This is a genomic window from Sphingomonas sp. PEI4 (genome assembly GCF_056679955.1).
Map to the genome: position 1 here is coordinate 1,906,599 of NZ_CM155258.1, position 112,943 is coordinate 2,019,541.

The window sequence follows — 112,943 nt, forward strand, 5'->3', positions numbered from 1 at the left end:
CCGGGATGATCGCGAAATACTTCGCGACGTCGTTCGCCACCGAGAAGGTCGTCAGCGCACCGCGGGTCATCAGCAGCTGTTTGCCCAAGCCCACGATCTCGATCAGCTTGGTCGGATCGCTATCGAGATCGACCATGTTGCCCGCCTCGCGCGCGGCCTGCGTACCGGTGTTCATCGCCACGCCGACATCGGCCTGGGCGAGCGCCGGTGCGTCGTTCGTGCCGTCGCCGCACATCGCGACCAGCCGCCCGCCCTGCTGTTCCTTGCGGATCAGGTCGAGCTTGTCCTCCGGTGTCGCCTGCGCGAGGAAGTCGTCGACGCCTGCTTCGGCCGCGATCGCGGCGGCGGTAAGCGGGTTATCGCCGGTGATCATCACCGTGCGGATGCCCATCGCGCGGAGTTCGCCGAAGCGCTCGCGGATGCCCGCCTTGACGACGTCCTTGAGGAAGATCGCGCCGAGCAACCGGCCGTCGCGTGCGACTGCCAGTGGCGTGCCGCCGGCGCGGGCGATCTCGTCGGTGATCCGGCGCAGTTCGGTGGCAGCGGCGGTTGCCCCTGCTCCCGGATTGGCCTTCAGGATCGAGTCCACGGCCCCCTTCTGGATCAGCGAACCGCCGACGATCACGCCCGAGATCCGCGTCTGCGCGGTGAACGGGATGACTTCCGCATCGCTCGGCAACGCATTGGTCGTGACGCCGAACTTCTCGCGCGCCAGCACGACGATCGAGCGGCCCTCGGGCGTTTCGTCGGCGAGGCTGGCGAGCAATGCCGCCTCGGCCAGGTCCTCGTCACGCGTGCCGCCGACCGAGCGGAACTCGCTCGCCTGACGATCGCCGATCGTGATCGTGCCGGTCTTGTCGAGCAGCAGGACGTCGATATCGCCCGCCGCCTCGACCGCACGGCCGGACTTCGCCAGCACGTTGAAGCGCACCAGACGGTCCATGCCCGCGATACCGATCGCCGACAGCAAGGCGGCAATCGTCGTCGGGATCAGCGTGATCAGCAGCGCCGCGAGGATCGCGACCGGGACGCGGCCGCCTGCATAGCTGGCAAAACCGGGAATCGTGCCGACCGCGATCAGGAAGATGATCGTCAGGCCGACGAGCAGCAGCGTGAGCGCGATCTCGTTCGGCGTCTTCTGCCGCTCGGCGCCCTCGACGAGTGCGATCATGCGGTCGAGAAAGCCTTCGCCGGGATTGGCGGTGACCTTCACGCGGATCTCGTCGGAGATGACGCGCGTGCCCGCGGTGACGGCAGAGCGATCACCGCCCGCCTCGCGGATCACCGGCGCGCTTTCGCCGGTGATCGCCGCTTCGTTGACCGAGGCGACGCCCCAGACGACTTCGCCGTCGGCCGGGATCAGGTCGCCCATCGTCACCAGGACAACGTCGCCCGAACGAAGCATGCTCGCGGGGACGGGCTCGACCTGGTCGCCCTTCATGCGTCGTGCGGTCAGCTCGGCCTTGGTCGCGCGCAATGACGCGGCCTGCGCCTTGCCGCGGCCTTCGGCGAGTGCTTCGGCGAAGGTGCCGAACAGCACGGTCAGCCACAGCCAGATTACCAGCTGGAGTTTGAAGCCGGTGCTTAAGCCATCCTGCCCGACGACGAGCAGGACGGTCATCAGCGCCGCGACGGTCGCGGTGACGAACATCACCGGGTTGCGGATCAACTGCCGCGGATCGAGCTTGCGGAAAGCGTCGCCGATCGCGGGAACGATCAAGTCGGCTGTGAACAGCGACTTGGTAGGGGTGCGTGCCATTTTGGCTTGTCCCGTCAGAAGGTTTTGCCGCTGATCATCGCGAGATGATCGGCGATGGGACCGAGCGCGAGGCTCGGCAGGAAGGTCAGGCCACCGATGATCAGGATGATCCCGACCAGCAGGCCGACCCACAGGCCACCCGTCGTCGGGAACGAGCCTGCGCTCTCCGGCGTGTACTTCTTGGCGGCGAGACCACCGGCGATGGCGAGCATCGGTACGATGATGAAGAAGCGCCCGAGCCACATCGCGACCCCCAGCAGGCCGTTGTAATACGGCGTGTTGGCGGTGAGCCCGGCGAACGCCGACCCGTTGTTACCGACTGCGCTGGTGAACGCGTAGAGGATCTCGGTGAACCCGTGCGGCCCCTTGTTGAGCGGCCCCGCAAGCCCGTCCGGCAGCACGGCGCTGAGCGCGGTGAAGCCGAGGATGACGAGCGGCAGGATGGCGATCGCCAGCACCGCCAGTTTCACTTCGCGACTCTCGATCTTCTTGCCGACATATTCGGGCGTGCGGCCGACCATCAGGCCCGCGACGAACACCGCGAGGATGGCGAACAGCAGGAAGCCGTAGATGCCTGCGCCGACACCGCCGATGACGACTTCGCCGAGCTGCATGTTGAGCAGCGGGATCATGCCGCCGAGCGCGGTGAAGCTGTCGTGCATGCCGTTGACCGCACCACACGATGCGGCGGTGGTGACGACCGAGAACAGGGCAGACGCGGCGATCCCGAAGCGGACCTCCTTGCCTTCCATGTTGCCGCCCGCGACGCCGATGTTGTGCAGGATCGGGTTGCCCGCGGCTTCCTGCCAATAGGTGATGGTGACGCCGGCGAGGAACAGCACGAGCATCGCCGAGAGGATCGCCCAGCCCTGCTTGGTGTTGCCGACGGCCTTGCCGAACGTCCAGGTCAGGCCAAAGCCGATGACGAAGATCGACAGCATCTGCACGAGGTTGACCAGCGCGGTCGGGTTTTCGAACGGATGCGCCGAGTTCGCGTTGAAGAAGCCGCCACCATTGGTGCCGAGCATCTTGATCGCTTCCTGGCTCGCCACGGGGCCGAGCGCGAGCGTCTGCTTGAGCCCTTCGAGCGTGGTGATGTCGACCGTGCCGGCCATCGTCTGCGGCACGCCGCTGGCGATGTAGAAGAGCGTCACGACGACGCAGATCGGCAGCAGCACGTACAGCGTCACGCGCGTCACGTCGGCCCAGAAATTGCCGATCGTCGCACTCGATCGCCGCGCGAACCCGCGGAACAGCGCGAAGGCGAGCGCGATGCCGGTCGCCGCCGACAGGAAGTTGTGGATCGTCAGGCCGAACATCTGGCTGAAGTTCGACATGGTCGATTCACCGGCATAGCTCTGCCAGTTGGTGTTCGCCGTGAAGCTGATCGCCGTGTTGAACGCGAGATGCGGGCTGAGCCCTGCGAGACCCTGCGGATTGCCGGGCAGCACGCCCTGCAGACGCAGCACCGCGTAGGTCAGCAGCATCAGCACCGCGTTGAACACGATCATGTGGAGGGCGTAGCGGCGCCAGCCCTGCTCCGCCTTCGGATCGATGCCGCTGAGCTTGTAGAAGCCGGTCTCGACGGGGCCGAGGATTGCGTGGATCGGGGTGCGGCGGCCTTCGTACAAGGCGAACAGCCACAGGCCGACCGGTTTGGTCAACGCCAGCAATATGCCGACGAAGCCCAGGATGAGGATCCATCCTTCGAATGTCATGATGACGCGCTCCTAAAAGCGTTCGGGACGGATGAGCACCGCCACGAGATAAAACAGCAGCCCGAGCGCGACGATCGCGGCGAGCCAGAGGTCGAGGGTCATGATATTGTCCTCATTGGCTCAGGCGTTGTCGCACAGGCGGACATAGGCGAGCGTCGCCGCCACCAGTCCGACCATGAACGCTATCCAGAGTAGATCCTGCATCGGTCGATCCTTCAGAAGGCGGCGGTGAGCGAGGCGACGATCGTGCCGTCGGCGATCGATCCGGTTCCGTCCTGGCCGTGGCTGAAGCTAGGCTGGAGATAGGCGGCGCTGCGGCGGGTGATGTCGGTGTCGACATAGCTCACGTTCAGCGTCAGATTTTTATACGTAGTGTCCGCACCGAGCGACCAATCCCAATAGTCTCCGGTCGGCGCGGCGCTGGTCGCGTTGGGGCCGAGGCCGTCATTGCCCCAGCTATGGCCGATATGCGCCTTGGCGGTGATCGGCGTACCTGCGATCGCGAACGCGCCGTCGCCGGTGAGGTAGAGGTTGTCCTTCTTGTCGCCCGCATCGGTATAGACACCCGCAGCCGCATCGGCGCCGGTGCGATACCATTTGCCGAGTGCCTGCTGCTTGGGCGCATAGAAGGCGCTGGCGGTCAGCGTCGCGGGGCCGGTCGTGCCGCTGAGCTTCACATAGGGCTCGGCGTAATCGGTCTTCGAGGCGCCGCCCGGATACATGTACCAGGTCAGGCCGACGTCGATCGTCGCGTTGTCGGCAAGCTTGTGCTTGTAGCCGCCGATCAGGTCGAGCTCCATGTTCGAGCCGCCGAACGTGCCCCAGCCGGACAGGTTCGAGCCCCATGCGCCGACATACACGCCGCTCTCGTGCGCGATCGTCAGCCCGCCCTGGATCGCGCCGTCCTTGTCCGACTGCGACACGCCGCGCAGGCGGTAATCGGTCGCGAGCGTCACCGAGCCGGTTACGGTCACGGGAGAAGGCGGCGCGGTGTCCTGTGCGAACGCGGGCGTGGCGAGACCGGCGAGAAGTCCGGTGGCGGCGACGAAACGAAGAATGTGCATTGTGGTCCCCATGCGCGTGCCGCCGAAAGGATGGCGGTTCGCGAGGACTGGCAATTAGGCTCCAGCGACGTAGCAATTCGAGATCGATTGCCGGGGCGGAGCATATGTTTCGCGTAGTATTGTCGAATTATCGACGGCTGCCGTAGTGGCCCGGATGCACCACCCCGGCGGAGGCCGGGGCCCAGGTGGAAAGGTCGCTGTGACAAAGCGCACCCGCCGATAGCATCGTTGCCCAACTGGGCCCCGGCCTTCGCCGGGGTGGTGCCTGCCCAGTGCCGGTCAGCATTACCGACTTACTATGCGGCGCGGCGGAGCAGCATCCAGCCTGCGACGCCCGACAGGATAGAGCCCGCGAACACGCCGATCTTCACCGAATCCATCGCGTGCGGTGCGTCGGCAAATGCGAGCCCGCCGATGAACAGGCTCATCGTGAAGCCGATCCCGCACAGCACCGCCATGCCGTACACCTGTGCCCAGTTCGCGTTCCTGGGCGCTTCGGCTAGCCGGAAGGTCACGAGCCCACGGATCGTCGCGAAGATGCCGATCTGCTTGCCGAGGAACAGCCCGAGCATGATCCCGACCGGCAGTGGCGAGATCACGTCGTCCGCCACCATCTCGCCGAACGCGATGCCCGCGTTGGCGAACCCGAACGCCGGCACGATCAGGAAACTCGACCAGGGTTGGAGTGCGTTTTCGAGACGTTTCAGCGGCGGTCGGCCGTCCCCCGTCCGCAGGGGGATCGTGAACGCGACCGCCACGCCGGCGAGCGTAGCATGGACGCCCGACAGCAATACACCGTACCAAATTCCGACGCCGATCAGCAGATACGGCACCAGCGACCGCACCCCGGACAGGTTGAGGATGACGAGCACCCCGAGCCCAGCGCCCGCCGCGAGCAACGGCAGCAGCGCGATATGGCCGGTGTAGAAGAGCGCGATGACGAGAATCGCGAGCAGGTCATCGATCACCGCGATCGCTGTCAACAGCACTTTCAACGAGGTCGGCACGCGCGACCCGAGCAAGGCTAGGATGCCCAGCGCAAACGCGATGTCGGTCGCCGCCGGGATCGCCCAGCCGCGCAGATTGGCGGGCGTACCCATGTTTACGAGCAGATAGAGGCACGCCGGCACCACCATGCCCGCGAGCGCCGCCGCACCGGGCATGATGCGCTCCCCCCAGGTAGAGAGATGCCCCGAGACGAACTCGCTCTTCACCTCCAGCCCGATCAGCAGGAAGAACAGCGCCATCGCGCCGTCGTCGATCCAGTGATGGACGCTCATCCCTCCAACTGTGTGGTGCAACGTCGCGAAATAGGTCGGCGCGAGTGGTGAATTGGCGACGAGCAGCGCCGCGATCGTCGCGGCGAGCAGCACGATGGCACCCGCCGCATCGCCCGCGAAAAAGCGCCGGACCGCGGTCACAGCCCTTCTCCGCCGACCCATTGCGCGTTGGACAGGCGTCGCGCGAGATCCCAGCTCTGGACGCGGATATCGGGCACCGCGACGACTTCCCACAGGCCGCCGCGGGTCATCGGGCCGATGCAGTGGATGCGGTCGTCGGGCGTCCCGTCGCGCCGGATCGCGCGCGACTGGGCATCGACATCGACGCCGAGCCGCAACGGATCGGGCCTGATCGCGCCGGCCGCGAGCAGGTGCTTCACGAGCGGTTCCTCCGAACGCAACAGATCACCCTGCGGCCCGGTGCAGTTCACGATCCGCGCCGCGCGCGTGACGACCGGATCGGCTTCGCCGCGTGGTCGCCACGTCAGCTTTGCCTGCGGTCCGTCGGCTTCCGCAGAAACGATCTTGCCCGCCGCGAAGGTCAGCCGCCCGGTCGCGACGAGTGCCTCGACGCGGTCGGCGACGGCAGGCGCGAGGCGGTGGCGGTGGACGTCCCAATAGGGCCGCAGATGACGGAGGAACCGGCCACGCAGCTCTTGCGACGCGGCCGACCACAGCATCTGCGTCACCGGGCGTAGTTCGTCGACCGCGCAGCGCCAGCCTTCCTCCGCAGCCCTTGCTCGCACATGCCGGACGAGATCGGTCAGCCCGCCCTGCGGCTTGTCCGAGACACCACGGTGCGCAGGCGCGCCGTCAACGTGCCGCCGCGGCGTCAACCCGCGGCGCGACGTGGCGAGGATACGCCCCGCAAACCCCTGCGCATCGAGCAGCAGCGCCGCATCGATTGCGGTCAGCCCGGTCCCGACCAGCACGACGGTGTCGTCCGCGCCCAACCCTTCGGCGAGGTCGGCCGCCCAAGGGTCGGCGTAATACACCCCCGCTGGCAGCGCGTCCGGCTTCAACCCCGGCGGCGTGTGCGGCGGCAGATTGCCGAGCGCGAGCACCGCGGTATCGGCGGCGATCTTCCGCCCGTCCGCCATCGTCAGCGTCACGCCGTCGCCGGTCACCGGATCGATCGCGCAGACCTCGCCTTCGACGTGCACAAGCCGCCCGTCCGATTCCGCGATCGCCGCATCGAGCAGTTCGCGCAGATACGCGCCATAGGTCGTGCGCGGGACGAACGTCTTGCGGTCGCCTTTGTCGTGGACTTCGAGCCAGCGGACGAAATGATCGGGATCGTCCGGCAACGCGCTCATGTTCCCCGCGCGAACGTTGAGCAGGTGGTCGGGATGCGCCGCACTATACGCGACACCGCGCGCAAGCTGCCGGTGACGGCGTTCGATCAGCGTCACGCGCGGCCCTTCGTGCCGCATAAGATTAACTGCGAACAGGGCGCCGGAAAACCCGCCCCCGACGACGACCACATGATCCTCGGGCCCCGCGATCCGCGGCATCGTCGCTCGGTCGTCCATCTGTTCGCTCACCTCGTTAGACGCTGACGCCATGCCTGATCGGCAACTGCTCGCCTACCCCCGCGCTACATCGCCGCATCCCGGTGGCCACACCGTTCCCTGCCGGACTGGCATGGCTCGGCTATTTATACGACCACGTGATCTCTGGCATTCCTACTGCAAACCGAGCATGCTCGCACGTGACCATAGCGCGCCTGCGTGACCTTAGCTGACGGAAACCCCGACCCTATGCCGACCTTCCCTTCTGCCGCGCGCCTCCTGCTGATCGGCACCTGCCTGACGTCGGCACTCACGATGCAGGCGATGGCTGACCCGCTCGCGACGCTCGACCGCAACGGCAGCCTAGTCGCGATCGAGCCCTATGCGCCGAACATCGTCCGCGTGACGATCTCGCTCGACCGCGCGCTCGCCGACGCGCCGCCAGGAGAAGGCCCCAATGCCAAGCCCGACGCGAGCGGCTGGACGCACCGCACCGATGCCACCGGCGACGTGTTCGCTTCGGCTATGGTGTCGCTGACGGTCAATGCGCAGCCCTGGCCCAAGGCGCCGACGCAGATGCAGCGCTATTTCGCGCCGTCTCTACCGCCCGTCTCGATCGCCGTGCGCAAGCCCGACGGGCGCGCGATCGCCGAGATGATCGGCTGGGAGATGTCGCCGCAGACCGTGAACGGCGAGAAGACGTTCCGCGTCGGCGCCAGCTTCGCGGTGCAGCCGAACGAGCATTATTACGGGCTCGGCCAGAACCAGGAGGGCGTGCTCGACCTCAAGGGACGGACGATCGACTGCCGCCACAATTACGATGCGCCGGCGGGCGAGACGGTGTGCGTGCCGTTCATGGTCACCAACAAAGGGTACGGCATCGTCTGGGACAATGCGTCGGCGACCACCGTCTCACCCGGTCTGTCGAATTCGACGCATTGGCAGTCGAACGTCGGCGAGCGCGTGTCGTTCTTCGTCATCACCGGCGACACCACCGACGAACTCTATGCGGGCTATGCCAAGCTGACCGGCGCGACCCCGTTGCCGCCCAAGGCCGCGTTCGGGCTGATCCAGTCCAAGGCGCGCTATGAGACGCAGACCGAACTGCTCGACGTCGCCAACGGCTATCGCAAGCGCGGCCTGCCGCTCGACGTGATGGTGCTCGACTGGTTCTACTGGTCGCGGATGGGGCAACTCGACATCGACCGGACCTATTTCCCCGATCCCAAGGGCATGAACGACACGCTCAAGGGCATGGGCATGCGGTCGATCATCAGCGTGTGGCCGCGGTTCGAAAAGGAATCGCGCTATTTCAACTTCCTCGGCACCAAGGGGTGGCTGTTGAAGGACAAGGACGGCGGTGTGGTAGACGGCCTCCCGATCCGTTCTGACCGTGCCGGCGCGCTGCTCGATTCGACCAATCCTGACGCCCGCGCCTGGTTCTGGGACCGGATTCGCGACAACATCGCGTCACAGGGCTTCGACTGGTTCTGGCTCGACGAGACCGAGCCGGATCTCGTGCCCGACGGCAACTTCTTCTCGATCGGATCGGGCGATCGGTATCACAATCTCTATCCACTGGTGCACACCACCGGGGTCGCGGAAGGCTCCGCACGCGACCGCCCCGACTTCCGCAACCTGATCCTCGCGCGTGCTGCGTATCTCGGCACGCAGCGTAACGGCGCGCTGTTCTGGTCGTCGGACGTGCAGGCGAACTGGGAGACGCTGCACCGGCAGGTTCCGGCCGGGCTCGGCTTCACCGCGAGCGGCATGGCGTATTGGAGCAGCGACACGGGTGGCTGGCAGTATCCGAACGGCCCGAAGGCGGAACATGGGCCTCTGCTCGATCCGGCGGGCGCGACCGCGATGTCGCCAAGCTACACCGATTACCCAGAGCTCTTCACGCGGTGGTTCGCGTATAACAGCTTTACGCCGACGTTGCGGATTCACGGTCAGCGGCCAGCGACGGCGCTGTGGGATTATGGCGCGGCGGCGGAACCGGTGCTCGCCGGCTTCCTGAAGCTGCGCTACGCCTTGATCCCGTATCTCTATTCGCTCGGGTACCAGACCTACAAGACGGGTGCGCCGTTCATGCGCGCGCTGTTCATGGACTTTCCGAACGACCCTGCGGTTGCGACCATCGGCGACGAATACATGTTCGGTCCGGCGTTCCTGGTCGCGCCGGTGACGGAACAGGGCGTCACCAGCCGCAAGGTGTACCTCCCGGCTGGATCTGAATGGTATGATTATTGGACGGAACAGCGCTATTCCGGCGGCCAGACGATCGTCGCCGCGGCACCGATCGATCGTATCCCGCTGTTCGTCCGCGCCGGATCGATCGTACCGATGGGCGTCCAGGTGCCCAGCACCGCGACGAAGCAGGCGCTCGAGACGATCAAGGTCTATCCTGGCCGCGACGCAAGCTTCACGCTGTACGACGACGACGGCACGACCAACGCCTACAAGAAGGGTGGCGGATCTAGCGCAGTACTCCGTTGGAACGACGCGGCGGGGACGCTGACGTCATCGGGGACCCTGCCCACGCGGCAGGACGTCAAGACGCTGGTGAAGATCGTGGCGCCACGCCAGCCCATGCCGGCTGCGCGGTAGCAGCCCCGGGGGGATGGCGCGGTCCAAACGGCTATCCTCCCGACTTGCACGGACGATTGCTGCGCGCTATCGCCGTCTCCGCACTCATGCTTCGACAGCTGAGGCGCGAAGCTTGCGTCAAAGCCGGCTTTCGCGGGTATAGTACAATGGTAGTACAGCAGCCTTCCAAGCTGAATACACGGGTTCGATTCCCGTTACCCGCTCCAAGCCTATTCTTCGATCAGACGCCCAAGAAGGCTCGCCATGCGTCGTCTTCCCAGCGCGGTAAGCTGGACGTGCGAGCGGCGGCCGTCGCGTTCGTCTCGCGTGCGCTCGACCAGGTCGGCCTCCTGGAGCATCGTCAGATAGCGTAGTGCGGTGGCCGATGGCGCACGCGCACCGATGCAGACCGCGGACACGCTGAGCTGACGCCGCTCGTGATCGGAAATGAACAGGTCGAGCAGGATGTCCCACGCCGGCTCCGAGAACAGCGCCTCACCAAGCAACGTGTCGCGCACCTTGCGAAGCTCGTACAGCCGTTTGGCCATGTCGACCAACACCAGCGGCGACACGCCGAGCGAAGCTGCACGCTGAGCGGCAACAGGCATCATGGCAATTGCGTAAGTCATATACGTCTTCCGAATATGCTTCAGCGGAGGGTCGGGTCCTGGCGACTCCAGTCGAGATCCCAGCCATGGGCCCGGATCCTGCGCGAGTGCCTGACTGTCCCGATCACGAGAAGCAGGACGATGGGGTAACTCCAGGCAGCAGAGAGAAGCGCATAGACGATCCGGATCACGTCAGGGCTGATCGCCCTGGCCAGATGTGCCCCCGTCCCTAACGCATGGAGCGCGGTGGCCCAGGCTGGCCAGAACCGATCGGCCTTGAGTGTGATCGCGATCAGTATCGCCAGCAGGATAAGGTCGACGATCATCACCCCGCTCTCCACGCCTGCGAACAGGACGGGGATAGTCCGCTGGACGAAACCGGTGGACATTGCCGCGAGCAGCAACGCCAATCCTGTCAGTCGCTCCGGTGCCCCGCCCCGCAGGAGCGCATAGCCGGATGCGGCCACCTGTATCGCGTAGAACAGCCAGACCCGATCCAACTCTTACCTCCAAAGCAGGACCGAAACCGGCCGTTCAGGCCACTGCCGCCAGGCGAACCGGAGTCTCCGCTCGCAATGCGCCTTCGTTCGGCGGACATTCCGCAGTGTCGCCGTACCCGTAGAACTGCCCGAGTCCGATCTCGGCGCGAATGTCGACCAGCGCGCGATGTGCCTCGACGAAGCGTTGGCGCGCATTGATGATGTCGAGCGATGCCTGCGATATCATCTGCAACGCGGCGACGCCGGTGCCGACCGGCAGGTTGGCTGCGACACGCTGCTGCAACAGCGTCGATACGCACGATGCCGCGAGCATCGCCGCATGATCGACGGCAGCCTCGGCCTTCAGGAAATCGATGGTGACCTTGTCGGTCGCGTCGCGTCGTTGTTTCAACATCGTCGTTCTCCCCGTTGGCGCCGTCGTTGCGGTGCCGTGTACGGGAGCGCTGCGGTCTCGGTTCGATCGCAACAGGCTGGTCATCGTCATCGCCATGTTCACGAGCGCCATCGACGTGACGGCGATCAGTCCCATGAGTGCGAACAGTCGGACTATCCTGTCACCAACCGAAAACCGATTGCGTGCTACCCCCGTCGATCCGCTGACCCCGGAGATTCCGAAGAAGCGGCGAACAAGCCCCCACGGCTCGATCTGACCGCTGCTTGCGCCGTGGGATGGGGGGATGGGAACGTCGATTGGTTCGGATGGTAGCCGTTCGTATGCCGGCAAAGGCTGCTCGGACGGTGGCGCGACGCGGGTCAGGACGATGTCGTCGCCTTCGCCACGCTCGTGCTCCTGCAGCCGCCGCGCTGCCTCGAACCGCGTGCCGACGCCGAGGACCTGGATGGCGCGCTCGATCCGCTTGTCGATCGCGGACGGCGACACCCCGAAGATCGCAGCGATCTCCTTCGAATTGTGATGCGTCAGCACAAGTCGCAGGCAGGCGCGCTGGGCTTCGGTCAACTGATCGATACGTCCTGCGGTCATGGCAGGACGGTAGCGCGAACGCGAGGCGGTTGCACCTTTCGCGTGAGCGTCAGGGAAACTGAATTACAAACCCTTGAGTTGGAGCGTACTTCTGATGCCCATTCGACGAGCGGATTCTACTATCCGCGCAAAAAGAGAGGGTGCGATGATCAATGCTGCGGCGAACGCGAGGCGCTGCCTGCGCGGGGAGGGAAGGCAACGTCCGCGGCGGGCCGATTTCCACTGATTGCGGCGGTGATACTGTCCACGATGCTAGCCGGTTGCGTCAATCCGGTTGGCCGTTCGCTGTACCAACCCGCCCGATCGCATCGACACCCACATGGACCGGACGTGCGCCACGGCTGGTCGAAGCAGTAAGGCGGATGGGGTCCGCTTGCAGGGCTGGTTCTGGCCGCCGGAACACCGGGCAGCGCGGTACTGATCTACTTCCCAGGACTGCGGGCAATCGCGACAGCCACATCGCGCCAGTGGTTTGGCAGGCGCTGGACCAGATTGCGGCGGACGAGGCTGCGCCCAAGTAGTGGATTTAGTCTCGGGCGAATATTTCGGCGTGGGGAATGGTCAGGCCAAGCGAAGGAATGACGAGGTCAAGCGAGGTCGAGAACACTGTCTCGATCCAGCCGCCCTCGATCCGCTGGTGAACCGACAGCGTCTCTGCATCGACGTCGACGAAGGCCAGCGTGTCGACAGAAGCGATCGCGCGGTATTCGTCTCTCTTTACGGTCAGGTCGAAGTGTCGAGTCGAGGGGGACAGAACCTCGATTATAACGCGGGGATCGGACAGGGTCAGATCGCCGGGCCGGTCGCCGGGCGCGCCACAGTCAATGGTGAGATCGGGGTAGCGCACCGACCGGTCCTGCGTGCGGACTGCCATGTCGGAGCCGTAGGGTGTGCAGCCCGAGCCGCGTAGAGCGGAACGGACGAACGCCGCTAGGTTGACCTGCACGCGCGAATGCTCGCGTGTGGCGCCGGCCATCATGCGGATGACGCCGTTGTCGAGCTCAGCCTTCATGTCGGCGCCGAAATCGATCTGGAAGAATTCCTCGGCTGTCAGCAGCCGATAGTGCGGGTCGCTCGCCATGTCGGGGACATACGCTGGTTAGGCGGACAAACAAAGGGCCGGGGATTGCTCCCCGGCCCTTTGCTTTGGTCGTCTGTTCGGAACGGAGGACCGGCGAAGCCGGCCCTTTTCGTCGGACGGGACTGGGGGCTTCGCCGCCCAGCCCGCCGGCCGTTCTGATTTTCTGTCCGAGGCAGGTTGCCCTGCCTCGGTCGAAAATCAGAAGTCCATGCCGCCCATGCCGCCCATGCCGCCGCCGCCCATGGGCATGGCGGGCTTGTCGTCGGCGAGTTCGCTCACGGCCGCTTCGGTCGTGATCAGGAGGCCTGCGACCGATGCTGCGTTCTGCAGCGCCGTGCGGACGACCTTGGTCGGATCGATCACGCCGGCTTCCACCAGGTTCTCGTAGGTGTCGGTCGCGGCGTTAAAGCCGATGTTCGAGTCGTTGCCGTCGAGCAGCTTGCCCGAAACCACCGCACCGTCATGACCTGCGTTCTGCGCGATCTGGCGAACCAGAGCCGTCAGCGACTTGCGCACGATATCGATACCGCGCGTCTGGTCGTCGTTCGCACCCTCGAGGCCGTCAAGCGCCTTGGTTGCGTACAGCAGAGCCGTACCGCCGCCGGGGACGATGCCTTCTTCGACGGCTGCACGGGTTGCGTGCAGGGCGTCGTCGACGCGGTCCTTGCGCTCCTTGACTTCGACTTCCGAAGAACCGCCGACCTTGATCACGGCAACGCCGCCAGCAAGCTTGGCGAGACGCTCCTGGAGCTTCTCCTTGTCGTAGTCGCTGGTCGTGTTCTCGATCTGCTGGCGGATCGCTTCGGTACGGCCCTTGATCGTGTCGTGATCGCCGGCACCGTCGACGATGACGGTGTTGTCCTTGTCGATCGTGACGCGCTTGGCGGTGCCGAGCATGCCGAGCGTGACGGTCTCGAGCTTGATGCCGAGGTCTTCCGAGATCATCTCGCCCTTGGTCAGGATCGCGATGTCCTCGAGCATCGCCTTGCGACGATCGCCGAAGCCAGGCGCCTTGACCGCTGCGACCTTCAGGCCGCCGCGCAGCTTGTTGACGACGAGCGTGGCCAGAGCCTCACCCTCGATGTCCTCGGCGATGATCAGGAGCGGACGACCCGACTGAACGACGGCTTCCAGGATCGGGAGCATCGCCTGCAGGTTCGACAGCTTCTTCTCGTGGATCAGGATGTAGGGATCCTGAAGCTCGACGGTCATCTTCTCGGGGTTGGTGATGAAGTATGGCGACAGATAGCCGCGATCGAACTGCATGCCCTCGACGACGTCGAGCTCGAATTCGAGACCCTTCGCTTCCTCGACGGTGATCACGCCTTCCTTGCCGACCTTCTCCATGGCTTCGGCGATCTTCTCGCCGACTTCACGGTCGCCGTTTGCCGAGATGATGCCGACCTGCGCCACTTCCTTCGAACCCGAAACCGGCTTCGAACGCGCCTTGACGTCCTCGACGACCTTGATGACGGCGAGATCGATGCCGCGCTTCAGGTCCATCGGGTTCATGCCCGCTGCAACCGACTTCATGCCCTCGCGGACGATTGCTTGTGCAAGAACCGTTGCGGTGGTCGTGCCGTCGCCGGCGATGTCGTTGGTCTTCGAGGCCACTTCGCGCAGCATCTGCGCACCCATGTTCTCGAACTTGTCCTTGAGCTCGATCTCCTTGGCGACGGTGACGCCGTCCTTGGTGATGCGCGGTGCGCCGAAGCTCTTGTCGATGACGACGTTGCGGCCCTTGGGGCCCAAGGTCACCTTGACTGCGTCGGCGAGGATGTCGACGCCGCGGAGGATGCGCTCACGCGCGTCGCGGCCGAATTTTACGTCCTTGGAAGCCATGTCAGCTGCCCTTTCGTATAAGTTGAAAAGTCACGATAAGGTTACACCAAGGTAACCCGGCAGAAGTCAGCCGACGATCCCGAGGATGTCGGATTCCTTCATGATCAGAAGGTCTTCGCCGTCGACCTTGACCTCGGTGCCCGACCATTTGCCGAACAGGATCTTGTCGCCGGTCTTGACGTCGAGCGGGGTGATCGTGCCGTTCTCGGCGCGGGTCCCGGTGCCGATGGCGACGACTTCGCCTTCCTGCGGCTTTTCCTTGGCGGTGTCGGGGATGATGATGCCGCCAGCCGTCTTCTCTTCGGCTTCAAGGCGCTTCACCAGCACGCGATCATGCAACGGACGAAAGTTCATGGGGTCCATGTCCTTTTGGATTGTGACAGATTTCTGGCACTCGAGGGTATCGAGTGCCAACGACCGACATATGTGCCTGGGTGGTGGACATGTCAAAGGTTCGGAAAGGGATTTTTTTCGGGCTGGCGTGGGTTTCGGGCAGCGTGGCTGAGTGTCGTTGAACCACTGCACTTCGTTCTCCTGCGGACGCAGGAGTCCGGGGTGACGGAGGGCCGCGCTTGTGACCCTGGGCTCCTGCGTGCGCAGGAGAACGAGAGTGGGGCGAACCTTCCCTTCCGTCACCCCGGACTTGTTCCGGGGTCCACCGTGCCGCGCATCAACGGCTCTCGGGTGCGAGGGACCGTGGATGCCGGAACAAGCCCGGCATGACGGAGACTGCGCACCTGTGTTGGCCTCGTAATACAGGGCATTTACGCGGGGCGATGGTTGCTCTAGCTCTTACCGCATGACCGATACCACTGCGCCGTCCTACGCCCCTCCCCCGTCCTACACCGACCCAACGCGGCCTCGCCGCAAATGGCGGCTGGTGCGCGGCGTGTGGAAGTTCCTCGTGGCGATCAAGGATGCACTCGTCCTGATCGCGATGCTGTTGTTCTTCGGGCTGATCTTCGCGGCGCTCAATGCACGGCAGAGCACCACGGCGATCAAGGACGGTGCGCTGGTGCTCGACCTGAACGGCTCGATCGTCGAGCAGCCCGAGGAGCAGGCCGCGTTCGCCGCGCTGTCGGGGCAGAGCACGACTCGCCAGTTCCGCCTGCGCGACGTGGTCCGCTCGATCGACACCGCGCGGACCGATGCGCGCGTGAAGGTCATCGTGCTCGATCTCGACAGCTTCGGTGGCGCCTATCCCGCAGCACTCGGCGAAGTCGGCGATGCGTTGGCGCGGGTCCGCGCGAGCGGCAAGCCTGTCCTCGCCTATGCGACCGCGTACACCGATGGCGGCTACCGCCTCGCGGCGAATGCGAGCGAGATCTGGGTCAACCCGCTGGGCGGCACGATCTTCATGGGGCCGGGCGGAAACCAGCTCTATTACAAGGGCTTGATCGACAAGCTCGGCGTCAACGCGCACGTCTACCGCGTCGGCCGCTACAAGTCGTTCGTCGAGCCCTACACGCGGGCGGACCAGAGCGAGGATGCCAAGGCGGCGAGCACAGCGCTGTACGGCACCCTGTTCTCGCAGTGGCGCGAGGCCGTGGCAAAGGCCCGTCCCAAGGCGCAGATCGCGCAGTTCATGAGCACGCCCGACAAGGTGATCCTGGCCGCGAACGGCAACATCGCCGAGGCGAATTTGCGCGCGGGAATCGTCGACAAGCTCGGCGACCGGACCAGTTTCGGGCGCCGCGTGGCGGAGATCGCCGGCAGCGACGCCAGCAAGCCGGCGGGCAATTACACCGCGATCAAGTACGACGCGTGGGTGAAGGCAAACCCCCTTTCCACCGCGGGCGACGCGATCGGCGTGGTGACGATCGCCGGCGAGATCGTCGACGGCGAGAGCGGCCCCGGCAAGGCGGCGGGCAAGACGATCGAGAAGGCGGTGCTCGACGGGCTCGCCAAGAAGACGCTCAAGGCGCTCGTGGTGCGCGTCGATTCGCCGGGCGGATCGGTGATGGCGTCGGAGCAGATCCGGCTCGCGATCCTGGAGGCCAAGCGGCAAAAGCTGCCGATCGTCGTGTCGATGGGCGGGCTCGCGGCGAGCGGCGGATACTGGGTGTCGACGCCGGCCGACGTGATCTTTGCCGAGCCCGGCACGATCACCGGCTCGATCGGGATCTTCGGCGTGATCCCGACCTTCGAGAACGCGCTCGCCAAGATCGGCGTGACCAGCGACGGCGTGAAGACCACGCCGCTGTCGGGCCAGCCCGATATCACCGGCGGCACCACGCCGATGTTCGACGCGATCGCGCAGGCGGGGATCGAGAACGGCTATCGCCAGTTCGTGTCGCGCGTCGCCGCATCGCGGAAGATGACGCCGGCGCGGGTGGACGAGATCGGCCAGGGACGTGTCTGGGATGGCGGCACCGCACGCCAGATCGGGCTGGTCGACCGGTTCGGCACGTTGCAGGACGCGATCGACGAGGCGGCCAAGCGCGCCAAGCTGGATCCGGCGAAGGTGCATGCCGAGTATCTGGAGAAGAAGCCGGGCTTCCTCGCGACGATCGCGCAGGATCTCGGCAATGATGGCGACGACGACGCTGCAGACGGGGCCGGCGGCGGCGATGCGTTCGCGCATGTCGCGGCGGACCGCCGCCAGATGCTTGCGCGGGCGGTCGGCGACATGAAGCGGCTGGCGACGTCGGGCTCGATCCAGGCACGGTGCCTGGAGTGCGGCGGGATGGGGCCGACGACGACTGGCATCGGCGATGCGAAGCTGCTCGACCTGTTGCTGGCACGGATCGGGTTCTGATGATGATCCCCGCGTCTCAGGCCGCACCTCGCAACGGGGGCGGGATCGTCATCCGGGCGGCAGTTCCCGAGGACGCCGCGTCGATCGCGGCGATCTATGCGCCGCACGTGTTGGTCGGGACGGTGTCGTTCGAGACCGACGCGCCCGATGCGCGGCAGATGCGTGCGCGGATGGCGGCGTCGGACGGGCTGTACCCATGGCTGGTCGCGACGATCGGCTCTGAGGGTGGCGTGCTGGCGTACGCCTATGCCGCGCCGTTCCATAAGCGCGAGGCGTACCGGTTCGCGTGCGAGACCACGGTGTATGTCGCGGACGCGGCGCAGCGGCAGGGCGCGGGGCGGCTGTTGTACGAGGCGCTGATCGATACGCTGCGGGCTCAGGGGTTCACGCAGGCGATCGGGGCGATTGCGTTGCCCAACGACTTGTCGATCAAGCTGCATGAGGCGGTCGGGTTTCGGCGCGCGGGGGTGTACCGGGAGGTCGGCTACAAGAACGGGCAATGGATCGATGTCGGGCATTGGCAGTGCGAGCTGAACGAGCCTGCGGTGCCACCGGTCGAGCCGCGGCGGTTCGCGGATGTCGGCGTTGTGCGGGGGTAGGTTTCGTTTTGGGGGAGGTCTGACTGCTCGGTGAAATCATCCCTGAGGGATGCACCACCCCGGCGAAGGCCGGGGCCCAATTGGTGAGGCTGTAGTAACGAAGTACCGTCCACCGTTGGCGACGTCCCCCCAATTGGGCCCCGGCCTTCGCCGGGGTGGTGGGGAAGATGTAAAGTGCTTCTGCCGACCAGTAGAGATCAAGCCGACGAGCGATAACCGTCGGCTCAAGTCCAACCGCTGGCCCGCTCTTCCTTGTTCTCCCGCGAAGGCGGGAGCCCAGACTGGGTCCCCGCCTTCGCGGGGAAACATACTAAAAGCGGCCGACGCTAGCGGCGCCCACCATACGCCGGAAGCGCCAGATGAAAGCGGATGGCGGCCGCGCGCAGCGTGAAGCCGGCGCTCGCCGCAATGACTGCCGACCACGCCAGCGGCACACCCAGCAACACCAGCCCGACATAACTTGCCGCCGCCAGCGCCGCCGCCGTCACGTACAATTCCGGCCGCATAAGGATCGACGGCTCGCCCGCCAGCACGTCGCGGATGATGCCGCCGACGCACGCGGTCATCACGCCCATCAACGCCGCCGGCACGGGCGGCACACCGTAGCCGAGCGCCTTCGCCGCCCCGTACACCGCGTAGGCGGCGAGCCCGACCGCATCGAACCAGCCGAGCGCCTCGTCCTTCCACCACCGCTCGGGCGTCACCCAGATCAGGAGCGCCATGCCGAGGCACACGCTCGCCGCCCGTGCGTCGTGGACCCAGAATACCGGCGCGCCGATCAGCAGGTCGCGTACCGTGCCGCCGCCAACGCCCGTGATGAGCCCGAAGAACACGAGCGTCACGAACGTCTGGCCACGCTTGGCCGCCGCCAGCGCACCCGACGCGGCGAACACCGCGAGCCCGGCCAGGTCCAGCCACGGCGCCGCGACGGGGAGTATCTCGACGGGCAGCGGGACGGGCAACATCCGAGCGGCGTAACCGCCTCGCCTATACCGGTAAAGCGGAAGCGCCCCGCTGCGTTATAGTGCAGGCTATGGCAGCAGGGTCACAATACCCTGAACCAACATGAACGCGGTGTTGTTTTCGGTTCATGAAACCCGCGGTATAGTCCTCTCGTTACGTCACCAGATTAATTACTACGGGAGTTTATTCATGCGTAAGTTCATCCTCGCACTCGGCTGCAGCGCGATGGTCCTGCCGACCGTCCTGATCCCGGTTTCCGCCGCAGACGCCCGCGATCGTCGCGAATGGCGTGGTCGTGACGGCCGCGTCCATTGCAAGAAGAGCAACGGTACGACCGGCACGATCATCGGTGGCGTCGGTGGCGCACTGCTCGGTCGCACGGTCGACACCCGCGGCGACCGCACGGTCGGCACGCTGGGTGGCGCGGTCCTCGGCGGTCTCGCCGGTCGCGCGATCGACAAGGGCACGAGCAACAACAACCGTCGTTGCCGCTAAAAGCGGGCCGCGAAACGCACCTCGTGCGTTGTGGGAAGGCGTCGTGGGAAACCGCGGCGCCTTTTTTCATGTCCGAGAAGGATCAAAACGATGACCACACGCAGCGGTTCGGCAAAGTATGAAGGCCTTGGCAAGAACGGCAAGGGTCATGTCTCGACCCAGTCGGGCGTGCTGTCCGACAGCCCCTACGGCTTCAACACGCGGTTCGAGAACGAGCCCGGCACCAACCCCGAGGAGCTGATCGCGGCCGCGCATGCGTCGTGCTTCACGATGGCGTTGAGCTTTGCGCTTGCCGGCAAGGGCTATGAGGCGGGGACGCTGGAGACGTCGGCGAAGGTGACGCTCGACAAGGATGGCGACGGCTTCAAGATCACCAAGTCTGCGCTGACGCTGAACGCGAAGGTCGACGGCATCTCGAAGGAAGAGTTCGAGGCGATCGCCGCGGACGCGAAGGCGAATTGCCCGGTGTCGAAGGTGCTTAACGCGGAAATCACGCTGGAGCATAACCTCGCCGCATAACGGCGCCCCGATATCAGCGGGTGCGTTTCGCAATCAGGAGGGCCCGGTGGAAACGCCGGGCCCTTCTCGCGTCAGAAGATGCCACCGCCGAGGCTGAGGCGGATCGCGAAGATGATGATCAGGACGATGTTGAGGTTGCGGCCGCCGTTGCTCGACGAGAGCGCGCCGACGGCTGCACCGACGATGCCGATCGGGATGACGAACCAGTTCATCCAGCCGAGCAGCGGAATGAAGGCGACGAGGCCGAGCACCAGGGTGACGAGGCCGATGAGGATCGAGACGATGTTCAGCATGCGATGAACATGGCGAGTCGGACGGGTTCGGGCAAGACTCGGCACGGTACGATCCTCCCCCGCCAGGGGGAGGTGTCGCCGAAGGTGACGGAGGGGGCGGACACGGAGCAGATGTTTCCGTACCCTCCCCCTCCGTCTGGCAAGCGCCAGCCACCTCCCCCTGGCGGGGGAGGATCGCGGATGCGCGGAAAACGCTTTCTTCACCGTCATTCGCGCATAGGATGCGGATGATGGCTTTTACACTGCGTCCCGCCCTGATCCTTTTGCTGCTCGCGCTGGCCGCCTGCAACCGGTCCTCGACCGACCAGCAGGATCTCAACAGCCTCGATGCCGAGCTGACCAATGGCACGGTGCGCGATCCGGCGCTGACGTCGGCGCTGGGGGGGCAGATCATGGTGGATCCTAGGCTGGCGCAATCGTCCAACACCGATGCGGTGCGGCCACCGACGCGACCGGAGGGCGGCGCGGTGCCGCCGGAAGGTCCGCTGAAGGCCGATCCGGTCGATCCGAAGACGTTGCAGCGCGCGCCCGCGCCGTCGAAGGATTGCCCCGAGTGCAAGACGGCGAACGGCGCGCTGACGCTGGGCGCGCTGGCGGAACGACAGGGGACGCCGGATGCTGGGGCGTGTGCGCGGCAGATCGGCTATTCGGCGGGGTGGGCGAACCGGTTGCCGGCGGACCTGCCGCTGTATCCGGGCGCGCGGCTGACCGAGGCTGCGGGGGCGGATCGCGACGGGTGTCGGCTGCGCGTGGTAAGTTTCGCGAGTGCTGCGCCGATGCAGAAGATGCTCGACTGGTATTTCACGAAGGCGCGGACGGCGGGGTATTCCGCGGGGCATAGCACGGACGGCAAGCAGCATGTGCTGGGCGGGGTTCGGGGGAACGACGCTTATGTGGTGTATGTGACGGCGCGGGCCGGTGGCGGGAGCGATGTGGATTTGGTTTCCAACGCCGGGCGGTGAGGCGAGTTGGCGCAACTGAACGCCTCCCGACGGACTTCGTTTGAGATTCACCACCCCGGCGGAGGCCGGGGTCCAGTTGGGAAACCTCGCTAACTGAGCGCAGTCCTTCGTTATTGCCACCTTTCCAACTGGGCCCCGGCCTTCGCCGGGGAGCTGGCGTGTTGGTGGCGCCACCCCCCTCTCCTTGTTCTCCCGCGAAGGCGGGAGCCCAGGCTGGGTCCCCGCCTTCGCGGGGAAACAATTTGGGACAGGGCTTGCACGGTGATCTCGAACCGACCTGGAGAAGACGCACGCCCTTTGCCAACCCCACCTTTCCGTTTTGCCCGATTCACGCTAGGGCGCGAGAATGCTTCCCCTTCTCTATGTCATGGTCGGTGGTGCGGTCGGGTCCGGCGCGCGCTATCTGACTGGCCGCGCGATGCTGTCGTTGCTCGGCCCCGACTATCCCTTTGGTACGCTTGCCGTGAATGTGATCGGTGGGTTGCTGATGGGGGTGCTGGTCGGCGTACTGGCGAAGACCAACGCACCCGAAACCTGGCGCTTGCTGCTCGGTGTCGGCGTGTTGGGAGGATTCACGACGTTCTCGGCGTTCTCGCTGGACGTCGTCACGATGATCGAGCGGGGCGCACTTAGCGTCGCGTTCGGCTATGTTTTGGTGTCGGTGATCGGTTCGGTCGCCGCGTTGTTCGCGGGTCTCTCCGCAGTAAGGGCCGTCGCATGACTGCGGGCAAAAGCGATAGCGGTGACGCTGGGGTACGAGAGTTCAACGTCGGGTTCGACGATGACGGCATCCGGCTGGACCGGTGGTTCAAGCGGCATCTGCCCGATACGAGCTACACGACGGTGGCGATGTGGGCGCGCACCGGGCAGCTCCGCGTCGACGGCGCGCGCGCGACTCCGGGCGACCGGATCGCGGCGGGCCAGATGCTGCGCGTGCCGCCCGCCGAAGCCGACAAGGCGGCCGCCGACGTGGACAAGCCCAAGCGCGTCCGCGAACGCGTGATCCTGTCGGACGAGGAAACCGAGCTCGCGCAGGGCATGGTCATCCACAAGGATTTCCAGGCGTTCGTGCTGAACAAGCCGCCGGGCCTCGCCACGCAGGGCGGGACCAAGACGACGCAGCATGTCGACGGGCTGCTTGACGCGCTGCAGTACGACAATGAGGGGCGGCCGAAGCTGGTCCACCGGCTCGACAAGGATACGAGCGGAGCGCTGCTGGTGGCGCGCACGTCACGCGCGGCGGCGTTCTTTGCGAAGGCGTTTTCGGGGCGGACCGCGCGGAAAGTCTATTGGGCGCTGGTGGTCGACGTCCCGTCGATCGAGGACGGCATGATCGAGCTGCCGATCGCGAAGCAGCCGGGCACCGGTGGCGAAAAGATGCACGTCGACGAGGCCGAGGGCGCGCCGGCGCGGACGCGATATCGGGTGATCGAGCATGCCGGCAACCGTGCGGCGTGGGTCGAATTGCAGCCGTTCACCGGGCGCACGCACCAGTTGCGCGTGCACATGGCGGCGATCGGGCATCCTATCGTTGGTGACGGCAAGTACGGCGGGGCCGCTGCGTTCCTGACCGGCGGGATTTCGCGGAAAATGCATCTGCATGCGCGGCGGATCAAGGTGGATCATCCGGATGGCGGGTCGATCGACGTGACGGCTGAACTGCCGACGCATTTCGAGGAGAGCCTGAAGCAGTTGGGCTTCGAGCAGTCGCTGGGCGATGCGCTGGTGCTGGACGAGAAGACGGCGCCGACGCGGGAGCAGGTGAAGTCGCGGGCCAAGGCGCATGCCAAGTCGGTGCGTAAGGAGCGTCGTGGGGAACGGCGTGGGCGCGGGGTTGTCGAGGACAAGAAGACGGCCGCCAAGCCGGGGGCGCCGAAGACGGGTGGGGTCCGGACTGGGGCCGGGTCCAAGTTCGGGGCGCCTCGGAATGGGCCTCGGGTCGAGGGGGCGAAGCCTGCTGGGCGGGGTCGTCCGGGTGGGCCTGGGAAGCCTGGGCCTCGGAGTGGGCCTGGGACTCGGTGACGCTTATCGGCTGACGCGTGCCCTCACCCTTCCCACGGCCAAGTGGCCGCGGGCCCCTTCCCTCTCCCCTGAGGGGAGAGGGAGAAGTGGGTACGCTGGGCGCTCAGGCTAACCACATTGCACCACCCCGGCGGAGGCCGGCGCCCAATTGGAAGGTTGCGGTAACGGAGCGATATCCTTCGTTAGCGATGTCCCCCCAATTGGGCCCCGGCCTTCGCCGGGGTGGAGTGGTTGTTGGACGTCGTCCGCTAACTCTCTTGTTCCCCCGCGAAGGCGGGGGTCCAGGAGCCACGATCGTCAACGCTGCTTGATTCCTGGGCCCCCGCCTGCGCGGGGGAACTAGACGGGTGCAGATCGGACCCTACTTCAGCCAACCCAGCAGCAATCGCCGCACACCTTCCGTCACCGTCCCGTACACGATATGCGACGCCGCACTATACAGGTGCGTCGTCGGCGACGTCTTCCACGGCGCATCGCCGAGACCCGCCGCCGGAACCGCCGTCTCGTCGAGCAATGTCGTCGTCACCGCCGCGAACGCCGTCCCGAATCCCGCCGTCACCGCCGGCCGGTATTCCGCCGCCACCGCATAGGCGGCCCCCAGCCCTGCCCCGAGCGCGTGGTGCACGACCTGCCCGGCAAGCGGCTTGCGATCTTCGGGGATCTCGTGGCCGACCACCACCTGCGACACCTTGTCCGCCGCCTTCTCGGTCGCGGGTTCGGCGTTGCTGTCCGATGACGATAGCGCCGCGACGCCCGCCTGGAACAGGTCCATCGCCAACGACGCGGCGAGGCCGGCGACCAGCCCCGCTGCCGCGGCGGCCCAGATGTTCGGGGTGTCGGTCGGTGCGTGCGCCATCGTAAGTCTCCAGAGGTCTCCGACACGAACCGCTCGCAGACGCGCGCGTTCCGGTTTGGCGTTCCCTCGCGTGCACGCGTGATCTACGAGGCCGGGATGCGTTGGAAAATCTCATGACCCGTCTTGCCGTGTTCGATTGCGACGGGACGCTCGTCGACAGCCAGGCGAATATCTGCGTCGCGTGCGAGCGTGCGTTCGAGGGCGCCGGGCTGACCCCGCCGCCGCGCGCGGCCATTCGGCGGATCGTGGGGCTCAGCCTCGTCGAGGCGATGCAGGTGTTGCTGCCGGAGGCGGACGATGCGCGGCACCGGTCGCTCGCTACCGACTACAAGAACGCGTTCCATGCGATGCGGGCGAGTGGCGAACTGGCCGACGAGCCGTTGTTCGGGGGGATTGCCGAGGTGCTCGCGACGCTCGCCGCCGACGGCTGGGCGCTCGGCGTGGCGACGGGGAAGTCCGATCGCGGGCTCGCGCATATCCTTGCCGCGCACGGGATCACCGAGCGGTTCGTGACGTTGCAGACCGCGGACCGCCATCCGTCGAAACCCGATCCGGCGATGCTGCTGGCGGCGATCGCGGAGGCGGGTGCGACTGCGGAGACGACGGCGATGATCGGCGATACGAGCTTCGACATGGCGATGGCGCGTGCGGCGCGGGTGCGCGCGGTCGGGGTCGCGTGGGGGTATCACGACGTGCATGAGCTTTCCGATGCAGGCGCGGATGTCGTTGCGGCGGCCGTGCCGGACTTGTTGCACATGGTGGCGTCACGATGACCGACGCGGACAAGTTGGCGCAGCGGCGCTGGTTCGTTCTGGTCGCCGTGCGGCTGGCGGGAGTCGCGGGCGCGCTGCTCGGGCTGATCCTGATCGCGCGGGCGCATGATCTCGGGCCGAAGATTCTCGGGACGGCGATCGTGTTGTCGGCGATGGCGATGATCGGACTCGTGCCGCGCAGTCTCGCGCATCGCTGGCGGAGTCCGCCTGAATGAACGGAATGGGCGCATGAAGCGGTTCTGGAAAGACGTCGCGATCGATGCGGACCGGGTGGTGACGCTCGACGGCAAGCCGGTGCGGACGCCCGGGCGGCGGCCGCTGGCGTTGCCGACCGGTGCGCTCGCCGAGGCGGTCGCGGAGGAATGGCGTGCGGTGGGGGAGACGATCGATCCGCGGACGATGCCGCTGACGGGGCTCGCTAATGCTGCGACCGATCCGATCGCGAACGATCCTGCGCAGTTCGCCGCGCGGCTGGCTGCGTATGGCGAGAGCGACCTGCTGTGTTACCGCGCCGAGGGGCCGCCGTTGCTGGTCGAGCGGCAGGCGGCGGCGTGGGATCCGCTGCTGGCGTGGGCTCGGGGTCGGTACGACGTGACGTTCGCGGTGACGGTGGGCGTGATGCACGTCGCCCAACCGGCGGCGACGATCGCGCGGCTGCATGAGGCGGTGGCCGCGTATGACGATTTTCGGCTGGCGGGGTTGTCGCCGGTGGTAACGCTGACCGGGTCGCTGGTGATTGGGCTGGCGCTGATCGAGGGCGAGATCGACGCGGATGCGGCCTGGGCGGCGGCGGGGATCGACGAGGATTGGTCGGTCGAGATGTGGGGCGAGGACTGGCAGGCGACCCAGTTGCGCGAGGCGAAGCGCCGGGAGTTCGGGGTCGGGGTGGCGTTTCTGGCGCTGCTCTAGCTAGCTTTAGAAGCTTACCCACCCTCTCCAAGTCCGTCACCCCAGCGGAAGCTGGGGTATCCCGGTTGGCGAACGCTGCGACCCGGAACGGGGAGATCCCAGCTTTCGCTGGGATGACGGGTTGGCGGGGCGTTGCGCTCAGCCTCAGCGGGTCAGGCGGCGGATAAAGCCGATCAGGCCGGTCTGGCGCGAGCGCTTGAGGCGTTCGGCGGCGAGGATCGTCTTCACGCCGCGGATGCAGCTGTCGACGTCGTCGTTGACCAGCACGTAGTCATAGCCGTCCCAGTGGCTGACCTCGTTCGCCGCGCGGGACATGCGGGCTTCGATCACCTCTTCCGAATCGGTGCCGCGACTTGTCAGGCGGCGGTGGAGTTCTTCCATCGATGGCGGGAAGATGAAGACGCGGACGACGTCGCCGCCAGCGATCTGGAACAGCTGTTGCGCGCCCTGCCAGTCGATGTCGAACAGCACGTCCTTGCCGGCTGCCAGCAGCTCCTCGACCTGCGCGCGCGGGGTGCCGTAGCGATGGTTGAAGACGTGCGCCCATTCGAGGAACTCGTCCTTCGCGACCATGTCGCGAAAGCCCTCGAGGTCGGTGAAATGGTAATCCTTGCCGTCGACTTCGCCGGGTCGCATCGGCCGGGTCGTGACCGAGACCGACATCTCAAGTTCGTGCTCGTCCGCGAGCAATCTGCGTGCGATGGTCGACTTGCCGGCGCCGGACGGCGAGGACAGGACGAACAGGACTCCGCGACGACGGAAACCATGCGGGTCGGACGGAAGTGTGTGGGGCATGCGCGCCCTTGCCGCGGACTGCGCATGGGCGTCAACCCATGCGCGGCCCGTGCGTGGTATTCCGGAGCCTGATTAGTAGCCCGCCTTGCGCGCCTTGTTGCGGTCATAGGCCTTCTTCGCCGCGTAGCCGCCGCCGAGGACCATGCCGAGAGGGCCCATGCGGCGAAGTACGCTCATCGCGACCACGCCCTTGACCGCACCCGAGGTGCCGCCCGAACCGTCGCGAGGGCCCATTTCGCGGCCAACCAATGCACTGATGATACGTCCGATCATGATTCCACCTCTCCGAAAACCTGGTCCTTGAGTTCCGCCGCACCGCGCAGCACCGCCCAGCCGATCGCGTAGGTCACGGCGACGGGCACGACGATCTTGAGAACGTTGGCGGTGACGGCACCGATGATCGCGCCGTCCGCGTTGCCGTCGTCGCCGCTGAGCGAGTCGATGCCTGCGCCGATCAGCGCGCCAATGGTCGTTGCGCCCACGTAATTTCTCCTGTGCGTGTGGCGGGTCAGCGCGCGACGGGCGTTTGGGTTCCCGACCTCAGCAAACCCCGAGCCCGTCATCCTGAGGAAAGTCAGGATGACGGAGTGAGTGCGGGGTGTCAGCGACCGAGCATCGATTCGGGTTTGACGACGCGGTCGAAGGTTTCGGCATCGACCAGGCCCAATGCCAAGCCGGCTTCCTTGAGCGTCAGGCCTTCGGCGTGCGCGTATTTGGCGATCTTCGCGGCGGCGTCGTAGCCGATCTCGGGGGCGAGCGCGGTCACCAGCATCAGCGAGCGGTCGAGCAGTTCGGCGATACGGCCGCGGTTTGGTTCGATGCCGTCGACGCAGCGTTCCGCGAACCCTTCCATCGCGGTGGCGAGCAGGTCGATCGAGCGCAGGACGTTGGCGCCGATCAGCGGCTTGAAGACGTTCAGCTCGAGATGGCCCTGCATGCCGCCGACCGTCACCGCGACGTGGTTGCCCATCACTTGCCCCGCGACCATCGTCAGCATCTCGGTCTGGGTGGGATTCACCTTGCCGGGCATGATCGAGCTGCCGGGCTCGTTCGCTGGGAGGTCGATCTCACCGAAGCCGCAGCGGGGGCCGCTACCCAATAGGCGGATATCGTTGGCGATCTTGGTCAGCGCGACGGCCAGCGTGTTGAGCGTGCCGGAGAGGTGGACGAGCGGGTCGTTCGACGCGAGTGCCTCGAACTTGTTGCGTGCGCTGACGAACGGCAGGCCGGTGATTGCGGCCAGTTCGTGTGCGATCGCATCGCCGAAGCCCGCGGGTGCGTTGAGGCCGGTGCCGACTGCGGTGCCGCCTTGGGCGAGGATTACCATCCCGTGGCTGATTGCGGGCTCGATGCGGGCACGGCAGCGGTAGATCTGGTGCGCGTAGCCGGAAAATTCCTGGCCGAGCGTGAGCGGAGTCGCGTCCTGGAGGTGGGTGCGGCCGATCTTGACGATGTCGTCCCAGGCGTTGGCCTTCGCGTCGAGCGATGCGTGGAGCTTGTCGAGTGCGGGGATCAGGCGGTGCGTGGTGGCAATCGCGGCGGCAATGTGGAGCGCAGTCGGGAAGCTGTCGTTCGACGACTGGCTCATGTTGACGTGGTCGTTGGGGTGGACCGGGGACTTGCCGCCGCGGGTGCCGGTGAGGGCTTCGTTGGCGCGGCCGGCGATGACCTCGTTGACGTTCATGTTCGACTGCGTGCCGCTGCCGGTCTGCCAGATGACGAGCGGGAATTGGTCGTCGAGCTTGCCGTCGATGACTTCCTGCGCGGCGGAGTCGATGGCGTCGGCGATCTTTGCGTCGAGACCGTGCGAGCGGTTTACGCGGGCGGCGGCTTGTTTGACGAGGGCTAGCGCGTGGACGATCTCGATCGGCATGCGTTCGCGGGTGGCGAAGGGGAAGTTCTCGATCGAGCGCTCGGTCTGCGCGCCCCAGTAGGCCGTGGCTGGGACTTCGATGGGGCCGATCGTGTCGGTTTCTGTGCGGGTGGTCATGGGGAGAGAACCTTCCGAGGCTTGCGTAGGATCCCTCGCCCCTCAGGGGAGAGGGAGGGAGGAGCCGCAGGCGACGGAAGGGTGAGGGGCTTGAGGCTCAGGACGCGCGTCCCAACTCCCCCTCACCCTTCCCGCCGCAAGCGCGGCGGGCCCCTTCCCTCTCCCCGGTGGGGAGAGGGAGATTGGGTCACTTTTTCCGCTTGAAATCCACGGCCACGACGTTCGAACCATCTTCGATCGGCACAGCCGTCGGGCCGTCGTTTTCCGCTTCGTCATGGTCGCCGAGCGCGTCTTCCGCACCCTCCTGCGCCTGGAAGCGGAGTTCGAAGCTTACCGCCGGATCCTGGAACGCGGTGATCGCCGAGTACGGGATCACCAGTTTCGACGGCACCTGGTTGAACGAAAGCCCGATCGAGAAGCGCTCGTCGTCGACGATGAGGTCCCAGTAGCGGTTCTGCATGACGATCGTCATCTCGTCCGGGAAACGCTCGATCAGCCGCTTGGGGATGTCGACTCCAGGGGCCTGCGTCTTGAAGGTGATGTAGAAATGATGCTCGCCGGGAAGCCCGCCGGCCTCCGCGACCGATCCGAGGACGCGGCCGACCACGGCACGCAGGGCTTCTTGTACGATCTCGTCGTAGGGAATCAGGCTATCGGGCAGTCCATCGGTCATATCCCTTGGGTAGCGTCATTCGATTGGCGGTCAAGATTGCATGCGTCGTGGCGCACGTTATGGGAGGTGGCATGCGCACCGCCACGATCACCCGCTCCACCGCCGAGACGGCGATCGACGTCACCGTGAACCTCGATGGGACCGGCGTGTACGACGTCGAAACCGGGGTCGGTTTCTTCGATCACATGCTCGAACAATTGTCGCGACATTCGCTGATCGACCTTCGCGTGCGGACCAAGGGCGACCTGCATATCGACGAGCACCACACCGTCGAGGATACCGGCATTGCGATCGGGCAGGCGTTCGCGCAGGCGCTCGGCGACAAACGGGGGATTGCGCGGTACGGCGATGCGCTTTCGCCGATGGACGAGACTCTGACGCGGGTGGCGCTGGATATTTCCGGCCGGCCCTGGCTGGTGTGGAAGGATCTGTTTTCGCAGAAGCGGCTCGGCGGCATGGATACCGAGATGTTCGAGCATTTCTTCCACAGCTTTGCGCAGGCGGCCGGCATCACTCTGCACGTCGAGACGCTGTACGGGACGAACAACCACCATATCGCGGAGGCGGCGTTCAAGGGCGTGGCGCGGGCGCTGCGGACCGCGATCGAGATCGATCCGCGCAAGGCCGACGCGATTCCGTCGACCAAGGGGATCCTCTGATGCTCCCCTCCCGCTCGCGGGAGGGGTCGGGGGAGTGCCTGGCCTCGATCGTCGGACTCGCGGCTATGTCACTCCCTCCCCTAACCCCTCCCGCAAGCGGGAGGGGGATTTGACGCTGGCGTTGATCGATTACGGTGCGGGGAACCTGCATTCGGTCGAGAACGCGTTGCGGACCGCCGGGTGTGTCGATCTGGTCGTGACTTCGGACGCTGACGTGGTGGCGAAGGCCGAGCGGATCGTTCTCCCGGGCGTCGGGGCGTATGGAGCCTGTGCGGCGGCGTTGCGGGCTGTTCCGGGAATGGTCGAGGCGCTCAACCGGCGCGTTCGCGACGAGGGTACGCCGTTTCTGGGGATCTGCGTCGGCATGCAGTTGATGGCCGATGCGGGCGAGGAAATGGGGACGCATGCCGGGCTCGGCTGGGTGCCGGGGCGTGTGCGGCGGCTGGAGCCGGGCACGATGGAGGCGAAGGTGCCGCATATGGGGTGGAACGACGTCGTTCCGACCGTAGCGCATCCGCTGATCGAACCGGGCGAGGCGTACTTCCTGCATAGTTTCGCGTTCGAGGGCGCGGACGTGCTCGCGACGACCGAGCATGCCGGCGCGGTCACCGCGGCGATCGGTCGCGACACGATGATCGGCGTGCAGTTTCATCCCGAGAAGAGCCAGCGCTACGGCCTGGCCTTGCTCGAACGATTCCTGGAGTGGCGGCCGTGAGCCTGATTATCTTCCCCGCGATTGACCTCAAGGCGGGTCAGGTCGTGCGTCTTGCCGAGGGCGATATGGACCGGGCGACCGTCTATGGCGACGATCCCGCGGCGCAGGCCATGTTGTTTGCCGAGGCTGGCGCAGAGCATCTGCATGTGGTCGATCTCGACGGCGCGTTTGCGGGGGCTTCGGTCAACGGCGATGCGGTGCGGGCGATCGTGGCGCAGTTTCCGGGGCATGTGCAGCTTGGCGGCGGAATCCGGACGCGGGCCAGCGTCGAGGGGTGGTTCGATCTGGGCGTCTCCCGTGTCGTGATCGGGACGGCGGCGCTGGAGGATCCTGAGTTCGTGCGCGGCGTGGCGAAGGATTTTCCGGGTGGGATCGTCGTTGCGGTCGATGCGAAGGACGGCATGGTCGCGACCAAGGGCTGGGCGGATGTGTCGACCACGAGCGCGGTCGATCTGGCGCGGCGGTTCGAGGATGCGGGGGTGGCGTCTTTGCTGTTTACCGACGTGGGCCGTGATGGGATGCTGAAGGGGTGCAACGTGGACGCGACGGTCGATCTGGCGCGGTCGGTGGACATTCCGGTAATCGCTAGCGGTGGCGTGAAGGGGATTGCCGAGATCCACGTGCTGGCTTTGCATGTGCGCGATGGCGTCGAGGGCGTGATCACGGGGCGGGCGTTGTATGATGGCCGGCTCGATCTTGCTGCGGCGTTGAGCGTGGCGAAGGCAGCAGGATGATTCACGCGGAGACGCGGAGACGCGGAGAGAAGTTGAGCGCCGCAGGCAGGAATTTGTTCGCGCAGAGGCGCAGAGGCGCGGAGGGTAAGAAGTTAAGCTCGTCCTCCTCTCACTCTCTCTGCGCCTTTGCGCCTTTGCGCGAAATATTCTTCTTAGCGGCTTTGCCGCGTCTCCGCGTCTCCGCGTCTCCGCGTGAACACATTCTACGGCCCAGCGCATGACGGTTCGCGCACGCGTGATTCCGTGTCTCGACGTCGCCGATGGCCGCGTGGTGAAGGGTGTGAATTTCGTCGAGTTGCGCGACGCCGGCGATCCGGTCGAGCAAGCGCGAGCGTATGATGCGGCCGGAGCGGACGAACTGTGCTTTCTCGATATCGGTGCGAGCCATGAAGGCCGGGGTACGATCCTCGACGTCGTGCGACGGACCGCGGCGGTGTGTTTCATGCCGTTGACGGTCGGCGGCGGCGTGCGGACGGCGGACGATGCGCGGGCGCTGTTGCTGGCGGGGGCGGACAAGGTGGCGGTCAATTCCGCGGCGGTCGAGCGGCCGGAACTGGTTGCCGACATCGCCGAACGCTTCGGCAGCCAGTGCTGCGTCGCGAGCGTAGACGCGCGCAAGTCCGGCGAAGGTTGGGAGGTGTTCACGCATGGTGGCCGGCGCGCAACCGGGATCGATGCGATCGCGCACGCCCTCAAGCTAGCCGAATTGGGCGCAGGCGAATTGCTCGTCACCTCGATGGACCGCGACGGGACGCGCAGTGGCTATGATCTCGACCTGATCCGGGCGATATCCGACCGCGTCGGCGTGCCGGTGGTCGCGAGCGGCGGGGTCGGCGGGCTAGACGATCTGGTGGCGGGGATCCGCGACGGACATGCGAGCGCGGTGCTGGCAGCGTCGATCTTCCATTTCGGGCAGGCATCGATCGGCGCCGCGCACGCGGCGCTGGCGGCGGCCGGCATCCCGGTGCGGACGCCGGTTCGCTCGCCATTCCCCGCCGCGGCCTGACGCGCGATGCCGACCCTCCCCTTTCTCGCGGTGGAATCCGGGCATAGCGGCGTGGCGCATCCGATGACCGGATATGCGGCGTCGGATGCTGCCCTGTTCGCGTTCGCAGTGGTCGGCGTGTGGCTCGTGCGGCGCGCGCTGCGCAAGCGGTTTGCGAAGAAGGCACCGCCCAAGGATTGACCCGCCAGCCCGCCTGCGTCAGCACGCAAGCCATGGCAGACCCAATGGCAGACCCCGTATTCGACCGTCTCGAAGCGACCATCCGCGAACGCCGCGATGCGCCCGCCGACACCTCGTACACTGCGAGCCTGTTCGCAAAAGGCCGCCCGAAGATCGCGCAGAAGCTCGGCGAGGAAGCCGTCGAGACGGTGATCGCAGCGTGCTCGGGCGACGAGGCGAGCATCGTGCCGGAAGCGGCGGATCTGATGTTTCACCTCGCGGTGCTGCTGGCCGATGCGGGGCTGAGCTTGGACGACGTGCGCGCGGAGTTGGAGCGGCGCGAGGGTGTCGGCGGGTTGGTCGAGAAGGCTGGGCGGACGGGATGAACCCACGCATCGTCATTCCCGCGGAGGCGGGAACCCATACAGGCTAGCCGTGCAGTATAACCGTAGGCGTTCGAGGATATGGATCCCCGCCTTCGCGGGGATGACGAAAGTGGGTATGTTCCGGCGAAAGGAGCTTGCCCATGCCGATCGACGCCACCCGGCCTTATGACGACCAGAACATCTTCGCGAAGATCCTGCGCGGGGAGATTCCGTCGAAGCGGGTCCATGACGACGAGTTCGCGATCGCGTTCCACGACATCAACCCGCAGGCGCCGACTCACCTGCTCGTGATCCCCAAGGGCGCGTACGTCTCGTGGGACGATTTTTCCGCGCGGGCATCCGATGCGGAGATCGCCGGGTTCATCCGCGCGGTTGGCAGCGTTGCCCGTGCCGCGGGGCTCGTCGAACCCGGCTATCGCCTGCTCGCCAACATCGGTCAGGACGGACACCAGGAGGTGCCGCATCTGCATGTTCATGTCTTCGGCGGACGCCCGCTCGGGCCGATGCTCGCGCGATAGGGCAGCTTTCCGGCACTAAAGGATTGCGCGTAACAAAATTGCCATTAGGCTCGCCCGCTTGAGCAAGGGGCCTTTTGACCCGGCCCTAGCAATCCCCGGGGGGTATTGAATTGATTTTTGGTCGCGTGAAATCGCTGGATGCCATTTTGGCGACGGCGGAAAAAAAGGGCCTGGCGCGAACGCTGAGCGCCTTCCAGCTGACGCTGTTGGGCGTCGGCGCGGTCATCGGCACGGGTATCTTCGTGCTGACGTCCGAGGCCGCGCAGAAGGCCGGGCCGGGCATGTTGCTGAGCTTCGTCGTGGCAGGCTTTGTCTGCGCGGTCGCGGCGCTCTGCTATTCCGAGCTCGCGTCGATGGTGCCGGTGTCGGGCTCGGCCTATACCTACACCTATGCCGTCACGGGTGAGTTGCTCGCCTGGATGGTCGGCTGGGCGCTGATCCTCGAATATGCGGTCGGCGCGAGCGCGGTCGCGGTGGGGTGGTCGAACCATCTGGCGGGGCTGCTCGACGGGATCGGGTTCCACATCCCCAACGGCTTGCGCAACGCCGACGCGCTGATGGCGAACGTCCAGGTGGCATTCGGCGCGACGCCCAACGCCGATCTGCAGACCGCAATGACGGTAGGCGGCTTCATGAACCTGCCTGCGGTGATCGTCATCGGGCTCGTCACGTGGCTGTTGGTGGTTGGCACGACCGAGAGCGCGCGCGTCAACGCGGTGCTGGTGCTGATCAAGATCGCCGCGCTGACCGCGTTCATCGCGCTGACGATCCCGGTGATGAAGGCGGAGAATTTCCAACCGTTCCTGCCCTACGGCGTCGGCAATCCGCTGAGCTCGTCGGGCGTCGGCGTGCTGGGTGCGGCGGCGTCGATCTTCTTCGCCTATGTCGGGTTCGATGCGGTTTCGACCGCGGCGGAGGAGACCAAGAACCCGCAACGCAACGTGCCAATCGGGCTGATCGCCAGCCTTGGGATCTGTACGCTGTTCTACCTGCTGGTCGCATCGGGCGCGATCGGTGCGATCGGGGCAGCCCCGGTGACGAGCGCCGATGGCGGCATATTGGCGCCGGGTTCGGCCGAGATGGCCGGACGTTGCGCTGCGATCGTCGCCGAGGGCGCGATGGAGCCTTTGGTGTGTTCCAAGGAAGCGCTCGTTCACGTGCTTCAGGTTATCGACTGGCCGATCATGGGCCGGCTGGTCGGCCTTGCTGCCGTGCTCGCGCTGCCGTCGGTCGTGCTGATGATGATGTTCGGCCAGACCCGCGTGTTCTTCACGATGGCGCGTGATGGTTTGCTTCCGGCCAAGCTCGCGTCGATCCATCCTAAGTTCCGGACGCCGCATGTCGTTACGGTCGTGACGGGCATGGCGGCTGCCGTGGCGGCGGCGATTTTGCCGGTCGGCAAGCTCGCCGATTATTCGAATGCGGGGACGCTGTTCGCGTTCATGATGGTGGCCATTTCGGTGATGGTGCTGCGTCGCACCGACCCTAGCCGTAAGCGGCCGTTCCGTACGCCGGCGGTGTGGATCGTCGCGCCGCTCGCGATCATCGGCTGCGTCGGACTGTATCTGTCGCTGCCGCTGACGGCCAAGCTGGTCCTGCCGGGCTGGGGCGCGATCGGGTTGGCGATCTACTTCCTGTATAGCCGCTCGCGGAGCCATGTCGGGCTTGGGCTGGACGATCGGGCCGCGGTCGATGACGATCGGGCGCCTCCGGGCACGCTCTGAGGCGGGACGCGAAAAGGGCCGCGGGAGGAAACTCCCGCGGCCCTTTTTTTGTGCCTGCGCTAGAAAGCTTGTTCTCCCGCGAAGGCGGGAGCCCAGTCTGGGTCCCCGCCTTCGCGGGGACACATGCTCAGCCGATGTGCTTGGCGGCGAGTGCCTTCATGTCGACCATCGGGCGGGCGCCGACATGGCTGATGATCTCGGCCGCGCAGACCGCCCCGAGCTTCAGCGACGCCTGCAGGTCATAGCCCTGCGCCTGGCCGTGGAGGAAGCCCGCCGCGAACAGGTCGCCGGCGCCGGTGGTGTCGACGACCTTGGCGATCGGCTCGGCCTTGACCTCGGCGCGGGTGCCGTTCTGCAGCGCGCAGGCACCGTGTTCGCCGCGGGTGACGACCAGGGTCGGGACTTGGGCTGAGATCTTGGCGACCGCTGCGTCGAAGTCTTCGGTCTCGGCGAGGGCTGCGAGTTCGCCTTCGTTGGCGAACAGGATGTCGATCAGGCCGTCCGACAGGAGCTGGCGGAAATCGCCGCCGTGACGCGAGATGCAGAACACGTCGCTGAGCGTGAAGGCGACCTTGCGCCCTGCCCCGCGTGCGCAGTCGATCGCGGCGCGCATCGCGGCGCGCGGCTCCTCTGGATCCCAGAGATAGCCTTCGAGATACAGGATCGCGCTGTCGGCGATCATCGCGGTGTCGATCGCAGCGGCGGGGAGGAACTGGCCGGCGCCGAGGAAGGTGTTCATCGTGCGCTGGCCGTCGGGCGTGACGAAGATCAGGCAGCGGCCGGTGGTCGGGTCGCCGGCGCGGACGGGGGTCGCGAACTCGATGCCGATGCTGCGGACGTCATGCGCGAAGACCTGGCCGAGCTGGTCGTCGGCGACCTGGCCGATGAACCCGCATTTACCGCCGAGCGCGGCGATGCCCGCAACCGTGTTGGCGGCCGATCCGCCGGAGATTTCCATGCCCGCCCCCATCTTGGCGTAGAGCGCGTCGGCTTCCTCGGACGAGAACATGAGCTGCATCGAACCCTTGGCGACGCCGATTTCTTCGATGAACGCATCGTTGGCGGTGCTGAGGATGTCGACGATGGCATTGCCGATCGCGACGACGTCGTAGGTTGGGTTGGGCAAGGGGACACTCCGGGATACGGGAAAGCCCTGCCGTAAATGGCGGGGGGGATTGGTGCAACTGGTGTGCGGGACGCGCGGGGACGTGGCCAACGTCATCGAGACCATCGGAGCTGGAACAGGCCACCACCCCGGCGGAGGCCGGGGCCCAGGTGGAAAGGTGGTCGTAACGGAACGCCGTCCGCCGTTATTGACGTGCCCCAACTGGGCCCCGGCCTCCGCCGGGGTGGTGGCCTTTGTTGGTGGCTTCCACGATCTCACTCGGTTCTAGCGGTTACGCCGGTTACGCCGGTTACGCCGGTTACGCCGGTTACGCCGGTTACGCCGGTTACGCCGGTTACGCCAGTTACGCGCCGTAGGTGGTGGGCGATCCATGCCCACATTGCAGCCCCGCGCCCTGTTCCCTCGCGAACGCGGGGGGCCAGGGTCTCGGGCGGTGTCGTGGTTTAGCTGGGCCCCCGCGTCCGCGGGGGAACGGCTATGCGTTCTTTCAGGGATCGCGCGCACCTACAAATCTCGGCGCTTCGTTGACCTTCCGCCGCCCTCGCGTCATCCCGTCCGAATGATCCGTGCCCTCCTCCTATCGCTCCGGCAGCTCACCGATCCGCCCGTTCTCCGCGTGTTCGTGAAGTCGATGGCGGTGACTTTGCTCGTGTTCGCCGTCGCCGGGGTCGGCGTATGGTGGGGGACGCAGGCGGCGTTGGCGGCGTGGCTTGGGTGGGATGCGGACGGGCTGGCGGCCGCGTTCGCACTTTTCGTCACCATCCTCGCGCTGTGGCTGTTGTTCCGCGCGGTCGCGATCGCCGTTGTCGGAGTGTTCGCGGACGAAGTGGTCGCGGCGGTCGAGGCTCGGCATTATCCCGATGCGCTGAGGACCGCGCGGCCGGTGCCCTTCGCGCGCAGCCTAGCCATGGGGCTCCGATCGGCCGCCCGCGTCGTGCTCGTCAACCTCATCATGCTGCCCGTCTACATCGCGTTGCTCGTCACCGGGGTCGGCACGGCCGCCGCGTTCTTCATCGTCAATGGCTGGCTGCTCGGGCGCGATTTGGGGGACATGGTCGCGGCACGGCATATGGACGCGGCGGCGATGCGGGGCTGGCGTGCGACGACGCGGCCGGGGCGGTTCGCGCTGGGACTTGCGAACACCGGGCTGTTCGTGGTTCCGGTCCTCAACATCGCCGCGCCCGTGCTCGGAGCGGCGATGGCGACGCATTATTTCCATACGCAGTATTTCAGCAAAGGCCGGCCATGACGCGATTGACGACGATAGGGATCGCGCTGGCACTCGGCAGCGGGCTGGCAGGCTGCGCGGCCCCCGTCGCCAAGCCCGCGGTAGGCCGCCCGGCGATAGCGTATACGAGCGTCGGGCTCGAACGCGTGCTCGGCCAGGATGCCGCCGGGCTGACCAAGCTGTTCGGCCAGCCCGACGCCGACGTGCGTGAGGGCAGCGCGCGAAAACTCCAGTTCCAGAGCGGCATCTGCGTGCTCGACGCGTATCTCTATCCCAAGGGATCGGACGCGCCGCGCGTCACCTATCTCGACGCGCGAGAACCGGACGGCAGCGCGATCGACCGCGCGAGCTGCGTGGCGGCGCTTACCCGGCGCGAGGGAGGACGGTAGCGTCATAACCACCTGATCTGGGGGCCAATCCGGTAGCGAAAAAATCGCTACAAAAAAAATTCGTCCTCTCTTGAACAGCGCCCTGGCCAAACCATCTTGCCGGCGCCGGACGCGATCTTTCGGTCCGGCGTCACCTGAGGGCACCGGCTCGGTATCCGGTGTTCCTCGTGCTCAGATTGCTCATGAGGAGGATTTGGATATGAGGACCAACTTCGATTTCGCCCCCTATCGCCGGTCGACGGTCGGCTTCGATCGGCTGTTCGACCTGCTCGAAACCACGGCGCGGACGGACGCCCCGGAAGGCTATCCCCCGTTCGATATCGAGCGTGAGAGCGAGGACAGCTATCAGATCACGCTGGCGGTGGCGGGCTTCCGCCCCGACGACATCGAGATCGTCGCGCAGAACAACCAGCTGACGGTGACGGGCCGACGCCCGGACGACCGCGACGAGAGTCGTTTCCTGCACCGCGGGATCGCGACGCGCGCCTTCGAACGGCGGTTTCAGCTGGCCGACTTCGTCCAGGTGCAGAACGCGCGCTTCGACAACGGGCTGCTCATCATCGCGTTGAAGCGTGAGGTACCCGAGGCGATGAAGCCGCGCCGGATCGAGATTTCGGGAGCCCCGGCAAACGACCGGATCGGTGCCCCCGAAAGCGACCGGGACGTCGCCTAAAACGGGGCTTAAAACGGGAGGACGCTGCCGGCGCTGATGTCGGCAGCGTCCTTCGCGTCCATATGCGCAGACGGTGCCGGATGGGTGGGCAGCGTGTCCGCAGATCCCCAAGCAGTGCGAACGCCCTCGTCGACTTCCTGCAGAAAACGGCTGGCGCGTTCGTCTTGGAACCGTGTGGGATCGAGTTGCCCCAGCGCCCAGATCGCGGCATCGCGGACGACCGAAGCCGGATCGTCCAGCAATAGCGCAACCGGTGCGACCAAGGCGGCATTGCCGCTGTTGCCCGCCGCGATCAACGCGTTGCGGATCATCCTGGCCCGGCCGATGCGCTTTATTGGCGAGCCGGCGAAGACTTGGCGGAAGCTGGCGTCGTCGAGCGCGAGGATGTCGGCGAGTTCGGGCGCGATCAGTTCCGCGCGGGGATGGAAGGCCAGGTTCGCGTTGGCCGAGGCGGCGAACTTGTTCCAGGGGCAGACGGCCAGGCAGTCGTCGCAGCCGTAGATGCGGTTGCCGATCGCGGCCCGGAATTCGTGCGGGATCGGGCCTGCGTGCTCGATCGTGAGGTAGGAGATGCAGCGGCGAGCATCGAGCTGGTATGGCTGCGGGAACGCGTCGGTCGGGCACGCACGCTGGCACGCGTCGCAACTGCCGCAGGTATCGACGCCGCCCTTGTCCGGTTCCAGGTCGAGCGTGGTGTAGATCGCGCCGAGGAACAGCCAACTCCCATGCTCGCGACTGACGAGGTTGGTATGCTTGCCCTGCCAGCCGAGACCTGCAGCTTCGGCCAGCGGCTTTTCCATGACCGGGGCGGTATCGACGAACACCTTCAGGTCGAACGGTGCCACGTCGCGCCCCGCCTCCGCCGCCAGCCAGCGCCCGAGCGCCTTCAACTGGCGCTTCACGACGTCGTGATAATCCGGCCCCTGCGCGTAGACAGAGATGCGCCCTACCCCGCCCTCGTCCGCGAGCCGCAACGGATCGTCCTTCGGCGCATAACTCATGCCGAGCGCGATGACGCTGCGCACTTCGGGCCAGAGACCGGCGGGGCTTTCGCGGTGGTGCTTGCGCTCCTCCATCCAGATCATGTCGCCGTGGCGACCGTCCGCCAGCCATTGGTGGAGCCGTTCGCCCGCGCGTGGCGCGGCGTCGGCGTGCGCGATTCCGCAGGCGACGAAGCCCAGCTCCGCCGCTTTGGCCCGAAGGCGATCTTCTAAGGCGTGTCTGTGTTCCAGCTTGTCTTGCGCCACGTCGGACCGCTACCACGAGGCCACCCTCGGGAGGAAGATTGCGCGTGAACGATGAATGGGCGGTCACCGCGAACGGGATCGTGAAGCGGTTCGGCGATCGGCGCGTGGTCGACGGGGTGGACATGATGGTGCCGCGCGGCTCGGTGTACGGCGTGCTCGGGCCTAACGGCGCGGGCAAGACGACGACGCTGCGGATGCTGCTCGGGATCATCGAGCCCGACGAGGGATCGCGTACGCTGCTCGGGTTCGACAATCCACGCGATGCGAGCGACCGGGTCGGGTATCTCCCAGAGGAGCGAGGCCTGTATCCGGCGATGAAGGCGCGCGAGGCGATCGCGTTCCTGGGGGCATTGCGCGGGCTCGACTGGAAGACCGGGCGGGAGCGTGCGGTGGTGCTGATGGAGGCCGCGGGCCTTGGCCATGCGGTCGACGAGAAGATCCGGAAATTGTCGAAGGGCATGGCACAGCTGGTGCAGCTGCTCGGCTCGGTGGTGCACCAGCCCGATCTGCTCGTGCTCGACGAGCCGTTTTCGGGGCTCGATCCGGTCAACCAGGAGCGGCTGGAAAAGCTGATCCTGAATGAGCGGGACCGCGGCGCGACGATCCTGTTCTCGACCCATATCATGAGCCACGCCGAGCGGCTGTGCGACCGGCTGGCGATCATTGCCGGCGGTAAGCGCCGGTTCGAGGGGACCGTGGCGGATGCGCGCGGGATCCTGCCACAGCGGGTACAGTACACGCCGCATCGGCCGGATTCGGCGATCCGCGGGGTGCTTCCGGCGGATGCGGTGGCGGACGGGAATAGCTGGCGGTTCGAACTGCCGAACGAGGGGATCGAGAGCTTGCTCGTGAGGCTGATCGACGCAGGGTACGGGATTTCGGGGCTGTCGATCGAACGGCCCGGCCTGCACGAGGCGTTCGTCCGGATCGTCGGCCAGCATGCGGATGTGTCGAACGAGGCCGCCCCCTTGGAGATTCGGGCATGACGCGCTTCCGCCGGACTCTCCGCCAGACGCTTACGATCGCGCGGCGCGACTTCATCGCCACGGTGTTCACGCCGATCTTCCTGCTGTTCCTGTTCGCGCCCGCGATCATGGGGTCGTTGAGCGTCCTCGGCGGCATAAGCGCGGCCAGCGTCGGTGACGGCGCGCAGGACAAGACGCGGATCATCGTGATCGCCCCCCCTGGATCTTCGCGCTCGCTCGACGAGGCCGACACGCAACTGCGGGACATATTCCGCGACGACGAAGTTCCGCCAAAACTGGCGACCGTCGCGCCGACCGCCGATCCGGCCGCACAGGCGCGTGCCGCGTTCGAGACGAAGGACGTCGATGCGTCCGCGGTGCTGTACGGTCCGCTCGATGCGCCGCAGATCCTGTATGGGCCGCGCGGAAAGCGGTCGGCGGACTATCTGGGGTTGCTCGCGCAGACGACGCTGGCCGCGCAGAAGCTCGGCGGCGCGCTGCCAACGATCGCGGCGACCAAGACGCAGATCACGCGCTCGACGACGTCGGTCGGTGGCCAGCACCAGTCGGCGTTCTTTGCGGTGTTCGGAATCTTCTTCCTGACGCTGTTCCTGTCGGGCCAGGTCGTCGGCACGATGGCCGAGGAGCGCAACAACAAGGTGATCGAGGTGCTCGCCGCCGCGGTGCCGCTCGAATCGGTGTTCTTCGGCAAGCTGATCGGGATGTTCGGCGTGGCGGTGCTGTTCGTCGCGTTCTGGGGCACCATCGTTACGCAGATCACGTCGCTGATGCCGGCCGCTGCGGCGGTCGCGTTGGGCGACCTGACGCCTGCAGTCGGCGCGCCGATGTTCGCACTGCTGTTTGCCGCGTATTTCAGCATGGCGTATCTGTTGTTGGGGTCGGTGTTCCTCGGCGTGGGCGCGCAGGCATCGACCATGCGCGAGATCCAGATGCTGTCGCTGCCGATCACGATCCTGCAGGTCGCGATGTTCGGTCTGTCGTCGGCGGCGGTGTCGCGTCCCGGCAGCTGGATCGCGACGTTTGCGGAGCTGTTCCCGCTGTCGTCGCCGTTCGCGATGGCGGGCCGTGCGGCGAACTCGCCGGAGCTTTGGCCGCATGTCGCGGCGCTGGCTTGGCAGGCGTTGTGGGTGACGATCTTCATCACCGTCGGCGCGCGTCTGTTCCGGCGGGGGGTGCTGCAGTCGGGGAGTGCTCGGCCGTTTTGGCGGCGGAAGGCGAAGGCGGTTTGACAAGCCCGCTCCGCCCCCATCTCCAACCGTTCGCCCTGAGCGCAGTCGAAGGGTAGGCCCCGGGCGCAGGTGCTTCGACTTCGCTCAGCACGAACGGGGTGGGTAAGACGAAGGTTGGTGAGACACATTACACCACTCGGCCCAACCCTGTTGACATAAGTGTCAGCAAAGCCTTTCCTGTGGCAAAACACGGGAGAGAGACGATGGCGACTCTGGTGAGAGACGTGGCGCAGCACGCGGTCGATCCGCTCGATGTGAGCCGCGCCGAGCTGTACCGCGACGATGTGTGGCAGGCGCCGTTCAAGACGCTGCGGGCCGAGTCCCCGGTCCATTACGTCGAGCAGTCCGACTATGGGCCGTACTGGTCGGTCTCGAACTACAAGGGCATCGTCGAGGTCGAGTCGCTCCCCGATCTCTATTCCTCCGAGGCGGGCGGGATCACGATCGCCGATTTCGTCGCCGAGCGTGACGTCCGCATGCCGATGTTCATCGCGCGCGATCGGCCGGTGCATACCGGGCAACGCCGCACCGTCGCGCCTGCCTTCACGCCGAGCGAGATGACGCGGATGTCGGGGGATATCCGGCGGCGCACCGCGGACATGCTCGACAGCCTGCCGTGGAACACGCCGTTCGACTGGGTCGATACGGTGGCGATCGAACTGACCACGCAGATGCTGGCGATCCTGTTCGATTTTCCCTGGGCTGACCGGCGGAAGCTCACCTTCTGGTCCGACTGGGCGGGCGATATCGAGCTGGTGAAAAGCGAGGAACTGCGCCAGCAACGCCTCGTCCACATGTTCGAATGCGGATCGTATTTCAAAGGGTTGTGGGATGCGAAGATCGACAAGGCGCCGACGCCCGACCTGATCTCGATGATGATCCATTCGGATGCGATGAGCCATATGGATCACAACGAGTTCATCGGGAACCTCATCCTGCTGATCGTCGGCGGCAACGATACGACGCGCAATTCGATGTCGGCGCTGGCGTATGGGCTCGACAAGTTCCCCGAGTCGCGCGCGAAGCTGGAGGCGAACCCGGCGCTGATCCCAAATGCGGTGAGCGAGATCCTGCGCTGGCAGACCCCGCTCGCGCACATGCGCCGCACCGCGACGGCGGACGCGGAACTGATGGGGCAGCAGATCAAGGCGGGCGACAAGTTGGCGCTCTGGTACATCTCGGCGAACCGGGACGAGAGCGTGTTCGGCGACGATGCGGACGCGATCGTGGTGGATCGGCCAAACGCGCGGCGGCATCTGGCGTTCGGGCACGGCATCCACCGCTGCGTCGGCGCGCGGCTGGCGGAGATGCAGATCGCGATCCTGCTGGAGGAGATGGCCGCCCGCCGCATGCGGATCAACGTGCTCGCCGAGCCGACTCGGGTCGCGGCGTGCTTCGTCCACGGGTATCGCACGCTGCCGGTCGAGATCAGCAAATACTGACGGCCGACCCCGTCATCCTGGGCTCGATCCGGGATCCAGAGCCACGCATGGCGCGCCTGATACTCTGGATCCTGACATTCGTCAGGACGACGGGGTGTTTGGGCCGCATCCTGTTCGCCGACGGAATCGTACTTATATCATGTCCATGACCAACACGCCCCCCGACCGCCGCGCTTTCCTCACGCTTGCCGGGGCGGGTGTCGCCGGCTTTGCGCTGTGGGGGTGCTCGTCGCAGCCTGCGCAGGCGGCGGAGCGGTTCGAGGTGACATTGACCGATGCGCAGTGGCGCAAGAAGCTGTCGCCGGATGCGTACACCACGCTGCGCAAGGAGGGCACCGAGCGGCCCTATTCCAGCCCGCTGAACGGCGAACATCGTGCGGGGGTCTTCTCGTGTGGCGGCTGTGCTCTGCCGGCGTTTTCGTCGAAGACCAAGTTCGAAAGCGGTACGGGTTGGCCGAGCTTTTGGCAGCCGCTGCCGAACGCGGTGCGGACGCGGTTGGATTCGACGCTGGGGATGGGGCGGACCGAGGTGCATTGTCGACGGTGCGGCGGGCATCTGGGGCACGTGTTCGACGACGGACCCAAGCCGACGGGCAAGCGGTACTGCATGAATGGCGATGCGTTGACGTTTAGGGCGGCGTGAGGGCGCTCACCTTTTAGATGCGCCACCACGTATCCTGCTAAGCACGTAAAACTTGTTCTCCCGCGAAGGCGGGAGTCCAGACTGGGCTCCCGCCTTCGCGGGAGAACAAGCGAGGTAAGCTACCCGACGCACTGTTTTGCCCCCCCCGGCGAAGGCCGGGGTCCAATTGGGAAACGTTGCTGAGCGAGGAATGCGTTTCGTTACTGCGACCTCACCAGTTGGGCCCCGGCCTTCGCCGGGGAGGTGCTCTGTTGGGGACAGTTGAGGCGCTGATCTGTCATGAGGCGATCAGTAGCGAAACGTCAGACTGCTGATGTCGGAGTCGGCCGGGAATGCCGCAGCGCACCCCGGACCCCACCGCAGAAGCCAAACCTCAGTTCGCCTCGTTCACCAGCGTGAAGATGCCGCGGGGGTCGGTCGGGCCGTGCTGGATCGTTGCAAGCTGAGCGGCATTGGCGCGCTGCGTTGCCGTCACGGTGCGGGTGCTGCTGGCGATCTGGAACGAAGACGCAGGCGCATCGAGCGTGTCACCAGCAGGGGCGTGGCCTGAGTAGATGAAGCCCTTGGTCGGATAGGCCGAGGTGCCGAGGCCGCCTTGCGGGCCGTACCAGACCTTGACCATGCTCCAGTCGCCCGCCGACGAAACGTCGACCGCGCGGACGTTGGTCTCGACGGCGCCGGGGCGCGACCAGTTGGCGTGGGTGAGGAGGACTTCGCGGTCGCTGACGACCTTCGACACCATCGCGACATGGCCGACGCGCATCCGCGAGGTCGGCGAGAAGGCGAGGACCGAACCGGCCTTCGGGGTGTGGCCGCGCTCGTAGCGACCCTCGGCCTGGCTCCACCAAGTGTTTGCGTTGCCACGGATTTCGATCCCCGAAACCGAGCGCGCGAACGTGACACACTGCCAGAACTGGGCTGCTGCCGGTGTGGCCGTCATCAGGCCGCACGATACCACCAGCGCAAAACGCGCTGCTAACGCCTTGAAATTCATCGAGACCCCCCGGCCAAAACCCGTTCGTCACAGTCTGGCTACGGGAGGTTCGAATTAATTGAAATACGTCGTGGAACCATATCCGACGAAGCGTGTTACCGCGCCGACCAACGCCCAAAATATGGCCCCGTCAGGCTCAGTTCATGAGTTTCCAGCCGGTTATGCGGTCCACGGTGACCTGCGTGACCGCATGATAGCCCGGCCGCGCCTTGCCGTAGATGTCCATCGCCAGCTTGTGACCCCAGTCGCCCGAGTCCATCATCTGCTGAAACAGCGGCGCGACAAACTTGCGCCTCCCTTGCGAGGTCAGGAACTGCTCGGCCGAGGCGTCGGCGGGTGCATAGTGATTGGCGAGCGCGAGTTGCAGCCAGGCGAAGCGGATTTCCGAATTGCCCGTCGTGTTCCAGCCGAACGTGGCGTCTAGCGTCTTCAACCACTCCGTCGATAGCTTCCGCGGGAGTTGCGTGATGAAGCGCGTGATCTCCTGCGTGGTCGCTTTGCCGGGAACGCCGGAGACCGGCCCACCAGCGGCGTACGCCTTCGCCGCCGCATCGACCGCAGGGAACGCGGCGGACGTTACGTGGACCGCGTTCGCCGGGATGCCGGGGCTGTAGACCCAGGTGTCGACCCCGATCGTCCTGGCTTCGGCGGGGGTCAGCAGCTTCGACTTGAGGTCGGCGAGAAAGCCGGCGCTGGTCTGCGGCTGGAAGGCGTGGCGGTCGAAATAGCTGCGGAGGTATGCGTCCCACCGCGCGCGACCGACCTGTTTCTCGATGGTGCGGAGGAAGGCGGCGCCCTTGTCATAGGCGATCTGGGTCATGCCGTCGTCGGGATCGCGCGAGGCATCTAGATCGAGGTGGAGCTGCGTGTCCTTGACCGCGGGACCGCCCGCCTCCTTCACCGCCGCGAGCATGTCGGTCCAGGCGAGGTCCGCCTCCATGTCGGCGCGGCGCTTGCCGTAGAGCGCCTCCATGATCCGGTTCTCGAAATAGCTGGTGAAGCCCTCGTTGAGCCAGAAATCGTCCCAGGTCGCGTTCGTCACGAGGTTGCCCGACCAGCTGTGCGCGAGTTCGTGCGCGATCAGCGAGACGAGGCTGCGGTCGCCGGCGATCGCGGTCGGCGTGGCGAAGGTGAGCGTCGGATTCTCCATGCCGCCGAACGGGAACGACGGCGGCAGGACCAACACGTCGTAGCGGCCCCAGCGATACGGGCCGTACAGCCCTTCGGCAGCGGCAACGAATTTCTCGAGTTCGCCGAATTCATAAGCGGCCTTGGGCAGCGTCGCGGGTTCGGCCCAGATGCCGGTGCGCGGGCCGGTCGACTTGAACGCGATGTCGCCGACCGCGAGGGCGATCAGATAGGGGGCGACGGGCTTGTCCATCTTGTATTCGAACGTGCAGCGATCGGCGACGCAGGTCGGCTTGCCGGTCGCGAGCCCGCTCATCACCGCGGTGAGCTGCCTGGGGACGGCGATCTTCGCTTCCCAGGTCTGGCGGATGCCGGGGGAATCCTGCGTCGGGATCCAGCTGCGGTTGAGGATCGCTTCGCCTTGGCTGAACAGGAAGGGCTGTTTCTTGCCGGCGGTCTGCGCGGGGGTGAGCCATTGCAGCGCCTTGGCGTCGGGGGACGAGGCGTAGGCGATGCGGATTGTCTTCGCGCCGTTGAGCGTGACGGTGAGCGGCGCGCCGTGGATTTTGTCGACCACGCCGACTTCGTAGGGGAGCGGTTTGCCGGCGGCGTCGGTGATGTTGACGATCTTCAGGCCGTTGTCGTCGAGTATGATCTGTTTGGCGCCGGGGGCCGCGAGGATGTCGAGCGTCGCGATGCCGCGGATGACGTGCGTGTCGAAGTCGGCGGCGAGATCCAGCGCGACGTGCGTGACGCGCGCTTCGGCGGGGCGGGCGTAGCTGTGCGGATCGCGCGCGTCGGGGGTGGTGAGGATTGGGGCGATAGTTTGCGCTACGGCGGGGGATGCCAGGACGAGCGTGAGGGCGGTGGCTAGTGCGGGGATGCGCATGGAAACTCCGATGTCGCCGTTCCTGATGTCGGGAAGGCCAAGCTTGGGTCCTAACGTGCGGGTCCCATTGCTGGAAGGGCGGGACGATCGCGATTTTGCATCCTCCCCCGCAAGGGGGAGGTGTCGCCGAAGGTGACGGAGGGGGAGGACACGGAACGCACGTTTCGCGTGCCTCCCCCTCCGTCTGGCAAGCGCCAGCCACCTCCCCCTGGCGGGGGAGGATCATCGGAAGCCGTGGCTCCTAGCTCTCGCGAACTGCTCCCGTTGCCAGCCGCGCCAACCTCGCTTCATGTTCCACGCGCCCGAACGGAAAGCGGGAGAAGAAGAACGCGGAGACGCAGGCTAGCGCGATGTAGAGGCCGGCGTAGATCAGCGTGAGGCGGTCGATCGTGGCGACCGGGACCGTGCCCGGCGTCGCCTTAGCGGGAAAGCCCGCTACCGCGAGGATCATCCCTGCGAAGAAGATGCCGATCCCGCTCGTGCACTTCTGGACGAAGAACGAGCCGGCGAAGAACACGCCTTCCGACCGCCGCCCCGTCTTCGCCTCCGAATCCTCGACCACGTCCGCCATCATCGACGCGCCGAGGATGAACCCGGTGACGTTCGACGCGGTGCCGAGAATGAAGAAACCGAACAGCATCGGCAGCAGCGTGGACTCGCCGACCTCCGGAAACACGCCGAGCATGCGCAGCCAATAGGGCGCGGTGTTGAGCGCCGCACCGCATAACACCGCGGTCATTGCCGCCTTGGGCTTGCTGGCGGATTTTCCGAGCCGGGGTGCCGCCAGGAAAGCGAGAAAGACGCCTGAAAACAACGCGATGGTCAGATACACAAAGGTCGAGCCTTTGAAGCCCCATACGTAGATATAGAGGTAATTCGACATCGCGTAGCTTATGCCCTGGAGCGTGTAGGCGCACAGACCCGCCGCCATCAGGATCGCAAAGGCTCGGTTCTTCACCGTTTCGCGCAGTTCGGCGAAGGAATCGCGCAAGGTCTGGCGGGCGATCGGCGGGTTGGGGAGATGCTTGATCTCGTGGTGCGTGCCGAGCGCGGAGACGAGGATCGCTACGCCGATGAGCAGCGCCCCCGCCAGCGCGAAGCCGCTATAACCGGCGCGGTTGAGCAGGCCGTTCGGGAACGCCGCAGTGGGTGCAAGGAAATACTGGTACGCCGACAGCAGCATTAGCAGCCCGCCGACCCAGCCGAACAGATAGCGATAGGCCATGATCCGCGTGCGCTCGTCATAGCCTGAGGTCAGTTCGGGGGTCAGCGCGACCGAGGGGACCTCGTAGCAACTCACCGCGCTGCGCACGATCACCGCCATGACGAACAGCCAGACCAGCGTCTGCGGTTGCGACATCACGGAGGGCGGATTCCACAGCAGCAGCCACCCGATCATGATCGGCAGCGCGGACGCGTACATCCAGGGATGTCGCCTGCCCCATTTGGTCCGCGTGCGATCGGAGAAGAAGCCGACCGCGGGGTCGACGAACGCGTCGATCAGCAGCGCCATCATGATGACGAGGCCGACGGTGGCGGAGGGCAGCCCGACGACCTGGTTGTAGAACAGCAGCAGGAACGTGCCGAAGCCTGCATCCTTCACCCCATAGGCAACCGCGCCGAAGCCGTAGCTGGCCATCGTTCCGTTCGAGAGGCGCCGGGCTGGGGCGGTCATTTCAATTTGTCGAGGAGGGCGAACAGCGACGGTTGCGCCGGGTCCCAGCTTGGCCGCGTGCCGATCGTCATGCCGCCGTCGACCAGGATGTGCGTGCCGGTGATGAAGCTTGCATCGTCGCTGGCGAGGAACGCGACCGCGGCGGCGATATCCTCGCCGGTGCCGGGGCGGCGGATGGGCTGCGCGTCGGCGGCGATATGCGCGATCATCGCGTCCGCCTGCGTGGTCTTGGCGGCGTCGAGTTCGAGGGCGCGTGTGAAGATGTTCGTGACGATGAAGCCGGGGACGACGGCGTTCACGCGGATTTTGTGCTGTGCGAGATCGGCAGCGGCTTGTTTGGTGAGGTGGAGGACGCCGGCCTTGGCGGTGGAGTAGGCGGTCGGGGCGTAGCCGGTACCGAGTGCGGAAACCGAAGACGTGTTGACGATCGCACCTCCGCCGCGTTTCGCCATCAGCGGTGCTGCATAGCGGATGCCGAGCGCGACCGAGCGGAGAAGGAGCGCCTGGGTGCGGTCCCAATCGGCCGGCGAAATCTCGCCGATCGGGTCGCGCGAGCCGCCGGCGCCGGCATTGTTGAACACGATGTCGAGCCCGCCTGCGTCGTCGGCGGTCTGCATCAGCGCCTCGATATCGCCGGCCTGGAGGACGTCGGTGCGCTGGAAGATGATGCGGCCGCCGGATGCGTCGGCGAGAGCGTGGCCGCCGGCCTCGTCGATGTCGCCGATCAGGACGGTGGCGCCTTCGTCGGCGAGTCGGAGCGCGGTCGCTCGCCCGATCCCCGACGCGCCGCCGGTCACGACGGCACGCTTGCCTGAAAACCTCACCCGCACTCTCCTGCTCTTTTTTGCGAGCATAGTATGGCTTCCGCACTCGTCAATGATGGCGCGTTCGAAAAACGGGTTTGCGGCGGGCGGCGGGCGGGGATACCAAGCGGCCAAACATTCGGAGGATGCGTGATGGATACTACCAACCTGTTCCGGCTCGACGGCCGCGTCGCGCTGATCACCGGCGGGAGTCGCGGGATCGGCAAGATGATCGCGGCGGGGTTCGTCGCTCAGGGGGCGAAGGTGTATATCTCGTCACGCAAGGCCGCGGCGTGCGAGGAGACCGCGGCGGAACTGGGGCCGAACTGCATCGCGTTGCCGCAGGATGTCTCGACGGTGGCGGGGTGCAAGGCGCTCGCGGCGCAGTTCGCCGAGCATGAGTCACAACTCGATATTCTGGTGAACAATGCGGGGGCGGCGTGGGGCGTGCCGTTCGAGGAGTTTTCGGAGGTGGGCTGGGACAAGGTCATGGACCTGAACGTGAAGTCGCCCTTCTTCCTGACGCAGGCGCTGCATGCGGCGTTGAAGGCTTCGGGCTCGCGCGAGAAGCCGGCGAAGGTTATCAATATCACGTCGATCGACGGGCAGCGGCTGAACCCGTGGGAGACGTACAGCTATCATGCGTCGAAGTCGGCGCTGATCTATCTGACGAAGCGGATGGCGGCGCGGCTGGTGACGGATTCGATCAACGTGACCTCGATCGCGCCGGGGGCTTTCGCGAGCGACATGAACAAGGCGGCGCGGGATCACGGCGATGCGGTGGCGCAGGGGATTCCGGCGAAGCGCGTCGGGGTGGACGAGGATATGGCTGGGGCGGCGATCTATCTGGCGAGCCGGGCTGGGGATTATGTGATTGGGGAGACGATTACGGTGGATGGGGGGCTGGTGCATGCGTCGTTGGGGACGAGCATCGACGCTTGAACCGACTTCCCTCGCCCCTCCGGGGAGAGGGAGGGAGGAGCGCTTGCGACGGAAGGGAGAGGGGCGTTGGGATTAGCCGTCCCGAGCCTCACTCCCCTCTCCCTTCCCACCGCAAGTGCGGCGGGCCCCTTCCCTCTCCCCGTAGGGGCGAGGGAGTTTTAGCGGGCTATGCCGCCTGCTGCTAAGACGGCTAGGGTTACTAGCTCGCTGGCCGTGCTCGTCATTGGGGCAACTTGGACGGGCTTTTCCATGCCGATGAGCATCGGGCCGATGACTGAGTCCCCGCCCAGTTCTCGGAGCAGTTTTGCCGAGATATGCGCCGACTGGAGGCCTGGCATGATCAGCACGTTGGCCGGCCCGGACAGCCGCGCGAAGGGGTAGTTGGCCAACTGCTTCGGGTTCAGCGCCACGTCCGGCGCCATCTCGCCTTCGTATTCGAAACCAACCTGCCGGCCATCCAGCACCGTCACCGCATCGCGGATGTTGTCGAGCCATTCGCCCTTCGGATTGCCGAAGTTCGAATAGCTCAGGAACGCCACGCGGGGTTCGTGACCCATGCGACGTGCGACCGCTGCCGTTTGTTCGGCGAAGTCCGCCAGTTGCTCGGCGGTGGGCCTCTCGTTGACGGTGGTGTCGGCGATGAACACCGTGTGGCTCTGGCCGACGAGCAGGTGGATACCGAAGGGGGTCTTGCCCGCGACGGGATCGATCACGCGTCGGATCTGGCGCATCGTCTCGCCGTAGGTGCGGGTGATGCCGGTGATCATCGCGTCGCCTTCGCCCAATTGGAGCAGCAGCGCGCCGAAGATGTTGCGGTCCTGGTTGACCATCCGCTCGCAATCGCGGCGCAGGTATCCGCGGCGCTGGAGCCTCGAATAGAGGAAGTCGACCATCCGGGGGACTAGCGGCGAGACGCGGCTGTTGTGGAGTTCGAAACTCTCGGGATCGGTGACGCCGAGTGCGCGCAACCGGTCGGGCACGTCGTCGCGGCCGACCAACACAGGGGTGCCGTAGCCGCCTTCCTTGAAGGCGATGGCGGCGCGGAGGACGACTTCTTCCTCGCCTTCCGCGAAGATCACGCGTTTCGGATGCGCGCGGGCGCCTTCGTAGGCCATCGACAGGACCGAGGTGGTCGGGTTGAGGCGGGCCCTCAAGGAATGGCGGTAGGCTTCGATGTCGAGGATCGGCTTGGTCGCGACGCCTGAGGCCATCGCGGCTTTCGCGACTGCGACGGGGACGACTTCCATCAGGCGCGGATCGAACGGGGCGGGGATGATGTAGGTTGGGCCGAAGCTGTGGCTGACCCCGTAGGCCGCGGCGACCTCCTCCGGCACGCGTTCGCGGGCGAGTTCGGCGATGGCGTTGGCGGCGGCGATCTTCATCGCGTCGTTGATGCCGGTCGCGCGGACGTCCAATGCGCCGCGGAAGATGAACGGGAAGCCGAGGACGTTGTTGACCTGGTTCGGATAGTCCGAGCGGCCGGTCGCGACGATCGCGTCCGGGCGTGCCGCCATCGCCAGTTCGGGGCGGATCTCCGGCTCGGGGTTGGCCATCGCGAAGATGATCGGCGCGGGGGCCATGTCCTTGACCATCTCCGGGGTCAGCGAACCCGCCGCGGAGAGGCCGAGGAACACGTCGGCACCGACCAGCGCCTCGGTCAGCGTGCGCGTTTCGGTGACGGCGGCGTGCGCGGACTTCCACTGATCGACGCCGTCGCGGCCCTGGTAGATCACGCCCTTGCGATCGCACAGGATGACGTTGTCGTGGCGCACGCCCATCGCTTTCACGAGCTCGGTGCAGGCGATCGCCGCGGCGCCGGCGCCGTTGACGACGATCTTGACCTCGGAGAGTTTCCGCCGGGTCAGCAAGCACGCGTTGATGAGGCCGGCGGCGGTGATGATCGCGGTGCCGTGCTGGTCGTCATGGAAGACCGGGATGTTCATCCGCTCGCGCAGGGCCTGCTCGATGATGAAGCATTCGGGCGCTTTGATGTCCTCGAGGTTGATGCCGCCGAACGTCGGCTCCATCAGCTCGACCGCGTCGATGAAGCGGTTCACGTCCTCGGTCTTCAGCTCGATGTCGATGGCATCGACGTCGGCGAAGCGCTTGAAGAGGACCGCCTTGCCTTCCATCACCGGCTTCGACGCGAGCGGGCCGAGATTGCCCATGCCGAGGATCGCGGTGCCGTTGGTGATGACGGCCACGAGATTGCCCTTGGCGGTGTAGTCGTAGACCTTGGCGGGATCGTCGGCGATCGCCTGCACCGGCACCGCGACGCCGGGCGAATAGGCGAGCGCGAGGTCGCGCTGCGTCGCCATCGGCTTCGATGCGATGATCTCGATCTTCCCCGGGCGGCCTTCCGAATGGAAGAGCAGCGCTTCGCGTTCGGAGAATTGGAGCGTTTCGTCGGACATGGGCGGGGCCTCGCGCGGTCGTTAGGATCTGGAGGACCTTCTAGGCAGGTGGTCGGCGTTCGTCACCCCGGACACTTCGCCCTAGTGGGGTTGCTATCGAACGCCCTTCTCCCCCTCCGGGAGAAGGTGGCGCGCAGGCGCCGGATGAGGGGCGGTTGGGGGAAGCGCCCGAGCCTCACTCCCCCTCACCCTCACCCTCACCCTCCCACGCTTCGCGCGGGCCCCTCCCTCTCCCCCCGGGGGGAGAGGGGTTTTACGGGGCGCGGCTTTTCGCTACCCGCGTCGGATGTCGCCCCCTACCCCCATGATGACGCAGTATCTCGGCCTGAAGGCGGAGGCGCAGGATTGCCTGTTGTTTTACCGCATGGGCGATTTCTTCGAATTGTTCATGGACGATGCGCGGATCGCGGCGGGGGTGCTCGATATCGCGCTGACGGCGCGCGGCGAACATGAGGGGAAGCCGATCCCGATGTGCGGCGTGCCGGTGCATGCGGCGACGGTGTATCTGCAACGGCTGATCAAGGCGGGGCACCGGGTGGCGATCGCCGAGCAGGTCGAGAGCCCGGCGGAAGCGAAAGCGCGCGGTGGATCCAAGGCGCTCGTCGCGCGGGCGATAGTTCGGGTGGTAACGGCGGGGACGCTGACCGAGGAGGCTCTGCTCGACGCGCGATCGGATAATTGGTGCGTGGCGATCGGGGAGGCTGGTGGGTCTGTCGCCATTGCTGCGGCGGATGTGTCGACCGGGCGGTTCGAGATCGTCGAGGTTGCGGGGGATGCGGTTGAGGCGGAACTCGCACGGCTTGGCGGGGCCGAAGTTGTGGCGTCGGAGGCTAGCGCGTTCGAGCAATTTGCGACGACGCTGCGGCCGAAGATCGACTTCGACAGTGGGGCTGGCGAGGCTCGGCTGAAGCGGTTGTACGGCGTGGCGACGCTCGACGGGTTCGGGCAGTTCGGGCGCGCCGGGCTGGCCGCGGCGGGCGGGCTGGTCGCGTATCTGGAGCATAATGCGAAGGGCGCGATGCCGTTCCTGCGGCCGCCGCGGATCGGGCGGGCGGCGGAGACGATGGCGATCGACGCCGCCACGCGCGAGAGCCTGGAGCTGACGTGCACGACCGGCGGCGTGCGGAAGGGGAGCCTGCTGGATGCGGTCGATCGGACCGTGACGGGGGCCGGCGCGCGGTTGCTGGGGGCGGATCTTGGGGCACCATTGATGGACAAGGCAGCGATCGATGCGCGCCTCGATCTGGTGCGGCTGTTCCATGACGACCAGGCGGCGCGGGAGCGGTTGCGGTCGACGTTGCGGGCTTTGCCGGACATCGGGCGGGCGCTCGGACGGCTGGCGGCGGGACGTGGTGGGCCGCGCGATCTGGGGCAGTTGCGCGACGGGCTCGACGGGGCGTGGAGCCTTGGCGAGCGGATGGATGCGATCGTCGATCCGCCGGTGCTGTTGCGCGACATCGCGCCCAGGTTGCGCGGGCATGGTGCGCTGATCGACCTGCTGAAGCGCGCCCTGGTGCCGTCGCCGCCGATCGAGGCTTCGGATGGCGGATATATCGCGGCGGGGTATGACGCGGCGCTCGATGATCTGCGCGATGCGGGGGCTGGCGGGCGACGGGCGATCGCGGCGCTGGAGGCGCAGTTTCGGACTTCTACCGCCGTTACCGCGTTGAAGATCAGGCATAACGGCGTGCTTGGCTATCATGTCGAAGTGCCGGCGCGGGCGGCCGATCCGCTGATGAAGCCTGAGAGCGGCTTTACGCATCGGCAGACTTTGGCGGGCGTGGTGCGGTTCAATACGCCTGCCTTGCATGAGGTTGCGGCTAAGGTGTCGCAATCGGGCGCGCATGCGCTGGCGGCGGAGGCGGCGCATCTGGAGGAGCTGACCGCGCAGGCTCTGGCGGGGCGCGAGGCGATTGCGGCTACGGCGGACGCGTTGGCACGGTTGGACGTTGCGGCCGGGTTGGCGGAGCGGGCGGCGGAAGGGGCTTGGGCGCGGCCTTCGCTGGTCGATCATGCTTGCTTCGAGATCGAGGGCGGGCGGCATCCGGTGGTCGAGGCCGCCGTGGCGAAATCGGGTGACCGGTTCGTCGCCAACGACTGCAACCTGTCGGAGGCGTCGCGGCTGTGGCTCGTCACCGGGCCGAACATGGGCGGTAAATCGACCTTCCTGCGGCAGAACGCGCTGATCGCGGTGCTCGCGCAGGCGGGGTCGTATGTGCCTGCGACCAAGGCGACTCTAGGGCTGGTCGATCGGTTGTTCAGCCGGGTCGGGGCTTCGGACAATCTCGCGCGGGGGCGGTCGACGTTCATGGTCGAGATGGTCGAGACCGCGGCGATCCTCGCGCAGGCTACGCCTCGGTCGTTCGTGATCCTCGACGAGGTCGGGCGGGGGACTTCGACGTATGACGGCCTCGCGATCGCCTGGGCTGTGGTCGAGGCGATCCACGAGGATAATCGCTGCCGGTGCCTGTTCGCGACCCATTATCATGAGCTGACGAGGTTGGCGGAGCGGTGCGAGGCGCTGTCGTTGCATCATGTCCGTGCGCGCGAGTGGAAGGGGGAATTGGTGTTGCTCCACGAACTCGCGGATGGGCCGGCGGATCGGAGCTATGGGCTGGCGGTCGCGCGGCTGGCGGGGATGTCGCCGGCGACGGTGGCTCGGGCGAAGGCTGTGCTGGCGAAGCTCGAGGCTGGGCGGGCGAAGACTGGCGGGTTGGCGGCTGGGCTGGACGATTTGCCGTTATTTGCGGCGGCGGCGCAGGTCGAGGAGGCGGCTTGTGACGTGTTGCGCGAGGATCTGGCTAAGCTGGACATCGATGCGATGAGTCCGCGCGATGCGCTGGACGCGTTGTATCGGCTGAAGGCGCTCGCCAACGAGGGGTAGCCCCCGTCATGCCGGACTCGTTCCGGCATCCACTGTTCCGCACATCCGGGAGGACTGAGTGTGCGGGACGGTGGGCCCCGGCCTCCGCCGGGGTGACGGAGTGGGTGGGACAGGGCGCAACCGCCTAAGAATGCTCGCGTCCTAGTATCTCACGAGACGGCGGTGCTAGGCGGCGGCCGGATTAGTGGAGCGCGGGCTTTGGGCGGACATCATCACGGGCATGACCATAGCCATGACCACGGTCAATCTGGGGGGCATTCGCATGGCCACTCGCATGGCGGACACGGCCATAGCCACGCGCCGGCCTCGTTCGACCGGGCCTTCGCGATCGGGATCGGGCTCAACATCGTGTTCGTCGCGGTCGAGGCGATCATCGGCCTGCGGATCGACTCGGTCGCGCTGCTCGCCGACGCCGGTCACAATCTGTGCGACGTGCTGGGCCTCGTCGTCGCCTGGGGTGGCACGATGCTCGCGCGCACGGCACCGACCAAGCGCTACACCTATGGGCTGAAGGGATCGACGATCCTCGCCGCGCTGGCCAACGCGTTGCTCCTGCTGGTCGCGCTCGGCGCGATCGTGCTGGAGGCGTCTCAGCGCTTCTCGGACCCCGCCCCGACGGCCGGCCTCACTGTGTCGATGGTCGCGGGCATCGGCATCGCCGTCAACGCGTTCACCGCCTGGATGTTCGCGCGCGGACGGAAAGGCGACGTCAACATCCGCGGCGCCTATCTGCACATGGCGGCGGACGCGCTGGTGTCGGCAGGCGTGGTGATCGCGGGATTCGTGATCTGGCGCACCGGCCTCACCTGGATCGACCCCGCAGTCAGCATCGTCATCGCCATCCTGATTTTCTGGCAGACCTGGGGCCTGCTCCGCGAGACCGTCGAGATGTCGCTGTCGGCGGTTCCCCGTGGGATCGAGTTCGATCACGTCGACGACGCGCTCTGCGGGCTGCCCGGCGTCACCGAGATCCACGATCTGCACATCTGGCCGATGAGCACCACCGAACCCGTCCTGACCGCGCATCTGGTGATGCCCGCCGGTCACCCCGGCGACCGGTTCCTGAGCGACGCCAGGACGATGCTCCACGAAAAATTCGGCATCGGCCACGCCACGTTGCAGGTCGAGACCGGCCACGGGCATGACTGTTCGATGGCCAGCCCCGACAAGGTCTGACGCTGGCCTTTAGATGAAGTGGAAGTCCGCCTTCGCGCGGCTGGTTTCGCCTTCCAACGCCTGATCCCGATAGGGCCCGTCGCGGTCGACCCAGTGCAGGAAGAGGTGCGCCGACCAGCCGTTCGGGTTCGGCGTCATCCGGCCGTGGCGGTGATGCACGCCCTGGTACAGGACCGCATCGCCGACCTCCATCGCGATCGCCGCGTATGGCTCCGCACCGAAGTCGTCGGTGACGCGCGCACTCGGTTCGGTCCGCACCGTACCGACCTCCAGATCCCAGGGTGCACCGTCGCTATAGTCGAGCGTCAGCGACAGGCTGTGCTCGCACGCCTGGCGGTCCGAATGCACCATGCAGACGTCACCCTCGCGGTAGATCCGGAAATAATCATAGGTCGGCAACAGCTCACGCCCAACGAGCTGGCTGACGATCGGCGTCAGGCCCCACAGGAACTGCAGCATCGGCGGATACTGCCGGCCATAAACCTCGAACGCCGCACGTTTCAACAGATTGGGATGCCGCGTGACACCGCTCAGATCGACCCGGTCCAGCGCCAGATCCTGCTTCAGGCGGCGCAGGAAGGCATCGGTCACCTCCACCGGTATCAATCCGCGAAGATGCGCGAACCCGGTGTCGCGATAGCTGCCCTCGACCTTCATCGATCGATTGCTATCGGTCTGCGCAAACCGGTGCAAGCCCTCGGCCACCCGCACGAATGGCGAAGAATGAACTTTTACCGGGCGATGCAAGTTACACCGGCATAGATCAGGAGATTATCGCATGAAGAAGCATCTTATCGCAGCATTGATGTCGGTCGCCGTCGCCGCGCCGGCGATGCTGCCGACTGCCGCGACTGCGCAGCGTTACGACGATCGCCGCGACAACAACGACCGTCGCGATCGTGACGACCGTCGTTTCAGCAACGACCGGCGCGGTAACGATCGCAACTGGCGTGGCGACGACCGCAACTGGGATCCGTCGAACAGCTACCGCGACGGCAAGTACCGTGAGCGCCGCCTCGGCCGCAACGACCGGATTTATCGTGGTCGCGACGGCCGCGCCTATTGCAAGCGCAACGACGGCACGACCGGTCTGGTGATCGGCGCGCTTGGCGGCGGCGCGCTGGCCAACCTGATCGGTGGCGGTACGCTCGGCACGCTGGCGGGTGCCGGTGGCGGCGCATTGCTCGGCCGGTCGGTCGACCGCGGCAACGTGAAATGCCGCTGAACTCCAGCCGAAGCTAGCGAATGAGGAAGCGGCGGCCGAGCGATCGGCCGCCGTTTTCGTGTTCGCCGTTTTCGTATTCAGAGCATGCCATAGAGCAAAGTACCATTCAGGCCGATGATCACCGCGGCGATCGACCAGGCGAGGATCTTCAGCCATGCCGGGCTGACCAGTTCGCCCATGATCGTGCGGTCGCCGGTGAACTTGACGAGCGGCACGACGGCGAACGGGAGCTGCAGGCTGAGCACGACCTGGCTCAGCACCAGCAGCTTCGTCGCGCCCGCATCGCCCGACGCACCGACCACGAACACGGCGGGGACGATCGCGAGCAACCGCGTCACCAGCCGCCGTGCCCAGACCGGCATGCGCAGGTTGAGGAAGCCCTCCATCACGATCTGGCCTGCGAGCGTGCCCGTCACGGTCGAGTTCTGGCCCGACGCGAGCAGCGCGACCGCGAACAGCACGCTTGCCGCGCCCATGCCGAGCATCGGGGCCAGCAACTCATAGGCCTGGTCGATCTCGGCGACGTCTGTGCGGCCAGCGACGTGGAAGGTCGCGGCGGCGAGAATCAGGATCGCGGCGTTGATGAAGAAGGCGAGGCCGAGCGCGACGGTGCCGTCGATCGTCGCCATCGTGATCGCGTCACGCTTGCCAGCCGGGTCCTTGGCGAAGGCGCGGGTCTGGACGATCGACGAGTGGAGATACAGATTGTGCGGCATCACGGTCGCACCGAGGATGCCGATCGCGATGTAGAGCATCGCCGGGTTGGTGACGATCTGCGTGGTTGGCACCAGCCCGCCGAGCACGCCCGCCATGTCGGGCCGTGCGAGGAACAGCTCGAAGATGAAGCAGCCGGCGATGATGACGAGCAAGGCGACGACGAACGCCTCCAGCTTGCGGAACCCGAAGCGTTGCAGCGCGAGGATCAGGAACACGTCGAGCGCGGTCAGCACGACGCCGTAAACCAGTGGCAGCCCGAACAGCAGCTTCAGCGCGATCGCCGTGCCGAGCACTTCGGCGAGATCGCAGGCGATGATCGCGATCTCGCAGAGGAACCAGAGCACGAGCGAGACCGGCTTCGAATAATGTGCGCGGCAGGCCTGCGCGAGGTCGAGCCCGGCGACGATGCCGAGTCGGGCGGAGAGCGCTTGCAGGACCATCGCCATGAGGTTCGACAGCAGTACGACTGACAACAATGTGTAGCCGAATGCGGAGCCGCCGGCGATGTCGGTCGCCCAGTTGCCGGGGTCCATATAGCCGACCGCGACGAGATAGCCCGGGCCTACGAACGCGAACAGGCGGCGCCAGAAGGACGCGCCTTCGGGGACGACGACGGTGCGGTGGCTCTCGGAGAGCGAATTGGCGAAGTCGTAAGCGGGGAGATTGGGGGCTGACATCGGAGGGTGCTTTGCCGGAACGGGCGGGTTGGGACAAGCGCTTGCGTCTCAAGCCGTTGCCAAAGCCGCCATAACAGCCTCCCGTCCCCGCTCCCTCATCCGTCACCCCAGCGGAAGCTGGGGTATCCCGGTTGGCGAGAGCCGCGACCCGAACGAGGAGATCCCAGCTTCCGCTGGGATGACGGGTAGGGTGAGGCGAAACGCACGAAAGATGGAAGGAACTCCCCCCTTCCTTCCAGGGAGGGGAGAAGGAGGTCAGATCACCTTCATGTCCGCCTGGTAATGATGCCAGGCGAAGATCGCTGCCGCTCCCCGATGCGGACGCCAGGCCTCCGCGACTTCGCGCGTCAGTTTCTCGCTCGGGCGGGTTTCGTGACCGAGAATGCGTCCGACCTCGATCTGGATCGCGAGGTCGCCCGCCGGCCAGATGTCGGCCCGCCCTTCCGCGAACAGCAGGTAGATTTCCGCCGACCAGCGGCCGATGCCCTTTACGCGGACCAGCGCGGCGATCGCCTCCTCGTCGTCCTCGGGCAGGTTGGTCAGGTCGAGCCGGCCGCTCGTCACCTCGTCGGCGAGGCTGCGTGCATAGCCAAGCTTCTGGCGCGAGAGGCCGGCGCTGCGCAGCAACTCGTCGCTGGCGGCGGCGATCTTCGCCGGATCGCCCGCACCACCGACCACCGCGTCGAGCTTGGTCCAGACCGCCGCCGCCGAGGCGACGCTCACCTGTTGCCCGACGATCGTCCGTAGCAACGTCGCGAAGCCGCGCTCGCTGATCCGCGGCGCAGGGTGGCCGGCATTGCCGACCGCGACCGCGAACGCCGGTTCGATGGCGCACAACGCCGCCATGGCGGTTTCGAGTTGCTCTGCGCTCAGGCCCATGATGCTTGGCTCCATGATGCTTGATCCGCGGCCGGCGCAACGGCATGAACGCACGAAGATTTTTCGGAGAATGACATGCCCAAGCTTATCGTCGTGACGCGCGAAGGGGAAGAACGCGAGATCATCGGCGAGGCCGGCCTTTCGGTGATGGAAGTCATTCGCGACGCCGGGATCGACGAGATCCTGGCGTTGTGCGGCGGCTGTTGCTCGTGCGCCACCTGCCACGTCCATGTCGACCCGGAGTTTGCGGCCAAACTGAAGCCGATGGGGCCGGACGAGGACGACCTGCTCGATTCGACGAGCGATCGGGATGCGGGCTCGCGGCTGTCGTGCCAGATCGAGCTGACCGATGCGCTGGATGGGTTGAAGGTGAGGATCGCGGTGGAGGACTAACTGTCCCTCGCTCCTCCGGGGAGAGGGAGGGAGGAGCCGTAGGCGACGGAAGGGTGAGGGGCAGTTGGGATGCAACGTCCCGAGCCCCACGCCCCTCACCCTTCCCACCGCAAGCGCGGCGGGCCCCTTCCCTCTCCCCGGCGGGGAGAGGGAGTTCAGGTCACCTGGTCGTGATCGCGTAGAGCGCGATCGCGGCGGCGTTCGAGACGTTCAGGCTCTCCACCTTCTCCGAGATCGGCAGTTTCGCCAGCTCGTCGCAATGCTGCTCGGTATTCTGGCGCATGCCCTCGCCTTCCGCGCCGAGCACGATCGCGATCCGCTGCGTGCCCATCGCTTCCGACAGCGTCTGCGTCGCGTGGCCCGTAAGCCCGATCCGCCAGAACCCCGCCGCGGCAATCTCTTCCAGAGCGCGCGCGAGGTTGACGACACGAATCCAAGGCACCGACTCCAGCGCCCCGGAAGCCGCCCGCGCGATCGTCCCCGACTCCGGCGGCGCGTTGCGATCCGGCGTGATGATCCCGAGCGCGTCGAACGCCGCCGCCGAGCGCAGAATCGCGCCGACGTTATGCGGATCGGTCACGCCGTCGAGGATCACCAGCGGGCGATTGTCGTCCTTGCCGTGCTCGAGCAGGTCGGCGAGCCACATGTCCTCGAGCGGCTCGACCTCGATCACCACGCCCTGGTGCGGCGCGTCGCCCGGCACCAGCCGCGCCAGATCGGCGGCCTCGGCATAGGTCACCGGCACGTCGGCCGGCAGGTCGAACCCGGCCAGCGCCTCGCGCGTGCCGAGGATTTTCCGCACCGTGCGCTCCGGATTGGCGAGCGCCGCCCCTACTGCGTGCTTGCCCCAGAAGCGGGGGCGGCCTGCCGGTGCCTTGCTCGGCCTGTGTCCCTTGCGTGCCATATTCGCTCTCTATCGTGTCTGTGTATCGGGCGTCCTTGTCGGCATTCGGCCTGCGCGGCAACACCGAAGCGCGAAACTTCGCAAAAGCTGCGTTGACACACCGGGCGCGCTTCGCCATTGAGCCGCCTCGCTTGAAACAGTGGCGCTCGAAAGAGCGGCGCTTGCAAAAGCGGCCTGGACAGGTGGCCGAGTGGTTAAAGGCAGCAGACTGTAAATCTGCCGGAGTTTCTCCTACGTAGGTTCGAACCCTACCCTGTCCACCACCGCCCCCGCGCGGTGATGGATCATCCCAAAGCACGAGCAGAGCAAGTTCTTCCGATCGCGGAAGGAAGTCCGCGTGACATCGGCTCGCGGGCGGCTAGGATCACGGCGACCGTAACGATTTCGGAAGCCGCGTGACCTCAGATCCTGCCGTACAGCCGCCCGTTAAAGATTTCGTCATCCAAGATCTGGCCGACTCGATACTGGACACGCTTGTCCACCGCATCGGCAAGGATGCGCAGGCGGCCCGCTCCCACGACTGGCTTGCCGCGACGATCCTGACGGTGCGCAACGACATCGTCGAACGCTGGATGGCGTCGACCAAGGCGGCGCACGCGGCCGGCGCCAAGCGCGTCTATTATCTCAGCCTCGAATTCCTGATCGGCCGGCTGTTGCGCGACGCGGTGACCAACCTCCAGCGCAACGACGAAGTCACGCGCGCCCTAGCTCTGCACGGCGTCGACCTCGCCGAACTGGAGGAGATCGAGCCCGACGCAGCGCTCGGCAATGGCGGCCTCGGGCGTCTTGCGGCATGTTTCATGGAAAGCATGGCGAGCTTGGAGCTGCCCGCCTACGGCTACGGCATCCGCTATGTGAACGGCATGTTCCGCCAGCGGATCGACGATGGCTGGCAGGTCGAGATGCCGGAGAACTGGCTCGCGCACGGCAACCCTTGGGAGTTCGAACGCCGCGAGAGTGCCTATTTCATCGGCTTCGGCGGCGAGGTCACGGTAACGGATGGTGGTCAAATTCACTGGAGCCCGTCCGAGGCGGTCGAGGCGACCGCAATCGACACCCCCGTCGTCGGCTGGCGCGGCAAACACGTCAACACGCTGCGGCTATGGACCGCCCGCGCGTTCGATCCGATCAAGCTCGACCGCTTCAACGCCGGCGATTTCTCGGGCGCCCTCGCCGATCAGACACGCGCCGAGACTCTCACGCGCGTTCTCTACCCGAACGACTCCACCGCCGCCGGGCAGGAGTTGCGGCTACGGCAGGAGTATTTCTTCTCGTCGGCGTCGATCCAGGACATCCTCCGCCGCCACATCCAGTATTTTGGCGACATCCGCACGCTGCCCGACAAGGCCGCGATCCAGCTCAACGACACGCACCCCGCTGTGTCGGTCGCCGAGCTCATGCGCCTGCTGATCGATCACCACGAATTCGCGTTCGACGAGGCGTGGAAGATCACGCGGGCCACCTTCGGCTATACGAACCACACATTGCTGCCCGAGGCCCTGGAGAGCTGGCCGCTGCCGCTGTTCGAACGCCTGCTCCCGCGCCACATGCAGATCGTCTACGCGATCAACGCCAAGCTGCTGCGTGAGGCGCGTGGCGCCGAAGGCATAGACGGCCCCCTTCTAGACGAACGGGCGATCGCCGCGATCAGCCTGATCGACGAAGGTGGCGAGCGGCGGGTGCGGATGGCGAACCTCGCCTTCGCCGGTTCGCACAGCGTCAACGGCGTCGCCGCGCTGCATACGCAGCTGATGAAGAAGACCGTCTTCGCAGACCTGCACAAGCTCTACCCGACGCGGATCAACAACAAGACGAACGGCATCACGCCGCGCCGCTGGCTCCAACAGTGCAACCCCGGCCTCACCGCGTTGATCCGCGATGCGATCGGCGACGCTTTCCTCGACGATGCGGAAAAGCTCGTCGATCTGGATGTTTTTGCTGACGATTCCGGTTTCAGGGAGCGCTTTGCCGCGGTGAAGCGTTCGAACAAGGTGGCACTGGCTAATCACATCAAGGAGAGCATGGGGCTGCGTGTCGATCCAGACGCGCTGTTCGACGTGCAGATCAAGCGCATCCACGAATATAAGCGCCAGTTGCTCAACATCATCGAGACGGTCGCGCTATACGACCAGATCCGAAGCCACCCCGAACGCGACTGGACACCGCGCGTGAAGCTGTTCGCGGGGAAGGCGGCGTCGAGCTATCACAACGCGAAACTCGTCATCAAACTGGCGAACGACGTCGCGCGCCGGATCAATGCGGACCCATCGGTCGGCGGCCTGCTCAAGGTCGCGTTCCTGCCCAATTACAACGTGTCGTTGGCGGAGAAGATCATCCCCGCCGCCGATCTAAGCGAGCAGATCTCGACCGCCGGCCTTGAGGCGTCGGGCACCGGCAACATGAAGTTCGCGATGAACGGCGCGCTGACGATCGGCACGCTCGACGGCGCGAACATCGAGATCAAGGACCGCGTCGGCGACGACAACATCTTCATCTTCGGCATGACCGCGGACGAGGTCGAGGCCAGGCGCGCGAACGGCTACGATCCGCGCAGCGTCATCGACGGCTCGAACGAACTGCGCCAGGCGGTGTCGGCGATCGCGTCTGGCGTGTTCTCGCCCGACGACAAGACGCGCTATGCCGGGCTGATGGGCGGGTTGTACGATGGCGACTGGTTCATGCTCGCCGCCGATTTCGACAGTTACGCCAACGCCCAGCGCGCGGTCGACACGCGCTGGAACGACCGGGACGCATGGGTCGCCTCGACGGTCCGCAACGTCGCGCGCGTCGGCTGGTTCTCGTCCGATCGCACGATCCGCGAATATGCGCGCGAGATTTGGACGGTGATGTGAAGCCACCCGAAGGCGCCATTGCTGCCCTGTTGGAGGGACGTCACGACGATCCCTTCTCGCTGCTCGGCGTCCACAGCGGCCCGACCGGCGTGTTCGCGCGCGTCTGGATTCCGGGCGCGGACACGGCGGAGGCGCACGCGCTCGACGGCACGGCGCTTGGCACCCTTGCGCGTGTCGATGATCGCGGCCTGTTCGAGGGTCCGATCGACGGCACGCAACAGCCGGTGAAATACCATGCGGAGGCGGGCGACACCTCGTGGTGGGTCACCGACCCTTATAGCTTCGGCCCGGTGCTCGGCCCGATCGACGATCTGCTCATGGCGGAGGGCACGCACCGCCGCCTCCACGACAAGATGGGCGCGCACCTGATCGAGCATGAGGGTGCGAGCGGCGTCCACTTCGCGCTGTGGGCTCCCAATGCGCGGCGCGTGTCGGTGGTCGGCGACTTCAACGACTGGGACGGCCGCCGCCACGCGATGCGCAAGCGCGGCGACGTCGGCGTGTGGGAGATCTTCATCCCCGACATCGCCGAATTTCGCGCATACAAATTCGAGATCGTCGGCCCCGATGGCCAGTTGCAGCCGCTCAAGGCGGACCCGTTCGCCCTTGCCAGCGAACTCCGCCCCGCCAACGCCTCGATCACGCGGAAGCTAGCGCATGAATGGGCCGACACGGATCACCGCAAACACTGGGCCTCGGTCGATCCGCGCCGGGTGCCGATCAGCATCTATGAGGTCCACGCCGGCTCATGGGACCGTGACGAGAACGACTGGTTCCTGACCTGGGACGCGCTCGCCGATCGTCTGATCCCGTACGTCGTCGAGATGGGCTTCACGCACATCGAATTCCTGCCGATCAGCGAACATCCATACGATCCGAGCTGGGGCTACCAGACCACCGGCCTCTACGCGCCGTCCGCGCGGTTCGGCGATGTGGAGGGGTTCGCGCGGTTCGTCGACGGCGCGCACATGGCCGGAATCGGCGTGCTGCTCGACTGGGTGCCCGCGCATTTCCCGACCGACGCGTTCGGGCTGGCGAAGTTCGACGGCACCGCCCTGTACGAGCACGAGGACCCGCGGCTTGGCTTCCACCCCGACTGGAACACCGCGATCTACAATTTCGGGCGGCGCGAAGTGGCGTCGTTCCTCGTCAACAACGCGCTGTTCTGGGCCGAACGCTATCATATCGACGGCCTGCGCGTGGATGCGGTCGCGTCGATGCTGTACCGCGATTATTCGCGCAAAAGCGGCGAATGGATCCCCAACGAGGCCGGCGGTCGCGAGAATTGGGAAGCCGTCGCGTTCCTGCGCGACATGAACCGCGAGATCTATGGCCAGCACCCCGGCGTCTTCACGATCGCCGAGGAATCGACGTCATGGCCGGGCGTTTCCGCGCCGGTGAGCGACGACGGCAAGAGCGGCGGGCTGGGCTTCGGGTTCAAGTGGAACATGGGCTTCATGCACGACACGCTCCAGTACATGGCGCGCGATCCGCTGCACCGGAAGCACCATCACGGCGAGATCAATTTTGGGCTCGTCTACGCGTTCAGCGAGAACTTCGTCCTGCCGCTCAGCCATGACGAGGTGGTCCACGGCAAGGGCTCGCTGCTGACCAAGATGCCCGGCGACGACTGGCAGCAATTCGCGAACCTGCGCGGCTATTACGCGTTCATGTGGGGCTATCCGGGCAAGAAGCTGCTGTTCATGGGGCAGGAATTCGCCCAGCGCCGCGAATGGTCGGAAGCCCGTGCACTCGACTGGTGCTTGCGCAACAGCCGCAGCCATGAGGGCGTCCGCAACCTCGTCCGCGACCTGAACACGGTCTACCGCGAGAAGCCGGCGCTGCATGCGCGCGATTGCGAGGGCGAAGGCTTCGAATGGCTGGTCGCCGACGATGCCGCCAATTCGGTGTTCGCCTGGCTGCGCAAGGCCCCCGGCGCGAAGCCGATCGCAATCGTCGCCAACATGACGCCGATCGCCCGCGCGCCCTACCGCGTGCCGCTGCCGCATGACGGCCGCTGGTGCGAGATCATCAACAGCGACGCGCGCGAATATTGGGGCAGCGGCCTCGGCAATCTCGGCGGCGTCGTCGCGAAGGACGGCGCGGCCTGGGTCACCTTGCCCCCGCTTGCGACGATCATGCTGGAATTCGAGGAATAGGCTCGACCGACAGGACCGGAACCGGTTCGGGGTCACGAGACGTTGTACGAACGAACTGGAAACAAAGGCGGGAGAGACGGACATGGTGGAACGGCGGGGACAGCCATTGGCGCGCGATGCGATGGCGTATGTGCTGGCCGGTGGCCGCGGCAGTCGCCTGATGGAGCTGACCGATACGCGCGCCAAACCCGCGGTGTATTTTGGCGGCAAGGCGCGCATCATCGATTTCGCGCTGTCCAACGCGATCAACTCGGGCATTCGCCGGATCGGCGTCGCGACGCAGTACAAGGCGCATTCGCTGATCCGCCACCTGCAGAGCGGCTGGAACTTCCTGCGCTCGGAACGCAACGAGAGCTTCGACATCCTGCCCGCCTCGCAGCGTATCAGCGAGTTCCAATGGTACGAGGGCACTGCCGACGCCGTGTACCAGAACATCGACATCATCGAGAGCCATGCGCCCGAATACATGGTCATCCTGGCGGGCGATCACATCTACAAGATGGACTACGAGCTGATCCTGCAACAGCATTGCGAGACTGGTGCGGACGTCACCATCGCCTGCCTCGAAGTGCCGCGGATGGAGGCGGTCGCGTTCGGCGTGATGGCGGTCGACGAGCATGACAACGTTACCGACTTCGTCGAGAAGCCTGCCGATCCGCCCGCCGTGCCCGGCAATCCGGACATCGCGCTGGCGTCGATGGGGATCTACGTCTTCCACACCAAGCTGTTGTTCGACGAGCTGCGCCGCGATGCCGAGACGCCCGGATCGTCGCGTGACTTCGGCAAGGATATCATCCCGTACCTCGTCAAGCACGGCAAGGCGGTCGCGCATCGCTTTTCCGACAGCTGCGTGCGGTCGGGGCTCGAGGTCGAGGCCTATTGGCGCGATGTCGGCACCGTGGATGCCTATTGGGAGGCTAACATCGACCTCACCGATGTCGTGCCGAAGCTCGACCTCTACGATCGCAGCTGGCCGCTCTGGACCTATTCGGAGGTCACGCCGCCCGCGAAGTTCGTCCACGCGGACGATGGTCGTCGGGGTGAGGCGGTGTCGTCGCTGGTGTCGGGCGATTGCATCATCTCCGGCTCCTCGATCCACCGCAGCCTGATCTTCACCGGCACGCGGGCGCATAGTTACTCGATGCTGGATCAGGCGGTGATCCTGCCGCATTGCGTGATCGGTCGGGGCGCGCGGTTGTCGAAGGTTGTCGTCGATCGCGGGGTGGAAATCCCCGACGGTTTGGTCGTCGGAGAGGACGCCGAACTGGACTCGCAACGCTTCCGCCGCACGGATAACGGCGTGGTGCTGGTGACCAAATCCATGATCGACCGGCTGACCGCGTGATTGGGCGCATCGCAAATCCTCCCCGGCACGGGGAGGGGGACCGTTCGCCATCGGCGAAGGGTGGAAGGGGCTCACCGCGAGCGTACCGTCTGCGATCGCAAGCGTGCCGTCTGCCAAAGCCCCCCTCCACCATGCGATGCATGGTCCCCCTCCCCGTGCCGGGGAGGATTTGATGCGCGTCCTCTCGGTTGCTTCCGAAGCCTATCCCCTCATCAAGACCGGCGGTCTGGCGGACGTCGTAGGCGCGCTCCCGGCCGCGCTCGCACCGCACGGCGTAGCGCTCACGACGTTCCTCCCCGGCTACCCCGCGCTCGCCGCCGTCACCAAGCGTGCGAAAGTCGCCCACCGCTACACCGACCTGCTCGGCACCGAAGCCCGCATCCTGAAAGCAAAGATCGGCGATCACCCACTCCTGATCCTCGACGCACCCGCGCTGTTCGCGCGAGGCGGCGGCCCTTATGGCGACGCGACCGGCGCGGACTGGTCCGACAACTGGCGCCGCTTCGCCGCATTCAGCCGCGCCGCCGCCGATCTCGCCTCGGGTGCAGTCCCCGGCTACGACTTCGACATTCTCCACGCGCACGACTGGCAGGCGGCAATGGCACCCGCCTATCTCCGCTACGCTCCAGGCCCAGCCAAGCCCGTCAAGACGGTCGTGACGATCCACAACATCGCGTTCCAGGGCCGCTACGGCTATGACATCTTCGCCGAACTCGGGCTGCCCGACATCGCGTACGCGCTCGACGGCGTCGAATATTATGGCGGCGTCGGCTATCTAAAGGCTGGGCTCGAAGCCGCCGACGCGATCACCACCGTCAGCCCTACCTACGCCGCCGAAATCCGCCGCGGCGAGTTCGGCATGGGGCTGGAGGGCTTGATCAATGACCGCGCAGGCCGCGTGACCGGGATCGTCAACGGCATCGACCCCGCCGTCTGGAACCCTGAAACCGACCTGGCCCTCCCTGCCCGCTACACCGCGCGAACACTCGCCCGCCGCCGCACCAACAAGCGGGCGATCGAGACGCGGTTCGGTCTCGACACCGAAGACGGCCCGCTCTTCACCGTCGTCAGTCGCCTTACCGGGCAAAAGGGCATGGACGTGCTTGCCGGGGTGCTGGACGAACTCGTCGCACTGGGCGGGCGGCTCGCGTTGCTTGGTTCGGGCGACGCCGGACTCGAAGCCACGTTCCTCGCCGCCGCCGAACGCCACCCCGGCCGGATCGGCGTCCGCATCGGCTATGACGAGCCCGTCTCGCACCTGCTGCAAGGGGGCGCCGACGCGATCCTGATCCCGTCGCGGTTCGAACCCTGCGGCCTGACGCAACTCTATGGCCTCGCTTACGGCTGCATTCCCGTCGTAGCGCGCACCGGCGGGCTGGCCGACACTGTGATCGACGCGAATGAAGCCGCGATCGCCGCGGGTGTCGCCACCGGCATCCAGCATGACGGCGTCACGCCAGAAGCACTCAGCCATGCGCTGCGCCGAACGATGGCGCTCTATGCACGCCCCGATCGCTGGGCCATGTTGCAGCGCAACGCGATGCGCGCGGACTTCTCGTGGGACGAGAGCGGCCGCCGTTACGCAGACCTTTACGCAAGCCTGACGGGGACCGCATGATCCGCACCGTATCGACCACGCCTTATACCGATCAGAAGCCCGGCACGTCCGGCCTGCGCAAGAAGGTGAAGGTCTTCCAGCAGGCCAATTATGCCGAGAATTTCGTCCAGTCGGTGTTCGACGTGGTGGCGGACAAGGCTGGCGCAACGCTGGTCATCGGGGGCGACGGCCGCTTTCTCAACCGCGAAGTCATCCAGGTCGCGATCCGGATGGCCGCGGCGAACGGCTTCGCTCGCGTGATCGTCGGTCGCGGCGGCATTCTGTCGACTCCTGCCGCGAGCCATATGATCCGCAAGCGTGGCGCGATCGGCGGCCTCGTCCTGTCGGCGAGCCACAACCCCGGCGGCCCCGACGAGGATTTCGGGATCAAGTACAACATCGCCAATGGCGGCCCCGCGCCCGAATCCGTCACCGACGCGATCAACGCGCGGACACTCGAGATCGATCGCTGGCTGACCGTCGACGCCGAGGACATCGATCTCGACACCGACGGCGAAGTCATGGTCGGCGATATGCCCGTCGAGGTGGTCGACCCGGTCGAGGATTACGCCGCCCTCATGGAAACGCTGTTCGACTTCGACGCGATCCGTAGCGCCAAGCTGACGATGGCGTTCGACGCCATGAGCGCGGTCACCGGGCCCTATGCGACCGAGATCCTCGAACGCCGCCTCGGCTTCGCGCCGGGTACGGTGCGCAACGGTACGCCGCTTCCCGATTTTGGCGGTCACCACCCCGATCCCAACCTCGTCCACGCGCATGAACTGTACGAGACGATGATGGCGCCGGATGCGCCCGATTTCGGCGCAGCATCGGACGGCGATGGCGACCGCAACCTCATCATCGGCAGGCACCGCTTCGTCACCCCCTCGGACAGCCTCGCGATGCTGGCCGCCAACGCGCATCTCGCCCCAGGGTACGCGGGTGGCCTCAAGGGCATCGCCCGCTCGATGCCCACCAGCGCCGCTGCCGACCGCGTCGCGCAGGCACTCGGCATCCCCGCTTACGAGACCCCGACCGGCTGGAAATTCTTCGGCAATCTGCTCGACGCCGGCATGGCGACGATCTGCGGCGAGGAGAGCGCCGGTACTGGCTCCGACCACGTCCGCGAGAAGGACGGCCTGTGGGCGGTGCTCCTGTGGCTCAACATCCTCGCGGTGCGTGGTGAGAGCGTCGACGCGATCGCCCGCGATCACTGGGCGAAGTTCGGCCGCAACTATTATGCCCGCCACGATTATGAAGGCATCGAGACCCCGCGCGCCGACGCGCTGATGGCGGCATTGCGCGCTAGCCTTGCCACCCTGTCCGGCAAGCAGTTCGGCGACCTGACCGTCGAGACCGCGGACGAGTTCGCCTATACCGACACCACCGATGGCTCGATCAGCCGCAACCAGGGCGTCCGCATCCTGTTCGCGGGCGGCAGCCGCGTCGTGTTCCGCCTGTCGGGCACCGGCACCACCGGCGCGACGCTCCGTGTGTACCTCGAACGTTACGAACCCGTCGGCGGTGATCTCGATCGCGACACCGGCGAGATGCTCGCCAGCATCGTCAGTGCCGCGGAGTCGATCGCGGGGATCGCCCAGCATACCGGCCGCACCGCGCCCGACGTCGTCACCTGATACGCGACGGCCGATAGCATGACGATCAGACGCCGCCGCAGCGCACTCTACATGCCTGCCTCGAACGCCCGCGCGATCACCAAGGCGCGGACGCTCGATTGCGACGTCGTCATCCTCGACCTGGAGGACGCCGTCGCGCCTGACGAAAAGGCGGCAGCGCGGGAGCGCGTGTTCGAGGCGGTGCGCGAAGGCGGGTTCGGGACACGCGAACTGGTCGTGCGGGTCAACGGCCTCGACACCGCCTGGTATGCCGACGACATCGCCGCGATCCGCGCGACCGGCATCGCCGCGGTGCTCGTCCCGAAGGTCTCGTCGGTCGCGGATCTGGTCGCGGTCCGCGCATCGCTCGGCGAAGACGGCCCGCTGATCTGGGCGATGATCGAGACCTGTGCGGCGATCCTTTCGCTACCCGCACTCTCCGCAGCGGCAGCCGAGACGCACCTCACCGCACTGATCGCCGGCACCAACGACCTTGCCAAGGAGATGCGCTGCCGCCTCGGCCCAGACCGCATGCCGCTGATCCCGGCGCTCTCGGCAACGATCATGGCCGCCCGCGCGGCCGGCATCGTGGCGCTGGACGGCGTATGCAACGCGCTCGACGACCCGGCCCGCTTCACCGCCGAGTGCTCGCAAGGCGCGATGCTCGGGTTCGACGGAAAGACGCTGATCCACCCGTCCCAGATCGACACCGCGAACGCAGGTTTTGGGCCGAGCGAACAGGAGTTGGCTTGGGCGCGCACGATCGTCGCCGCCTTTTCCAAACCTGAGAACGCCGACAAGGGTGCGATCCGGTTAGGCGGCCAGATGGTAGAACGCCTGCATCTGATGGAGGCTGAAGCAACGCTCGCACGCTGAAACATTGACGAGCGCGGTACGCAATTACCGTCCGTCATCCTGACGAAAGTCAGGTTCCAGAGCCATGGCGCTCAGCGGGTAACCCTGGATCCTGACTTTCGTCAGGATGACGGATCGCTTCGATGATGCGCTCCGGCTTTATCCCGCGTTCTTCCGCCGAGTATCCCAGCCCTTCTTGGCCGCCGCCGACTTCGCCGCATCGCTACGCCCAGCCACCCGCTTGCCGCCATTATGCGACGCCGCATGCGTATCGGGCTTGCCGCGGCCGGAGCCGGACTTGTTGCCGCCGCCCGAATCCTTGTTCACGCTCGCCCAGGCGCGTGCCTCGGCTTCCTTCTCGGGAACGCCGCGCTCTTCATAGCCGTCCGCGATATGCGCGGCCTTGCGCTTCTGCTTGTCGGTGTACGCGCTCTTGTCGCCCTGTGGCATCGCCGCTCTCCTGTCAGAGAACGTTAACGCTCAGACCGACGCAGCGTTCACCGACCGATCCAGTCCGCCACCTGCGTCGCCACCTGGTTCGCGGCCTGGTTGATCCCGGCTGCCGCCGAGGGCGCATCGATCGCCGACACCGGCACGCGCGCTTCGAAGCGATGCTTCTCGACCGTCGTCTTGCCGATGCGGGTCAGCGACGCATCGAACGTCACGACCGCCTCGCGCGTCGTCGCGTCGAGCCCGAACGTCCGCAATTCGCCGCCAAGCAACCCACCCGGATCGCCGACCGACTGCACCGTCGACAGCACGACAAGTCCGGTGCGCGCCGCAACCGTATCCGACACCAACCGCGCGAACAGCCGCGCCGGCGGTTCCGCCCACTGCGCGTCGGTGACGTACGCGATGGTGGTCGGTGTAGCCTGCACCGGCACGCGCGCGGTGGCGAGCGACTGCGGCACGACCGGCACCTGGATCGTGATCGACTTCGCGGTCGCCGAATCCTGGTTCTGGCCGACCGGCACCGACGATGCGCTCGTCAGCGTCAGCAGCGTGGGGGGCGGTTTCGCGCCGAAGCTGATGCACCCGGCAAGTGGCAGCAGCGCGATCAGGATGAGCGGTGTCTTCATGGCGTGCCTCACTTACCCTTGTAATCCGGGAGCTTCTGCTGCCCGATCAGCGAACTCGCACCCTGCTGGTCGACCTTCTCGGCGACCGACGACAGCGCCGCGGCGGTCGTACGCAGATCGCGGACCAGACGGTTTGCCTCGGGGATCGTCGTCTTGGAGAATGCCTGCAACCCCGGCCGCGCGTCGCCGATCGCGGCATTGAGCGTCTCGGCACTGGTCTGCGCCGATACGATCGCCTTGTTCAGGTTCGCCATCGCCGGCTTCACCTCCTCCGACAGCACCCCGTTGGTGGTCTGTGCGAGGACGCCGAACTGCTGCGCGGCATCGCCCGCCTGCTGGATCGCGATACGGGTCTGCGCCAGCGTCGCGGCGATCTCGGGACCGCGATCGGCAAGCGCATCGGTCAGGCGGTTGGTGTTCTCGAGGATACCCGCGATCGAGGCCTGGTTCCGGTCGGTCAGCAAGCCCGTCAGGCGCTCGGTGAGCGTCGACAGACGCTCGAGCAACTGCGGTGCCGAGTTCAGGATCGCGCCCAGACCGCCGATCTTGGTCGGGATCACCGGGACGCCGTACGGGCATTCGGTCGGCGTCTTCGTCTCGGGGCAGCCGATCGCCGGCGCACCCTTGCGCGCGCCATCGAGAGAAATCTGGCTGACACCCGTGAAACCGACACCCGAGATCGACGCGGTCGTGCCCTGCAACACCGGCGTTTCGTCTTTGACGCTGATCCGGACGCGGACGAACTGCGGATCGTTCTTCCACAGCGAAATCGTCTTCACCTGACCCGACGGCACACCCGAGAATACCACGGCAGAGCCGGGCGCGAGTCCGTCGACCGACTGGCGGAAGAAGATGTCGTATTCCTTCTCTTCCTTGCCGCCGATCCGCGCGATCCACACGGTGAACAGCGCCAGCAGGGCCAGCAGGATCAGCACGACGGCGCCGACTAGGACGTGGTTCGAACGGGTTTCCATCAGCGCGTCCTTGCTTCTTTCTCGGCGTATGTCGCGTCGGCGTCGTCCGGCGCGGACTGCTTGGACTGGACTTCGGTAGGATGGGCATTCGCGATCTCGTCGGCGCGCTCGTGCGCCTCCTGCGTCGCGACCGCGGCACGGCCGCGTGGCCCCTTGAAATATTTTTCGATCCACGGATGATCGAGCGCGATCAGCTCGTCGATCGTCCCGACCGCGATGACCTTCTTGTCGGCCAGTACCGCGACCCGGTCGCAGATCGCATACAACGTATCCAAATCGTGCGTGATCAGGAATACCGTCAGCCCGAGCGTCTTCTGCAACGACTGCGTCAGCCCGTCGAACGCCGCCGCACCGATCGGATCGAGTCCTGCGGTCGGCTCGTCGAGGAACAGCAATTCGGGATCGAGCGCCAGCGCACGCGCCAGGCCGGCACGCTTCTTCATGCCACCCGACAGTTCGGCGGGAAACTTGTTCGCGGCATCGGCGGGCAAGCCCGTCATCACCACCTTGTACGACGCGATTTCCGCGAGCAACGCCGCCGACAAATCTGGGTAGAATTCGCGCAACGGCACTTCAACGTTTTCGGCCACCGTCAGCGTCGAGAACAGCGCACCACCCTGGAACAGCACGCCCCAGCGCTTGCGGATCTCGGTCGCCTCGGTTTCCTCGCGGCCGATATTGGGTTCGCCGAACACCGTGATCTCGCCCGCGACGGGGGTCTGCAGGCCGATGATCGAGCGCATCAGCACCGACTTGCCGGTGCCCGACCCGCCGACCACGCCGAGGATCTCGCCGCGCCGCACGTCGAGGTCGAGCCCCTCGTGCACCACCGAATCGCCGAACGCGTTCTTCAACCCCTTCACGGAGATGATGAAGTCGTCGGTGTTGTCGTCCGTCTTGCGGGCCATCAATCCCAACCCAGCCAGGTGAAGAACACCGCGAAGAACGCGTCGAGGACGATCACCAGGAAGATGCCCTGGACAACCGCGGAGGTGGTGCGCAGACCGACCTGTTCGGCGTCCGATTCGACCTGCATGCCCTGGAAACAGCCCGCAATCGCGATGATCGCACCGAACACCGGCGCCTTGATCAGCGAGATATACAGATCGGTGATCGGCACGACCTCGCGGATGCGCGCGATGAACGTCACCGGCGGAATACCGAGTTGGACCCAGCACAGCAGCCCGCCGCCGATGATCGCAATCACCGACGCGTAGAAACCGAGCAGCGGCATCATCACGATCGCGGCCAGCACGCGAGGCAGCACCAGCGCCTCCATCGGCGACACGCCGATCGTCCGCATCGCGTCGATCTCTTCGGTGAGCTTCATCGTGCCCAACTGCGCCGCGAACGCCGAGCCAGAGCGTCCCGCGACCATGATCGCGGTCATCAACAAACCGAGTTCGCGGATCGTCAGGCGGCCGACGAGGTTGATCGTGAACACCTCCGCGCCGAACTGCCGCAGCTGGACCGCGCCCTGCTGCGCGATGACCATGCCGATCAGGAAGCTCATCAACCCGACGATGCCGAGCGCTGCGACACCGACCACCTCGAACCGCTGGACGACGGCGTTGAACCGGAAGCGGCGCGGATGGCGAATGACGCTGCCGAACGCGATCGTCGTCGCGCCGAGAAACCCGAGCAGCCCGAGCATCGTCTTGCCCGACAGCACGACCGCATCGCCGATCTCGCCGACCACGCGGGAGAGCGCGCTGACCTTTACCGGCTTGGCGGCGATCGGCTGGTCGGAAGCGACCACCTGATCGAACAGCGCCTGGTCGTTGGCGTCGAGGCCGTCGATCGTCGCGTCGTTACGCGCCGCGAACCGGTGGACGACCCAGGCGCCGATCGTATCGATCCGGTCGACGCCGCTGAGGTCGACACGCTTGACCGAGGACGCGTCGATCGCCTCGAGCCGATCGGGCAGATTGCCGATCTTTGCGAGCGACAGATCGCCGGTAAAGCGAAGCGTGCCGGTATCGGCACCGTCCTGCTGGAAATCGGCCATCGCGCTCATCGGGGGCACCTTTGCGGCAAAGTGACTGGATCGGCAAGATGAATGCGGCGTAAGCGACGACGATGACCCTTTCTTCACCGGCCCCCTCCCCCAGCGCCCCCGCCCCGTCGATCCGTCTCGCGATCTACGACATGGACAAGACGATCACGCATGCGCCGACCTGGACGCCGTTCCTGCTCCATTCCGCGCGGCGAGGCGGTGCACCGTGGCGGCTGGCGCTGGTACCGTTCGCAGGGTTCGCCGCGCTCGGCTATGTCGGCAAGCTGATCAGTCGGGGGCGGCTGAAATACGTCATGCAGCGACTTTTGCTGGGCAAGCGCATGTCCACCGCCGACGAACGACGTGCGGCCGACGCCTTCGCCGACCGGGTCCTGCACGACGGCGTCTTCGCCAGCGCACGGACGCAGATCGAAGCAGACCGCGCGGCCGGCTACCGCCTCGTGATGGCGACCGCCTCGTACCGGTTCTACGTCGAGGCGATCGCGCGACGGCTCGACTTCGACGCGGTGATCGGCACCGAGAGCCTGCGTGACCGCGACGGCGTACTGCTCGCCGGGATCGAGGGCGAGAATTGCTACGGCCCGGCCAAGCTGCGGATGATCCAGGCCTGGATGGACCGCGAAGGCATCCCCCGAGACCACGCCCACATCCGCTTCTATTCCGACCATGTCTCGGACGCCCCGACCTTCGAATGGGCCGACGAACCCTTCGCGGTGAATGCGCATGGGCCGTTGCGGTTGCTGGCGAAGGCCAAGGGCTGGCCGATGCCGGATTGGGAGCGGTAGCTCCCCTGGCGAGACGAGTGCCCAGTGGCGGTAGTTGCAGTAACTGATGTTACAAGCGCTTCAAAGATCCCCATTCCGCAACAGTATGCTTGGCCTGGGTACAGGGTATTCAGCTTTCGACTCATGGGCATTGCACGCAAAGCCGAGCTAGCCTCACAACCCTTGTGATCAAGTCAATGAAGGAAACCGGCATGAGCGAGCGCATTCCGCAAGCTGGTCTCAAACGCCTGAAATGAATTTGCTCGACGGAGCTCGTCAATGCTTTGCTCCTGCGCGATCCTGACTAATATATTTCGCGCAGCAGATCTCCGATTTGTTACGCTTTTAACTATTGCATCAAGAGTCGCCTTCGGATCTGCGAGGTTTTCCGCCGCCATGGGTGTATTAGGCATCAGGTCCGGCGAAATGACATTAACCCCCAGTGCTGCCTTGACTGCGGAATGGTCTGCTAACGCCCAGGCTTCGAGTTCTTTTTCGGGAGATAGCATGACAGCAGTCCACGGATCAAAGCCGCATATCTCCTGCGCCTTCTGGATGAGTTGCTCCCTGCGGCGCTCTACGTTTGCAGCCTGCCCCCGCCCACCAAGATCGGCATGGACAAATATGATATGGAATTCATTCTTCCGCTCGCAGATTATAGCAGCGACATCATCGGTAACTGCTCACCGGGCTGGCGTGCTGTAGCCTGATCAGGCGAGGGCGAACTTGCCATCGACAAGGTCGCGCACGGCCGCGAGCGCGGATTGGCCGCTCAGGCGGGCGGTCCCGGTGACGGAGCGGTATCCGGCGTGAATCTGGGCGCCCCAGTCCGAGCGGAAGCCATTGGTCACCTTGCGGAACACCACCGAGGGGCGGATCTCGCGCTCGGAGATGTTGTTGGTGGCGGGCACGTTACGATTGGTGAGGAAGACGAAGAACTTCGTCCGCCAGGCTTTGACCTGTTTGAGCAGCGCCTTGCCCGCAGGGTGCGCGACAGGCGCAAGCATCAGCCGGGACAGTTTGAGATCGGCTTTTGCAGCGTAGCTCACCAACGTACTGTCCTTGAGAGTGTGTCGTCGCCTGCCGACCCCGATCGCCCATCGCAGATGGTCGCGGATCGTGGGGGCAAAGATCGTGTCGCCGCAGTCGATGGCATATTGAACGTCACGCAGAACATGGGCGAGGCAGACTTGATGCGCTCCGGCCAGATCCTGCTGGCCGGCATAGCGGTCGGACACCCAGACGTCGGGCCGGTGATCTCCGAGCACTTCTGCGGCGACACGGCGTGCCCGGCTTGGCGCGACCTTGTGCAGCACGGCCTGGTCCGAAATGAACACCCACTGCCACTGGATCACGCCGTTGGTCCGCGTCGTCGTTTCGTCCGAGGCGATGATCCGAGCGCTGCGCAGCTTCTCACGGATCGCGCTCGTCGCGGTGGCCATGTCCTGACCCATCCGTCGGAAGATGTTGGCGATGGCGCCTTCGGAAATGGTCAGGCCGAACATCTCGGCCGCAACCCGCGATAGGCGCTCGAACCCGACATGATGGCTGTGGTGCAGGTAGGCCAGCAGTGAGCGGATGCCGGGCCCAAACGGCGTACCCGGCTGCATGCCCGCCGGAGCCTCGGCGCGATAGCGTCGGCCACAGCCCCCGCAGCGACCACCGAACAGCTCCACCCGCGTCACGACCGGCCGGATCGGGGGCAGGTCGATATGATCGTAGCGATGCCGGCAGCGCTGCGAAGCGCCCGACACATCCGTCCCGCAATGACCGCAGGCATCTGCAATCCGGCGCTCGGTCTTGTCCGGCGTCTCCGTCAGCGAGCGGGCCTTGCCTTCCCGAGCAGGGCGCGGCCCACCCGATAGTTTGCGCCGCTTCCTGTCACGACCGATCCCGTCCTTCGAAGGCGGGATATGCGAGTTGACCGACGTCTTGCGAGGCTTGCCTACGAGTGCTTCGAGCTCTGTGATCCGAGCGACCAGCCGCTCGATCATATCCTGCTGCTGCGCCAGCAGCGCATCCTTGTCAGCGTCACTCAGCCTGAAGCGCGGTGGAAGCGGCATGCGCAGGATGAATCAGATACACGCGCACTCCGCAACCCTTTCCTGCCAACCCGGTGAGCAGTTACCATCATCGAATGATCGATTTCCAATTCCCAGTTCTAGGGCAGGATATTCACCTACATCGCAGGGCCTTTTTCCAGTATCCCGTATTATTTCGTCTAACAACCGAGGAATAAGAACGTTGAAATACTGCGCGTCACTTGCGCCCTCATAGTAGGCGGACCAAGACAAATACATTAGATGCCACCCGCCCTATTTCGCAGTATTTCCTCAACCTTCTCCGGGTACAAGTGGTGCTCGTCATCGAAAAGCCCCTTTGAGGGAGCTATCCGTCTCATTCGAGTACGGGCTTCAGATATTGCCCCATCGACGGGCACGCCGCGAACCATATCAGCAAATAAAACTTCGTCTGGATTTAATGTCCGCATTACTGCGGGAGAATGGGTGTTGATAAGGACCTGAAAATAGTCACCTTGAGAATCCTGGATCTCGGTGGCCTCGCGTAACAAATTCAGTAGATCAGGAATTCGTCCCTCATGAACACCATTTTCCGGCTCTTCAAAGCATAAAATACCGCGACGATTCGGGTCATCAATTACGGTTAGAAGTGCTAATAGACGAATAGTACCGTCACTTATAACTCTCGAACTAAAAGCTGTTCCGTCTCGAACTTGTACGTCAAAAGCATATTCCCGACTTCGCGCATCATCTAAAACTCTTACCGTTCGAACCTGCGGGATTAATAGAGCTAGATCCGCAGATATGTCGGCAATCGCTCCCGTGGGCCTATTCGATGTCGCTGAAAGCCGTTGAATTTCGGAAAGGCTAGCGGCAAGGTTGGAAGCATTACTCCGCAATCGTTTATCTTCGAAACGATCATTCGCTCTGCGAGCTTCGGACGGATTAATCTCAAGAAATTGTGGGCCAGAGATTAGCTTCTTTAGCGCGTACAAGTGCCTAAATTCAGAGGTCGCAATAGTTGAGAGGGCGCTGCGCGCTGCCTCCGCCGCGGGAAGCTGAAGTGGATTTCCTCTTTTGGAAGTCCCGCTCTCTGCAACGCCGTCTTGCCTTATGGTAAAAACCCTTGATCGTCCTTGTGCGTCTTTCTCTGTCTCCAAAAATGGCGTCTTCCGGCTTGAGCGACTGATTTTTGCTGTCGCTCGGAAATCAATTTTGTCGTCTTCAGCGCGAATTACCCTGCAGTCCTCATGCGTCACAAATATACCTTGAGGATTATCCCTCATTTCAACGGTAATCTCATAACGAAGACGCTGGGCCGGGGTCTCAAAGTCTGCGCCGAAATCGTCAACTCCCCTAACAGGCAATAGAACTTCGACCGCAAAAGCCATCACAGTCTCATGACCAGCAGAGGTTTGACGAAAAAGTTCCTCCGGCTCTCCTCGGAGTTCTTGCATCGCTTGGCGCACATCAACCTGCGCAAGCCTTGAGAGAAATTTCAACGCGTCAAATAGGTTAGATTTGCCAGTGGCGTTCGGACCAATGACGGCCATAAACGGCTTTAAATCCGCAGAAAACTTTCGGAAGGTTTTAAAACCGTCAATTTCAATTCTGGTTATCAAGCAAAACCCACCCAATTGTAGTCTAGCCTCACACTCTAGAAGTGCTTCTGCTCGTGAGACAGGATCGCAAATGTGGCTGCTCTTAGCAAGCGCAACCGAAAGGGAGCGTCCTCCGCCGTCCCCATCACAACAGCACATCGACGCTGTGGATGACCAGCCCCACCAGCCCGCCGACGATCGTCCCGTTCACGCGGATATATTGCAGGTCCCTCCCGACGGCGTTTTCCAGGCGGCGGGTGATCGTGTCGGCGTCCCAGCTGCGGACCGTTTCCGAGACCAGCTTGACGATGCCGTCGCCGTAATCCGCCGCCGCACCCACCGCTGCACGCCGAACGAACCGGTTGATCGTCCGCGACATGCGCGGGTCGTGCTGCAACGTCTCGCCGAGCTGGCGCAGGATGTCGCCGAGCTTGCCCGCCATCGCCCGCTCCGGATCGCGCGCGATCGCCAGCAGCGCAGCCCGCGCCTGCTCCCACAGGCCGTCGAGCCAGCGCTGCATCGCCGGATTGTCGAGCAGGTCGTTCTTCATCGTCTCGACGCGCTCGCGCATGCGGCGGTCATATTGCAGGTCCCAGGCGAGCCGATCGAGCCCCTCCTCCGCCTTCAGGCGCAACGGATGCTCGGGGTCCTCCGCCATCTCCGCGAGCAGCTTGTCGAAGCCGCTGATGAGCTTGTCCGCGACGGTCGTGTCGAGCCCGGTCCAGCGCAGGATCGACCCGGCCTTGTCATGGACCATCGCGCGGACGAGGTGGTCGTTCGCGGCCAGCGTCTTCGCCGCCCAGCGGATCGCGCTTTCGAGCAGCGGCGCATGGCGGCGCTCGGCGATCGCGGCTTTCAGCAACTGGCCAAGGATCGGTGATACCTCCGTGGCGCGCAGGCGGGCGCCGATCCCGGCCTTGACCATCCCGCCGAGCCGCGCCGGATCGAGACCCTCGAGAACCTGCGCGACCAGCTTCGACGCGCCCTGGCGAAAGCGCCCCCCTGCCCCCTCCGGTGGATCGGTCAGCCAGCGCGCGATCGCGCCCGCCACGTCGAGCCGGCGGGTGCGCCGCGCGATCACGACGGGGATCAGGAAATTCGCGCGGAGGAACTGCGCGAGCGTGTCGCCGATGCGGTCCTTGTTGCGCGGCACGATCGCGGTGTGCGGGATCGGCAGGCCGAGCGGATGGCGGAACAGCGCGGTCACCGCGAACCAGTCCGCGAGGCCACCGACCATCGCCGCTTCGGCGAACGCGCGGACGAACGCGAAGGCGGGGTGGACGGGGACGAGCGCGCGGCTGACGAAGAACGTCGCGGCCATGAACACGAGCAGGCCGGTCGCGACGATCCGCATGCGGACGAGGGCGGGCGGCGTTGCTTCGCTCGCCGGGCGCGTGCGGATTGAAACTGTCATGCCCGAAACAATCCCCCAGCGCGGGGATAGTTCACGCGCGCCGCCGATACGAGCTTCGACCGCCGCGCGCTCGGCCATGGTGCTTGCGCACAATCGCTTGGCGTTACCCTACGCCCAAGCCCCTCGCCAGCGCGCGGCACTGCGTCGTCGCTCAACACGAGAGGCGCGATGGGGTCACTCGGCTGGCTGTGTGCCATCGCCGAGCTTGGGGGTTGCAGGCCCTAGCCGCGGGCCCGGTGGATGTGGTCCGGCGAGGCCGATCACGTCGCTGCCGTCGTCGCCAGGGCGATAGGTCAGCAGGCTGCGACCGAGGCGCGGCCCGATATACCGCTCGATCCCGACCGCGAGGCTGAACGCCGCGGGGACGATCAGCAGCGTCAGGATGGTCGACAGGACCAGCCCGCCGATCACGACGATGCCCATCGGCGCGCGCCACGATCCGTCGCCGCCGAGCGACAGCGCGGTCGGGATCATGCCCGCGACCATCGCAACGGTGGTCATCACGATCGGCTGCGCGCGCTTGTGCCCGGCATCGACCATCGCGGTCCACACGTCGACGCCCTTGCTCATTTCCTCCAGCGCGAAATCGATCAGCAGGATCGAGTTCTTGGCGACGATACCCAGCAACATGAGGATACCGATAAACACCGGCATCGATACGGGATTACCCGTCGCCCACAGCGCCAGCAACCCACCGAGCGGCGCCAGCAGCAGCGAGCCCATGTTGACGAACGGCGGCAGTGCACGGCGGTACAGCAGCACCAGCACCGCGAAGACCAGGAACGTGCCCGCGATCACCGCCAGGATGAAGTTGTTGATCATCTCGGCCTGGAACTTCGACTGGCCGAGCACGAGCTTGTTCACGCCGGTTGGCAGGTTCATCATCGTCGGCAGCGCGTCGATCTGCTTCTGCGCGACACCCGAGACGACTCCCGGCGCGAGATCGGCGCCGATCGTCAGCTGGCGCTGCTGGTTGACGCGGTCGATCTTGGTGGGTCCCGAACCGAGCGTGATCTCCGCGACCAGGTTTAGCGGTACCGAGCCACCCGACGCGGTCGAGACCGGCAGGTTCTGGATCGTGGACAGCTCGCTGCGCGCGCCCTGATCGAGCGCGACGCGGATCGGGATCTGGCGATCGGACAGTGAGAAGCGTGCCGAGTTCTGATCGATATCGCCCAAGGTCGCGATGCGGATCGCCGACGACAGCGCCTGCGTCGTCACGCCCAGGTTGGCGGCGAGATCGAACCGCGGCTTGATGACGATTTCCGGGCGCTGCATGTTGCCGGCAACGCGTGGCGCGACGAGCGTAGGCAGGCGCGACATCTCGGCGACGATCTTCTGCGCGGTCGTATCGAGCAGCTTGGGATCGTCACCGCCAAGCGTGACGCTCATGTCGCGCGTACTGCCGCCCCAGCCGTTCTGCGAGCGAAACGAGACGCGCGCATCGGGGATCGCGGCGAGCTGGGGTGCGAGATTGCGCTCGAACTCCGTGCTCTTCATCTTCCGGTCATCCTTGAGCGTCGCAGTGACGCGACCGGCATTGACCGAGCCGTTGGCACCGCTGCGCGCATAGACGGACTGCACGTCGGGCTGCGAACCGATCAACGCCGCGACCTTGGTCACGACCGCTTCGGTCTGCGCCAAGGTCGTGCCCGGCACCATGTCGATCACCGCCATCGACGTGTCGTTGTCCTGCGCCGGCTGGAACGTCATCGGCAGGACCGCGAACATCACGATCGTCAGCAGGAACGCGAACGCGCCAAGCCCGAGCACCCAGAAGCGGTGATCGCGGAAACGGCTGGTCACGCGGTGGATACCGCCCCGTGCCGCCGAGGCCTTCGCCTTGCCGGTCTCCAGCGTCCATTTGAGCGTGGCCATATAGCCGTCCATCAGGACGCCCTCGCCGTGCGTGGCGGGGCCGGCGGACTTCAGAAAATACGCGGCGAGCATCGGCGTCACGAGGCGCGCGACCGCGAGGCTCATCAGGACCGAGGCGACGACCGTCAGGCCGAAATTCTTGAAGAACTGTCCTGAGATACCCGGCATGAGGCCGACCGGCAGGAACACCGCGACGATCGCCATCGTCGTTGCCAGCACGGCCAGACCGATCTCGTCGGCGGCGTCGATCGAGGCCTGATAGGCGGACTTGCCCATTCGCATGTGGCGGACGATGTTCTCGATCTCGACGATCGCGTCGTCGACCAGCACGCCCGCGACCAAGCTGAGCGCGAGCAGCGTCATCTGGTTCAAATTGAAGCCGAGCAAGTCCATGAACCAGAAGGCGGGGATCGCGGACAGCGGGATCGCCAGCGACGAGATCACGGTCGCGCGCCAATCGCGCAGGAACAGGAACACCACGATCACCGCGAGCACTGCGCCCTCGATCATCGCATGGATCGCGCTCTCATACTGCATCTCGGTGTATTTGACGCTGTTCGAGCGCAGCACGAAATGGACGTTCGGGTTGCGCTTCTCCATCGCTTCCAACTTCTTCACCGCCTCGTTGAAGACGGTGACGTCGGACGACCCCTTGGAACGCTGGAAATCGAAGCTGATCGTCTGGCGACCGTCGATCGCAGCGCGGCTGCGCTGTTCGGCGTACAGATCGCGGACCTGCGCGATGTCAGCGAGGCGCACGGTGCGGCCGTTGCCGACGTTGATCTGCGTCTGCGCGAGTGCGGCGGCGTCCTTGGCGTTGCCGAGCACGCGGACCGACTGTTCGGACCCGGCGATTTCGGCGCGACCACCCGCGGCGTTGAGGTTGACCTGGCGGAGCTGGGCATTGACCTGGCTCGCGGTGAGCCCCTGGCTTTGCAGCTTCAGTGGATCGAGGATGACGCGGATTTCGCGACTGACGCCGCCGTTGCGGTTGACCGCGGCCATGCCGGGCACCGACAGCAGTTCCTTGGCGACATTGTTATCGATGTACCAGCTGAGCTGCTCGATCGTCATGTCCTTGGCGATCACGGAGTAGCTGGCGAGATCGTTGTCGGTGGTGTTCGCGCGGAACACCTGCGGCTCGAGGATGCCTTCTGGTAGGTCGCTGCGGATCTGCGCGATCGCATCGCGGACGTCGGTGACGGCGCGATCGATCGGCGTACCGATGCTGAGCTGGACGACGGTCTGCGACTGGCCTTCGGTGACGGTCGAGGTGATCTCGTCGATGCCCTGGATCGATCGCACCGCGGCCTCGACGCGCTGCGTGACCTGCGTCTCGAGTTCGGTCGGCGCGGCCCCCGGCTGGTTGATGACGACGATCGCAATCGGGAAATCGATGTCCGGATCGTTGTTCACGTCCATCCGCATGAAGCTGACGATGCCCGCCAGCGTCAGCGCGATGAACAGCACGATCGGCGGCACCGGGTTGCGGATCGCCCAGGCCGAGATGTTGCGAAAGTTCATGCGCTCAGCTCGCCTTTTGCGTGATGGGCTTCGTGACCGGCTTCACCTTCTGGCCCGGCGCGAGGAACCCGCCCGCGGACAGTACCACGCGTTCGGACCCATCGAGTCCGCTCAATATCGTCACGCCCGCATCGGAGACCTGGCCGATCTTGATGTCGCGGCGGACGACCTTGTCGTCCGCGCCGACGACATACACGAAATTGCCCTTCTCGTCGCTCTGCAACGCGGAGTCAGGGAGCAACGGCGCCTGGGTCGCGCCCCCGACGATCGTCGCGGCGGCGAACCCACCCGGCCGCAGCGCGGGGTCGTAGGCGACCGCGATCCGCGCGATACCCTGGCGGCTCTGCGGGTCGATCACGGGCGAGACCTGCCACACCTGACCGGGGAAGCCCTGCGTCGTGCCGACGGGGACGACCGTCGCGCGCGCACCAGCATGGAGCCCGGCGAGATCGGCCTCGCTCAACTGCGCGCGCATCTCCATCTGGCCTGCCGCCGCCATGCGGAACAGCACGCCGGTGCCAGCGCCGACGACCTGACCCGATTCGACGCCGCGCGTCAGCACGAGGCCAGCGGCGGGCGCACGGATATCAAGGCGACCGTTGCGGGCGCGCGCCTCGCCGAGCGTCGCCTGCGCGACCTTTACGCGGGCTGCGGCGGCATCTCGCGTCGCGGCCCTGCGCTGGAGGTCGGCCTTCGATATGAAGCCGCGATCGACAAGCTGCTTCGCGCGATCGAGTTCGGCCTGCGCGATCATCTCGTCGGAGCGCGCGACGCTGACCGACGCGGCGAGCGAGGCTGCGGTCTGGGTCTGGACCGAACGATCGACCGTCGCCAGCACCTGACCCGCCGCGACCCACTGGCCCGGTTCGACCAAGACGCGCGTGATCATGCCGCCCTCGCCCGCGACGCCGACCGGCATTTCGCGACGCGCGGCAATCGTACCGGTGGCCGAGATGGTGCGATCGACGACCTTGCGGCCGGGTACGACGACGGAGACGGTCGGGACCTGCTCGACGGCGGGGCCGGCGGCGGCTTCCTTCTTACCCGGCTTGAAGGCGAAGATCGCGGCGACGATCGCCAGCACAAGGACGACCGCGATGATGATGTTGCGACGGCGATGCGACGGCGCGGTATAGTCGGGCAGCACCACCTGTTCGTCGCTGTCGCCCATTTGACCGACGGTCTTCGTCTCGTAGTTCATGCGCGTCACAATCCCAATTTCGACCGGTCTTGTCTCGACCCGCACTATCGTTCGCAAGCTGTATTATATGAATAGGTCACCGCGCTCAAGCCCTTTGGCGTGTGCGGAGCGCAGACATGCTTCGATTCCGATCTATTCGCAATGCCGTTCAGCTTGCGTTGAACAGTGTAGGATGACAGGCAGGCCGCGTCCTACCGGAGAGAAACAATGAAGACTGCATCGTTCCTGAGCGCCCTTGCTACCGTGGCGATCGGCCTGCCTGCCGTTGCCGCCAATGCCCAGGCCGCGCCGACGACCGTCGAGCCGATGGTGCCCGCCGCCGGGACGGTTCTCGACGTGACCGCAGAAGGACGCACGACTCGCGTGCCGGATCTGGCAACGATCCGCGCGGGCGTCGTCGCGCAGTCGCCGACCGCCGCGACCGCGCTCACCGACAATGCGCAGCGGATGGCGAAGGTCCTGGCCGCGTTGAAGCGCGCGGGCGTCGCGCCGCGCGACATCGCCACGTCGTCGGTCCAGCTCGCGCCGCAATATCGCTATGCCGACAACCAGCCGCCGGTGATCACCGGGTATCAGGCGACCAACACCGTCTCGATCCGGTTCCGCGACGTCGCCAAGTCCGGCACCATCCTGGACGCGCTGGTGGCGCAGGGCGCGAACCAGATCGATGGGCCGAACCTGTCGATCGACAAGCCGGAGACGGCGCTGGACGAAGCACGCACCGACGCAATCGCGCAGGCCAAGCGCCGTGCCGACCTCTACGCCAAGGCAGCAGGGCTGCGCGTGTCGCGGATCGTGTCGATCGCCGAATCGGGTCAGGATACGGGCGGTTCGCCACAGCCGATGTTCATGGCACGTGCGGCGATGGCCAAGGACAGCACGCAGATCGCGCCGGGCGAGAAGGACGTGACGGTCACGCTCTCGGTGCGCTTCCTGCTGAACTAACCTCTCTACGATCCTCCCCCGCCAGGGGGAGGTGGCTGGCGCTTGCCAGACGGAGGGGGAGGAAAGAGGAACTTGTGTTCCGTGTCCTCCCCCTCCGTCACCTTCGGCGACACCTTCCCCTGGCGTGGCAGGATTTCAGCGCTGCTTAATCTCCACACAAGAAAAAGAGCCGCCCGGTTGCCCGGACGGCCCTTCCACTTCGCGTGACGAAGCGAACTCTTAGCGGACGCTACCGCGACGCACGAGGTTCACGATCGCGAGCAGGATGATCGCACCCAGCAGCGACACGATGAACGAGGTCAGGTTGAGCGGTGCGTTGTTGATCGAACCACCCGACATGATCAGCCCGCCGATGAACGCGCCGACGATGCCGACGATGATGTTCAGGAAGATACCCTGCTGCGCGTCGGTGCGCATGATCATGCTGGCGATCCAGCCGATGACGCCGCCGATGATCAGCCAAAGAATGATACCCATGATATTTTCCCTCCGTTGAACCCGTATCCGGGCGATGGCGGAAAGACGTGCGAGCGGCGTTTTTTGTTCCGCCCGCGTTTTGAGTTTTAGATCTCAGTACTTTTGCTGGCGCTCGTACAACGACTTATAGTGCTGGATGCGCGTTACCCGCAGGCCGGGCATACCCGACCGGTCGATCGCGCGCTGCCAACTGGCGAATTCCTCGACTGTCAGGTTGTACCGCGTGCAGACGTCATCGACGCTGAGCAGGCCGCCATTGACCGCCGCAACCACCTCCGCCTTGCGACGGACCACCCAGCGCGTGGTGCTGGGGGGTGGCAATGTATCCATCGTCAGCTGCTCGCCCAACGGCCCGATCACCTTGCCGGGACGGATTTTCTGGTTCTCGATCATTTGAAACCTCTGATCGGGGCGGGGGGCCCCCTATCGATACGCACGCACGACACATAGTCGCAGGGATTGAAGATCGGCTGAAACGCCGCAGTAAACAGCATCTTCATTCGTCCTTCCACCGGGTTAAGGCCGCTGCCATCGGGCCATTGAACGCACCATGAAGCGGGGCGAACAGCTTTGGATCGATCGCGGCGCGAGCAAAGCCGGCCTGTACCGCCGCAGTCGGGCTCGCCGCCTGCCGGGCGGCGATACCGACGATCAGGACGGCCAGATCACCCGGAAGAACGGTGACCTCTGCGTCGCGATCGAAACGGGGAAAACTCAGGTCCAACGGGATACTCGCGCTTACTCTCGGGATGTCAGGTATAGCGCGAGGGGGTGAAGGGACCGTAAAACTCTGTGCAAGACTTCGTGAACTTGTCGCTTTATTCCAATCACCCGTCGCGTTTTTCACCCATTTCGACTTGATCGACGTTAACCGGTGCATCTTTTTGCAACCGCACGCCGTGCCGCTTATATGACGCGCATGGATCAGACCGATTTTCAGCTCGGGCCCAATGTGGCCGGAAAGCGCATCGTCGTGGCGATGTCGGGGGGCGTCGACAGCTCGGTCGTCGCCGCGCTCGCGCATGCCACGGGCGCCGAGACAATCGGCGTGACGCTGCAGCTGTACGATCACGGCGAGGCGGTCGGCCGCGCGGGGTCGTGTTGCGCAGGCCGCGACATCCGTGATGCACGCGCGGTGTGCGACCGGCTGGGAATCGCGCATTACGTGTTCGATCACGAGACGAGCTTTCGCGAGCAGGTCGTCGACAAGTTCGCCGACGAGTATCTGGCGGGGCGCACCCCGATACCGTGCGTCCAGTGCAACATGGGACCGAAGTTCACCGACCTGCTGAAGCTCGCGCGCGATCTCGGTGCGGATTGCCTCGCGACCGGACATTATGTCCGCCGCGTCGAGGGCCCGAACGGTGCGGAGCTTCACCGCGGGGCGGATCCGGCACGCGATCAGAGCTATTTCCTCTTTGCGACCACCCAGACGCAGCTCGATTATCTGCGCTTTCCGTTGGGCGGGCTACCTAAGGCGCGCGTGCGCGAGATTGCCGCGGAACTGGGGCTGGGCGTCGCGGCCAAGCCCGACAGCCAGGATATCTGCTTCGTGCCCGACGGCGACTACGCCGGCCTCGTCAAGAAACTGCGCCCCGAGGCGGCGGAGACGGCGGGCGATATCGTCGATCTTGGCGGCGCGAAGCTCGGTGAACATCGCGGGCTGATCCACTTCACGGTCGGGCAGCGGCGCGGGCTGGAGATAGGGGGCAGTCCGGAGCCGCTCTACGTCGTCCGCGTCGAGCCCGGGACGAAGCGCGTCGTCGTCGGCCCCCGTCGCGCGCTCGCTGTCGAGGCGGCGCGGATGACCGACATCAACTGGCTCGGCGGCGACTTCACCGGGCCACTTACCGCCAAGGTGCGGTCGATGGCCAAGCCCGTCCCTGCCCGCCTGATCGGCGACCGCGTCGTGTTCGATGCGCCCGAATACGGCGTCGCGCCGGGTCAGGCGGCGGTGCTGTATGCGGGCGCGCGCGTGCTCGGTGGCGGCTGGATCGCGGACACCGAAGCGGCACTCGTCGCCGCCTGACGCGTGCCCTTTGCGGGTTTGGTGCGTTGGGGCGGCATGGATATCGAAGACCTCCGCCGCCAGATGGAAGCCGCCGCCGCGGCGATGGATTTCGAGACCGCCGGCCGACTGCGCGATCAGATCAGCGTTTTGCGTGGTGGGGGCGAAGTCGCCGACACCAGCGGGCTAACGCGTCAGCAGCCCGGCGCGATGGGGCTCGGCACCAGCCAGCAACGCATGACGCCGCCGCCTGGCTGGGTGAAACCAAAGAAGCCCGATCCGATGACAAAGGGGCGGAAGCGCTAAGCGCGCGCTTCAATTCTGAGGGCTGTTTTCGGGAATGGCCACCACCCCGGCGAAGGCCGGGGCCCAGTTGGGAAACCAGAGTTGGCGGATGCTGCGCGTTGTTACTGCGACCTTACCAACTGGACCCCGGCCTTCGCCGGGGAGGTGGCTATTAAACGTGCCAAGACATCAAGGCAGCAGGAAGGTACCTTCGATCGTCGTTACGCATGAGCCACCGAGGATGACGCGGTCGCCCTCGAGACGACACGTCAGCTTCCCGCCCCGTGCACTCGCCTGATACGCGGTAAAACTGTTCCCCAGGGTCGGCGCCCAATACGGCACCATCACCGCATGCGCCGAGCCCGTCACCGGATCCTCGTCGATCGCATAATAGGGCGTGAACACACGGCTCACGATAGCCGTAGCCTCCCCCCGCGCGGCGACGATCGCGACGATCGGGAACTTTGCCAGTGCGGCGAAATCCGGATTCAGGTCGCGCACCACGGCCTCGTCATCGACGATCACGAGCGCATAACCCTTCTCGTGCCACAACGTCTCGACCGTCTCGGCGATGTTCAACGCCGCGACGATCTCGGGCATCGCCTTCGGGCTCGGTCCCCACGCCGGCAACTCGAGCGTGTAGCCGCTGTCCGCTCGCGCGACCTCGAGCATCCCCGCCTGCCGCGTCCGGAACCGCACCCGGTTAAGCGCGGTATCCGACGACAGCACGAAATGCCCGCTCGCCAGCGTTGCGTGGCCGCAGAGCGCGACCTCCGCCCCCGGCGTGAACCAGCGCAGGTCGAAATCTACGCCTTCCTCGTCCGAAGCGACGATGAACGCGGTCTCGCTCAGGTTGTTCTCCTGCGCGATGTTCAGGAGCACGTCGTCGTCTAGCCACGCCGACAGCGGCATCACCGCCGCTTGGTTGCCGCCGAACGGCGTGTCGGAAAACGCATCGATCTGCGCGAACGGTATTCTCATGTCAGGAGCCTCTTAAACCCGCTTACCAAACCAATGCGGCGTCACGTCCGCCTCGACCAGCGGATTGTCGGTATCGACATGGCCCTCGGGATCGAGATGGATCAGCACCTCGACCTTGGGGAACGCGGTGCGCAGATTGCGCTCGACCGCCTCGACGATGTCGTGCGCGTTGGCGACGGTCAGGTCGCGCGCAACCTCCATGTGGAACTGCGCGAAATCGTGGCTCCCTGAGCGCCGCGTGCGGAAATCGTGGATGCCGCGGATGCCAGGCTGGCGCGCCGCGACGTCGAGGAACTGCGACCGCATATCCTCAGGCCATTCCTTGTCCATCAACTGGTCGATCGCGTTCGACGATGCCTGGAACGCGCCCCAGGCGAGCCACAGCGCGATGACGATGCCGAAGATCGGATCCGCCCCGCTCCACCCGACATATTGATCGAGCACGAGGGCCACGATCACCGATCCGTTGAGCAGCACGTCGGACTGGTAATGAACGTTGTCCGCCAGGATCGCGACCGATCCCGTCTGGCGGATGATCTTGCGCTGATAGGCGAGCAGGAACACCGTCGAGACGATCGCGATGATCGACACGCCGATGCCGAAATCCGCGCCGGTGGTCGGCTGCGGATCGTTGAACGCCATGATCGCGCGCCAGGCGATGCCGACCGCCGATGCGGTGATCAGCATGACCTGGAACAGTGCGGCGAGCGCCTCCGCCTTACCGTGGCCGAAGCGGTGATCGTGATCCGCCGGCGTTGCCGCCAGCCGCACGCCGTACAGCGTGACCAGCGACGCGAGCAGATCGAGGCCCGTATCGGCGAGCGACCCGAGCATCGCCACCGAGCCCGTCGACCACGCCGCAAAACCCTTCAGCAACAGCAGGAAGCACGCCATCGCAACACTGGCGAGCGCCGCGCGCGTCGCCAGCGGTATGAACTTGCGGCGTTCGTCCTGCGTCATGGGAACAGCAGCCCCTCGCTCCAGTCGCCGTCTTCGCGAACGAAGAGCCGGCGTTCGTGGAGGCGATGTGCGCGGTCCTGCCACAGCTCGATGCGGTCGGGCGCGATCCGGTAGCCGCCCCAATGCGGCGGGCGCGGCACGTCGCCGCCCACGAACCGCGCCTCCATCTCGGCGAAGCGGTGTTCGAACGTCTCGCGCGAGTCGAGCGGACGGGACTGGTCCGATGCCCAGGCGCCGAGTTGCGAATCGCGACCGCGCGAGGCGAAATAGGCGTCGGACTCGGCGTCGCCAACCATGCTTACACTGCCTTCGATGCGGACCTGCCGGCGCAGAGACTTCCAGTGGAAGAGCAGCGCAGCATATGTGTTCACGGCGAGGTCGCCCGCCTTGCGGCTTTCGCGGTTGGTGTAGATCACGAAACCGTCGGGGCCGTGGCCCTTGAGCAGCACCATCCGCACCGACGGCCGGCCTTCGGCGTCGGCGGTGGCGAGGGCTACCGCGTTGGAGTCGTTGATTTCTGTGGTCCTCGCCTCGGCGTACCAGGCATTGAACAGCGCAATCGGATCTTCGGACATGGCCGTGCCATAGCGAAACTTGGCCCCGAGCGAAACAACGACAGGGAACGACTCCGCCCTGCCGATGATTGATTACGCAATCGAATCGTTTCCGCAACGAAGGAACACTCAAGGTGGCAGCACGCGCGTATTGGCAGGGGCAGATCCGGCTGGCTTTGGTCTCGATCCCGGTCGAGATTTATTCCGCGACGAAATCCGGCGCGGCGGTGTCGTTCAAGCAGATCCACGAGCCTTCCGGCCAGCCGATCCATTACGACAAGGTCGTCACGGGCGTCGGCCCGGTGGATGCCGACGAGATCATGAAGGGCTATGAGGTTTCCAAGGGCGAATACGTCCTGCTCGAGCAGGACGAGATCGATGCGGTGAAGCTCGAGTCCAAGAAGACGCTGGAGCTGACGCAGTTCGTCGACGCGAGCGAGATCGACGTGCTCTATTACGAGAAGCCGTATTTCGTGGTGCCCGCGGACGACCTCGCGGAGGAAGCGTTCATCGTTTTGCGCGAGGCGTTGAAGCGGACGAAGAAGGTGGGCTTGGGCCAGCTCGCGATGCGCGGCCGCGAATATGTCGTCAGCCTGAAACCGTGCGGGCGCGGGATGGTGCTGGAGACGCTGCGTTATGCTGACGAGGTGCACAAGGCGCAGGGGTATTTCCGGGAGATCCCAGACGACAAGCCGTCCGAGGAACTGCTCGAACTGGCTGAGGCGCTGATCGAAAAGCGCAGCGGGGATTTCCACCCGCAGGAGTTCCACGATCGCTATGTCGATGCGCTGAAGGACCTGATCGAACGCAAGCGCAAGGCGAACGGCAAGAAGATCATCGAGGACAAGGACACGGGCGGGAAGACGGGCTCGAACGTGGTCGACCTGATGGCGGCGTTGAAGAAGTCGATGGAGAAGAGCGGGGGTGCCGCGGAAAAGGCGCCGGCGAAGAAGGCGCCTGCCAAGCGGGCTCCAGCGAAAACACCCGCCAAAAAACGTGCATAACCCCCTAATTTGTTTCCCCGCGAAGGCGGGGACCCAGCCTGGGCTCCCGCCTTCGCGGGAGAACAATCTTTTTAAGGTCACCCCCTCCCCCGTCATCCCAGCGAAAGCTGGGGTCTCCCCGTTTCAGACCGTGCCCCTGCCGCGCGAGGTCCCGACTTTCGCCGGGATGACGAAGACGGGACGCTATTGATGACCGCGCCCCCAGATCCCCTAGCGCTCTACAATTCCAAGCGGAACTTCACCAAGACCGCCGAACCCGCCGGCACGCTGGCGCCCGGTAACGGCAACAGCTTCATGGTTCAGAAGCACGACGCCACCCGCCTCCACTGGGACTTCCGCCTCGAGATCGACGGCGTCCTCAAGAGCTGGGCGGTCACGCGCGGCCCCAGCCTCGACCCCAACGAAAAACGCCTCGCCGTCCGCACCGAGGATCACCCGCTCAGCTACGCCACGTTCGAAGGCACGATCCCCGCCGGCGAATATGGCGGCGGTACAGTGATGCTGTGGGACCGCGGGACGTGGTCGCCGATCAAGGGCAAGTCGGCGAAGGACATCGACAAGGGCCACCTCCACTTCGTCCTCGATGGCGAGCGGATGAAGGGCGAATGGCTGCTGATCCGCCTGAAGCCCCGCGCGAAGGAAAAGCGCGAGAACTGGCTGCTGCGGAAGATCGACGATGCGGAGGCTGGCGGCACGGACACGCTGGTCGAGGAAGCGCTCACCAGCGTCTCGACCGGGCGTACGATGGTCGAGATCGAGGAGGGTAAATCCTCCCCGGCACGGGGAGGGGGACCAGCGAAGCTGGTGGAGGGGGCGGGCCACAAAAGTACCGCTAGCCGTAAAGGTCTCGCCAGCGGCAAGCCCCCCTCCACCACCGCGCAAGCACGCGGCGGTCCCCCTCCCCGTACCGGGGAGGATTTCAGAGACCTCCAACTCTGCACCCTGGTCGACTCCGTCCCCACCGGCTCCGCATGGCTGCACGAAGTAAAATACGACGGCTACCGCGCGCTGATCTCCATCGCCAACGGCAAGGCGAAAGTCTTCACCCGCACCGGCCTCGACTGGACCGACAAGTTCGCCGCGATCGCCAACGCCGCCGCCAAGCTTCCGGTGAAGTCCGCGTTGATCGACGGCGAGATCGTGGCGTTCAAGGACGGCCACCCCGATTTCTCGACCTTGAAGGACGCCATCTCCGCCGCCGGCGACATGACGTTGTTCGCGTTCGACCTGCTCGCGCTCGACGGTGAAGACCTGACCGGGCTCTCCAACCTCGACCGAAAGGCGCGCCTGCAACCGTTGATCCCCGAGGACGAGGACCGCCTCCGCTACTCCGACCACGTCGTCGGCGCGGGCGAGCAACTGTTCAAGACGATGTGCCGCGAGGGCCTCGAAGGCATCGTCTCGAAACGCGCCGACGCGCCCTATGTCGGCAAACGCACCAAGGCGTGGCTCAAGGTCAAATGCACCCACCGGCAGGAGTTCGTGATCGTCGGCTGGCTGCCGTCGGACAAGAAGCGCGGGTTCAAGTCGCTGCTGCTCGGTGTGCGTGAAGGCGAAGGCTTCCGGTACGCAGGGAAAGTCGGAACCGGCTTCGATCAGGCGCTGATGGACGAGATTCGCGACAAGCTCGACGCGCTCGACCGCAAGACGCCAACGGTCGAAGCGCCGCGCGCGGCCGTCCGCGGCGCAAAGTGGGTGACGCCGGAACTGGTCGCGGAGGTCGCCTTCGCTGAGGTCACGCCTGACGGCGTGCTGCGCCATTCGAGCTTCATCGGCCTGCGCGAGGACAAGGCGGCGAAGGATGTCGTCGCCGAAATCCCTGCCCCGCTGCCGGACGCCGCACCCACGACGAGTATCAAGGTCAGTAGCCGCGACCGCGTGATCTTCGACAAGTCAAACGTCACCAAAGGCGACCTCGCCGATTATTACGTCGCGGTCTCGGGCATCATGCTGCCGTTCGCCGCCAACCGCCCGATCAGCCTCGTCCGCTGTCCCCAGGGCCGCTCGCGCGCGTGCTTTTTCCAGAAACACGACGCCGGCAGCTTCGGCGACGCGGTCCATCAGGTGCCGATCCGCGAGAAGGACGGCTCGACCGAGAACTATCTTTATGTCGACGATGCGGACGGATTGGTCGCGTGCGTGCAGATGGGGACGATCGAGTTCCACGGCTGGGGATCGTCGAATGCGACGCTGGAGAAGCCCGACCGGCTGGTGTTCGATCTCGATCCCGACGAGGGGCTCGACTTCGGCGACACGAAGAAGGCGGCGGAGCATCTGAAGAACCAGCTGGCCGAACTGGGGCTGGTAAGCTTCCCGATGCTGTCGGGCGGCAAGGGCGTGCACGTCGTCGTGCCGCTGACCCCCGAGGCGGAATGGCCGGCGGTGAAGGATTTCGCGGATCGGTTCGCGCGGGCGATGGCAGGGGCGGAGCCAGAACGCTTCGTCGCGACGATGGCGAAGGCCAAGCGCAAGGGGCGGATCTTCATCGACTGGCTACGTAATCAGCGCGGGGCGACCGCGGTGATGCCATATTCGGCACGGGCGCGGGCGGGTGCGCCGGTGGCGGCACCGGTGTCCTGGACGGAGTTGCGGGATATCGAGACTGCGGCGCGATGGGGTGTGCGGGATGGGGCCGAGTTGATCGCGCGGGCGGGGTCGCGGGCGCTGGAAGGCTGGGGTGTGGCGGATCAGGTTTTGCCGGATCTGTGACTAGCTCACTGCCCAGCCGCCACCCCGGCGAAGGCCGGGGCCCAATTGGAAAGGTGGTCGTAATGGAGCGATACCCTCAATTAGCAACGTTCCCCAATTGGGCCCCGGCCTTCGCCGGGGTGGACTTGGGCAAGTGCTGGCTCGCTAGATTACGGTTCCCTCGCGAACGCGGGGGGCTAGGGTAAATGCAGGCAGCGTTCGTGATTCCTGGGCCCCCGCGTTCGCGAGGGAACAGGAGTTGGCACGCGTTCGAAACGACAATTTATGTTGCACCGCCCCGCCGAAAGGTGAAACACCGCCGCCTGTATTCGGGGGCTTGAGGCATTGGACACGGCGACGCACACCGCGCCCCTTTTCGACGCGATGATCCATGCAGAGCGCTGGATCACCGACTATTGCGCACGCAGCACCAGCGCCGACGTGCTGTGTCCGGATGCCGACCCAGCCTGGGCTGCGATGTTCGCCGAGCTTGCGACGGTCGCCTCGGACGATCTCGGCCACGCGCGCGAACGCGTCCAGCGGCATGCGGTCGATATCGGCACCGGCTTCCGCATCGCCGACGAACCCGATGAGCGCCCCTGGCCCGTTTCCCCCGTACCCCTGCTGATCGAGGCCGACGAATGGGCGGGCATCGAGCGCGGCGTGATCCAGCGCGCGACGTTGATGGAGACGGTGATCGCCGACCTCTATGGCGAGGGCAAGCTGGTCGCCGACGGCCATATCCCCGCCGCGCTCGTCACCGGCAGCCCGTTCTTCCTGCGGCCGATGGTCGGGCTGGTCCCGCCCGGTGGACGCCATCTCGATTTCATCGCGATCGATCTCGGCCGCGGACCGACCGGCGAATGGCGCGTGCTCGCCGATCACCTGCGCGCGCCCGCCGGTGCCGGGTACGCGCTGGAAAACCGCATTGCCGTCAGCCGTACGCTCGGGGGCCTTCAGGATCGTTTGAACGTCCAGCGGCATGCGCCGTTCTTCGCCGCCTTCCGCGCCGGGATCGCCGCGATGTGCAAGCGCAGCGACCCGCGGATCGGGCTGCTGACGCCCGGCAGGTTCAACCCGAGCTATCCCGAACAGGCGCATCTCGCGCGCTATCTCGGGCTGCTGCTGGTCGAGGGTGCCGATCTCGCCGCGCTGGAGGACAAGGTGTATGTCCGCACGATTGGCGGGCTCAAGCGGATCGATGCGCTGTGGCGGCGACTCGACCCGCGGCTGCTCGATCCGCTGGCGTTCGACACGCATTCGCAGATCGGCGTGCCCGGGCTGATCGACGCCTATGCCGCCGGCAACGTCGTGCTGTCGAACGCGCCGGGCTCGGCGGTGCTGGAAGCGCCGGCGTTCTCGGCGTTCCTTCCGCAGCTTGCGAAGTCGCTGCTCGGCGAGGACCTGATGCTGCCCAATATCGCGACATGGTGGTGCGGGCAGGACGGCGCGCGCGCGCACGTCGAGACGAATTTCGACCGCATGCTGATCGGCCCCGCCTTCCATGCCACGCCGCTGGGACTCGCCACGGGACCGACCGCGGGCGCAGACATCACCGGTGACGCCCGCACGACGCTGCTCGCGGACATGGCGCGACGGCCGCAGGATTATGTCGGGCAGGAGCTGGTCCAACTCTCGACCATGCCGGTCGTCGTCGGCGATGCGCTCGTCCCCCGCCCGTTCACACTGCGCGTGTTCGCAGCGCGCGGTGGCGATGGCGCGTGGACCGTGCTGCCGGGCGGGTTCGCACGGATCGGCGAGCATCCCGACGCGCGGGCGGCGGTGATGGGCGAAGGGATCTGGTCTGCCGACGTCTGTGTCTATGGCGCCGAGCCGGTTGCGCCCGTGTCGCTTCTGACCGCGCCCGATTCGCTCCACGTCCGCCGCAATCCGGGGACCTTGCCGAGCCGGGTGGCGGACAATTTCTACTGGCTCGGGCGCTATCTGGAGCGCGGCGAAGCGCTGCTCGGCGCGATCCGCGTGATGCTCGGCAATTCGATCGACGTCGATGGGGGTGCTGTCCTGTCGCCCACCACGGTCGGCAAGCTGGTCGGGCTGATCGTCGGCGCCGGCAGCGCGCCGCATCCGCCGTCGCTGCGCCGCGCCGACCTGACCGCGTTCGCGCGCACCGCGATGGAGGACGAACGCTGGCAGTCGATCCTGACGCTCAACCGGCACGCGCGCGAGATCGGCGAAGGCTCGCGCGATCGGTTGTCGGCGGACATGGTGCGGCTGCTCGAGGCACCCTTCCCGACGCATCGTGGCATGCTGGAGCGCGCGGGGTCGCTGCAACGGCGCTATGCGGCGATCGCGGGGCTGTCGGCGGAGCATATGGGGCGGACGGCGGCGTGGCGGTTCCACGATCTCGGGCGGCGCGTGGAGCGGGCGATGGCGATGGCGCGCGCGATCCGGTTGTTCGGGATGCCGGGCGCGTCGCCGGACGACCTGTCGGTGCTGCTCGACTTGGCCGACAGCCAGATCAGTTATCGCCAGCGGTATCCGACGGGGATCGCGCGCGTGCCGGTGATGGATCTGGTGGCGCTCGATCCGGGCAATCCGCGCTCGTTGGCGTTTTCGGCGGAGCGGATCGCGGCGCGGTTGGCGGAGTTGCCGGTGCTGAGCGACGACGAGATGGCGGAGCCGCAACAGGCGCAGGCGACCGGGTTGCAGGCGATCGTGATGACTGCGACGGCGGCGGAGCTGGATGCGGAGACGCTGGGGGATATCGAGCGGCGGTTGGGCGCGGTGTCAGATGCGCTGGCGCGGCGGTATTTTCTGCAGGGCGCGGAGCCTTTGCGGACCAGTGGGCTGACGTTGGCGTGAGGGGCGGCGTGACGGGCGACGTGAGCGTGCGCAACCTACTCCCTCTCCCCTCCGGGGAGAGGGTCGGGGTGAGGGGCAGCCAAGCAGTGCTGCGCCCGGAACAGCCCCTCACCCCAGCCCTCTCCCCGAAGGGGAGAGGGAGTAAGAAGAAGACAGCCCTCTCCCCGGAGGGGAGAGGGAGTAAGAAGATGACCGCCCTCTCACCGACGGGCAGCGAGTTGCGTTCATGATCTACGATATTCGCCACGTCACGACGTTCGATTACGGCGCGAGCGTGAAGTTCGCGCGGTGCAATCTGCGGTTGAAGCCGATCGACTGGCCGGGGCAGCACCTCGATTCCTATGCGCTGTCGGTGCACCCCGCCGGCCGTACCAGCGCCGCACGGGCCGAGGCGGGGCTGGCCAACGTCACGCGGCTGGTCGTGGACAGCCCTGTTCGGCATCTGACGATCGAGAGCCGGTCGCGGATGACGGTGGACCGGCTCGTGCCGGTGCCCGATGCCAGCGACCCGACGCTTGCCGAGATCGCGGCGATGGCGCGGGCGAGCACCGATCTGTCTGCGGCGAGCCCTGCGAACTACATCTATCCCTCGCCGCTGATCCCGCTCGATCAGGCGATCGCGGACTATTGCGTGCCTGACCTCGATCCTTCGCGCGGTGCGCTGGAGGCGGGAATCGCACTGGCACGGCGGATCCAGGAGGAGTTCGCGTTCGATGCGACCGCGACGCTGGTCGACACCCCCCCGCATGAGGCGTTCCTCCAGCGCAAGGGCGTGTGCCAGGATTTCGCGCAGATCATGATCACAGGGCTGCGCGCGGCGGGACTGCCAGCGGCGTATGCTTCGGGGTATATCCGGACGATCCCGCCCGAGGGTCAGCCGCGCCTCGTCGGCGCGGATGCGACTCATGCCTGGGTGCTGCTGTGGTGCGGACCGGTGCGCGGCTGGGTCGGGGTCGATCCGACCAACGGGATCTGGATGGCGAGCGATCACATCGTGATGGCGGTCGGGCGGGACTATGCCGAGATCGCGCCGGTCGATGGCGTGGTGCTCGGGTCGGGCGCACAGAACATGGACGTCAGCGTCGACGTCGCACCGCTGGACGAGACCGTCGCGATCTGAGCGCCGGTCCGAGTCTTACGCACGTGCGCAATTGCGTTGCGGACGCCCTCGCCCCACATAGACGCGCAAGTTAGAATGGGGACGTAAGTGGCCGATCCGTACAAGACTCTGGGTGTAGCGCGCGACGCGACCGAAGCCGACATCAAGAAGGCGTACCGCAAGCTCGCCAAAGAGCTGCACCCCGATCGCAACAAGGACAACCCCAAGGCGTCGGAACGGTTCAGCACGGTCACCAACGCGTACGACCTGCTGAACGACAAGGACAAGCGCGCGCGGTTCGATCGCGGCGAAATCGACGGCGACGGCAACCCGGCTGCGCCGTTCGGGTTCGGCGGCGGTGGCGGACGGCCGCAGCCCGGAGGCGGCTTCCGCAGCGAAGGCTATGAGAGCGGCGCCGGCGGGGCCGACATGAGCGATATCTTCGAAGGACTGTTCGGCGGCGCGCAGCGGGGCGGCGGCGGCGGGTTTTCCGGCGGCTTCGGTCGGCGGCCGCAACCCAAGGGCGAGAACGCAGCCTACCGTTTGCAGGTGCCGTTCGTCGAGGCGGCGACGCTGGAGCCGCAGCGGGTGACGCTGGCCGATGGCAAGACTCTCGATCTCAAGCTCCCCGCCGGTGTCGAGACCGGGACGCAGATGAAGCTCGCCGGCAAGGGTGAGCAGGGTCCGGGCGGCGCCGGCGACGCGATCCTGACGATCGAGGTTCAGCCGCACAAGTTCTTCACCCGCGACGGCGACGACGTCCGCCTGGAGCTCCCGATCACGCTCGCCGAGGCGGTTCTGGGCGGCTCGATCAAGGCGCCGACGGTCGACAAGCCGGTGATGTTGACGATCCCCAAGGGCACCACGTCGGGCAAGACGCTGCGCCTCAAGGGCAAGGGTTTCCACAAGAAGGGTGGCACGAGGGGCGACCAGCTCGTGACGCTGATGATCGATATTCCCGCCAGCGATGCGGCACTGACGGCGTTCGTCGAAAGCTGGGACGGTCGCGAAACGGGGAACCCGCGGGGGGCGATGGGCGTCTGAACGCCTTGTGAACGACAGTCCCCTAACGCCCGAAGCGCGCGCTCATCATCACGGTGGCGCGCGCACCCGTCTCAACCGTGGCATGGCGAAGGTCAGGCCGGGCAGCGTCGCGTTCGAGATCGTCAAGCGCGCTGCCGTGGGCGTGTTCAACGACGGCTTCATACACGCGGGCAACCTTGCCTATCTCGCGCTGATGACGGTGTTTCCGTTCTTCATCGTCGCGGCGGCGATCCTGTCGATCTTCGGTCAGAGCGTCGAGACGGTGCGCGCGGTCGAGTCGTTCCTGAACGTCCTGCCGCCCAATGTCGGCGACCTGTTGCGCAAGCCCATCGCCGACGTGCTCGCTGCGCGAACCGGGTCGCTGCTGTGGCTGGGCGCGCTGGTCGGGCTGTGGACGGTCGGCAGCTTCGTCGAGACGATCCGCGACATCTTCCACCGCGCCTACGGGATCAAGGCGACCGCGCCGTTCTGGAAATCGCGACTCGGATCGTCGTTCGTGATCGTCTGCTCGGTCGTGATCGCGCTGCTGTCGTTCCTGGTGCAGGGCATCCTGACCGCGGCCGAGCAGTTCATCTACCGGCTCGTCCCCTTCGCGCAGGACGCCGCGGGCTGGGTCGGGCTGTCGCGGCTGATCCCCGGCCTGCTGATGTTCGGCGCGCTGTACCTGCTGTTCTATTCGGTGACGCCGTCGCGCTATCGCTATTCGAAATGCCGCAAATGGCCGGGGGCGTTGTTCACCACCGCCTGGTGGGTCAGCGCGACCGCGTTGCTGCCGGTGATCCTCTCCGAGCTCGGCGGCTACGACCTGACCTATGGTAGTCTCGCCGGCGTCGTCATCATGCTGTTGTTTTTCTATGTCATCGGGCTCGGCCTGGTATTCGGTGCGCATCTGAACGCGGCACTGGCGGAACCACCCGAAACAACGCTAGAGCAGCCTGCTACGGATATGCAGGTATAGGCGGGGACGGCGTGAACGGTTTGATGGCGGGCAAGCGTGGGCTGATCATGGGCTTGGCGAACGATAAGTCGCTGGCCTGGGGGATCGCCAAAAAGCTGTCCGAGGCGGGCGCGGAGCTCGCGTTCAGCTACCAGGGCGAGACGATGGAGAAGCGCGTCCGCCCGCTCGCCGAGCAACTGGGCGTGGCGCGGCTGTTCGATTGCGACGTATCGGACATGGGTGCGCTCGATGCGACCTTCGACAAATTGGCGGAAGAGTGGCCGACGATCGACTTCGTCGTCCACGCGATCGGCTTTTCGGACAAGAACGAGCTGCGCGGGCGGTTCGTCGATACCAGCCTCGACAATTTCCTGATGACGATGAACATCTCGGTCTATTCGTTCGTCGCGGTGGCGCAACGCGCGGCCAAGATGATGACCGAGGGCGGCGCGATGCTGACGCTCAGCTATTACGGCGCCGAGAAGGTGATCCCGCATTACAACGTGATGGGCGTGGCGAAAGCTGCTTTGGAGACGAGCGTCCAGTATCTGGCGGTCGATCTGGGGCGCGACAATATCCGCGTGAACGCGATCTCGGCGGGTCCGATCAAGACGCTGGCCGCGAGCGGGATTGGCGACTTCCGGCTGATCCTGAAGTGGAACGAGCTGAACTCGCCCCTCAAGCGCAACGTGACGATCGACGACGTAGGCGGTGCGGGGCTGTATCTTCTGAGCGACCTGGCTTCTGGCGTGACCGGCGAGACGCACCATGTCGACGCCGGCTACAACGTGATCGGCATGAAGGCCGAAGACGCCCCCGATATCGCTTTGGTCTAACCCTCTCCCCCTCCGGGGAGAGGGAGGGGCCCATGCAAGGCATGGGAGGGTGAGGGCAAGGTGAAGCAACACGACGGTACCGAGGCGCTTAACCGAGCCCGTGAGCTACGTCGGAACGCGACCGAAGCGGAGGACCGGCTGTGGTACCGCCTTCGTAGCCGTCGGCTCGGAGGTTATAAGTTTCGCCGCCAAGTCTGGATCGGCCCCTTCATTGCCGACTTCCTCTGCATGGACGCCATGCTGGTCGTCGAGGTAGATGGCAGCCAACATGTCGATGAAGCCGCTTATGACGATAGTCGAACCGCCTTTCTCGCGAACAAGGGATACCGCGTGATCCGTGTCTGGAACAACGACGTGATGCAGCGGATGGACGGCGTGCTGGCCGCGATCCTCGATGCGCTTACGGGCGTGCCCTCACCCTCCCATGCTTCGCACGGGCCCCTCCCTCTCCCCGTTGGGGAGAGGGGGAAGTGAGCTTCAATACGTTCGGACGGCTGTTCCGCTTCACCACCTGGGGCGAGTCTCATGGGCCTGCGCTCGGCGCAGTCGTCGACGGGTGCCCGCCGGGGATCCCGCTGAGCGAGGCCGATATCCAGCCTTGGCTCGACAAGCGCCGCCCGGGTACCTCGCGCTTTACGACGCAGCGGCGCGAGCCGGATACGGTGCGCATCCTGTCGGGCGTGTTCGAGGGACGCACTACCGGCACGCCGATCAGCCTGATGATCGAGAATGTCGACCAGCGTTCGAAGGATTATTCGGACGTCGCCAAGGCCTATCGCCCCGGTCACGCCGACTATGCCTATGACGCGAAATACGGATTTCGCGATTTCCGTGGTGGTGGGCGCTCCTCGGCACGCGAGACAGCCGCACGCGTAGCCGCCGGTGCGGTCGCACGCCTTGTCGTCCCGCAGGTCCGTGTCCGCGCGTGGGTCGAGGCGATCGGCGGCGATGCGATCGATCCGGCAAACTTCGACGATGCGCAGATCGACCAGAACCCGTTCTTCTGCCCGGACATCGAGGCTGCAGCCCGCTGGGAAGTGCTCGTCGATACCGCGCGTAAATCCGGATCGTCGCTCGGCGCGGTGATCGCGTGCGAGGCGACAGGCGTCCCGGCCGGATGGGGGGCGCCGCTGTACGCCAAGATGGACTCCGAACTCGCCGCCGCCTGCATGAGCATCAACGCGGTAAAAGGTATCGAGATCGGCGACGGATTCGCTGCCGCCGCGCTGTCGGGCGAAGCGAATGCCGACCCGATGCGCCCGGGCACCCCAGGAAATGGAGGCCCCGAATTCCTCGCCAACCATGCAGGCGGAATCGCCGGCGGCATCGCAACCGGCCAGCCGATCACCTTGCGTGTCGCGTTCAAGCCGACCAGCTCGATCCTCACGCCCGTCGAAACGATCAGCCCGACCGGCGAGGCCACGACGATCGCCACCAAGGGCCGCCACGATCCGTGCGTCGGCATCCGCGGAGTCCCCGTGGTAGAGGCGATGGTGGCGCTGGTTCTGGCCGACCAGGCATTGCTACATCGAGGTCAGTGCGGCTGATTCTGTCCGGCTGATTCTGGGCGGCTGACGATGGAACGCAATTCGGATTGAAGCGCTTTGTCTCCAGTAACTTAGGAGAGAGCAATGCGTATCTTAACTTCGATTGCAGCAGCAGCACTTATCATTCCGAGCATGGCCATCGCGCAGACGAGCGGTGGCACCAGTGGCGGCACCGGCGGCACGACAGGCGGCAGCATGGGCGGTACGGCCAGTGGCAGCACGGGCAGTGGCAGCACGGGCAGCATGTCGACCGGAACCTCGGGTTCGATGGGCGGCCAGACGGGTACGTCCTCCAGCACCGGCTCAACCGGCACGTCCGCAACGCAGTCGCGCTCGTCGCGCGGCACGACGGCTCGCAGCGGTCGTACGCGTGGCACGTCCGGTACACACGGGGCCGGGACGGGTTCGACGAGCAGCGGCACCACCGGTAGCTCGATGGGTTCGGGCACCACGGGCTCGGGTACGATGGGCTCGGGCACCACGGGCTCGGGTACCATGGGCACCGATACGATGGGCGGCACATCGACGGGCGGGTCGCTCGGCGGGTCGACGACCGGCACGGGCGGGACCAGCTCGGGCGGCAGTTCCGGCGGCACGACCACCCCGCAGTGATCCGCACCTGAGACGATCAAAAGGCCGGGCGAGCGATCGCCCGGCCTTTTTCGTCAGTCCGAGAACGGATCGCGGACGAGGATCGTGTCGGCACGCTGCGGGCTGGTCGAGACCAACGTCACCGGGCAGCGGATCAGCTCTTCGATCCGGCGGATGTACTTGATCGCCTGCGCGGGGAGGTCGGCCCAGCTGCGCGCACCGGCGGTCGTCTCCTGCCAGCCTTCCATCGTCTCGTAGATCGGCTCGACCAGCGCCTGGTCTGCCGCGTGCGCGGGGAAATAATCGAGCGTCTCGCCGCGCAAGCGGTAGCCGGTGCAGATCGACACGGTCTCGAACCCGTCGAGCACGTCGATCTTGGTCAGCGCGATCCCGGTGATGCCCCCTACCGCCGCCGCCTGGCGCACCAGCACTGCGTCGAACCAGCCGCAACGCCGTTTCCGCCCGGTGACGGTGCCGAACTCATGCCCGCGGACACCGAGGCGCTCGCCGGTTTCGTTCTCGAGCTCGGTCGGGAACGGCCCCGATCCGACACGCGTCGTGTACGCCTTGGCGATGCCGAGCACGAAGCCGACTGCCGATGGCCCGAGGCCGGACCCGCCGGCCGCTGCGCCCGCGATGGTGTTGGACGAGGTGACGAACGGATAGGTGCCGTGGTCGACGTCGAGCAGGACGCCCTGCGCGCCCTCGAACAGGATGCGCTTGCCGGCCGAGCGCGCGGCATTGAGGTCGCGCCAGACGGGCTTGGCGAACGGGAGGACGAAACCGGCGATCTCGCGCAGTTCGGCGATCAGGCGGGCACGGTCGATCGGCGGCTCGCCGAAGCCGGCACGCAGCGCGTCGTGGTGCGCGGTGAGGCGGTCGAGCTGCGGGCCGAGATCGTCGAGGTGCGCCAGATCGCACACGCGAATCGCGCGGCGGCCGACCTTGTCCTCGTATGCGGGCCCGATGCCGCGGCGGGTGGTGCCGATCTTGCCGGCGCCGCTCGCGTCCTCGCGCAGGCCGTCGAGATCGCGGTGGAACGGCAGGATCAGCGCGCAGGTATCGGCGATCCGCAGCGTCTCCGGCGTCGCGGTGACGCCCTGCGCGCCAAGCCGGGCGATCTCGTCCTTCAACGCCCAGGGATCGAGCACCACGCCGTTGCCGATGAACGAAGGCGTACCGCGCACGATGCCCGACGGCAGCAGCGACAATTTATAGACGTTGTCGCCGACGACGAGCGTGTGGCCCGCGTTGTGGCCGCCCTGGAACCGCACGACCATGTCGGCACGCTCGGCGAGCCAGTCGACGATCTTGCCCTTGCCTTCGTCGCCCCATTGCGCGCCGATGACTGCTACGTTGGCCACTATCGTGTCTCCAAGTATATGGCGGGACCAGCATCCAGCCAGAGTGAAATCAGTGTCGTCACCCCGGATTTAGTCCGGGGTCCACCGTCGCGCGTGATCGACCATCGATTGGTTTGCGGCACGGTGGATGCCGGAACAGGTCCGGCATGACGGGTCGTTCGTTCGCGCAGCGCCTACAGCGCGCGGGGCTCGCCTGCTACCCATAGATGCGTGCAGACTTGTGCTTCTGGCGTGTCGCCTGCCTCTAGCGCGGCGACGGTGACCCAGCCTTGTGCGCGCATCGTGGCGCCTTCGCTGGCTGGGGTGCCGAACGGGAGGAAGAGGCGGCGGCGGTCGACGGTGGCGACGCGCTCGACTAGCGCGTCGGCGTAGAGCGAGAAGCCGGTGGCGGCTTCCTCGGCGCCGTTCTCGTGGACGACGGTGTAGGTGCCGCCGCGGCCGACCTCACGGGCCGAGCCGTCGGCGAAGAGCGAGAAGCCGAGCCAGGTCTGGTATTCGAACCCGTGCCGCTCGGTCGGGTCGAGGGTGAGCGCTACGCGGCCGTCGAGTGCTTCGGCGATGCGGGCGAGGCCGTCGAGGCGGGAGGCGAGCGCGCCGGTGGTGTCGAAGGCGCGGAGGCGGTCCATCGCTTGGGCGAACGGGCCGGCGGCTTCGATCAGGGGGAGATAGGCGGGGGCGAGCGCGGCGACGGCACCGGCGTCTTTCGCGTCGAGACGGTCGCGCAGGGTGGCGATCTGCTCTGGCGCAACGGGGAGCGGGCCGGCGGCGAGCGTCGGCACCAGGTCCGGCAGCGTGAAGTCGATCGAAGCACCGGTGACGTCAGCGGCGGCGATCATGTCGACCGCGACCGCGACGAGTTCCTGCGCGGCGGCGACCGAGTCGAGGCCGATGAGTTCGCAGCCGATCTGCCGGGTCTCGCGGGCGGGGGCGAGTTGCGACGCGCGCAGTTTCAGGACGGAACCGGCGTAGCTGAGGCGAACCGGGCGCGGGTGATGCCCCATACGCGTCGCGGCGATCCGCGCGACCTGCGCGGTGATGTCCGGCCGGATCGCGAGGGTGCGCTGCGAGACCGGATCGACGAAGCGCACCGCGTCGTGAAGTCCGCCGGCTTTGAGGCGCATCTCCAAGCCGCTGGCGAATTCTGCGAGGGGCGGATCGACGCGTTCGTAGCCATGCAGACGCGCGGCTTCGAGTACGCGGGCTTCCAGGGCCGCTGCCGAATCGGCGAACGGGGGGAGGCGATCTCGGAAACCTTCGGGGAGGAGTGCGGTCATCGCCGAAGCTCCGGTGCCGATTCCGCTGTGAGGGCTGCCGATATGACCTGCCAGACCCCGTCCATCTCGGACATGATGTCGGCGTTGCTGAACCGTATCACGCGATATCCCTGTCGTTGCAGCCAATCCGTTCGGCTTTCGTCGCGCGCTTGGTCACTATGCGTATCGCCGTCAACCTCGATGACGAGTTTCGCGTCGCGCGCGGCGAAGTCGGCGATGTAGGGGCCGATGACGAACTGGCGGGTGAATTTGGTGTTGGCGATCTGGCGGTCGCGGAGATGGCGCCAGAGTTTCGCTTCGGCGGGAGTAGGCTCCCGCCGCATGCGTTTGGCCCGGTCCAGTAGAACGGCATCGATTTGGGCCACTGCTCCCTCTCCCCTCCGGGGAGAGGGTCGGGGTGAGGGGCGCCGCGAGCGATGCCCTTCCCAACTGCCCCTCACCCAACCCTCTCCCCGGAGGGGAGAGGGCTAAGTAAGTAACACCGTTAGAAGTTGAGGCCCATTGCGGTCTTCACGCCGGGGAGTGCGCGGACCTTGGTGAGGAGGTCGGGCGTCACGGCTTCGTCGACCGACAGGAGAAGCACCGCTTCGCCACCCGCCGAACGACGCCCGAGATGGAACGTCCCGATGTTCACCCCGGCCTCGCCCAGCGCCGTCCCGAGACGACCGATGAACCCCGGCGCGTCCTCGTTGACGACGTACAGCATCGGACCCGCGAGATCGGCCTCGATCTTGATCCCAAGCAGCTCGACCAATCGCGGCGCCGAATCGCCGAACAGCGTGCCGGCCACCGACCGCTCGCCATCCTCGGTCTTCACCGAGACGCGCAGCAGCGTGTGGTAATCCGCCTCGCGCTCGGTGCGGACTTCGCGGACCTCTAGCCCACGCTCGCGGGCCAGCACAGGTGCGTTGACCATGTTGACGGTCGCGGTCTGCGTCTGGAGATAGCCGGCGAGCACCGCGCTCACGATCGGCTTCGCATTGAGTTCAGCAGCAGCCCCCTCGGTATGCACCGAAATCCGCGACACCGCGCCCGTGGTCAGCTGCCCGACCAGCGAGCCGAGCTTCTCCGCCAGCGCCATGTACGGCTTCAGCTTCGGCGCTTCCTCCGCCGACAGCGACGGCATGTTGAGCGCGTTGGTGACGCCGCCCGACATGAGGTAATCGGCCATCTGCTCGGCGACCTGGATCGCGACGTTGACCTGCGCCTCGGTCGTCGACGCGCCGAGATGCGGCGTGCTGACGAAGTTCGGCGTGTTGAACAACGGCGACGCCTTGGCAGGCTCCTCGACGAACACGTCGAGCGCTGCGCCGCCGACCTGGCCTGAATCGAGTGCCGCCTTCAGCGCGACCTCGTCGATCAGGCCGCCGCGGGCGCAGTTGATGATGCGAACCCCCTTCTTGGTCTTGGCGAGCGCCTCGGCCGAGAGGATGTTGCGCGTCTGGTCGGTCAGCGGCGTGTGCAGCGTTATGAAGTCGGCGCGGGCGAGCAGTTCGTCGAGCGTGACCTTTTCGACGCCGATCTCGATCGCGCGCTCGGGCGTCAGGAACGGATCGAACGCGACGACCTTCATCTTGAGGCCGCGCGCACGGTCGGCGACGATCGAGCCGATGTTGCCCGCACCGATCAGGCCGAGCGTCTTGGACGTCAGCTCGACGCCCATGAAGCGGTTCTTCTCCCACTTGCCGGCCTGCGTCGAGGCATCGGCCTCGGGCAGCTGGCGGGCGAGCGCGAACATCAGCGCGATGGCGTGCTCGGCGGTGGTGATCGAGTTGCCGAACGGGGTGTTCATCACGACCACGCCCTTTGCCGAGGCGGCGGGAATGTCGACATTGTCGACGCCGATCCCGGCGCGGCCGACGACCTTGAGGTTGGTGGCGTGCTCGAGGATTTCCTTGGTAACCTTGGTCGAGCTGCGGATCGCGAGACCGTCATAGTCGCCGATGATCGCCATAAGTTCGGCGGGTGTCTTGCCGGTGATCTCGTCGACCTCGACGCCGCGCTCGCGGAAGATCTGCGCGGCGCGGGGGTCCATTTTGTCGGAAATGAGGACTTTTGGCATGGGATTGCTCCTGGGAATTTCGGTGAGGATGCGATGAAACGCTCCCTCTCCCCGTCGGGGCGAGGGCTGGGGTGAGGGGCTGTTCCGGGCGGAGCGCTGCTTGGCAGCCCCTCACCCAACCCTCTCCCCGAGGGGGAGAGGGCTAAGGTCAGCCGGCCTTGGCGGTCGCGTAGGCCCAGTCGAGCCATGGGCCGAGCGCCTCGATATCGGCGGTGTCGACGGTTGCGCCGCACCAGATCCGCAAGCCCGGAGGCGCATCGCGGTAGCCGGCGACGTCGTAGGCGGCGCCCGCCTTCTCCAGTGCCGAGGCCATCGCCTTGATCAGCGCTTCGTCCGCACCCTCGACCGTGAGGCACACGCTGGTCTTAGACCGCGTCGCCGGATCGGCGGCGAGATGCCCGAGCCAATCGCGGTCGGCGACGATCTTGTCGAGCGCAGCCGCATTCGCATCCGAACGCTTGATCAGGCCGTCCTCGCCGAGCGACTTGGCCCATTCGAGGCTGAAGATCGCGTCCTCGACGGCCAGCATCGACGGCGTGTTGATCGTCTCGCCCTTGAACACGCCCTCCGTCAGCTTGCCCTTCGAGACGAGGCGGAACACCTTCGGCAGCGGCCAGGCCGGCGTGTACGTCTCAAGCCGCTCGACCGCACGCGGCCCGAGGATCAGCACGCCGTGCGCGCCCTCCCCGCCGAGCACTTTCTGCCACGAGAAAGTCGCCACATCGATCTTCGTCCAGTCGATGTCGTACGCAAACACGCCTGACGTCGCATCGGCGAACGAGAGACCTTCCCGGTCGTCGGGGATCCAGTCCGCGTTCGGCACGCGCACGCCGCTGGTGGTGCCGTTCCAGGTGAACAGCACATCGTTCGACCAGTCGACCGCGTCCAGATCAGGCAGCTGGCCGTAATCGGCGCGGATCACGGTGGGATCGATCTTGAGCTGCTTCACGGCATCCGTGACCCAGCCCTCGCCGAAGCTTTCCCACGCGAGCGCGGTGACAGGCTTCGCGCCCAGCATCGTCCACATCGCCATCTCGTACGCGCCGGTGTCGGAGCCGGGGACGATGCCGATGCGGTGGGTGTCGGGGACCTTCAGCAGTTCGCGCATCAGGTCGATGCTGTACTGGAGGCGGGTCTTGCCGATCTTCGAGCGATGCGAGCGACCGAGCGATGCGGTGGCGAGCTTGTCCGCGGACCAACCCGGAGGTTTCGCGCAGGGACCGGAGCTGAAAAAGGGACGTGCCGGCTTGGTGGCAGGCAGTGAAGGCGCACCTGTAGCGGGTGCGTAGGTCGTATTCGTCAATGTATCTCTCCTCACAGAGAGCACGCGCGGCGTTGGGACCGCGTGGCCCGTCGCCGGCCCTAGCGGCGTTCGCGGGGGTGTCAACCGCGTTCGATCGCGAGTGCGTGGCGGCGGGACTCGCTCCACCGTGCGCCAAACTCGCTCCGTCACCCCGGGCTTGTTCCGGGGTCCACCGTGCCGCACGGCCATCGGCATGGGGGACAAGATCAGACGTGGATGCCGGAACAAGCCCGGCATGACGGAGTGGGTGGGAATCGTTTTCCTGGCTCTCACGCTCGCCGCTTGCGGACGCGCCGACCGGCCCAACGCGCCAACCAAGACCCGGCCCAATCTTTCCGTGCCGAGCAATCGCGAGACGGCGCAATGCCTTGCCGACCTGCGCGAACTCCACGTGTCGTTCCAAGTGCTGCCCGACCGCGAGACCGGCCCCGGTTGCGGCCTCAACGGCACGATCAAGCTGGTCGATATCGGCGTCCCCATCGCCAATCTCACCGCGGTCCGTTGTGGTGCGGCGCGCGCGTTCATCGGTTGGACGCGCAATGCGGTGGCGCCAGCGGCGTACCAGATGCTCGGCAGCGAACTCGCGCGGATCGACAGCATGGGGAGCTATTCCTGCCGCAACGTCGTCGGCTCGGCGCGCAATGCGAGCCGGCGGTCGGGGCATGCGATCGCCAACGCGATCGACGTCGGCGGGTTCGTGCTGAAGGACGGGCGGCGAATCACCGTGCTGAACGACTGGAATTCGTCCGATCCGCAGGTGCGGCAGTTCCTCCAGACGATCCGTGCGTCGGCGTGCAAGCGATTCGGGACTGTCTTGAGCCCGGACTACAACGCCGCACATCGCAACCATCTTCACCTCGAAGACGATCGCGCGAATTTCTGCCGCTGATGTTCTCCTGCGTACGCAGGAGTCCAGGGTCACGAACGCTATCCTCCACAATCCTGGATTCCTGCGTTCGCAGGAGAACGGCTGTCTAGCCCTGCCCCCCGGTTTCCTCTAATCGCGCCTGAATGACCGATACACGAGTACCGACGCGCGTTTTTCCGAACGCCAGCCAGGATGCCGAGTCCGCCCGCGACTCCGTTTCCACCCCCCAGACGCAGCACCCGCATTACCGGCTCGCCTTTCAGGACATGGATTTCCTGTTGCGCGAAGATC

106 protein-coding genes and 2 tRNA genes (2 of these 108 cut by a window edge) are annotated in these 112,943 nt (G+C 66.0%); 55 read left to right on the forward strand and 53 right to left on the reverse strand.

All coding sequences use genetic code 11. The features are described from left to right. The 6 genes from kdpB to AC1MLZ_RS08715 all read right to left on the reverse strand — a co-directional run. Positions 1-1,759 carry the 5' portion of a potassium-transporting ATPase subunit KdpB gene (kdpB, locus tag AC1MLZ_RS08690; protein ID WP_480961291.1) on the reverse strand. 272 nt of this gene lie to the left of the window's left edge, so the window shows 1,759 of its 2,031 coding nt (coding positions 1-1,759); it begins with the start codon at positions 1,757-1,759; its stop codon lies beyond the left edge, outside the window. A gap of 14 nt (positions 1,760-1,773) precedes the next feature. Further along, positions 1,774-3,477: a potassium-transporting ATPase subunit KdpA gene (gene kdpA, locus AC1MLZ_RS08695; RefSeq protein WP_480961292.1), complete on the reverse strand. Its 1,704-nt coding sequence runs from the start codon at positions 3,475-3,477 to the stop codon at positions 1,774-1,776. Positions 3,478-3,489: 12 nt separating this feature from the next. Beyond that, positions 3,490-3,579 carry a K(+)-transporting ATPase subunit F gene (kdpF, locus tag AC1MLZ_RS08700; protein WP_055875324.1) on the reverse strand — a complete coding sequence of 30 codons (90 nt, stop codon included), beginning with the start codon at positions 3,577-3,579 and terminating at the stop codon, positions 3,490-3,492. 113 nt (positions 3,580-3,692) lie between these two features. After that, positions 3,693-4,541, reverse strand: a complete 849-nt coding sequence (locus tag AC1MLZ_RS08705) for a TorF family putative porin (RefSeq protein WP_480961293.1) — start codon at positions 4,539-4,541, stop codon at positions 3,693-3,695. 296 nt (positions 4,542-4,837) lie between these two features. Beyond that, positions 4,838-5,962: a Na+/H+ antiporter NhaA gene (gene nhaA, locus AC1MLZ_RS08710; protein WP_480961294.1), complete on the reverse strand. Its 1,125-nt coding sequence runs from the start codon at positions 5,960-5,962 to the stop codon at positions 4,838-4,840. After that, on the reverse strand, positions 5,959-7,353 hold the full coding sequence (locus AC1MLZ_RS08715; protein ID WP_480961508.1) for an FAD/NAD(P)-binding protein: 1,395 nt from the start codon (positions 7,351-7,353) through the stop codon (positions 5,959-5,961). The genes nhaA and AC1MLZ_RS08715 overlap by 4 nt, the downstream gene beginning before the upstream one ends. Before the next feature lie 294 nt (positions 7,354-7,647). Between AC1MLZ_RS08715 and AC1MLZ_RS08720 the strand changes: the two genes are divergently transcribed. Both AC1MLZ_RS08720 and AC1MLZ_RS08725 read left to right on the forward strand, forming a co-directional pair. After that, a complete protein-coding gene (locus tag AC1MLZ_RS08720; protein ID WP_480961509.1) occupies positions 7,648-9,942 on the forward strand; it encodes a glycoside hydrolase family 31 protein in 2,295 nt (764 codons plus the stop codon). A gap of 132 nt (positions 9,943-10,074) precedes the next feature. Further along, positions 10,075-10,148: transfer RNA gene (locus AC1MLZ_RS08725), tRNA-Gly, on the forward strand. 3 nt (positions 10,149-10,151) lie between these two features. On the opposite strand, the gene AC1MLZ_RS08730 is transcribed toward AC1MLZ_RS08725, so the two are convergent. The 6 genes from AC1MLZ_RS08730 to groES form a co-directional block, all read right to left on the reverse strand. Then, positions 10,152-10,550, reverse strand: a complete 399-nt coding sequence (locus AC1MLZ_RS08730; RefSeq protein ID WP_480961295.1) for a winged helix DNA-binding protein — start codon at positions 10,548-10,550, stop codon at positions 10,152-10,154. 20 nt (positions 10,551-10,570) lie between these two features. Continuing rightward, positions 10,571-11,029: a hypothetical protein gene (locus AC1MLZ_RS08735; protein ID WP_480961296.1), complete on the reverse strand. Its 459-nt coding sequence runs from the start codon at positions 11,027-11,029 to the stop codon at positions 10,571-10,573. A gap of 34 nt (positions 11,030-11,063) precedes the next feature. Continuing rightward, positions 11,064-12,011 (reverse strand): sigma factor-like helix-turn-helix DNA-binding protein, encoded by a 948-nt coding sequence (locus tag AC1MLZ_RS08740; protein WP_480961297.1) that lies wholly within the window; start codon positions 12,009-12,011, stop codon positions 11,064-11,066. A 526-nt stretch (positions 12,012-12,537) separates the two neighbouring features. Further along, positions 12,538-13,092 carry a Uma2 family endonuclease gene (locus AC1MLZ_RS08745; protein WP_480961298.1) on the reverse strand — a complete coding sequence of 185 codons (555 nt, stop codon included), beginning with the start codon at positions 13,090-13,092 and terminating at the stop codon, positions 12,538-12,540. Positions 13,093-13,290: 198 nt separating this feature from the next. Beyond that, a complete protein-coding gene (gene groL / locus AC1MLZ_RS08750; RefSeq protein ID WP_121904408.1) occupies positions 13,291-14,934 on the reverse strand; it encodes a chaperonin GroEL in 1,644 nt (547 codons plus the stop codon). 66 nt (positions 14,935-15,000) lie between these two features. Further along, a complete protein-coding gene (gene groES / locus AC1MLZ_RS08755) occupies positions 15,001-15,288 on the reverse strand; it encodes a co-chaperone GroES (RefSeq protein ID WP_056052039.1) in 288 nt (95 codons plus the stop codon). Positions 15,289-15,733: 445 nt separating this feature from the next. Between groES and sppA the strand changes: the two genes are divergently transcribed. Beyond that, positions 15,734-17,692 (forward strand): signal peptide peptidase SppA, encoded by a 1,959-nt coding sequence (gene sppA, locus AC1MLZ_RS08760; RefSeq protein ID WP_480961299.1) that lies wholly within the window; start codon positions 15,734-15,736, stop codon positions 17,690-17,692. 2 nt (positions 17,693-17,694) lie between these two features. Further along, positions 17,695-18,291 carry an N-acetyltransferase family protein gene (locus tag AC1MLZ_RS08765; RefSeq protein WP_480961510.1) on the forward strand — a complete coding sequence of 199 codons (597 nt, stop codon included), beginning with the start codon at positions 17,695-17,697 and terminating at the stop codon, positions 18,289-18,291. Between the two features lie 326 nt (positions 18,292-18,617). Here AC1MLZ_RS08765 and AC1MLZ_RS08770 read toward each other — a convergent pair whose 3' ends face one another. Next, positions 18,618-19,256 (reverse strand): trimeric intracellular cation channel family protein, encoded by a 639-nt coding sequence (locus tag AC1MLZ_RS08770; RefSeq protein ID WP_480961300.1) that lies wholly within the window; start codon positions 19,254-19,256, stop codon positions 18,618-18,620. 187 nt (positions 19,257-19,443) lie between these two features. Between AC1MLZ_RS08770 and AC1MLZ_RS08775 the strand changes: the two genes are divergently transcribed. Continuing rightward, positions 19,444-19,749 carry a glycine zipper 2TM domain-containing protein gene (locus AC1MLZ_RS08775; RefSeq protein WP_480961301.1) on the forward strand — a complete coding sequence of 102 codons (306 nt, stop codon included), beginning with the start codon at positions 19,444-19,446 and terminating at the stop codon, positions 19,747-19,749. Positions 19,750-19,839: 90 nt separating this feature from the next. Then, on the forward strand, positions 19,840-20,268 hold the full coding sequence (locus AC1MLZ_RS08780) for an OsmC family protein (RefSeq protein WP_480961302.1): 429 nt from the start codon (positions 19,840-19,842) through the stop codon (positions 20,266-20,268). 71 nt (positions 20,269-20,339) lie between these two features. Here AC1MLZ_RS08780 and AC1MLZ_RS08785 read toward each other — a convergent pair whose 3' ends face one another. Beyond that, entirely contained in the window at positions 20,340-20,561 is a 222-nt protein-coding gene (locus tag AC1MLZ_RS08785) for a hypothetical protein (protein WP_480961303.1), read from the reverse strand. A 230-nt stretch (positions 20,562-20,791) separates the two neighbouring features. Here AC1MLZ_RS08785 and AC1MLZ_RS08790 point away from each other — a divergent pair, with 230 nt between their 5' ends. From AC1MLZ_RS08790 to AC1MLZ_RS08800, 3 genes are all read left to right on the forward strand, one after another. Then, on the forward strand, positions 20,792-21,523 hold the full coding sequence (locus AC1MLZ_RS08790) for a hypothetical protein (protein ID WP_480961304.1): 732 nt from the start codon (positions 20,792-20,794) through the stop codon (positions 21,521-21,523). Positions 21,524-21,869: 346 nt separating this feature from the next. After that, positions 21,870-22,244, forward strand: coding sequence for a fluoride efflux transporter CrcB (gene crcB / locus AC1MLZ_RS08795; RefSeq protein ID WP_480961305.1), 375 nt, complete (start codon positions 21,870-21,872; stop codon positions 22,242-22,244). Beyond that, on the forward strand, positions 22,241-23,545 hold the full coding sequence (locus AC1MLZ_RS08800) for an RluA family pseudouridine synthase (protein WP_480961306.1): 1,305 nt from the start codon (positions 22,241-22,243) through the stop codon (positions 23,543-23,545). The genes crcB and AC1MLZ_RS08800 overlap by 4 nt, the downstream gene beginning before the upstream one ends. A gap of 361 nt (positions 23,546-23,906) precedes the next feature. Here AC1MLZ_RS08800 and AC1MLZ_RS08805 read toward each other — a convergent pair whose 3' ends face one another. Then, on the reverse strand, positions 23,907-24,401 hold the full coding sequence (locus AC1MLZ_RS08805) for a DUF1440 domain-containing protein (protein WP_480961307.1): 495 nt from the start codon (positions 24,399-24,401) through the stop codon (positions 23,907-23,909). 113 nt (positions 24,402-24,514) lie between these two features. Here AC1MLZ_RS08805 and AC1MLZ_RS08810 point away from each other — a divergent pair, with 113 nt between their 5' ends. The 3 genes from AC1MLZ_RS08810 to AC1MLZ_RS08820 are packed head-to-tail and all read left to right on the forward strand — an operon-like array spanning position 24,515 to position 26,083. Continuing rightward, entirely contained in the window at positions 24,515-25,174 is a 660-nt protein-coding gene (locus AC1MLZ_RS08810) for an HAD-IA family hydrolase (RefSeq protein ID WP_480961308.1), read from the forward strand. Further along, on the forward strand, positions 25,171-25,389 hold the full coding sequence (locus AC1MLZ_RS08815) for a hypothetical protein (RefSeq protein WP_480961309.1): 219 nt from the start codon (positions 25,171-25,173) through the stop codon (positions 25,387-25,389). The genes AC1MLZ_RS08810 and AC1MLZ_RS08815 overlap by 4 nt, the downstream gene beginning before the upstream one ends. 13 nt (positions 25,390-25,402) lie before the next feature. Next, a complete protein-coding gene (locus tag AC1MLZ_RS08820) occupies positions 25,403-26,083 on the forward strand; it encodes an ATP12 family chaperone protein (protein WP_480961310.1) in 681 nt (226 codons plus the stop codon). A gap of 144 nt (positions 26,084-26,227) precedes the next feature. Here the strand turns inward: AC1MLZ_RS08820 and gmk are convergent, their stop codons facing one another. The 5 genes from gmk to AC1MLZ_RS08845 form a co-directional block, all read right to left on the reverse strand. Next, positions 26,228-26,878 carry a guanylate kinase gene (gene gmk / locus AC1MLZ_RS08825; protein ID WP_480961311.1) on the reverse strand — a complete coding sequence of 217 codons (651 nt, stop codon included), beginning with the start codon at positions 26,876-26,878 and terminating at the stop codon, positions 26,228-26,230. A gap of 72 nt (positions 26,879-26,950) precedes the next feature. After that, a complete protein-coding gene (locus AC1MLZ_RS08830) occupies positions 26,951-27,151 on the reverse strand; it encodes a hypothetical protein (protein WP_480961312.1) in 201 nt (66 codons plus the stop codon). After that, positions 27,148-27,360: a hypothetical protein gene (locus AC1MLZ_RS08835; RefSeq protein WP_480961313.1), complete on the reverse strand. Its 213-nt coding sequence runs from the start codon at positions 27,358-27,360 to the stop codon at positions 27,148-27,150. The genes AC1MLZ_RS08830 and AC1MLZ_RS08835 overlap by 4 nt, the downstream gene beginning before the upstream one ends. 119 nt (positions 27,361-27,479) lie before the next feature. Beyond that, on the reverse strand, positions 27,480-28,868 hold the full coding sequence (gene fumC, locus AC1MLZ_RS08840) for a class II fumarate hydratase (protein ID WP_480961314.1): 1,389 nt from the start codon (positions 28,866-28,868) through the stop codon (positions 27,480-27,482). 187 nt (positions 28,869-29,055) lie between these two features. Then, positions 29,056-29,541, reverse strand: a complete 486-nt coding sequence (locus AC1MLZ_RS08845; protein ID WP_056489744.1) for an SspB family protein — start codon at positions 29,539-29,541, stop codon at positions 29,056-29,058. Between the two features lie 71 nt (positions 29,542-29,612). Here AC1MLZ_RS08845 and hisB point away from each other — a divergent pair, with 71 nt between their 5' ends. The 8 genes from hisB to AC1MLZ_RS08885 all read left to right on the forward strand — a co-directional run bounded on the left by hisB (position 29,613) and on the right by AC1MLZ_RS08885 (position 35,442). Further along, complete coding sequence (gene hisB, locus AC1MLZ_RS08850; RefSeq protein ID WP_254685179.1) at positions 29,613-30,200, forward strand: imidazoleglycerol-phosphate dehydratase HisB; 588 nt, start codon at positions 29,613-29,615, stop codon at positions 30,198-30,200. Positions 30,201-30,309: 109 nt separating this feature from the next. Next, the gene (gene hisH / locus AC1MLZ_RS08855) at positions 30,310-30,915 is read left to right on the forward strand and encodes an imidazole glycerol phosphate synthase subunit HisH (protein WP_480961315.1); all 606 of its coding nucleotides are present in this window, start codon (positions 30,310-30,312) and stop codon (positions 30,913-30,915) included. Then, complete coding sequence (gene hisA, locus AC1MLZ_RS08860) at positions 30,912-31,649, forward strand: 1-(5-phosphoribosyl)-5-[(5-phosphoribosylamino)methylideneamino]imidazole-4-carboxamide isomerase (RefSeq protein ID WP_480961316.1); 738 nt, start codon at positions 30,912-30,914, stop codon at positions 31,647-31,649. Before hisH ends, hisA begins: the two co-directional genes overlap by 4 nt. Positions 31,650-31,866: 217 nt before the next feature. Then, positions 31,867-32,655 (forward strand): imidazole glycerol phosphate synthase subunit HisF, encoded by a 789-nt coding sequence (gene hisF / locus AC1MLZ_RS08865; RefSeq protein ID WP_480961317.1) that lies wholly within the window; start codon positions 31,867-31,869, stop codon positions 32,653-32,655. Between the two features lie 6 nt (positions 32,656-32,661). Then, entirely contained in the window at positions 32,662-32,835 is a 174-nt protein-coding gene (locus AC1MLZ_RS08870) for a hypothetical protein (RefSeq protein ID WP_480961318.1), read from the forward strand. Between the two features lie 44 nt (positions 32,836-32,879). Next, positions 32,880-33,200, forward strand: a complete 321-nt coding sequence (locus AC1MLZ_RS08875) for a phosphoribosyl-ATP diphosphatase (RefSeq protein ID WP_480961511.1) — start codon at positions 32,880-32,882, stop codon at positions 33,198-33,200. A 140-nt stretch (positions 33,201-33,340) separates the two neighbouring features. Further along, positions 33,341-33,718, forward strand: coding sequence for a histidine triad nucleotide-binding protein (locus AC1MLZ_RS08880; RefSeq protein ID WP_480961319.1), 378 nt, complete (start codon positions 33,341-33,343; stop codon positions 33,716-33,718). Positions 33,719-33,828: 110 nt separating this feature from the next. Next, positions 33,829-35,442, forward strand: coding sequence for an amino acid permease (locus AC1MLZ_RS08885; protein ID WP_480961320.1), 1,614 nt, complete (start codon positions 33,829-33,831; stop codon positions 35,440-35,442). Between the two features lie 127 nt (positions 35,443-35,569). On the opposite strand, the gene AC1MLZ_RS08890 is transcribed toward AC1MLZ_RS08885, so the two are convergent. Continuing rightward, a complete protein-coding gene (locus AC1MLZ_RS08890) occupies positions 35,570-36,568 on the reverse strand; it encodes an adenosine kinase (RefSeq protein WP_480961321.1) in 999 nt (332 codons plus the stop codon). 559 nt (positions 36,569-37,127) lie between these two features. Between AC1MLZ_RS08890 and AC1MLZ_RS08895 the strand changes: the two genes are divergently transcribed. The 3 genes from AC1MLZ_RS08895 to AC1MLZ_RS08905 all read left to right on the forward strand — a co-directional run bounded on the left by AC1MLZ_RS08895 (position 37,128) and on the right by AC1MLZ_RS08905 (position 38,858). After that, positions 37,128-37,817 (forward strand): EI24 domain-containing protein, encoded by a 690-nt coding sequence (locus AC1MLZ_RS08895; protein ID WP_480961322.1) that lies wholly within the window; start codon positions 37,128-37,130, stop codon positions 37,815-37,817. Further along, on the forward strand, positions 37,814-38,185 hold the full coding sequence (locus AC1MLZ_RS08900; RefSeq protein ID WP_480961323.1) for a hypothetical protein: 372 nt from the start codon (positions 37,814-37,816) through the stop codon (positions 38,183-38,185). Before AC1MLZ_RS08895 ends, AC1MLZ_RS08900 begins: the two co-directional genes overlap by 4 nt. 199 nt (positions 38,186-38,384) lie before the next feature. Further along, positions 38,385-38,858: an Hsp20 family protein gene (locus tag AC1MLZ_RS08905; RefSeq protein ID WP_480961324.1), complete on the forward strand. Its 474-nt coding sequence runs from the start codon at positions 38,385-38,387 to the stop codon at positions 38,856-38,858. An 8-nt stretch (positions 38,859-38,866) separates the two neighbouring features. On the opposite strand, the gene queG is transcribed toward AC1MLZ_RS08905, so the two are convergent. Then, positions 38,867-40,090: a tRNA epoxyqueuosine(34) reductase QueG gene (queG, locus tag AC1MLZ_RS08910; RefSeq protein ID WP_480961512.1), complete on the reverse strand. Its 1,224-nt coding sequence runs from the start codon at positions 40,088-40,090 to the stop codon at positions 38,867-38,869. A gap of 59 nt (positions 40,091-40,149) precedes the next feature. Here queG and AC1MLZ_RS08915 point away from each other — a divergent pair, with 59 nt between their 5' ends. The 4 genes from AC1MLZ_RS08915 to msrB all read left to right on the forward strand — a co-directional run bounded on the left by AC1MLZ_RS08915 (position 40,150) and on the right by msrB (position 44,405). Then, a complete protein-coding gene (locus AC1MLZ_RS08915) occupies positions 40,150-41,091 on the forward strand; it encodes an ABC transporter ATP-binding protein (RefSeq protein ID WP_480961325.1) in 942 nt (313 codons plus the stop codon). Next, a complete protein-coding gene (locus tag AC1MLZ_RS08920) occupies positions 41,088-42,320 on the forward strand; it encodes an ABC transporter permease (RefSeq protein ID WP_480961326.1) in 1,233 nt (410 codons plus the stop codon). Before AC1MLZ_RS08915 ends, AC1MLZ_RS08920 begins: the two co-directional genes overlap by 4 nt. 203 nt (positions 42,321-42,523) lie before the next feature. Continuing rightward, complete coding sequence (locus AC1MLZ_RS08925; RefSeq protein ID WP_480961327.1) at positions 42,524-43,762, forward strand: cytochrome P450; 1,239 nt, start codon at positions 42,524-42,526, stop codon at positions 43,760-43,762. A 139-nt stretch (positions 43,763-43,901) separates the two neighbouring features. Continuing rightward, positions 43,902-44,405 carry a peptide-methionine (R)-S-oxide reductase MsrB gene (gene msrB, locus AC1MLZ_RS08930; RefSeq protein WP_480961328.1) on the forward strand — a complete coding sequence of 168 codons (504 nt, stop codon included), beginning with the start codon at positions 43,902-43,904 and terminating at the stop codon, positions 44,403-44,405. Positions 44,406-44,778: 373 nt separating this feature from the next. On the opposite strand, the gene AC1MLZ_RS08935 is transcribed toward msrB, so the two are convergent. The 4 genes from AC1MLZ_RS08935 to AC1MLZ_RS08950 form a co-directional block, all read right to left on the reverse strand. Continuing rightward, positions 44,779-45,399, reverse strand: coding sequence for a CHAP domain-containing protein (locus tag AC1MLZ_RS08935; RefSeq protein ID WP_480961329.1), 621 nt, complete (start codon positions 45,397-45,399; stop codon positions 44,779-44,781). 136 nt (positions 45,400-45,535) lie between these two features. After that, on the reverse strand, positions 45,536-47,416 hold the full coding sequence (locus AC1MLZ_RS08940) for a M1 family metallopeptidase (RefSeq protein ID WP_480961330.1): 1,881 nt from the start codon (positions 47,414-47,416) through the stop codon (positions 45,536-45,538). A gap of 241 nt (positions 47,417-47,657) precedes the next feature. Then, positions 47,658-49,091, reverse strand: a complete 1,434-nt coding sequence (locus AC1MLZ_RS08945) for an MFS transporter (protein ID WP_480961331.1) — start codon at positions 49,089-49,091, stop codon at positions 47,658-47,660. After that, positions 49,088-49,915 carry an SDR family NAD(P)-dependent oxidoreductase gene (locus tag AC1MLZ_RS08950; protein ID WP_480961332.1) on the reverse strand — a complete coding sequence of 276 codons (828 nt, stop codon included), beginning with the start codon at positions 49,913-49,915 and terminating at the stop codon, positions 49,088-49,090. Before AC1MLZ_RS08950 ends, AC1MLZ_RS08945 begins: the two co-directional genes overlap by 4 nt. A 132-nt stretch (positions 49,916-50,047) precedes the next feature. On the opposite strand from AC1MLZ_RS08950, the gene AC1MLZ_RS08955 reads away from it, so the two are divergent. Beyond that, complete coding sequence (locus AC1MLZ_RS08955; RefSeq protein WP_480961333.1) at positions 50,048-50,836, forward strand: SDR family NAD(P)-dependent oxidoreductase; 789 nt, start codon at positions 50,048-50,050, stop codon at positions 50,834-50,836. 158 nt (positions 50,837-50,994) lie between these two features. On the opposite strand, the gene AC1MLZ_RS08960 is transcribed toward AC1MLZ_RS08955, so the two are convergent. Next, positions 50,995-53,250 carry an NADP-dependent malic enzyme gene (locus AC1MLZ_RS08960; RefSeq protein ID WP_480961334.1) on the reverse strand — a complete coding sequence of 752 codons (2,256 nt, stop codon included), beginning with the start codon at positions 53,248-53,250 and terminating at the stop codon, positions 50,995-50,997. A gap of 304 nt (positions 53,251-53,554) precedes the next feature. Between AC1MLZ_RS08960 and mutS the strand changes: the two genes are divergently transcribed. Continuing rightward, a complete protein-coding gene (mutS, locus tag AC1MLZ_RS08965) occupies positions 53,555-56,134 on the forward strand; it encodes a DNA mismatch repair protein MutS (protein WP_480961335.1) in 2,580 nt (859 codons plus the stop codon). A 198-nt stretch (positions 56,135-56,332) separates the two neighbouring features. After that, complete coding sequence (locus tag AC1MLZ_RS08970; protein WP_480961336.1) at positions 56,333-57,310, forward strand: cation diffusion facilitator family transporter; 978 nt, start codon at positions 56,333-56,335, stop codon at positions 57,308-57,310. Between the two features lie 9 nt (positions 57,311-57,319). On the opposite strand, the gene AC1MLZ_RS08975 is transcribed toward AC1MLZ_RS08970, so the two are convergent. Further along, entirely contained in the window at positions 57,320-57,967 is a 648-nt protein-coding gene (locus tag AC1MLZ_RS08975; protein WP_480961337.1) for a hypothetical protein, read from the reverse strand. A gap of 121 nt (positions 57,968-58,088) precedes the next feature. Between AC1MLZ_RS08975 and AC1MLZ_RS08980 the strand changes: the two genes are divergently transcribed. Next, positions 58,089-58,535, forward strand: a complete 447-nt coding sequence (locus AC1MLZ_RS08980; protein WP_480961338.1) for a hypothetical protein — start codon at positions 58,089-58,091, stop codon at positions 58,533-58,535. A 77-nt stretch (positions 58,536-58,612) separates the two neighbouring features. On the opposite strand, the gene AC1MLZ_RS08985 is transcribed toward AC1MLZ_RS08980, so the two are convergent. Both AC1MLZ_RS08985 and AC1MLZ_RS08990 read right to left on the reverse strand, forming a co-directional pair. Beyond that, positions 58,613-59,929, reverse strand: a complete 1,317-nt coding sequence (locus AC1MLZ_RS08985; protein WP_480961339.1) for an Nramp family divalent metal transporter — start codon at positions 59,927-59,929, stop codon at positions 58,613-58,615. 255 nt (positions 59,930-60,184) lie between these two features. Next, positions 60,185-60,808 carry a DNA-3-methyladenine glycosylase family protein gene (locus AC1MLZ_RS08990; protein ID WP_480961340.1) on the reverse strand — a complete coding sequence of 208 codons (624 nt, stop codon included), beginning with the start codon at positions 60,806-60,808 and terminating at the stop codon, positions 60,185-60,187. 75 nt (positions 60,809-60,883) lie between these two features. On the opposite strand from AC1MLZ_RS08990, the gene AC1MLZ_RS08995 reads away from it, so the two are divergent. Beyond that, complete coding sequence (locus AC1MLZ_RS08995) at positions 60,884-61,201, forward strand: 2Fe-2S iron-sulfur cluster-binding protein (RefSeq protein ID WP_480961341.1); 318 nt, start codon at positions 60,884-60,886, stop codon at positions 61,199-61,201. Positions 61,202-61,361: 160 nt separating this feature from the next. On the opposite strand, the gene rlmB is transcribed toward AC1MLZ_RS08995, so the two are convergent. Further along, entirely contained in the window at positions 61,362-62,105 is a 744-nt protein-coding gene (rlmB, locus tag AC1MLZ_RS09000; protein ID WP_480961342.1) for a 23S rRNA (guanosine(2251)-2'-O)-methyltransferase RlmB, read from the reverse strand. Positions 62,106-62,281: 176 nt separating this feature from the next. Here rlmB and AC1MLZ_RS09005 point away from each other — a divergent pair. The 7 genes from AC1MLZ_RS09005 (at position 62,282) to AC1MLZ_RS09035 (ending at position 72,550) form a co-directional block, all read left to right on the forward strand. Beyond that, a tRNA-Tyr gene (locus tag AC1MLZ_RS09005) sits at positions 62,282-62,368 on the forward strand. Positions 62,369-62,545: 177 nt separating this feature from the next. Further along, positions 62,546-64,957, forward strand: a complete 2,412-nt coding sequence (locus AC1MLZ_RS09010) for a glycogen/starch/alpha-glucan phosphorylase (RefSeq protein WP_480961513.1) — start codon at positions 62,546-62,548, stop codon at positions 64,955-64,957. Next, positions 64,954-67,116, forward strand: coding sequence for a 1,4-alpha-glucan branching protein GlgB (gene glgB, locus AC1MLZ_RS09015; RefSeq protein WP_480961343.1), 2,163 nt, complete (start codon positions 64,954-64,956; stop codon positions 67,114-67,116). The genes AC1MLZ_RS09010 and glgB overlap by 4 nt, the downstream gene beginning before the upstream one ends. Positions 67,117-67,201: 85 nt before the next feature. Further along, positions 67,202-68,461: a glucose-1-phosphate adenylyltransferase gene (gene glgC, locus AC1MLZ_RS09020; RefSeq protein WP_480961514.1), complete on the forward strand. Its 1,260-nt coding sequence runs from the start codon at positions 67,202-67,204 to the stop codon at positions 68,459-68,461. 172 nt (positions 68,462-68,633) lie between these two features. Beyond that, complete coding sequence (gene glgA / locus AC1MLZ_RS09025; RefSeq protein WP_480961344.1) at positions 68,634-70,079, forward strand: glycogen synthase GlgA; 1,446 nt, start codon at positions 68,634-68,636, stop codon at positions 70,077-70,079. Further along, positions 70,076-71,695: an alpha-D-glucose phosphate-specific phosphoglucomutase gene (locus AC1MLZ_RS09030; protein ID WP_480961345.1), complete on the forward strand. Its 1,620-nt coding sequence runs from the start codon at positions 70,076-70,078 to the stop codon at positions 71,693-71,695. Before glgA ends, AC1MLZ_RS09030 begins: the two co-directional genes overlap by 4 nt. A gap of 18 nt (positions 71,696-71,713) precedes the next feature. Then, on the forward strand, positions 71,714-72,550 hold the full coding sequence (locus AC1MLZ_RS09035) for an HpcH/HpaI aldolase/citrate lyase family protein (RefSeq protein ID WP_480961346.1): 837 nt from the start codon (positions 71,714-71,716) through the stop codon (positions 72,548-72,550). Positions 72,551-72,688: 138 nt separating this feature from the next. Here AC1MLZ_RS09035 and AC1MLZ_RS09040 read toward each other — a convergent pair whose 3' ends face one another. Genes AC1MLZ_RS09040 through AC1MLZ_RS09060 form a run of 5 tightly spaced genes read right to left on the reverse strand, consistent with a single transcriptional unit; the run spans position 72,689 to position 76,599 of the window. After that, on the reverse strand, positions 72,689-72,979 hold the full coding sequence (locus AC1MLZ_RS09040; protein WP_480961347.1) for a plasmid stabilization protein: 291 nt from the start codon (positions 72,977-72,979) through the stop codon (positions 72,689-72,691). Between the two features lie 47 nt (positions 72,980-73,026). Further along, positions 73,027-73,608 (reverse strand): ABC-type transport auxiliary lipoprotein family protein, encoded by a 582-nt coding sequence (locus AC1MLZ_RS09045; RefSeq protein ID WP_480961348.1) that lies wholly within the window; start codon positions 73,606-73,608, stop codon positions 73,027-73,029. Between the two features lie 8 nt (positions 73,609-73,616). Continuing rightward, complete coding sequence (locus tag AC1MLZ_RS09050) at positions 73,617-74,582, reverse strand: MlaD family protein (RefSeq protein WP_480961349.1); 966 nt, start codon at positions 74,580-74,582, stop codon at positions 73,617-73,619. Next, a complete protein-coding gene (locus tag AC1MLZ_RS09055) occupies positions 74,582-75,490 on the reverse strand; it encodes an ABC transporter ATP-binding protein (RefSeq protein WP_480961350.1) in 909 nt (302 codons plus the stop codon). The genes AC1MLZ_RS09050 and AC1MLZ_RS09055 overlap by 1 nt, the downstream gene beginning before the upstream one ends. Continuing rightward, on the reverse strand, positions 75,490-76,599 hold the full coding sequence (locus tag AC1MLZ_RS09060) for an MlaE family lipid ABC transporter permease subunit (RefSeq protein WP_480961351.1): 1,110 nt from the start codon (positions 76,597-76,599) through the stop codon (positions 75,490-75,492). Before AC1MLZ_RS09060 ends, AC1MLZ_RS09055 begins: the two co-directional genes overlap by 1 nt. Before the next feature lie 62 nt (positions 76,600-76,661). Between AC1MLZ_RS09060 and AC1MLZ_RS09065 the strand changes: the two genes are divergently transcribed. Further along, entirely contained in the window at positions 76,662-77,384 is a 723-nt protein-coding gene (locus tag AC1MLZ_RS09065) for an HAD family hydrolase (RefSeq protein WP_480961352.1), read from the forward strand. Positions 77,385-77,557: 173 nt separating this feature from the next. On the opposite strand, the gene AC1MLZ_RS09070 is transcribed toward AC1MLZ_RS09065, so the two are convergent. The 6 genes from AC1MLZ_RS09070 to AC1MLZ_RS09095 form a co-directional block, all read right to left on the reverse strand. Further along, positions 77,558-77,872 carry a hypothetical protein gene (locus AC1MLZ_RS09070; protein WP_480961353.1) on the reverse strand — a complete coding sequence of 105 codons (315 nt, stop codon included), beginning with the start codon at positions 77,870-77,872 and terminating at the stop codon, positions 77,558-77,560. A 201-nt stretch (positions 77,873-78,073) separates the two neighbouring features. Then, a complete protein-coding gene (gene tnpC, locus AC1MLZ_RS09075; protein WP_480961354.1) occupies positions 78,074-79,426 on the reverse strand; it encodes an IS66 family transposase in 1,353 nt (450 codons plus the stop codon). A gap of 236 nt (positions 79,427-79,662) precedes the next feature. Beyond that, positions 79,663-81,006 (reverse strand): AAA family ATPase, encoded by a 1,344-nt coding sequence (locus AC1MLZ_RS09080; RefSeq protein ID WP_480961355.1) that lies wholly within the window; start codon positions 81,004-81,006, stop codon positions 79,663-79,665. Between the two features lie 124 nt (positions 81,007-81,130). Further along, positions 81,131-82,399: a DUF445 domain-containing protein gene (locus AC1MLZ_RS09085; protein ID WP_480961356.1), complete on the reverse strand. Its 1,269-nt coding sequence runs from the start codon at positions 82,397-82,399 to the stop codon at positions 81,131-81,133. 174 nt (positions 82,400-82,573) lie between these two features. Then, positions 82,574-85,801, reverse strand: a complete 3,228-nt coding sequence (locus tag AC1MLZ_RS09090) for an efflux RND transporter permease subunit (RefSeq protein WP_480961357.1) — start codon at positions 85,799-85,801, stop codon at positions 82,574-82,576. Positions 85,802-85,805: 4 nt separating this feature from the next. Continuing rightward, positions 85,806-87,002 (reverse strand): efflux RND transporter periplasmic adaptor subunit, encoded by a 1,197-nt coding sequence (locus tag AC1MLZ_RS09095; protein WP_480961358.1) that lies wholly within the window; start codon positions 87,000-87,002, stop codon positions 85,806-85,808. Positions 87,003-87,209: 207 nt separating this feature from the next. On the opposite strand from AC1MLZ_RS09095, the gene AC1MLZ_RS09100 reads away from it, so the two are divergent. Then, the gene (locus AC1MLZ_RS09100; RefSeq protein WP_480961359.1) at positions 87,210-87,947 is read left to right on the forward strand and encodes an SIMPL domain-containing protein; all 738 of its coding nucleotides are present in this window, start codon (positions 87,210-87,212) and stop codon (positions 87,945-87,947) included. Positions 87,948-88,166: 219 nt separating this feature from the next. Here AC1MLZ_RS09100 and AC1MLZ_RS09105 read toward each other — a convergent pair whose 3' ends face one another. The 3 genes from AC1MLZ_RS09105 to AC1MLZ_RS09115 form a co-directional block, all read right to left on the reverse strand. Continuing rightward, on the reverse strand, positions 88,167-88,424 hold the full coding sequence (locus tag AC1MLZ_RS09105; RefSeq protein ID WP_480961360.1) for a GlsB/YeaQ/YmgE family stress response membrane protein: 258 nt from the start codon (positions 88,422-88,424) through the stop codon (positions 88,167-88,169). 93 nt (positions 88,425-88,517) lie between these two features. Further along, positions 88,518-88,817, reverse strand: a complete 300-nt coding sequence (gene sciP, locus AC1MLZ_RS09110) for a CtrA inhibitor SciP (RefSeq protein ID WP_107964584.1) — start codon at positions 88,815-88,817, stop codon at positions 88,518-88,520. Positions 88,818-88,920: 103 nt separating this feature from the next. Continuing rightward, positions 88,921-89,148, reverse strand: a complete 228-nt coding sequence (locus AC1MLZ_RS09115) for a hypothetical protein (RefSeq protein ID WP_107964583.1) — start codon at positions 89,146-89,148, stop codon at positions 88,921-88,923. Between the two features lie 195 nt (positions 89,149-89,343). On the opposite strand from AC1MLZ_RS09115, the gene mnmA reads away from it, so the two are divergent. Both mnmA and AC1MLZ_RS09125 read left to right on the forward strand, forming a co-directional pair. Next, complete coding sequence (mnmA, locus tag AC1MLZ_RS09120; RefSeq protein WP_480961361.1) at positions 89,344-90,453, forward strand: tRNA 2-thiouridine(34) synthase MnmA; 1,110 nt, start codon at positions 89,344-89,346, stop codon at positions 90,451-90,453. 36 nt (positions 90,454-90,489) lie between these two features. Continuing rightward, a complete protein-coding gene (locus AC1MLZ_RS09125) occupies positions 90,490-90,738 on the forward strand; it encodes a UvrB/UvrC motif-containing protein (protein ID WP_480961362.1) in 249 nt (82 codons plus the stop codon). 168 nt (positions 90,739-90,906) lie between these two features. On the opposite strand, the gene AC1MLZ_RS09130 is transcribed toward AC1MLZ_RS09125, so the two are convergent. Genes AC1MLZ_RS09130 through pdxH form a run of 3 tightly spaced genes read right to left on the reverse strand, consistent with a single transcriptional unit; the run spans position 90,907 to position 93,233 of the window. Beyond that, complete coding sequence (locus AC1MLZ_RS09130) at positions 90,907-91,698, reverse strand: PhzF family phenazine biosynthesis protein (RefSeq protein WP_480961363.1); 792 nt, start codon at positions 91,696-91,698, stop codon at positions 90,907-90,909. A 12-nt stretch (positions 91,699-91,710) separates the two neighbouring features. Beyond that, complete coding sequence (locus AC1MLZ_RS09135) at positions 91,711-92,658, reverse strand: cation diffusion facilitator family transporter (protein ID WP_480961364.1); 948 nt, start codon at positions 92,656-92,658, stop codon at positions 91,711-91,713. Further along, positions 92,655-93,233: a pyridoxamine 5'-phosphate oxidase gene (gene pdxH / locus AC1MLZ_RS09140; protein WP_480961365.1), complete on the reverse strand. Its 579-nt coding sequence runs from the start codon at positions 93,231-93,233 to the stop codon at positions 92,655-92,657. The genes AC1MLZ_RS09135 and pdxH overlap by 4 nt, the downstream gene beginning before the upstream one ends. 113 nt (positions 93,234-93,346) lie before the next feature. Between pdxH and ku the strand changes: the two genes are divergently transcribed. From ku to AC1MLZ_RS09190, 10 genes are all read left to right on the forward strand, one after another. Further along, complete coding sequence (ku, locus tag AC1MLZ_RS09145) at positions 93,347-94,216, forward strand: non-homologous end joining protein Ku (RefSeq protein WP_480961366.1); 870 nt, start codon at positions 93,347-93,349, stop codon at positions 94,214-94,216. A 189-nt stretch (positions 94,217-94,405) separates the two neighbouring features. Continuing rightward, the gene (gene ligD / locus AC1MLZ_RS09150; RefSeq protein ID WP_480961367.1) at positions 94,406-96,925 is read left to right on the forward strand and encodes a DNA ligase D; all 2,520 of its coding nucleotides are present in this window, start codon (positions 94,406-94,408) and stop codon (positions 96,923-96,925) included. A gap of 363 nt (positions 96,926-97,288) precedes the next feature. Continuing rightward, positions 97,289-99,727, forward strand: coding sequence for a circularly permuted type 2 ATP-grasp protein (locus AC1MLZ_RS09155; RefSeq protein ID WP_480961368.1), 2,439 nt, complete (start codon positions 97,289-97,291; stop codon positions 99,725-99,727). A gap of 226 nt (positions 99,728-99,953) precedes the next feature. After that, positions 99,954-100,847: a transglutaminase family protein gene (locus tag AC1MLZ_RS09160; RefSeq protein ID WP_480961369.1), complete on the forward strand. Its 894-nt coding sequence runs from the start codon at positions 99,954-99,956 to the stop codon at positions 100,845-100,847. 87 nt (positions 100,848-100,934) lie between these two features. Next, positions 100,935-101,870 carry a DnaJ C-terminal domain-containing protein gene (locus AC1MLZ_RS09165; protein ID WP_480961370.1) on the forward strand — a complete coding sequence of 312 codons (936 nt, stop codon included), beginning with the start codon at positions 100,935-100,937 and terminating at the stop codon, positions 101,868-101,870. Positions 101,871-101,952: 82 nt separating this feature from the next. Then, complete coding sequence (locus AC1MLZ_RS09170) at positions 101,953-102,828, forward strand: YihY/virulence factor BrkB family protein (RefSeq protein WP_480961515.1); 876 nt, start codon at positions 101,953-101,955, stop codon at positions 102,826-102,828. Positions 102,829-102,851: 23 nt separating this feature from the next. Next, positions 102,852-103,643, forward strand: coding sequence for an enoyl-ACP reductase FabI (fabI, locus tag AC1MLZ_RS09175; RefSeq protein ID WP_056054995.1), 792 nt, complete (start codon positions 102,852-102,854; stop codon positions 103,641-103,643). A 60-nt stretch (positions 103,644-103,703) separates the two neighbouring features. Further along, positions 103,704-104,117: an endonuclease domain-containing protein gene (locus AC1MLZ_RS09180; RefSeq protein ID WP_480961371.1), complete on the forward strand. Its 414-nt coding sequence runs from the start codon at positions 103,704-103,706 to the stop codon at positions 104,115-104,117. Next, complete coding sequence (gene aroC / locus AC1MLZ_RS09185; RefSeq protein ID WP_480961372.1) at positions 104,114-105,190, forward strand: chorismate synthase; 1,077 nt, start codon at positions 104,114-104,116, stop codon at positions 105,188-105,190. The genes AC1MLZ_RS09180 and aroC overlap by 4 nt, the downstream gene beginning before the upstream one ends. Before the next feature lie 84 nt (positions 105,191-105,274). After that, positions 105,275-105,802, forward strand: coding sequence for a hypothetical protein (locus AC1MLZ_RS09190; protein WP_480961373.1), 528 nt, complete (start codon positions 105,275-105,277; stop codon positions 105,800-105,802). A 53-nt stretch (positions 105,803-105,855) separates the two neighbouring features. Here AC1MLZ_RS09190 and AC1MLZ_RS09195 read toward each other — a convergent pair whose 3' ends face one another. The 5 genes from AC1MLZ_RS09195 to AC1MLZ_RS09215 all read right to left on the reverse strand — a co-directional run bounded on the left by AC1MLZ_RS09195 (position 105,856) and on the right by AC1MLZ_RS09215 (position 111,784). Then, a complete protein-coding gene (locus AC1MLZ_RS09195; protein ID WP_480961374.1) occupies positions 105,856-107,145 on the reverse strand; it encodes an adenylosuccinate synthase in 1,290 nt (429 codons plus the stop codon). Positions 107,146-107,318: 173 nt separating this feature from the next. Then, entirely contained in the window at positions 107,319-108,419 is a 1,101-nt protein-coding gene (locus AC1MLZ_RS09200) for an ATP phosphoribosyltransferase regulatory subunit (RefSeq protein WP_480961375.1), read from the reverse strand. Next, complete coding sequence (locus AC1MLZ_RS09205) at positions 108,416-108,784, reverse strand: endonuclease domain-containing protein (RefSeq protein WP_480961376.1); 369 nt, start codon at positions 108,782-108,784, stop codon at positions 108,416-108,418. The genes AC1MLZ_RS09200 and AC1MLZ_RS09205 overlap by 4 nt, the downstream gene beginning before the upstream one ends. 119 nt (positions 108,785-108,903) lie before the next feature. Next, positions 108,904-110,481, reverse strand: a complete 1,578-nt coding sequence (serA, locus tag AC1MLZ_RS09210; RefSeq protein ID WP_480961377.1) for a phosphoglycerate dehydrogenase — start codon at positions 110,479-110,481, stop codon at positions 108,904-108,906. A gap of 148 nt (positions 110,482-110,629) precedes the next feature. Then, complete coding sequence (locus tag AC1MLZ_RS09215) at positions 110,630-111,784, reverse strand: phosphoserine transaminase (protein ID WP_480961378.1); 1,155 nt, start codon at positions 111,782-111,784, stop codon at positions 110,630-110,632. 235 nt (positions 111,785-112,019) lie between these two features. Here AC1MLZ_RS09215 and AC1MLZ_RS09220 point away from each other — a divergent pair, with 235 nt between their 5' ends. Beyond that, complete coding sequence (locus AC1MLZ_RS09220) at positions 112,020-112,673, forward strand: extensin family protein (protein WP_480961379.1); 654 nt, start codon at positions 112,020-112,022, stop codon at positions 112,671-112,673. A 122-nt stretch (positions 112,674-112,795) separates the two neighbouring features. Then, a protein-coding gene (locus AC1MLZ_RS09225; protein WP_480961380.1) for an LOG family protein crosses the window boundary here: on the forward strand, positions 112,796-112,943 show its beginning. 737 nt of this gene lie beyond the right edge of the window; only the first 148 of its 885 coding nucleotides appear in the window; the start codon lies at positions 112,796-112,798; the stop codon falls past the right edge of the window.

What these genes read in the sequence shown, in the direction of transcription:
- kdpA (WP_480961292.1), bottom strand. Translation starts at nt 3,477, where the DNA reads ATGACATTCGAAGGATGGATCCTCATCCTGGGCTTCGTCGGCATATTG.
- kdpF (WP_055875324.1), bottom strand. Translation starts at nt 3,579, where the DNA reads ATGACCCTCGACCTCTGGCTCGCCGCGATCGTCGCGCTCGGGCTGCTG.
- AC1MLZ_RS08705 (WP_480961293.1), bottom strand. Translation starts at nt 4,541, where the DNA reads ATGCACATTCTTCGTTTCGTCGCCGCCACCGGACTTCTCGCCGGTCTC.
- AC1MLZ_RS08715 (WP_480961508.1), bottom strand. Translation starts at nt 7,353, where the DNA reads ATGGACGACCGAGCGACGATGCCGCGGATCGCGGGGCCCGAGGATCAT.
- AC1MLZ_RS08720 (WP_480961509.1), top strand. Translation starts at nt 7,648, where the DNA reads ATGCAGGCGATGGCTGACCCGCTCGCGACGCTCGACCGCAACGGCAGC.
- AC1MLZ_RS08730 (WP_480961295.1), bottom strand. Translation starts at nt 10,550, where the DNA reads ATGACTTACGCAATTGCCATGATGCCTGTTGCCGCTCAGCGTGCAGCT.
- AC1MLZ_RS08740 (WP_480961297.1), bottom strand. Translation starts at nt 12,011, where the DNA reads ATGACCGCAGGACGTATCGATCAGTTGACCGAAGCCCAGCGCGCCTGC.
- AC1MLZ_RS08745 (WP_480961298.1), bottom strand. Translation starts at nt 13,092, where the DNA reads ATGGCGAGCGACCCGCACTATCGGCTGCTGACAGCCGAGGAATTCTTC.
- groL (WP_121904408.1), bottom strand. Translation starts at nt 14,934, where the DNA reads ATGGCTTCCAAGGACGTAAAATTCGGCCGCGACGCGCGTGAGCGCATC.
- groES (WP_056052039.1), bottom strand. Translation starts at nt 15,288, where the DNA reads ATGAACTTTCGTCCGTTGCATGATCGCGTGCTGGTGAAGCGCCTTGAA.
- sppA (WP_480961299.1), top strand. Translation starts at nt 15,734, where the DNA reads ATGACCGATACCACTGCGCCGTCCTACGCCCCTCCCCCGTCCTACACC.
- AC1MLZ_RS08765 (WP_480961510.1), top strand. Translation starts at nt 17,695, where the DNA reads ATGATCCCCGCGTCTCAGGCCGCACCTCGCAACGGGGGCGGGATCGTC.
- AC1MLZ_RS08770 (WP_480961300.1), bottom strand. Translation starts at nt 19,256, where the DNA reads ATGTTGCCCGTCCCGCTGCCCGTCGAGATACTCCCCGTCGCGGCGCCG.
- AC1MLZ_RS08775 (WP_480961301.1), top strand. Translation starts at nt 19,444, where the DNA reads ATGCGTAAGTTCATCCTCGCACTCGGCTGCAGCGCGATGGTCCTGCCG.
- AC1MLZ_RS08780 (WP_480961302.1), top strand. Translation starts at nt 19,840, where the DNA reads ATGACCACACGCAGCGGTTCGGCAAAGTATGAAGGCCTTGGCAAGAAC.
- AC1MLZ_RS08785 (WP_480961303.1), bottom strand. Translation starts at nt 20,561, where the DNA reads ATGCTGAACATCGTCTCGATCCTCATCGGCCTCGTCACCCTGGTGCTC.
- AC1MLZ_RS08790 (WP_480961304.1), top strand. Translation starts at nt 20,792, where the DNA reads ATGGCTTTTACACTGCGTCCCGCCCTGATCCTTTTGCTGCTCGCGCTG.
- crcB (WP_480961305.1), top strand. Translation starts at nt 21,870, where the DNA reads ATGCTTCCCCTTCTCTATGTCATGGTCGGTGGTGCGGTCGGGTCCGGC.
- AC1MLZ_RS08800 (WP_480961306.1), top strand. Translation starts at nt 22,241, where the DNA reads ATGACTGCGGGCAAAAGCGATAGCGGTGACGCTGGGGTACGAGAGTTC.
- AC1MLZ_RS08805 (WP_480961307.1), bottom strand. Translation starts at nt 24,401, where the DNA reads ATGGCGCACGCACCGACCGACACCCCGAACATCTGGGCCGCCGCGGCA.
- AC1MLZ_RS08810 (WP_480961308.1), top strand. Translation starts at nt 24,515, where the DNA reads ATGACCCGTCTTGCCGTGTTCGATTGCGACGGGACGCTCGTCGACAGC.
- AC1MLZ_RS08815 (WP_480961309.1), top strand. Translation starts at nt 25,171, where the DNA reads ATGACCGACGCGGACAAGTTGGCGCAGCGGCGCTGGTTCGTTCTGGTC.
- AC1MLZ_RS08820 (WP_480961310.1), top strand. Translation starts at nt 25,403, where the DNA reads ATGAAGCGGTTCTGGAAAGACGTCGCGATCGATGCGGACCGGGTGGTG.
- gmk (WP_480961311.1), bottom strand. Translation starts at nt 26,878, where the DNA reads ATGCCCCACACACTTCCGTCCGACCCGCATGGTTTCCGTCGTCGCGGA.
- AC1MLZ_RS08830 (WP_480961312.1), bottom strand. Translation starts at nt 27,151, where the DNA reads ATGATCGGACGTATCATCAGTGCATTGGTTGGCCGCGAAATGGGCCCT.
- fumC (WP_480961314.1), bottom strand. Translation starts at nt 28,868, where the DNA reads ATGACCACCCGCACAGAAACCGACACGATCGGCCCCATCGAAGTCCCA.
- AC1MLZ_RS08845 (WP_056489744.1), bottom strand. Translation starts at nt 29,541, where the DNA reads ATGACCGATGGACTGCCCGATAGCCTGATTCCCTACGACGAGATCGTA.
- hisB (WP_254685179.1), top strand. Translation starts at nt 29,613, where the DNA reads ATGCGCACCGCCACGATCACCCGCTCCACCGCCGAGACGGCGATCGAC.
- hisF (WP_480961317.1), top strand. Translation starts at nt 31,867, where the DNA reads ATGACGGTTCGCGCACGCGTGATTCCGTGTCTCGACGTCGCCGATGGC.
- AC1MLZ_RS08870 (WP_480961318.1), top strand. Translation starts at nt 32,662, where the DNA reads ATGCCGACCCTCCCCTTTCTCGCGGTGGAATCCGGGCATAGCGGCGTG.
- AC1MLZ_RS08875 (WP_480961511.1), top strand. Translation starts at nt 32,880, where the DNA reads ATGGCAGACCCCGTATTCGACCGTCTCGAAGCGACCATCCGCGAACGC.
- AC1MLZ_RS08880 (WP_480961319.1), top strand. Translation starts at nt 33,341, where the DNA reads ATGCCGATCGACGCCACCCGGCCTTATGACGACCAGAACATCTTCGCG.
- AC1MLZ_RS08895 (WP_480961322.1), top strand. Translation starts at nt 37,128, where the DNA reads ATGATCCGTGCCCTCCTCCTATCGCTCCGGCAGCTCACCGATCCGCCC.
- AC1MLZ_RS08900 (WP_480961323.1), top strand. Translation starts at nt 37,814, where the DNA reads ATGACGCGATTGACGACGATAGGGATCGCGCTGGCACTCGGCAGCGGG.
- AC1MLZ_RS08905 (WP_480961324.1), top strand. Translation starts at nt 38,385, where the DNA reads ATGAGGACCAACTTCGATTTCGCCCCCTATCGCCGGTCGACGGTCGGC.
- AC1MLZ_RS08920 (WP_480961326.1), top strand. Translation starts at nt 41,088, where the DNA reads ATGACGCGCTTCCGCCGGACTCTCCGCCAGACGCTTACGATCGCGCGG.
- AC1MLZ_RS08925 (WP_480961327.1), top strand. Translation starts at nt 42,524, where the DNA reads ATGGCGACTCTGGTGAGAGACGTGGCGCAGCACGCGGTCGATCCGCTC.
- msrB (WP_480961328.1), top strand. Translation starts at nt 43,902, where the DNA reads ATGTCCATGACCAACACGCCCCCCGACCGCCGCGCTTTCCTCACGCTT.
- AC1MLZ_RS08935 (WP_480961329.1), bottom strand. Translation starts at nt 45,399, where the DNA reads ATGAATTTCAAGGCGTTAGCAGCGCGTTTTGCGCTGGTGGTATCGTGC.
- AC1MLZ_RS08940 (WP_480961330.1), bottom strand. Translation starts at nt 47,416, where the DNA reads ATGCGCATCCCCGCACTAGCCACCGCCCTCACGCTCGTCCTGGCATCC.
- AC1MLZ_RS08945 (WP_480961331.1), bottom strand. Translation starts at nt 49,091, where the DNA reads ATGACCGCCCCAGCCCGGCGCCTCTCGAACGGAACGATGGCCAGCTAC.
- AC1MLZ_RS08955 (WP_480961333.1), top strand. Translation starts at nt 50,048, where the DNA reads ATGGATACTACCAACCTGTTCCGGCTCGACGGCCGCGTCGCGCTGATC.
- AC1MLZ_RS08960 (WP_480961334.1), bottom strand. Translation starts at nt 53,250, where the DNA reads ATGTCCGACGAAACGCTCCAATTCTCCGAACGCGAAGCGCTGCTCTTC.
- mutS (WP_480961335.1), top strand. Translation starts at nt 53,555, where the DNA reads ATGATGACGCAGTATCTCGGCCTGAAGGCGGAGGCGCAGGATTGCCTG.
- AC1MLZ_RS08975 (WP_480961337.1), bottom strand. Translation starts at nt 57,967, where the DNA reads ATGAAGGTCGAGGGCAGCTATCGCGACACCGGGTTCGCGCATCTTCGC.
- AC1MLZ_RS08980 (WP_480961338.1), top strand. Translation starts at nt 58,089, where the DNA reads ATGAAGAAGCATCTTATCGCAGCATTGATGTCGGTCGCCGTCGCCGCG.
- AC1MLZ_RS08985 (WP_480961339.1), bottom strand. Translation starts at nt 59,929, where the DNA reads ATGTCAGCCCCCAATCTCCCCGCTTACGACTTCGCCAATTCGCTCTCC.
- AC1MLZ_RS08990 (WP_480961340.1), bottom strand. Translation starts at nt 60,808, where the DNA reads ATGGGCCTGAGCGCAGAGCAACTCGAAACCGCCATGGCGGCGTTGTGC.
- AC1MLZ_RS08995 (WP_480961341.1), top strand. Translation starts at nt 60,884, where the DNA reads ATGCCCAAGCTTATCGTCGTGACGCGCGAAGGGGAAGAACGCGAGATC.
- rlmB (WP_480961342.1), bottom strand. Translation starts at nt 62,105, where the DNA reads ATGGCACGCAAGGGACACAGGCCGAGCAAGGCACCGGCAGGCCGCCCC.
- glgA (WP_480961344.1), top strand. Translation starts at nt 68,634, where the DNA reads ATGCGCGTCCTCTCGGTTGCTTCCGAAGCCTATCCCCTCATCAAGACC.
- AC1MLZ_RS09030 (WP_480961345.1), top strand. Translation starts at nt 70,076, where the DNA reads ATGATCCGCACCGTATCGACCACGCCTTATACCGATCAGAAGCCCGGC.
- AC1MLZ_RS09035 (WP_480961346.1), top strand. Translation starts at nt 71,714, where the DNA reads ATGACGATCAGACGCCGCCGCAGCGCACTCTACATGCCTGCCTCGAAC.
- AC1MLZ_RS09040 (WP_480961347.1), bottom strand. Translation starts at nt 72,979, where the DNA reads ATGCCACAGGGCGACAAGAGCGCGTACACCGACAAGCAGAAGCGCAAG.
- AC1MLZ_RS09045 (WP_480961348.1), bottom strand. Translation starts at nt 73,608, where the DNA reads ATGAAGACACCGCTCATCCTGATCGCGCTGCTGCCACTTGCCGGGTGC.
- AC1MLZ_RS09050 (WP_480961349.1), bottom strand. Translation starts at nt 74,582, where the DNA reads ATGGAAACCCGTTCGAACCACGTCCTAGTCGGCGCCGTCGTGCTGATC.
- AC1MLZ_RS09055 (WP_480961350.1), bottom strand. Translation starts at nt 75,490, where the DNA reads ATGGCCCGCAAGACGGACGACAACACCGACGACTTCATCATCTCCGTG.
- AC1MLZ_RS09060 (WP_480961351.1), bottom strand. Translation starts at nt 76,599, where the DNA reads ATGAGCGCGATGGCCGATTTCCAGCAGGACGGTGCCGATACCGGCACG.
- AC1MLZ_RS09065 (WP_480961352.1), top strand. Translation starts at nt 76,662, where the DNA reads ATGACCCTTTCTTCACCGGCCCCCTCCCCCAGCGCCCCCGCCCCGTCG.
- AC1MLZ_RS09070 (WP_480961353.1), bottom strand. Translation starts at nt 77,872, where the DNA reads ATGCTATCTCCCGAAAAAGAACTCGAAGCCTGGGCGTTAGCAGACCAT.
- tnpC (WP_480961354.1), bottom strand. Translation starts at nt 79,426, where the DNA reads ATGCCGCTTCCACCGCGCTTCAGGCTGAGTGACGCTGACAAGGATGCG.
- AC1MLZ_RS09085 (WP_480961356.1), bottom strand. Translation starts at nt 82,399, where the DNA reads ATGACAGTTTCAATCCGCACGCGCCCGGCGAGCGAAGCAACGCCGCCC.
- AC1MLZ_RS09090 (WP_480961357.1), bottom strand. Translation starts at nt 85,801, where the DNA reads ATGAACTTTCGCAACATCTCGGCCTGGGCGATCCGCAACCCGGTGCCG.
- AC1MLZ_RS09095 (WP_480961358.1), bottom strand. Translation starts at nt 87,002, where the DNA reads ATGAACTACGAGACGAAGACCGTCGGTCAAATGGGCGACAGCGACGAA.
- AC1MLZ_RS09100 (WP_480961359.1), top strand. Translation starts at nt 87,210, where the DNA reads ATGAAGACTGCATCGTTCCTGAGCGCCCTTGCTACCGTGGCGATCGGC.
- AC1MLZ_RS09105 (WP_480961360.1), bottom strand. Translation starts at nt 88,424, where the DNA reads ATGGGTATCATTCTTTGGCTGATCATCGGCGGCGTCATCGGCTGGATC.
- sciP (WP_107964584.1), bottom strand. Translation starts at nt 88,817, where the DNA reads ATGATCGAGAACCAGAAAATCCGTCCCGGCAAGGTGATCGGGCCGTTG.
- mnmA (WP_480961361.1), top strand. Translation starts at nt 89,344, where the DNA reads ATGGATCAGACCGATTTTCAGCTCGGGCCCAATGTGGCCGGAAAGCGC.
- AC1MLZ_RS09125 (WP_480961362.1), top strand. Translation starts at nt 90,490, where the DNA reads ATGGATATCGAAGACCTCCGCCGCCAGATGGAAGCCGCCGCCGCGGCG.
- AC1MLZ_RS09130 (WP_480961363.1), bottom strand. Translation starts at nt 91,698, where the DNA reads ATGAGAATACCGTTCGCGCAGATCGATGCGTTTTCCGACACGCCGTTC.
- AC1MLZ_RS09135 (WP_480961364.1), bottom strand. Translation starts at nt 92,658, where the DNA reads ATGACGCAGGACGAACGCCGCAAGTTCATACCGCTGGCGACGCGCGCG.
- pdxH (WP_480961365.1), bottom strand. Translation starts at nt 93,233, where the DNA reads ATGTCCGAAGATCCGATTGCGCTGTTCAATGCCTGGTACGCCGAGGCG.
- ligD (WP_480961367.1), top strand. Translation starts at nt 94,406, where the DNA reads ATGACCGCGCCCCCAGATCCCCTAGCGCTCTACAATTCCAAGCGGAAC.
- AC1MLZ_RS09155 (WP_480961368.1), top strand. Translation starts at nt 97,289, where the DNA reads ATGATCCATGCAGAGCGCTGGATCACCGACTATTGCGCACGCAGCACC.
- AC1MLZ_RS09160 (WP_480961369.1), top strand. Translation starts at nt 99,954, where the DNA reads ATGATCTACGATATTCGCCACGTCACGACGTTCGATTACGGCGCGAGC.
- AC1MLZ_RS09170 (WP_480961515.1), top strand. Translation starts at nt 101,953, where the DNA reads ATGGCGAAGGTCAGGCCGGGCAGCGTCGCGTTCGAGATCGTCAAGCGC.
- fabI (WP_056054995.1), top strand. Translation starts at nt 102,852, where the DNA reads ATGGCGGGCAAGCGTGGGCTGATCATGGGCTTGGCGAACGATAAGTCG.
- AC1MLZ_RS09190 (WP_480961373.1), top strand. Translation starts at nt 105,275, where the DNA reads ATGCGTATCTTAACTTCGATTGCAGCAGCAGCACTTATCATTCCGAGC.
- AC1MLZ_RS09200 (WP_480961375.1), bottom strand. Translation starts at nt 108,419, where the DNA reads ATGACCGCACTCCTCCCCGAAGGTTTCCGAGATCGCCTCCCCCCGTTC.
- serA (WP_480961377.1), bottom strand. Translation starts at nt 110,481, where the DNA reads ATGCCAAAAGTCCTCATTTCCGACAAAATGGACCCCCGCGCCGCGCAG.
- AC1MLZ_RS09220 (WP_480961379.1), top strand. Translation starts at nt 112,020, where the DNA reads ATGACGGAGTGGGTGGGAATCGTTTTCCTGGCTCTCACGCTCGCCGCT.